This window comes from Streptomyces sp. NPDC048331, assembly GCF_043201215.1.
Lineage (GTDB): Bacteria > Actinomycetota > Actinomycetes > Streptomycetales > Streptomycetaceae > Streptomyces.
In genome coordinates this window covers 109,681-218,185 of sequence record NZ_JBICYT010000012.1, presented here as the reverse complement: position 1 = coordinate 218,185, position 108,505 = coordinate 109,681, and the positions used below count along the sequence as shown (strand labels likewise).

Genomic DNA, 108,505 nt, shown 5'->3' with positions numbered 1-108,505 from the left:
TCGCTACGACAAGACCGCCACCGCCTACCAGGCAGCCCTCCACCTCGCGGCCATCCACATCTGGGCCGCGAGGTGATCGCTAAGAAACGGCCTAGGGTGCTGGTCCCGGAGCACCGGCAGGACCGGGACGAGAACGAGAGAGACAGGACCCAGCGATGGCCATCACACCGAGCCCGCAGAAGATCACCACGTTTCTGATGTTCGAGGGGCGGGCGGAGGAGGCGATGACCTTCTACCTCTCGCTGTTCGACGACGCCGAGGTACTGGGCATCAGCCGCTACGGCGCCGACGACGCCGGGGGCGGCGAGGAGGGCAAGGTGCGCCACGCCTCCTTCTCCCTGGCCGGGCAGACGCTGATGTGCATCGACAGTTCGGTCAAGCACGAGTTCGGCTTCACGCCCGCCGTGTCGCTCTACGTCCAGTGCGACAGCGCGGCCGAGATCGAACGCCTCTACGGAGCCCTCGCCGAGCAGGGCACCGAGCTGATGCCGCTGGGCTCGTACGGATTCAGTGCCCGGTTCGGCTGGGTGAACGACCGGTTCGGTGTCTCCTGGCAGCTGAACCTGCTGGACGAGGCGGGCACGGAGGTCTGAACGCCGGGACCGGGACACCGCGGAGGTGGAGCTCGACGGGACCGTGCACACCGTGCCCTGGGTCGCCGGCATCCCTGCTGCTGCCGGGTCGTCGAGGGCGGGGTGGAGATGAAGCGCGACGAGGTCCTGGACGAGGCGGGACCTCGCCGAGGGCTACGTCCTGGCCTGCCAGGCGCTGCGGACCGGCGCCGACCGGGTGCGCATCCCCTACGAGGGCTGAAAAACGGCGCGGCACGGAAGCGGGCCCGGCCCCCTGGCGAGGGGTCGGGCCCGAGTCTTCAGCGGTGCGATGTCCTATGACTACCCGCTACATCCACGCGCTGAACCGCAACCAGCCCATCATGTTGTCCATTTCCTGTTCCGAGACCGTCGACCGCGGGTCCTGGGGCCGCGCGGCCGCCGGCCGCGAGGTGACCGTGGGCGCCCGGGGCGGGGTGGTGCCGGCCTCGGGCGGCTTCTCGCACGACCAGGAACCGCGCGAGAAGCACCTGCCGCACCCCACGTCCACGGCCTGGACGCACGCCTCGGAGGGGCAGACCGGCGACGCCTTGCGGTGCCCGCGTCACCGCTCCCGGGTCAGGAGAGCTTGCCGTTGTAGTCCGGCAGCTTGACGGTGCGCTCCGCGTGACCGCCGACGAGGTCGGTCGGGCTGTTGCCGATGTTGGCGATGATCGTGTAGCCGCGCGCCTCGATCTCCGCCCGCTTGCCCGTCTTGTACGCGCTGACCTCCTCGAACAGGTCGGGCAGGTCACGGACGTAGAGCCCCGAGACCGGGTAGCCCACGGCCTTGAGGTTGTGCTCGGTGAGGGACTGGATGATCCCAGGGCGGGCGGTGACGAAGAAGATCGCGACACCGCGCGCGTGCGCGTACTGGGTCAGCGCGCGGACCTTGCTGATCGCGGGCGTCGGGAAGGTCCAGAACCAGTGGAAGTCCGTCTCCAACGAGGTGTTGTCGATGTCCAGGACCAGGGCGGGCTTCTCCCCGGCGGGCGAGGCGGCGATGCGCGCCTCGATGGCGGGCCGGGCCGCGTCGATCACGGCGGCGACGTCCCGTTGCCAGGTGGCGTAGTCGATGCCGAGGATCGCGGCGTTGCCGCCGGGCGCGGAGGCGGCCGGGGCGGCCGACGGCGCGGACACGGGCGCCGGCGCCGGGACGGGCGCGGCCTGGGCGGCGGTGGCCGGAACCAGTGTCAGGACGGCGGCGGCCGCGGCCACGCCGACGGCGGCGGTACGGGGCATGCGGGTGCGGCGGGTGCTGCGCATGGGGGGCGCTCCCTCGGTCACGGGATTGGCATGTACGTGACCAGAGTTGGCGAGAACCGACCCCCTGTCTACTGGCCGGTAGGAAACTTTTCGTGGCCGCGTGATGAATGGATCTACGTGGTGCAGTCGAGGACGGTGCGACACAGCCCGCACCGGGCCCGCAGCCGCCCGCGCACCGGCACCCGCAGCCGCTGCGCGCACACCGGGCACGGGAAGCTCACTCGCAACTCGGCGCCGCTGCGGTCCTGTTCGAAGCGGTACGTCGATGCGTCGACGGGACCCACCCCGGCCCGCCGCGCCTTCGCGTACCGCCGCCGCGCCAGTGGCCCGGCGGCCGTCAGCGGGGCCCGGTGGTGGTCGCGCTCGGCCCGCGCGCGCCCGCGCACGTACGCCTCGTACGCCTGGGGGCTGGTGAACCAGGCGGCCGGATCCTCGCCGAACAGGGCGGCACGCTTGGCCAGCACGTAGCCGAACTCCTCCGGCGTCAGGTAGCCGAACCGCTGGTGGGTCAGCGCGTCCTCGCGGTAGGCGTCCAGGAGCAGCCAGCCCGCCCCCAGGTACGTGGCGGCGGTGTCGGTGAGGATCTCGTTCTCCGCGGTCCCCGGGAAACGCAGGTCCAGTCGGTGCAGCAGGACATGGGCCACCTCGTGGGCGAGGGCGGCCGCCAGGTCCCGGCGGTGGGTCCGGAAACGGTCGTTGACCTCGATGAAGTACTCCGGACCCGCGGCGAGTTCCACGGTGGCCGCCTGCTCCATCTCGCGGAAGGAGACCACCATGCGCGCGTCCGGCAACCGGAGCGCCCGCACCGTCGCGGCGGCCACCCGCTGCGCGCCCAGGTGGAGGTCGTCGGCCGCGTCGAAGGCGGCGTCCACGGGGGCGAAGCTCGTGTCGTAGGCGCGGATCCCGTCGGCCGACAGTCGGCGGAACAGCGCGGTGATCGAGGCGCGCACGGTCGCCAGATGCGGAAATCCGTGCTCGACGGGCCCGCTCCGCGCCCGGTTCTGCGTCATCGAGCCCTCCTTACCGCAATCCCTGCCGCTGGGGCGGGAGTTGGCCGAAATTGCCTTCTTGATGTCCGCCGCACGCCTGTTGTGTCATGGACCCGTCATTCACCCGATGACGCGCACGCACAGCCCAACCCCCCACGAAAGGCAGTGTGTTGACTGTGACCACCCTTGTGCGGTTGATGAAGCGCACCCTCGCCGTCGGCGCCGTCGCCCTCGCCGCCGTCAGCCTCCAGCCCGGCACCGCCAGCGCCGGCCCGGCACCCGTCGTCGGCGGCACCCGCGCCGCCCAGGGCGAGTTCCCCTTCATGGTGCGCCTCTCCATGGGCTGCGGCGGCGCCCTCTACACCCAGCAGATCGTCCTCACCGCCGCCCACTGTGTGAGCGGCTCCGGCAACAACACCTCCATCACCGCCACCGCCGGAGTCGTCGACCTCAACAGCTCCAGCGCCATCAAGGTCAAGTCCACCAAGGTCCTCCAGGCCCCCGGCTACAACGGCAAGGGCAAGGACTGGGCCCTCATCAAGCTCGCCAAGCCCATCAACCTGCCCACCCTCAAGATCGCCGACACCAAGGCCTACGACAGCGGCACCTTCACCGTCGCCGGCTGGGGCGCCACCCGCGAGGGCGGCGGCCAGCAGCGCTACCTGATGAAGGCCACCGTCCCGTTCGTCTCCGACGCCGGCTGCAAGGCCGCGTACGGCAACGATCTCGTCCCCAGCGAGGAGATCTGCGCCGGCCTGCCCCAAGGCGGCGTCGACACCTGCCAGGGCGACTCCGGCGGCCCCATGTTCCGCCGCGACAACAACAACGCCTGGATCCAGGTCGGCATAGTCAGCTGGGGCGAAGGCTGCGCCCGCCCGAACTACCCCGGCGTCTACACCGAGGTCTCCACCTTCGCCGCCGCGATCAAGAGCGCCGCGGCCGGCATGTAGCTCCCTCCGCCCGTCCCCCTCGCCCTTCCGGCCGGTCACGCGCCGACCGGAAGGGCGAGACCCCGTGCGAGCCCGGGGCGGGCGGCGCGCGGTGATCGGAGGGGTCGTCGCGGACGCCCAGGAGGCGGTCAGGGCCGGATCCCGGACGATCCTCGACGCCCGCATGCCCGAACGCGACGGCCTCGACGTCACCCGCCGCCCGAACGGCAGACCCGACCCGCCCCGCATCGTCATCGTCACCACCCTCGACCTCGACGAGCACGTCCACGCGGCGCTCCACGGCGGAGCGTCCGGCTTCCTCCCGAAGGACGCGACCCAGGCCCTGATGGTTGAAGCGGCCCGAAAGGGCCCCGCGCACCCCTCCCGGGCCCGAGGCCGGCCCCGTCGGCGCGGTCGAGGCGCGGAGCCCCGGGAAGCCCCGGCGCAGCCGACCCGCCCCGGCGCACCCGGCGCGTCACGGCCACCCTCCCGCTCCGGCAGCCGGGGGGCTAGCCCAGCGCGATGGCCCGCAGAGCCGCCAGATGCCGCTCGTAGACCGACCGGCCCTCGGAGGTCAGCGAGAGCCAGGTGCGCGGACGCCGCCCGACCCTGCCCTTGCGGACCTCGACCCAGCCCGCCTCCTCCAGCGCCGCGACCTGCTTGGACAGCACCGAGTCCGAGACCTCGACCAGGTCCCGTACGAAACCGAAATCGGCCTTGTCCAGCGGAACCAGCGCCGCCACCACCGACAGCCGTACGGGCGCGTTCAGCAGCGGCGCGAGGTCGTGCCGCGGATGCCCGCCCCGCTTCGCACCCGCCCCCGCGTCCACACCCGGTTCGTCCGTCACACCGCACCTCGCCTCTCGGTCCACGCACCGACGGCCGGCGGCAGCGCACACACCAGCGCGGCCACCGCCGCGAACGCCACCCCGTGGCCGAACGCCGCGGTGCCCACCGTGATCGTCAGGGCGAACAGCGTCGCCCAGGACCCCATCATCACCCCGTGCTTCACCCCGAACCCCCGTCGCATCACGCGCTGCCGCATCGCGTACACGCTCAGCCCGGTCACCAGCAGCGCGTTGGTCACCGCGAACACCACCGCCGAGACCGGCCCGTGCCACAGCACGGCCATCGGTACGAGCACCAGCTGCCCGGCCGCGAACACCCACAGATAACGCGCGTACCAGCCACTGCGCAGCCGTGCCGCCTGCTCCAGACCGGCCGCCCGCCCCAACGCCCCGACCGCCTTCGCCGCATCCCGCATGGTTCCCCCTCGCTCGCAACGGATGACCGTCCCCAGTCGATTTCCACTATGGCGACTACTTTCCAATTCGGCAAGTAGTCGGTCGGCGTCTCACAGGCCGACTGCCCGAGGAAGCGACGGCCATGGCCACGTATTCTCGGGAACCATGAACATCAGCGACCTCGACAACGGCACCGGCACGGGCGCGGGCGACGACGCCGCAGGCATCGACGAGAGCGTCACCGCCGAACTCGCCCGCCTGCGCGACAGCATCGACAACATCGACGCCGCCGTCGTCCACATGCTCGCCGAACGCTTCAAGTGCACCCAGCAGGTCGGCCACCTCAAGGCCAGGCACCAGCTGCCCCCCGCCGACCCGGGCCGCGAAGCCAGCCAGATCGCCCGCCTGCGCCAGCTCGCCGAGAACGCCAAACTCGACCCCGCGTTCGCCGAGAAGCTCCTCAACTTCATCATCGCCGAGGTCATCCGCCACCACGAGACGATCGCCGCGGGCGAAGAGTAAAGGACCGGGGTCCGGCCGCCCTCTGGGGCAGCATGGGCCCCATGTCCGCACTGACGCGCAACGAAGCGCAGCTCCGAGCCCAGCTCCTCGACGTCCAGCACTACGCCGTCACCCTCGACCTCACCGGCGACGACGAAACGTTCGACTCCACCACCGTCGTCCGGTTCACGGCCCGCACCGCCGCAGACACCTTCATCGAGCTGAAGCCCGTCGAACTGCGCTCCGCCACCCTCGACGGCAACCCCCTCGACCCGGCAGCCCTCGCCGACGACCGCCTCCCCCTCACCGGCCTCACCGAAGGCCCCCACGAACTGCGCCTCGACACCCGGATGCGCTACTCCCGCACCGGCGAGGGCCTGCACCGCTTCACCGACCCCGCCGACGGACAGACGTACGTCTACAGCCAGATGTTCCTGGACGACGTCCAGCGGGTCTTCCCCGCCTTCGACCAGCCCGACCTCAAGGCCGTCTTCGAATTCACCGTCACCGCCCCCGCCCACTGGACCGTCCTCGCCAACGGCATCACCACCCGCACCGCCGCCGCCCCCGACGGCAGCGGCGCCGCCATCTGGCAGTCCGCCCCCACCCCCCTCATCTCCACCTACCTCGCCGCCGTCGCCGCCGGCCCCTGGCACAGCATCCGCACCGAACACGCCGGACTGCCCTTCGGCATCCACTGCCGCCAGTCCCTCGCACCCCACATGGACGTCGACGCCGAGGAAATCCTCTCCGTCACCAAGGACTGCTTCGACCGGTACCAGGAGAAGTTCACCGAGCCCTACCCCTTCGACTCCTACGACCAGGCCTTCGTACCCGAGTTCAACGCAGGCGCCATGGAGAACCCCGGACTCGTCACCTTCCGCGACGAATTCATCTTCCGCTCCGCCGTCACCGACACCGAACGCCAGTCACGCGCCATGGTCATCGCCCACGAGATGGCCCACATGTGGTTCGGCGACCTCGTCACCCTCGCCTGGTTCGACGACATCTGGCTCAACGAGTCCTTCGCCGAATACATGGGCTACCAGACCCTCACCGAAGCGACCCGCTTCACCGACACCTGGACCGACTTCGGCGTCACCCGCAAGCCCTGGGGCTACGACGCCGACCAGCGCCCCTCCACCCACCCCGTCGCCCCCACCCCCGAGGACGTCCCCGACACCGCCTCCGCCCTCCTCAACTTCGACGGCATCTCCTACGCCAAGGGCGCCTCCGCCCTGCGCCAACTCGTCGCCTGGCTCGGCGAGAAGGACTTCCTGGCCGGCATCAACACCCACTTCGCCCGCCACAAGTTCGCCAACGCCTCCCTCGCCGACTTCATCGACTCCCTCGCCGCCCACACCGAACGCGACGTCCGCGCCTGGGCCGACATCTGGCTGCGCACCACCGGCATCGACACCCTCACCCCGCGCGTCGAGGAGTCCGAGGGCCACCCCGACACCGCAGCCGGGTGGACCCTCGCCGTCGACCGCCGAGGCAGCCGCCCCCACCACATCGCCGTCGGCGTCTACGACCGCGACCCCGCCGACGACCGCTTCCTCGAACTGCGTGAACTCCTCGACCTCGACATCCCCTCCGACGAGATCATCTCGGTGACCGGGGCCCGCCCCGCCCTCCTCGTCCTCAACGACGTCGACCTCACCTACGCCAAGGTCCGCCTCGACGAAACCTCCCTCGAAACGACCCTGCGCAGCCTCTCCGGCATCCCCGACGCCCTCACCCGCGCCGTCGTCTGGAACGCCCTGCGCGACATGGTCCGCGACGGCGAACTCGACCCCCACGACTTCCTGGCCACCGCCTCCGCACACCTGCCCGAGGAGGACGACCTGGCCATCGTCCAAGGCGTCCTCGCCTTCGCCCGCACCCAGGTCGCCGTCCGCTACCTCGCCCCCGAACAGCAGTCCGCCGCGCTCGCCACCCTCACCACCATCGCCCGCGACCTGCTCCGGCGCACCGAGGACGGATCCGAACCCGGCATGCGGCTGACCGCCGTACGCACCCTCGTCGACAGCGCCACCCAGCCCGACACCATCGCCGCCTGGCTCACCGACGACACCGTCCCCGGCGGCCCCGCCCTCGATCCCGAACTGCGCTGGCGCATCCTCGGCCGCCTCGCCGTCCTCGGAGCCGTCGGCGAGAGCGAGATCGACGCCGCCCTCGCCGCCGACACCAGCGCCACCGGCCAGGAAGGCGCCGCCCGCTGCCGCGCCGCCCTCCCCACCCCCGAGGCCAAGGCCGCCGCCTGGGACCGCCTCTTCCACGACGACAGTCTCTCCAACTACCTCTTCAGCGCCACCGCCCAGGGCTTCTGGCAGCCCGAGCAGACCGAACTGCTCACGCCGTACGTCACCCGCTACTACCCGGAGGCCGTCGCCCTCGGCGACCGCCGCGGCCCGGCCATCGGCGAAGCCGCCGGCCGCTGGGCGTTCCCCGCGTACGCGATCGACGAGTCCAACCTGCAGGCCGGCCACACCTGCCTCCAGAACCCGGACATCCTCCCCCTCCTGCGCCGCAAACTGGTCGACCAACTCGACGACCTGGCCCGCGCCCTGAAGGTCCGCTCCGGCCCGAAGAACTAGCCGCGAACCGAAAACCGGGTGCCGGAGGCCGGGGGAGCCAAGGCCGGGGACGGGGCGGGGTGTCGTCCGGGACGTAAAACGTGATGTGTTGGCGCAAAAACGGCCCGTAACGCGGCACCACCGCCAGGGCGCCATAAATCATGCAGTCCCGGACGACACCCCGCCCCCGCCCCGGCCCCCGGCCCCGCCCCCCCCCCCCCCCCCCCCCCCCCCCCCCCCCCCCCCGGCCCGGGCCCCGGCCCCCACCACCGCCCCCCGGCTCCGGCCCCACTGCACCCCGGCCCCCACCACCGCCCCCCCGGCTCCGGCCCCACTGCACCCCGGCCCCCACCCCGCTCCGGGCCAAGTCACACCGGCACACTCGCACCGGCAACGCTCCCGCCGAGCTACCCGCAGGGCACCGGCCGAGCCGCCCGCAGGGCACCCGGCCGCCCGCAGGGCACCGGTCGACCGACCGACTCCGGACAAACCCCGGCGGTTACCCCATTCGGGTCTGATCGTTGTACCGGTCGGGGCGGTGCCCGCCGCGCAACGGCCCGCACCGCACCGCCCCGCCCCGCAACGGCCCGGCCGAACCCGCCGAGCCCGGCCGAACCGGCCGCCCGGCCCCGGAGGACCCCGATGACCGCGCCGCCCGGCACCCGCGCACCCGCGCCACCCCCGCTCGCCGGAGGCCCCACCGGCGCCACCGCCCTGCGCCCCCTCCTCGACACCGTTCTCGACGCCCTCACCACCGGCGCCGAAGCCCGCCACGGCCCGCTCCCCGCCGGCGGCCCCGCCGCCGTCACCGCCCGCGTCCACGCCGCACTCGGCGAAGCCGGCGTACTCCCCGCCCACGGCACCGGCGCCCACGAAGCCCTCCGCACCCTCGTGCACACCCTCGCCGCGGGCGCCGCCGACCCCGCCGACCCGCTGTGCGTCGCCCACCTGCACTGCCCACCGCTCGCCGTCGCGGCCGCCGCCGACCTCGCCGCCGGCGCCCTGAACCCCTCCCTCGACTCCTGGGACCAGGCCCCCGCCGCCTCCGCCCTCGAAGCCCTCCTCACCCGCACCCTCGCCGCCGAGTTCTACGACACCCCCCACCCCGACGCCCTCGTCACCACCGGCGGCACCGAAGCCAACCAACTCGCCGTGCTCCTCGCCCGCGAACGCCACGGACCCGCCCTCACCGTCCTCCACGGAGCCAACGCCCACCACTCCGTCCCCCGCGCCGCCTGGCTCCTCGGCCTGCCCCCGGCCACCGAACTCCCCACCCCCACCGGCGTACTCGACCCCGCCCACCTCGCCGAGGCCCTCGCCACCACCCCCGGCCCCACCCTCGTCACCGCCACCGCCGGCACCACCGACGCAGGCCTCATCGACCCGATCCACCGCATCGCCGACCTCTGCGACCGCTACGGCGCCGACCTCCACATCGACGCCGCGTACGGCGGCCTCCTCGCCCTCAGCCCCCGCCACCGCGACCGGCTCGCCGGACTCGACCGCGCCCACTCGATCACCGTCGACCTGCACAAACTCGGCTGGCAGCCCGTCGCCGCAGGCATCCTCGCCGTCCCCGACACCACCCTCCTCGCCCCCCTCTCCCACCAGGCCGACTACCTCAACGCCACCGACGACACCGAAGCCGGCCTGCCCGACCTCCTCGGCCGCTCCCTCCGCACCACCCGCCGCCCCGACGCCCTCAAGATCGCCACCACCCTCCGGGCCCTCGGCCGCGACGGCCTCGCCGCACTCGTCGACCGCACCATCGACACCGCACACCACCTCGCCCGACTCCTCGACGCCCACCCCGGCTTCGAACTCCACGCACCCCCCACCCTCACCACCGTCCTCTTCCGGCCCACCCACGCCGACGACGACCACCTCGCCACCCTGCGACGCACCCTCCTGCACCAAGGCCGCGCCGTCCTCGGCCGCACCCACGCCGACGGCCGCCTGTGGCTCAAAGCCACCCTGCTCAACCCGCACACCACAGCGGGGGACCTGGACCAGCTCATCTCCCTCCTGGAAGGCAGCACCCACCGATGACCGCCCAGCTCGACGCCCCGTACGACCTCGTCGGAATCGGGATCGGCCCCTTCAACCTGTCCCTCGCCGCACTCGCCGAAGGCCTCCCCCGACAAGGCGCCGGCGAACTCGCCACCGCCTTCTACGACCAGCGCCGCGACTTCCGCTGGCACCCCGGACTCCTCATCGAAGGCGCCACCCTCCAGGTCCCCTTCCTCGCCGACCTCGTCACCCTCGCCGACCCGGCCAGCCCCTGGAGCTTCCTCAGCTACCTCAAGCACAAGGAACGGCTCTTCCCCTTCTACTTCGCCGAGCAGTTCCACATCCACCGCGCCGAGTACGACGCCTACTGCCGCTGGGTCGCCGGCCGCGTCCCCGGACTCCACTTCGGCCACCAGGTCGACGCCGTCCGCTGGAACCCCGAACGCGACCTCTTCGAAGTCGACTTCACCCAACTCGACGCCACCGGCGAAGCCGAAGCCCTCGGCCGTACCTACACCCGTCACCTCGCCCTCGGCATCGGCACCGCCCCCTACGTCCCCGAACCCCTGCGCCCCCTCGCCGACGCCCCCACCGTCCCCGTCATCCACTCCGCCGACTACCTCGACAACCGCCGACGCATCCTCGGCGCCGAACACGTCACCGTCATCGGATCGGGCCAGTCCGGCGCCGAGGTCTTCCTCGACCTCCTCCGCGCCCGCCCCGTAGGCCGCGAACGCCTCACCTGGCTCGCCCGCACCCCCTCCTTCGCCCCCATGGAGTACTCCAAGCTCGGCCTCGAACACTTCACCCCCGACTACACCCGCTACTTCCACTCCCTCCCCGAACCCGTACGCGACCACCTCGTCCCCGCCCAATGGCAACTCCACAAGGGCATCGACGCCGACACCATCGCCGCCATCCACGCCGAGCTCTACCGCCGGACCCTCCACGGAGGCTGGCCCGACACCGTCCTCACCCCCGGAGTCAGCGTCCGCACCGCCGGCCGCGTCGCCACCACCAAGGTCGAACTCCACCTCGAACACACCGAGCAGGGCACCCGCTCCCGCCTCACCACCGACGCCGTCGTCCTCGCCACCGGCTACCAGGAACGCCCCCTCGGAAGCCTCCTCGCAGGCCTCGACCCCTACCTGCGCAAGGACTCCTCAGGCCGCCCCCGCATCGACGACCGCTACCGGATGATCGTCGACCCCGCCGTCACCGGCAGCATCTTCGTCCAGAACGGCGAACGCCACACCCACGGTGTCGGCGCCCCCGACCTCGGCCTCGCCGCCTGGCGCAGCGCCGCCATCCTCAACACCCTCACCGGCAAAGAGCCCTACCCCCAGCCGGACCGCACCGCCTTCACCACCTTCGGCCTCGACCAGCGGCAACCCACCCGCCCCCGCCCGGCGGGCGAACTCCGCCCGCTCGTCGACCACCCCTGAGCCCCCGAGAGGCCCTGCCGCCCGACGACCGAACCCCCGGATCCGCCTCGCCGTCCCACGCGCCGAGGGAGCGGGAGCGTTCCCGGTACAACTATCCGCACCGGTCGAACGTCCCTTCTGTCGAAGAAACGTTTCCAGGGGGTTTTGTCTGTGAAGTTTTCCCGGATCGCCGCAGCGGTGACCACCGCCGCCCTTGCTCCGGCCGTACTCATCGCGTCACCGGCCTTCGCCGCCGGCCCCGACGCCCCGGCCACCGGCAACCAGCCGGCACCGACCGCGCCCGACCAGGCCGTGCCGGACCAGGCCGCACCCGACCAGGCCGTGACCAACCAGGCCGAAGAGGACCGCAGGACCATCCTCGCGATCATCGCCCACCCGATGGCCAGCAAGTTCATGCAGGACGCCGGCCGCAAGGCCATCGCCGACGGCCCCAAGGCCATGCGCAAGTTCATCGAAGTCGACCAGCACGACATCCGCATGGACGACTACCGCATCGCGATCCTCCGCCTCCTCCCGGACGCCGGCCCCGGACTCAAGGAGGGCATCAACAAGGTCCTCACCCACGGCAACACCATCGAAAAGCTGCGCCAGTTCTACGACGTCACCCAGCACGAGCTGCGCGACGACGACAACAAGGTCGAGATCTCCCGACTGATCGGCACCGGCGGCACCGGCGTGAAGGAAGCCGGGAAGAAGGCCCTCAAGGGCACCCCGGCCGACCGCGCGGAGTTCCTCAAGACCGGCCGCCACCTCGCCCAGGCCCAGGACGACCTGGTCGAACTGGCCCGCATCGACGAAGGCTGGGACGGCCCCATCCTCACCGCGGCCATCAGCAAGCTGATGAACGGCTCGCCCACCCCGGCCGAACTGCGCCACTTCCTGGAAGTGACCCAGTACGAGCTGCGCGACCAGGACAACCGCGTCACCATCGCCAAGATCATCGACGGGGCCGGCCCGGAACTCCTCAAGGCAGGACGCGCCGCACTCGCCGGCACCCCCGCCCAACGGACCGAGTTCCTCACGACGGGCCAACACGAAGCCCGCGCCAAGGACCAGACCGCCAAGGACAACGACAAGCCCGCCCCCGGCAAGGACGGCAAGGACGGCGACTCCAAGAGCAACGGAACCGGAACCGGCACGGCCACCGGCACGGGCACCAGCGCCACGACCACCGGCAACACCACCGTCACCGCCCAGGGCAACAACGGCGCCCCCCTCGCCACCACCGGCGCGGGCGACCACACCACCCTGATCGCCGGCGGCGCGAGCACCGCCCTCGTCGCCGGCGCCGGACTGCTCCTCGCGGCCCGCATGCGCCGCGCCGGCACGCGAGGCTGACGCACACCGCACCACCAAGGGTGGCCGGCCGCAGCACACCACGGCCGGCCACCCGACACCCCTAGAACACAGCGACCCCGGCCCGCGTCAGACGCCAGTCCACCGCCGCGAACTGCGCCGGATCGATCGTTCCCTTCGCCTTCACCCACTGGATGATCGTGTTACGGATCTCGTCCGAGTTCGCCCACAACTGCTTCGCCTGCGGAACATGCGGGAAGTTCCCGCCACCCGACGCCCGGTAGTTGTTCACCGCCAACACGAACTGCGCCGCCGGATCCACCGGCTTCCCCTGGAACGACAACCCCGTGATCCGCGAACCCACCGGCTGCGCGATGTCGATGTCGTACGCCAGCCCGTACACCGCGTCGTAGTTGTAGTCCGGAATGCCCTCCGCGTTCGTCAGCTTCGCCGGATCCACCACATCCCCCGGCGCCGTCCGCACGAAGTACCGCGCCGAGTACTCCAGGTAGTCCTTCACCTGCGCACCCGTCAGCAGCCGCGCCTCCATCGTGTTCTCGAACGGATACAGACCCGCCGCATCCTTGATCGTCACCTGACCCGCCGGGATCGCCGCCGTACGCGAGAAGCACGACGCCTGCGACAGCACCGGCAGCGCCGCCCACTCCGAACCGGCCAGCGCCCCCTTCACCGTCTCCGCCTGCACATGGTTGATCAGATCGATGATCGCGACGTCCTTGAACGCCCCCTCCGCCGACGACATCGCCTGCGTCGACGTACCGATCACCTGGTTCACGTATGCCACGACCTTGCGGTGCTCGTCCGACAGCAACCGCGTGATCTTCTTGTCCTCCGCGACCGTGTTCGAGTTCAGCACCTTCGCCGCGACCTTCGCCACCGACCAGCGGCCCTTCTCCCACGTCAGCTCGAAGTCGAACAGCGTCAGCCGCTGCCCCCACTTCAGCGGCTCCGACAGCACCACCTCCTTGCCGGTCGCCTTGTTCTTCACCCGGTACTCCGGGATCTCCGTGTGCGCGTGCCCCACCAGGATCGCGTCGATCCCCGGCACCTGCTCCGCCACCAGCGCCGCCGCGTTCTCGATGTACGGCAACTGGTCCCCGTACGAGGACGTACCGCTCGAACCCGAATGCGCCGACACGATCACCACGTCCGCGCCCATCGACCGCAGCTTCGGCACGAACTTCGCCGCCTGCTCCTCCAGCCCCGGGAACGTCATCTTCCCCTGCACGTTCGCCTTGTCCCAGATCGCGATACCCGGGTTCGTCAGCCCCAGCACCGCCACCTTCACATCACGCCCGCACGGAGTCCGCAGCTTGTGCATGCTGTACGGCGCGAACGCCGGCCGCAGCGTCCGGGCGTCCAGCGCGTTCGCACCCAGCAGCGGGAAATCACACTGCTCCTCGAACTTCCGCAGCACCGGTATGCCGTAATTGAACTCGTGGTTCCCCAACGCCGCCGCGTCGTAACCGATCGCGTTCATCGCCTGCGCCATCGGGTGCACCGGACCAAGCCGCGCGGTGATCGGATCCACCTTCGCGTAGTAGTACGACAGCTGCGTGCCTTGAATCGTGTCACCCGCGTCGATGAGCAGCGTGTTACGCCGCCCCTTCTCCGCCCGCACCTGCTCCACCAGCGTCGAGATCTTCGCAAGACCGACGTCGTTGTGCGCCTTGTCGTCGAACTCCTTGTCGGTGAAGTAGTCCCAGTTGAAGACATTCCCATGCAAGTCGGTCGTACCCATCACCGTGAACGCGTACGTCCGCGCCCCCGCACCGGACCCCGTCACGGCCTGTGGAGCCGCCACGGCCGGGGAGCTCGTGGCCCCCGCCAACGCCACAGCAGCACCCGTAGCGGCCGAAGTGCCCAGAAAAGTCCTACGGTCGAACGCCATACCATCTCCCTTTTGAGGCGTGAACAACGCGCGTAGATTCTGACCCAGCCGTCACGAGCCGCAACACCCCCGACAGGTTTCGATCCGGTGACCACACCCGAACGAGCGACAGTGCGACAGTGAAACCATGACCCAGGACGCATCGCACCAGCCCTACGGAACCCCCGAAGTACCCCGCGTAGCAGTCCGCGGCGAAGCCCGCATCGAAGTCGACCCCGAGATCGCCCGCATCGGCATCACCGTCAGCGCCCGCGGCACCGACCGCCGCACCGCACTCGAAGACCTCACCCGCCGCAACAACACCGTCCTCGACCTCATCAAGAGCTACGGCGACCCCGTCGAAAAACTCGAAACCGGCGCCTTCTCCATCACCCCCGAACTCACCCGCCACGGCCGCGCCGAACGCGTCCGCGCCTACCACGGCCGCGTCCACATCACCGCCGAACTCAGCGACTTCACCACCCTCGGCGAACTCACCACCCGCCTCGCCGACCTCGAACTCACCGAGGTCGACGGCCCCTGGTGGGCCCTGCGCCCCACCTCACCCGCCCACGGCCAGGCCCGCCGCCAAGCCGTCCTCGAAGCCGTCCAGCGCGCCCGCGAATACGCCGAAGCCCTCGGCGCGAACCTCGCCGCCCTCGTCGAACTCGCCGACCTGGGCGCCGAGAACGCCGCCCCCTTCACCCCCGCCCCCGGCGGCGGCATGCGGACCATGGCCTTCAGCGCCGCCGAGGAGACAGGCCCCCCGCCCCTCGACCTCGAACCCCAGCGCCAGACCGTCTACGCACAGGTGAACGCCCGCTTCACCATGACCCCTCCACAACTCTGAAGAACCCATAAACGCCCGCCCCGGGGGTGCTCATCGGAGCACCCCCATGCACATTCAACAGTTGTCAACAAGCTTTTGCTCAAAGGTTGTTGAGTGGACACCCGGAAGCGATTTCCTACCCGCAGGTAGGGGAATACGCTCGCCTCATGCGCCGAGCGAAAATCGTATGTACCCTGGGCCCCGCCACCGACTCATACGACCAGATCAAAGCCCTGGTCGAAGCCGGAATGGACATCGCCCGCCTCAACCTCAGCCACGGCACCACAGCCGAACACGAGGAGCGCTACCAGCGCGTACGCAAGGCCTCGGACGAGACCGGCCGCAGCGTCGGCATCCTCGCCGACCTTCAAGGCCCGAAGATCCGCCTCGGCCGCTTCCGCGAAGGACCCGTACTCCTTGAACGCGGCGACGACTTCACCATCACCGTCGAAGACCACGAAGGCGACCGCCACACCTGCGGCACCACCTACAAAGGCCTCGCCACCGACGTCACCACCGGCGAACTCATCCTCGTCGACGACGGCCGCGTCACCCTCGAAGTCACCGCCGTCGACGGACCCCGCGTCCACACCCGCGTCGTCGAAGGCGGCATGGTCTCCGACCACAAAGGCCTCAACCTCCCCGGCGTAGCCGTCTCCGTCCCCGCCCTCTCCGAAAAAGACATCGAAGACCTCCGCTGGGCCCTACGCGCCGGCGCCGACGTCATCGCCCTCTCCTTCGTCCGCAGCGGCCGCGACATCGAAGACGTCCACCGCATCATGGACGAAGAAGGCCGACGCCTCCCCGTCATCGCCAAGGTCGAAAAACCCCAAGCCGTCGAAAACATCGACGACATCGTCGCCGCCTTCGACGGCATCATGGTCGCCCGCGGCGACCTCGGCGTCGAAATGCCCCTCGAACAAGTCCCCATCGTCCAAAAGCGCGCCATCAAACTCGCCAAGCGCAACGCCAAACCCGTCATCGTCGCCACCCAGATGCTCGACTCGATGATCGACAACTCCCGCCCCACCCGCGCCGAAGCCAGCGACGTCGCCAACGCCATCATCGACGGCACCGACGCCGTCATGCTCTCCGGCGAAACCAGCGTCGGCAAATACCCCATCGAAACCGTCCGCACCATGTCCCGCATCGTCGAAGCCGCCGAAGAAGACATCCTCGCCAAGGGCCTCCCCCCACTCACCGACCGCAACAAGCCCCGCACCCAAGGCGGAGCCGTCGCCCGCGCAGCCGCCGAAATGGGCGACTTCCTCGACGCCAAATTCCTCGTCGCCTTCACCCAGAGCGGCGACACCGTCCGCCGACTCTCCCGCTACCGCTCACCCATCCCCCTCCTCGCCTTCACCCCCGACCCCGCCACCCGCTCCCAACTCAACCTCACCTGGGGCGTCGAAACCTTCCTCGGCCCCCACGTCGACTCCACCGACGCCATGGTCGCCCAAGTCGAAGAGGAACTCCTGCGCATCGGCCGCTGCGTCCCCGGCGACATCGTCGTCATCACCGCCGGCTCACCCCCCGGCGTCACCGGATCCACCAACCTCGTCCGCATCCACCACATCGGCGACGCGGTCCGCTGACCCACGCGACACACCGCGTCGGGCCACACCACCCGCCCGACGCGGTCACCCGCCCCCCACCTACCAGCCGAACCGCCGATCCACCACCGCCGCGAACTCCTCGAACGACAACACCGCATCCCCATGCGCATCCGCCGCGTCGAACAACGCCGACGACGCCTCCGCATCCCCCACACCCCAGAACGGCAGATCCCCCCGCGCCGCCAGGGTCGGCCCCTTCGACCGCAGCGCCGAGATCACCTCCGCCCGCGTCAGCTCCCTGCCCTCATCCAGGTCGAGCACGCGAACACCCTCCAGGCCTTCTCACTCATCACAGATTCCCTCGTCGAACCAGCGCTTGACCTCAACCTGACCTGAGGTCATACGGTCGCCACATGACGATCAAGGAACACACACAGCAGCAGCTCGCCGCCCAGCCCATCGGCTACTGGACCCGCGAAGCCGCACACCTGGTCATCGGCGGCCTCCGCACCGCCCTCGCCGAAGAACACCTCACCCAACCCCACTGGTGGACCCTCAACCACATAGCCCGCGCACCAGGCCACTGGACCCGCAAGGACCTCACCGCCGAGCTGGCCCCCTACGACGACCAGAACACCGACTTCGACGCCCTCTTCGACGACCTCACCACCCGCGGCTGGATCACCGAGACCGACCACCACCTCACCCTCACCGAAGCCGGCGAAGCAGGCCGCACCCGCGCCCACGACCGCAACGCCAAGGTCCACGAACGCATGCGCCAGGGCATCGACGACGCCACCTACGCCGCCACCATCGACACCCTCCGCCGCCTCGTCGCCAACCTCGGCGGCAACGGCGACCTGCCCTAACGCCATACTGGCCCCTCGCCACGCACACACGGGGGACGGACCGAATGACCACGCGGCAGGCACACCACGACTGCACACCACGCCCGGGCGCCTGCCGCCTCCCCGAACCATGGATGTGCGGCGTGTTCTACGTCGACGGCAGCCTCCGCGACATCACCGTCGCCGACACCGACGACACCCACTGGCAGCAGGTCCTACGCCACCTCCGCGGCACCGCCGACCAACTCACCTGGTACGACGGCCCCGAAGGACAGGACCTCGACCCGAACGACACCGGCGACCCGTTCGCCACCATCGAGGACGGCTACACCGCGACCCTCGCCGCCCGCTACGGCCACACCTGGTTCTCGGCCCATCTCCCGGTCGACGGCATCGAATTCTCCCTCTGGCCCGACGGCATCGAGGACGGCGCCCACGTCGCCGACGTACTGCGCTTCCTGACCGAACTGGGCACGGCATGCGACCGCCCCGCCGTCCTCACCGCCGAGACCGTCAGTGGCCACCACCAACTGCCACCCCTGATCACCTACGACCCGACCACCGGAACCATCACGCACCCCTGAACCGTGGGTGGACGGACCCCACCGCGAACCGTCCCAGGTCAACCCCCGGCTCCGCGCACGACTCCACACGTCGGCCCCGTGGGCGTGCCGTGTCACGTTGGCGGATGGCCTCCATCGGCGCACCCACCCTCGTGCTCGACGGAGAACTCGACAGCACCGACATCACGTCGAACGCCCAAGCCATCGCCCGAACGGTGCCCGACGCCGAACACCAACGCTTCGCCTCGGCAGCCCACATGGTCAACCTCGAAAGCCCGGGACCCTTCGACCTCGCGGTCGAAGCCTTCCTCGCGTCCACGACCGACCGCACCTGAGCCCACGCGGTCACCCCGGCACGTCGTCCCCACGCACGGCGGCGGCGACCAACCCCACCACCGCGTCACGCGACACCTCACCACCGCTCACCAGCCGATCGAACACCAGCCCGTCGATGCACGTCAGCAGCGTGTGCGTCCGACCCTCCACATCCGTCACACCGCGCGCCGCGAGAAAGAGCCGGACCGCCTCCCGCCCGGCGTTCTCACGGGGGACGAGAATCTCGCGCAACTCCGGATCACGCACGCTCTCGACCGCGCAGGCATACCGCGCCAACGAGCGCCGACGCCCCTCACCCGTCAGCCGCTGCCGGGTGAGCAGCACCATGCCGTCCACCAACTCCCCGACCGTACGCAGCGGTGGAAGCCCCTCCGCCGTCACCTGCAGCTCCGCCTGGTCCAGCTGGACCAGACGCGTGACGAGCCCGGTGAGCAGCGCCGCCCGGGTCCGGAAGTACGCCGACGTCGTGCCCGGCGGCATGCCCGCCCTGCGGTCGACCGCCCGATGGGTCAGCCCGCGCATCCCCTCGTCCGCCAGCACGTCGAGAGCCGCATCCGCGAGCAAGGTACGTCGATCCGAAGCCATACCCCCTTTCTACACCTGTAGAGACTCAGGTAGCCTCCACCTTCTACAGGTGTAGAAAAACGGGGGTCGGACATGAACAACACAGCCGTAGTGGTCGGCGGCGGCATCGGCGGACTCGCCACCGCCATCGGACTCCACCGCATCGGATGGAACGTCACCGTCATCGAACGCTCCCCGACCCTCGAAGACGCCGGAGCCGGCATCTCCCTCGCCGCCAACGGCCTCCACGCACTCGACGCACTCGGCATCGGCCACGCCGTACGCGAAGCCTCCCGAAACCAGTACACCGGCGGCACCCGCACCCCCCACGGCACCTGGCTCACCCACATGAACGGCACCGCACTCGAAGAAGCCGTCGGCACACCCATCGTCGGCATCCCCCGCACCACCCTCCACCGACTCCTGCGCGAACACCTCCCCACCGACACACTCCTCACCGGCACCGAAGCCGGCCCCATCGAACAGACCACCCCGACCACCGCCCGCGTCACCTACGGCACCACCACCCTCGACGCCGACCTCGTCATCGCAGCCGACGGCATCAACAGCCGCACACGCCACACCCTCTTCCCCACCCACCCCCACCCCACCTACACCGGCTCCACCGTCCTACGCGCCATCACCGACCACCCCGTCGACCTCCACACCGACTTCGAACTCACCTGGGGACACGGAACCGAATTCGGACACATCGCCTTCCCCGACGGCCGAGCCGAATGGCACGCCGTCCTCGACCTCCCCGCCCGAACCCGCTTCACCGACCCCCTCACCGAACTACGCCGACGATTCCGCACCTGGCACGACCCCATCCCCGCCCTCCTCGACGCCACCCACCCCGACGCCGTCCTGCACCACGACATCAACGAACTCCCCACCCCCCTCCCCACCTACGTGGCCGGACGGATCGCCCTGCTCGGCGACGCGGCGCACGCCATGACCCCCCACCTCGGACAGGGCGCCTGCCAGGCCCTGGAGGACGCCGTCACCCTGGCCGCGGCCCTCGCCACCGAACCCACCGTCCCCGCCGCCCTCGCCCGCTACGACGTCGAACGCCGCCCCCGCACCCAGGCGGTGGCACGAGCCGCCCGCCAGGCCGGCCGAATGGGCCAGCAGCTCACCCACCCCGTGGCCGTCGCCCTCCGCAACACGGCCATGCGACTTACCCCCTCCCGCGCCGCGACCCGCATGATCCTCCGCCACCACACCTGGGTCCCCCCACGGCTCGCCTAGGGGGTGTCTTGCCGATCAGGGCGGGCTCGCGGGGTCCGGCACCGCGCCTCGCCGCGTTGTCCTCGGTCGGCGACGCTCTGCGTCGCCTCCCTCGTCCGCCTCGCGATCCACGGCACCGGACCCCGCTCCCTGATCCACCCTGATCGACAAGACACCCCCTAGTACTTCGGCCCGATGTGGGCGTCCATGAGGGCGACGCAGCCCTTCCGCGCGACGGACACGTTGAACGGATCACTGCCCCGCGCCAACACCGTCCACCGGACCCCGACCTTGGTCAGCGTGTCGGTACAGAGCCTCCGGATGTCGTCGGACTTGTTGGTGAAGAAGTACCGCGGGTACTCGTACCGCTTGCCGTTACGGACGGTCCAGTTGATGACCCGACACCCGTCGGAATGGATCAGCCCCCGCAGGAACGACCACGGATGGTCATCGACGATCGCCTGCTGCCAGCCCTCCAGCACGATCCGCCGCTCATGCTTCTTGCCGGGCCCGTGCTGCGGGAACAGGCAGGTCCAGTGCCGTCCGTAGCTGGTGACGTTGACACAGCCCTGCCGCTGCACGAGGCACACCTTGTCGTTCGGGCGGACGGCCAGGATCGCCGAGCGGCACTGCTCGATGAGCCCCGGCCAGGCATCCGCACAGGCGATGCGGAGATAGTGCCCCCCTCGGGGGTGCGGGCTGATGCAGCCGTCGCCAAGATAGAGCCCGAGGAGATAGGCATAGGCGGCCTGGTCGGTCGGTGCCGTGCAGGGGGCCGCCTGATTTAAGCGGGGGAGTGGTTCGATCCGCACCGTCCATGAGCGAATGGCGGCTCGGGAAATGCCCGTTTCCTTGCTGACTGAGTTCATGCTGCGCCCGTCGGCGAGTAAGCGAAGGGCGTGCTTGCGGGCGGTCACGTCGTACATGTGGTCGACACTGCTGCGCACAAAATCGCTCACGTGGCGCATTTCGGTGCGCTTCGCTGAAACGAGTGAAGGTCACGCGATTGTCGCGTGACCTTGGAAAAGAAGGAAAAGTGCCCCGGGTCGGACTCGAACCGACACTGAATGGGTTTTGAATCCATCGCCTGCTGCCAATTGGGCTACCGGGGCCCAGCGAATCGAAGGTTTCCCCCGACCCGCTGCGTGTCCACCATACCGTAGCTAGGTAGGCTCAGGGCAGCTTGTTATGCCCCGCAACGAGGAGCCTTCGTGACCGCCGAGCACGAGTCGACGCCCACGCCCGACGCCGACCAGTCGCACGTTCCGCCGCTGACGACCCGCGTCGTCATCGCCGAGGACGAGGCGCTCATCCGTCTCGATCTCAAAGAGATGCTCGAAGAAGAGGGCTACTCCGTCGTCGGCGAGGCCGGTGACGGGCAGACGGCCGTCGAGCTCGCGCGTGAGCACCGCCCCGACCTGGTGATCCTCGACGTGAAGATGCCCGTCCTGGACGGGATCTCCGCGGCCGAGAAGATCGCGGAGGAGTCCATCGCGCCCGTGCTCATGCTCACCGCGTTCTCGCAGCGCGACCTCGTCGAGCGGGCGCGGGACGCCGGTGCGATGGCGTACCTGGTGAAGCCGTTCAGCAAGAGCGACGTGGTGCCGGCCATCGAGATGGCCGTGTCCCGGTTCGCGGAGCTGCGGGCGCTGGAGAAGGAGGTCGAGGACCTCTCCCAGCGGCTGGAGACGCGCAAGCTGGTGGACCGGGCCAAGAGCATTCTGCAGACGCAGTACGGGCTGACGGAGCCGGCCGCCTTCCGGTGGATCCAGAAGTCGTCCATGGACCGTCGGATGTCCATGCAGCAGGTCGCCGAGGTGGTCATCGAGGACGCCGAGGCGAAGAAGAAGGAGAGCGGCAAGTAGCGGCCGCCCCCGGATATGCGTGAGGCCCGCCTCCCCCCGAGGGGAGGCGGGCCTCACACGTTCGTCGGATCAGTCTTCGCCGAGGTAGGCCTTGCGGACGTCCTCGTTGTGGAGGAGGTCGCGGCCGGTGCCGGAGAGGACGATCTTGCCGATCTCCATCACGTGCGCGCTGTCGGAGAGCGAGAGCGCCGCCTGGGCGTTCTGCTCGACGAGCAGGATGGTCATGCCCGTGGCCTTGAGGTCCTTGATGGTCGCCATGATCTTCTGCATCATCAGCGGGGACAGGCCCATGGAGGGCTCGTCGAGCATCAGGAGCTTGGGGCGGGACATGAGCGCGCGGCCCATGGCGAGCATCTGCTGCTCGCCGCCGGAGAGGGTGCCTGCGGCCTGCTTGCGACGCTCGCCCAGGATGGGGAACATCTCGTAGGCGCGCTGGACGTCCGCCTCGATGCCTTCCTTGTCGGTGCGCAGGAAGGCGCCGAGCTGGAGGTTTTCGGCGATCGTCAGCCGGGGGAAGATGTGGCGTCCCTCGGGGGAGTGGGCGAGGCCCAGGGAGACGATCTTGTGGGCGGGGACGGCGGCGAGGGGCTGGCCGTCGAAGGTGATGCTGCCGCTCTTGGGCTTGATGAGCCCGGAGAGGGTGCGCAGGGTGGTCGTCTTGCCGGCGCCGTTGGTGCCGACGAGGCAGACGATTTCGCCTTCGTTGACTTCGAAGGAGATTCCCTTGACGGCTTCGATCTTGCCGTAGGCGACCTTGAGGTCTTCGACCTTGAGCAGTGCGGTCACTTGGCTTCTCCTTCCGTGCTGGTGGTGCTGGTGGTGCTGTCCGAATCCGAGTCCGGGTCCGAGTCCGAGTCGGTGTCGGCCGGGGCGTCGGCGGCGGTGTCGCCGTCGGTGTCGGCCTCCGCTTCGGTCTCGGCGGTCTCGGTGGCCTCGGCTTCGGTCTCGGCCTCAGCCTCGGCCTCGGCGGTCTCGGCCTCGGCCTCGGCCTCGGCGGTCTCAGCCTCGGCCTCGGCGGCGGCTTCTGCCGGTGCCTCGGCTTCGGCTGCGGCTTCCGCGGCCTCGACCTCGGCGACCTCGGCGGCGCCCGGGTCGCCCTCGAAGGGCTCGCCGAGGTAGGCGGCGATGACGCGCTCGTCGCCCTGGACCTCGGCGGCGGTGCCTTCGATGAGCTTTTCGCCCTGGACGAGGCAGGCGACGCGGTCGCAGAGGTTGAAGATGAAGCGCATGTCGTGCTCGATGACGAGGACGGCGATGCCCATGTCGCGGATGGCGAAGATGAGTTCTTCGGCGGCGCGGGTTTCCTGCGGGTTCATGCCGGCGGTGGGCTCGTCCAGGAGGATGAGGCCGGGGTCGCTGGCGAGGGCGCGGGCGATCTCCAGCTTGCGCTGTTCGCCGTAGGGGAGGTTCTTGGCCAGGTGCTGGGCCTTGTTCTCCAGGCCGATGAACTCGAGGAGTTCCATGGCGCGCGCTTCGCTGGCGGCTTCGGCCTTCTTGAAGCCGGGGCCGCGCAGGAGTGCGGACCAGAGGCCTTCCTTGGTGCGGGTGTGGCGTCCGACGAGGACGTTTTCCAGCACGGTCATGTTGTGGAAGAGCCGGATGTTCTGGAAGGTGCGGGCGATGCCGGCCTCGGTGACCTTGTGGGGCTTGGGAGGCAGGACGGTGCCCTTGTAGGTGACGCTGCCCTCGGTGGGGACGTACAGCCCGGTGAGGCAGTTGAAGAAGGTGGTCTTGCCGGCGCCGTTGGGGCCGATGAGTCCGACGATCTCGCCCGCGTTGACCTGGAGGTCGACGCCCTTGACGGCGGTGAGGCCGCCGAAGCGCATGGTGACGCCCTTGGCTTCGAGAACCGTGGTCTTGGTGGTGGTGGACGTGGTGTCCGTGGTGGTCGTCATGTTGTTCACGCCCCCGCCTTGGCGGTGGCCAGGTCCGTGGGGGCCTGGTCAGCGGTGTCGTCGTGGAACTCGAGCTGCGCGCGCTTGTTGGCGATGAGGCCTTCGGGGCGGAAGCGCATGAGCAGGATGAGGGCGATGCCGAATGCGAGGAGCTGGTAGTCCTGGAGGAAGGCCAGCTTCGCCGGGATCAGGAAGAGGAGTGCGGCGCCGAGGATGGGGCCGCGGATGGTGCCCATGCCGCCGAGGATGACGGCGGCGAGGAGGAACGCGGAGTTCGGCGGGACGGGCCCGGCGAAGACGTAGTTCTCGGGGACGACCGTGCTGTTGACGTGTGCCTGGACGGTGCCGGCGAGGCCGGCGAGGGTGGCGCCGAGGGCGAAGGCGATGAGCTTGACCTTGAAGCCGTTGATGCCCATGGCTTCGGCGGCGGTCTCGTCCTCGCGGATGGCGACCCAGGCGCGGCCGATGCGGCTGCTGCCGGCGCGGGCGAAGACCACGACGACGAGGGCCATCACGAGCAGCATCAGGAAGTAGTAGTTGGCGTAGGCGCCGAGGGTGATGCCGCCGACGATGTGGGATTCCCCGAAGTTCCACCCGAAGATTTCGAGGTGGGGGATGTTGGGGATGCCGTTGGGGCCGTTGGTGATGTCGGGGCCGGAGGTGCCGTCGAGGTTGCCCATGGCGATGCGGAAGATTTCTCCGAAGCCGAGGGTGACGATGGCGAGGTAGTCGCCGCGCAGGCGCAGGGTCGGGGCTCCGATGACCACGCCGAAGATGAGCGAGGCGAGGGCGCCGACGATGACCGCTGCCCAGAAGGGGAGGTGGATGCCGAAGGCGGATGCGGTGCTTCCGGAGACCAGGGCCGCGGCGTAGGCGCCGACGCCGAGGAAGGCGACGTAGCCGAGGTCGAGGAGGCCGGCGAGGCCGACGACGACGTTGAGGCCGAGGGCGACGGTCGCGAAGATCAGGATGTTGACCGCGATCAGCGTGTAGGTGTCGCCGCTCTGCTGGATGAACGGGAAGGCGATGGCGGCGGCCGCGGTGCCGAGCAGGGTGACCTGGCGGTACTTGGCGGTGAGGCCGCCGAGGCGGGCGAAGAGGCCGGACTTGTTCAGCGCGAAGGCGGCGAGGCCGACGGTGATCAGGTAGGCGACGAAGAGCTGCGGTTCCTTGTCATCGGTGTCGATGCCGTAGGTGATGACGAAGAGACCGAGGGCGAAGACGGCGGTGATGATGAGGATTTCCGCCCAGGAGGGCAGTTCCTTGGCGGGGGCCGGCTTGCGGGTGTCGTCGGCGAGCTTGTTCACGGCGAGGACCGGGATGAGCGAGCCGACGAGGGCGACGTAGGCGCCGGGTTCGAGGTTGACGACTCCGCCGAGGACGACGGTGATGGCGATGACCGTGAACCAGGTGGCGGCGAGGTTGCCGAGGGTGAGGAAGAAGAGGGCCTTGCGGGAGCCGTTGGGGGTGAGCCAGCCGAGGCCCTTGATGCCGAGCGCGGAGAGCGCGTGGGCGAGGGTGAGGGCGGCTCCGGCGAGGGTGACGTACTGGAGGCCCGCGGGGCTGCCGTAGTAGGTCAGGTCGCCGGGGAATTCGGCGGTCCAGGTCCACGCGAGGAAGGCGCTGACGATGGTGAGGAGGCTGCCGGCGATGACCGCGTAGAGGAGGGTGGTGGGCGCGGGGCCCTGCTTCACCGTGTCGGCGGTCTGCGGGGTGGTGTTGGTGGTCATGGTTCTCACGCCCGATCCGCGACGCGCTCGCCGAGCAGGCCTTGTGGCCGCACGAGGAGGACGACGATGAGGAGTACGAAGGCCCAGACGTTGGACCAGGCGCCACCGCCGAGCTGCGACATGCCGGGGATGTCTTCGATGTAGGCGATCGAGAGGGCTTCGGCGAGTCCGAGGACGACGCCGCCGACCATGGCTCCGTAGATGTTGCCGATGCCGCCGAGGACGGCTGCGGTGAAGGCCTTGAGGCCGAGGATGAAGCCCATCTCGAAGTTGATCTGGCCCTTGTCGAGGCCGTAGGCGACGGCGGCGACGGCGGCGAACGCGGCACCGATGGCGAAGGCCATGACGATGATGCGGTCGGTGTTGATGCCCATCAGCTTCGCGGTGTCGGGGTCCTGCGCGGTGGCCTGCATGGCGCGGCCGCTGCGGCTCTTCTGGACGAAGACGCCGAGGGCGAGCATGCAGAGCGGGGCGAGGATGAGGACGAAGAGGTCCGCGCGCTGGATCGCCAGGCTGTCGGTGATCTTGAAGGCTGCGCCCTTGAACTCAGGGAAGCTGACGGCCTTCTTGGCGTCCGGGTAGAACTGCCAGACGAGCTGCTGGAGCGCGATCGAGAGGCCGATTGCGGTGATGAGGGGTGCGAGCCGGGGGGCGCTGCGCAGTGGGCGGTAGGCGAAGCGTTCGGCTGCGCAGGCCACGGCGACGGAGGTGGCGGCACCTCCGACGATCATGACGGGTATCGCGATCAGCAGGGAGGTGCCGGTCGGGAGGATGGCGTAGGCGCTGAGGGCGCCGAAGCCGCCGATCATGAAGATCTCGCCGTGGGCGAAGTTGATGAGCTGGACGATGCCGTAGACCATGGTGTACCCGATGGCGATGAGACCATAGAGAGCACCGAGGGCCAGGCCGTTGGCCAGCTGTTGCGGCAGTTCGTGCACCGCAGGGCCTCCGATGAGCGTGTCGGATAAGACTCCGCGCGAGGGCGCTGTTTGCGCCCTCGCGCGGCGATTGGTTCAGGTGTTACGGGTGGTGCTGGGGACTACGGGCTTACTGGTTGAAGGTGTCGCTCTTGACGTCGACCCACTTGCCGCCCTCGACCTTGTAGACGGTGAGCTGCTTGTTGGTGGTGTCGCCGTACTCGTCGAAGGCGACCTTGCCGGTCACGCCTTCGAAGGAGACCTTGCCGAGTGCCTCGACGACCTTGGCGCGGGCGTCGGTGGGCAGCTTGCCGTTGTTGGCGGCGACGGCGGCCTTGACGGCCTGGATGACGGCCCAGCCGGCGTCGTAGGAGTAGCCACCGTAGGCGGCGTACGGGTCCTTGTAGCCCTCGGCCTTGTAGTCCTCGATGAACTTCTTGGCGGTGTCGAGCTTCTCGACGGGGTAGCCGATGGAGGTGGCGAGGTCGCCCTCGTTGGCCTCACCGGAGGCGCTGATGAAGGCCGGGTCCTGGATGCCGTCGCCGCCCATGAGGGGGACGTTGGCGCCGGTCTTCTTGATCTGGTCGGCGAGGAGGCCGCCCTCGGGGTACTGGCCGCCGAAGTAGACGGAGTCGGCGCCGGAGGACTTGACCTTGTCGGCGGTGGAGGAGAAGTCGGTCTCCTTCACGGTGACGTGGTCGGTGCCGACGACCTCGCCGCCGAGCTTCTTGAACTCCTCGGCGAAGATCGCGGCGAGGCCGGCGCCGTAGGTCTGCTTGTCGTCGACGATGAAGACCTTCTTCTTGCCGGCGTCCTTGAAGAGGTACTGGGCGGCGAACTTGCCCTGGACCACGTCGGTGGCGGCGGTGCGGAAGTAGGTCTTGAAGCCGCGCTTGAACTCGCCCTTGCCCCAGTTGTCGCCCTGGCTGAGCGCGGGGTTGGTGTTGGCGGGGGAGACCTGCGCCAGGTTGGCGGAGGCGAAGACGCCCTGCATCTGCTGGGCGACGCCGGAGTTCAGCGGGCCGACGACGCCGAGGACGTCCTTGTTGCCGACGAGCTTGGTGGCGTTGGCCTGGCCGGAGGCGGGGACGGCCTGGTCGTCGAGGGCCTCGACCTTGAACTCGATGCCCGGGACCTCGTTGTTCTTGTTGGCCGTCTTGGCCGCGAGGTCGACGGAGTTCTTGATGCCCTGGCCGAGCGCGGAGAGCGAGCCCGTGAGCGGGGCGTCCACACCGATGACGACGGTGGTCTTCTTGCCGCCGCCGTTGTCCTTGGAGTCTCCGCCGTCGCGCGATCCGCAAGCGGTGAGGGTCAGTGCTCCCGTGGTGATCACGGTGGTGAGGACGAGCAAAGAACGGTGTCGCACGATTCTTCCTTTCCCTGGCGCGGCTCTCTCGTGAGAGGTGCCGTTAGGTCGCCGGGCCGCACTGGGAGGTCCACGGCCGTGCTGATTGCGCCCTGCGGCGCGGTGACTGGCCGTGACTCTAGGCCCGAGGTGGCGAGCGCGGGGAGCAGGGAAAGGAGGATGTGACGCTCTTGTTATGCCAAGGCCAAGAATGTGTAGCGGGAGTGTGGACAAATCGGACGTTTTCTTACCTTGGTGGGTGTCCGCATCCTGAGAAATACCTGTTCTCCTAAGGGGCTTGAGGCCTTCATGCTCCTGTCTTAGATCATTTTCGGCCGAATGTGGCTGCGCGTGCGCAAAGGAATCCTCCGAGTGGCCTTTCTTAAGGGAAAAGGGGGATTCCGACCCTCATGCGCATTACGCAGAGTGACGGTCAAGAGGGCACTTTCGCAATCGAATGGATCTTGTCGGAGGGGCGACACGGCCCCCGACCTGCGGTTCGCTCGCGCGGGGGTATCTGCCCGGAAGCCGGACACCGCATGCGGGAATGCGGTGACCTCGGTCACGTCGGAGGCCGCCAGTTCTCCGAACTCGTCGTCGCGCCGTCCTCATCGGCGCAGCGCTGCGCGACGAACCGGTCGATCAGCTCAAGTGCCTTGTCCCGTCCGGCAGTTCGCTCTTCGGCGTGCCCGGCGGCGACGGCGTCCTCGTGGATCGCGTACTGGGCGTTGGACAGGCCCTTCTGCTCCCAGTCGAGACCGGACCACGTGGTGCCCAGAAGGGTCTCCTTCGCCCAGTAGGACACGAGGTTCGTGCACACCTGTACGGGCGAGGGCGGGGCGGGCGTGGTGGGGTCGACGGAGGGGCTCGCGGAGCCCGCCGCGGGGGGTGGCGCGGAGGATGAGCATCCGGTCAGGGCGAGCGCCGCGAGGAGGGTGTGGGCGGCGTACCGGGCCGTGCGTGGCATGGTCCCCATGGGGGGACGGTAGGCGGTGACCATCGGTGACACAACAGATGTCACCGCGAAGCGTGCGGACTGGCGGATTCCGGGCGGTTGGCGGGCGCGGTGGCGTCCGGGAATGGGCCAGGGGGCCGGTGGTGCGGTGACGAGCCGGGGCGGGGCCCGCTCCCGCCGGCCGGGCTGCCGCGCGTCGTCCCCTATGCTCCGGCCATGACCGGACCGATGAGCTCGATGGCATGGATCGAATCGGCCTGGCAGGAGCTGGACACCCCCGATGCGGGGCGCCGGGACAGCTGCCTCGAAGTCGTCGATGACGTTCTGCGGACGGGGCTCCTGGCGCACGACGATGCGGTACGGGTCGCCGAGCGCCTTGTCGCGGTCGCGCTCTCCGGCGAGAGCTACGAGCTGCGGGAATCCGCGCTGCACGCACTCTGCACGGCGACCACGCCCTACGAGTTCCCCTATCGGGTGGTCGCACCGCTCGCCGCGGCGGACGGCATGGAACCCCTCCTGCTGGAGTACGTCCTGGGCGTCCTCGGTTCCACGGGGGACCGGGCGGCGCTCCCGGCCGTCGAGCGATTCCTGCGCCACCCCCACACGGGGGTGCGTCGGGAGGCGGCGGACGCGGTGAGGGAACTGCGCCGGCGCCCGCGTCCCGACCGGGAAGGGACCGCCTGAGCCCCGGGGCCCGGGCGGTCCTGCGTCACGGCACCCGGGCCGGCCGGGTCAGGCGCCGGCGGCGGCCGGGTCGGCGTCGCGCAGCAGGCAGGTCAGGCGGGCGGTGCAGATCCGCTTGTCCTGCTCGTCGGTGATGACGATCTCGAAGGTGGTCGTCGAGCGGCCGCGGTGGACCGGGGTGGCGACGCCGGTGACGATGCCGGAGCGGGCGCCGCGGTGGTGGGTGCAGTTCAGGTCCACGCCGACGGCGATCTTGGTGATGCCGCCGTGCATCATGGCGCCGACCGAGCCGAGGGTCTCGGCCAGCACGGCGGAGGCCCCGCCGTGCAGGAGCCCGTACGGCTGGGTGTTGCCCTCGACGGGCATGGTGCCGACGACGCGGTCGGCGGAGGCCTCCAGGATGCGGATGTCCATCCGCTCGCCGAGGTGTCCCGCCGAGAACAGCGAGGGCAGGTCGATGCCCAGGGCCGCGTACTCGTCGAGGACCTCCTGCGGGAACTTCACTGCGTGCTGCTCGCCCATGGTCAGGCTCCGTTCGTCAACGATCGTTAACCATCTTGTCCTGAGGTCGTTCTATCAGGCCGGTTCGAAGCGCACGACGACGGACTTGCTGGCGGGGGTGTTGCTGGTGTCCGCGGTGGAGTCGAGCGGGACCAGTACGTTCGTCTCGGGGTAGTAGGCGGCCGCGCAGCCCCGGGCGGTGGGGTAGTGCACGACGCGGAAGCCGGGCGCGCGCCGCTCGACGCCGTCCTTCCACTCGCTGACCAGGTCCGTGTACGAGCCGTCGGCCAGGCCCAGCTCGGCGGCGTCCTCGGGGTTGACCATGACGACGCGGCGACCGCCGGTGATGCCGCGATAGCGGTCGTCGAGGCCGTAGATCGTGGTGTTGTACTGGTCGTGGCTGCGCAGGGTCTGCAGGAGCAGCCGACCCGCCGGGACGCGCGGGTACTCCACGGGCGCGGCGGTGAAATTGGCCTTGCCGGTCTTCGTCGGGAAGCGGCGCTCGTCGCGCGGGGCGTGCGGGAGCTGGAAGCCGGCGGGGCGGGCGACGCGGGCGTTGAAGTCCTCGAAGCCGGGGACCACGCGGGAGATCCGGTCGCGGATCGAGGCGTAGTCCCGCTCGAACTCCTCCCACGGGGTGGCGGAGGCCGGGCCGAGGACGGCGCGGGCCATGCGGGCGACGATCGCGGGCTCGGAGAGCAGGTGCGGGGAGGCCGGGGGGAGGTTGCCGCGGGAGGCGTGGACCATGCCCATGGAGTCCTCGACGGTCACGAACTGCTTGCCGCTCGCCTGTACGTCCTTGTCGGTACGGCCGAGGGTGGGCAGGATCAGGGCCCGCCGGCCGGTGACCGCGTGGGAGCGGTTGAGCTTGGTGGAGACGTGCACGGTCAGGGCGGCCTTGCGGATGGCGGCCTCGGTGACCTCGGTGTCAGGGGTGGCGCCGACGAAGTTGCCGCCCATCGCGAAGAGGACCTTGGCCTTGCCGTCGCGCAGCGCCTGGATGGAGCGGACCACGTCGTAGCCGTGCCCGCGCGGCGAGGTGATGCCGAATTCCTTGTCGAGGGCGTCGAGGAAGGCGGGCGCGGGGCGCTCGAAGATCCCCATGGTGCGGTCGCCCTGCACGTTGGAGTGGCCGCGGACGGGGCAGACGCCGGCGCCGGGGCGGCCGATGTTGCCGCGCAGCAGGAGGAGGTTGACGACCTCGCGGATGGTGGCGACGGCGTGCTTGTGCTGGGTGAGGCCCATGGCCCAGCAGATGATGGTGCGCTTCGAGGCCAGGATCATGGCCAGCGCCCGCTCGATCTCGGGGCGGGTCAGGCCCGTCGCGGTGAGGGTCTCGTCCCAGTCGGCTTCCTTCGCGGCGGCCACGAGTTCCTCGTAGCCGTGGGTGTGCTCGCGGACGAAGGCCTCGTCGGTGGCGCCGTCCGTCTCGATGACGAGCTTGTTGAGGAGGCGGAAGAGGGCCTGGTCGCCGCCGATGCGGATCTGCAGGAAGAGGTCGTTGAGGGCGGTGCCCTTGAGCATGCCGACGGGGGTCTGCGGGTTCTTGAACCGCTCCATCCCGGCCTCGGGCAGCGGGTTCACCGAGATGATCTTCGCGCCGGCGGTCTTGGCCTTCTCCAGGGCGGAGAGCATGCGCGGGTGGTTGGTGCCCGGGTTCTGCCCGGCGACGATGATCAGGTCGGCCTGGTGGAGGTCTTCGAGGGAGACGCTGCCCTTGCCGATGCCGATGGTCTCGGTCAGCGCGGAGCCCGAGGACTCGTGGCACATGTTCGAGCAGTCCGGCAGGTTGTTGGTGCCGAACTCGCGGGCGAAGAGCTGGAAGAGGAACGCGGCCTCGTTGCTGGTGCGGCCCGAGGTGTAGAAGAGGGCCTCGTCGGGGGAGGCGAGGGCGGTCAACTCCTCGGCGATGATCGCGAAGGCCTTCTCCCAGCCGACCGCCTCGTAGCGGTCGGCGCCCTCGGGGAGGTACATCGGCTCGGTGATGCGGCCCTGCTGGCCCAGCCAGTAGCCGGAGCGCGTGGCGAGATCGGTCAGCGGGTGCGCGGCGAAGAACGCGGGGGTGACCCGGCGCAGCGTGGCCTCCTCCGCGACGGCCTTGGCGCCGTTCTCGCAGAACTCGGCCGTGTGCCGCTTGTCGCCTTCGGGCCAGGCGCAGCCCGGGCAGTCGAAGCCGTTCTTCTGGTTGACCTTGAGCAGGGTGCGCGCGGTGCGGGTGACGCCCATCTGCTGCTGGGCGATCCGCAGGGTGTGCCCGATCGCGGGCAGGCCGGCGGCCGCGTGCTTGGGCGGTGTGACCTGCGGTGCGTCCTGTACCGGATCGCCTGTGGGCGGCTTGGTCGCCATCGCGCTCCCCTTCGAGCGTGCGTACATGTGCGGCACGGGTGGCCGCGTGTTTCGATCCTTGCACGACCCACGGGTATCGGGGGAGCGCGGTCCGGTGTTCTCGCCCTCGGGCTGGTGCGCCGGGGGCGGCCGGTGGGGAGGATGCGCCGGGGGAGGCGACGGGCCGGAATTGTCGGTGGGGGCGCCTAGGATCGGGGCGTGGCAGATTCATCAGCGAAGAAGACCGACCAGCCGCCCGCAGCGGACCGTCCCCGCCTGATGCTCATGGACGGGCACTCCCTGGCCTACCGGGCGTTCTTCGCGCTGCCCGCGGAGAACTTCACGACCGCGACGGGGCAGCCGACCAACGCCATCTACGGGTTCGCGTCGATGCTCGCGAACACGCTGCGCGACGAGGCGCCCACGCACTTCGCGGTGGCGTTCGACGTCTCCCGCAAGACGTGGCGCTCGACGGAGTTCCCCGAGTACAAGGCGAACCGCTCCAAGACCCCCGACGAGTTCAAGGGGCAGGTCGAGCTGATCGGCGAGCTGCTCGACGCGATGCACGTGCCGCGCTTCGCCGTCGACGGCTTCGAGGCCGACGACGTGATCGCGACGCTGGCCACGCAGGCCGAGGCGGCCGGCTTCGACGTGCTGATCGTCACCGGTGACCGGGACTCCTTCCAGCTCGTCTCCGAACACACCACCGTCCTCTACCCGACCAAGGGCGTCTCCGAGCTCACCCGGTTCACCCCGGAGAAGGTCGAGGAGAAGTACGGGCTCACCCCGCAGCAGTACCCGGACTTCGCGGCGCTGCGCGGCGACCCGTCCGACAACCTGCCGGGCATCCCGGGCGTCGGCGAGAAGACCGCGGCCAAGTGGATCACCCAGTTCGGGTCGTTCGCGGAGCTCGTGGAGCGCGCCGAAGAGGTCAAGGGCAAGGCCGGGCAGAACTTCCGGGACCACCTGGAGGCCGTCAAGCTCAACCGGGTCCTGACCGAGATGGTCAAGGACGTCGAGCTGCCCAAGGCCCCGGCCGACCTGGTCCGCGCCCCCTACGACCGGACCGCCATGCTCGGCGTGCTGGACGTGCTGGAGATCCGCAACGCCTCGCTGCGCGAGCGACTGCTCGCCGTGGACCCGGGCGCGGCCGTGGAGGAGGCCCCGGCCCCGGCGGCCGGGGTGGAGCTGGACGCCTCGGTGCTGGGCACCGGCGAGCTCGCGCCGTGGCTGGAGAGCCACGCGGGCGGGCCGCTGGGCATCGCGACCGTCGACAGCTGGGCGCTCGGCCAGGGCAATGTCACCGAGATCGCGCTGGCCGCGGCCGGTGGCGCCGCCGCCTGGTTCACGCCCGCCGAGCTGGACGAGGCGGACGAGCGGGCCTTCGCGGCCTGGGCCGCCGACGCGGCGAAGCCCAAGGTCGTGCACAACGCCAAGGGCCTGATGCGGGTCTTCCCCGAGCACGGCTGGACGCTGGTCGGCGTGGCCATGGACACCGCGCTCGCCGCCTACCTGGTCAAGCCGGGACGGCGGTCCTTCGCCCTGGACGCCCTGTCCATGGAGTACCTGCACCATGAGCTGGCGCCCGCCGCCGCCGACGGCCAGCTGGCCTTCGGTGCCGACGAGACCGCCGAGGCCGAGGCCCTGATGGCGCAGGCCCGCGCCGTCCTGGACCTGGGCGACGCCTTCACGGACAAGCTCGCCGAGGTGGGCGCCGCGGAGCTGCTCCACGACATGGAGCTGCCGACCTCCGAACTCCTCGCCCGGATGGAGCGGTCCGGCATCGCCGCCGACCGCGAGCACCTGGAGGCCATGGAGCAGCAGTTCGCGGGCGCCGTGCAGCAGGCCGTGAAGGAGGCGCACGCCACCGTCGGCCACGAGTTCAACCTCGGCTCGCCCAAGCAGCTCCAGGAGGTGTTCTTCGGCGAGCTCGACCTGCCGAAGACGAAGAAGACCAAGACCGGTTACACCACGGACGCGGACGCGCTGGCCTGGCTGGCCACGCAGACCGACCACGAACTTCCGGTGATCATGCTGCGGCACCGGGAGCAGGCCAAGCTGCGCGTCACCGTCGAGGGCCTGGTCAAGACCATCGCCGCCGACGGCCGGGTGCACACCAGCTTCAGCCAGACCGTCGCCGCGACCGGCCGACTGTCCTCCACCGACCCCAACCTGCAGAACGTGCCGGTGCGGACCGACGAGGGGCGCGCCATCCGCCGCGGCTTCGTCGTCGGCGAGGGCTTCGAGTCCCTCATGACCGCCGACTACAGCCAGATCGAGCTGCGCGTCATGGCCCACCTCTCCGAGGACGAGGGCCTGATCGAGGCCTTCGCGACCGGCGAGGACCTGCACACCACGGTCGCCTCCCAGGTGTTCGGCGTGGAGCGGTCCGCGGTCGACGCCGAGATGCGCCGCAAGATCAAGGCCATGTCGTACGGACTGGCCTATGGGCTCTCCGCGTTCGGTCTCGCCCAGCAGCTGAACATCGAGCCCGCCGAGGCGCGCGGCCTGATGGAGACCTTCTTCGAGCGGTTCGGCGGGGTCCGGGACTACCTCGGCCGGGTCGTCGACGAGGCCCGTGCCACCGGATACACGGCGACGATCTTCGGCCGCCGCCGGTACCTGCCCGACCTCAACAGCGACAACCGCCAGCGCCGCGAGGCCGCCGAGCGGATGGCGCTCAACGCCCCCATCCAGGGCACCGCCGCCGACATCGTCAAGGTCGCGATGCTGCGCGTGGACAAGGCCATCGTCGAGGCCGGACTGCGCTCGCGGATGCTGCTCCAGGTCCACGACGAAATCGTGCTGGAGATCGCCCCGGGCGAGCGCGAGCAGGTCGAGGAGCTGGTGCGGCGCGAGATGGGCGCCGCCGTCGAGCTCCGGGCGCCGCTGGACGTGTCGGTGGGCGTCGGCCCGGACTGGGAGTCCGCCGCGCACTGATCGCCGTCCGGCAGGCCCGGCGCCCGTCCCCGCCGCTCAGGCGGTGGGGACGGGCGTTCGTGTCTCCTCGTCCGCGGGGCGCCCGGTCCGGTCGCGCCGGTGCCGCAGCCGCACGAGGACCCCGTAGACCAGCAGCGCCACGATCAGGCCGCCGCCCGCGCCGAAACAGAGGGTCGGGATGATGTCGAGCGGCGTACGGATGCGGTCGAAGAAGTCGAAGAAGCGGAACACGCGCCGGGTGGCCCCGGCCGCCACGCACACCACCAGCAGGACGAGCGCACCCCGGAGTTCGGCGCGGGAGAGCACCGGCACGGCCGCGGGCGCCGGGAGGGTGGGCAGCCGGCGCAGGGCGGTCACCGTGAACCAGAGCAGGGCACAAGCGGCGACGGCCGAAGTGCCGTACTGGAGGAAGGAGTAGCCCGGCAGGCCGTAGGCGAGCGGCTCGGCGAGATCGGGTAGCGCGTTCGTGCCCCAGCGGTCGTGGTGCGTGAAACTGTCCCAACCCACATGGGTGAGGGAACCGACGACCGCCGAGACGTAGAACCAGCAGACGAGCGCCGCCGGCCGGGGCCGCTCACGCCAGGCCTCGCCCCGCACGAAGGCGTGCACCCTGCCCTGCCGGCCGCGCGGCAGGAGCGCGACGAGCGGCTCGCGCAGCAGGAGCCAGAAGCCCACCAGGACGGCGGTCAGTACGGCGTCCAGCGTGAAGACGCCCGGGAGCGAGTGCGTGAAGGCCCCGTACGTCAGCACGCCTTCGACGACCGCGTCCGTGAAGTAGAAGGTGTCGGGCGCGAACGACCCGAGGACGAGCGCCGAGGCGACGAGGGGACCCCGCGCACGCCCGGTCCGACGGATGGCCGGAAGTACGGCGGCCGCGTGGCTGAGAGTGAACGGCATGGCACCTCTCCTACGTGTTCCTGCGTATTCCTGTGGACGTTCCTTACTTCGGGCCAATGCTCCCGAAGGGTCCGGACAGTATGCGTGAGCTGCTCCGGAACGTGGGGATCCGGTGAATACCCGCCCACCTTGCGTGCTGTGTGCAGGGAGTTGACGTAGGGTCACGCGGACGTCGAGGGGGAGGGGTCCGACCCATGTCGGCTCGAATATTCGGACGCAGGCTGCGCAGGGGAACGACGGCCGCCGTGGTCTCCGCTCTGGTGGTCGCGGCGGTGACCGCGTCCCAGGGCCCGGTGGGCGGGAGCACAGACCGGCTCTCCACCGCCGGGGAGAATCTCGCGGAGCCGCCGCGCGCCGCGGACACGGCGGGCGGCGACTCCGCCTACTTCACCGACCTCCCGCCGCTGGTGCCCCCGCGGCCACCGGAGGTACCACTGCCGGAGCAGCCGCAGCCACCGGCGCAGGCGCCGACGACTCCCGAGGCCGCCGCCGCGGTACCGGTCGTGACCGGGCCCGCGGAAGGGGCCCAGGGGATACCGGCGAGCGTGCTGGCCGCGTACCTGGGCGCGGAGAAGACCGTCGGGAGGAGCGACCCCGGCTGCGGACTGCGCTGGCAACTCCTCGCGGCCATCGGCAAGGTGGAGTCCGGACAGGCGCGCGGTGGGCAGGTCGATCCGGCGGGGACCACACTGCGGCCGATCCTGGGCCCCGTGCTCGACGGCAACGGCTTCGCGAACATCTCCGACACGGACGGCGGGGCCTACGACGGCGACTCCCGCTACGACCGGGCGGTCGGTCCGATGCAGTTCATCCCCTCCACGTGGGCGACGTGGGGCCAGGACGCGGACGGCGACGGCCGCCGCAACCCGAACAACGTGCACGACGCGGCCCTCGCGGCCGGCCGGTACCTGTGCGCGGGCAGCCGCGACCTGCGGGTCGACGCGGACCTGGACCGGGCCGTGCTCTCCTACAACCGGTCCACGGAGTACCTGCTCACGGTGCGGTCCTGGTTCACGTACTACCTGAAGGGGACGCACGCGGTGCCGGACCGACCGGGCACGGGTACGCCCACGCCCGCGGAGCCCGGCCCGAAGCCGACGCCGACTCCGACCCCGGATCCGAAGCCGACGCCCACCCCGACTCCCACCCCGACGCCCACGCCCACGCCGACTCCCACCCCTACGCCTACGCCCACGCCGACTCCCACCCCTACGCCTACCCCGACGCCGGAACCGAAGCCCACGCCGACTCCTACGCCGACGCCGACGCCGACGCCGACGCCGACGCCGACGCCGACGCCGACGCCGAAGCCCACGCCGACCCCGACGCCGACCCCCACGCCCACCCCGTCCGCGTCGCCCAGCCGTACCCCGGCGTCCACGGCCACCCCGAAGCCGGCCCGCACGCCGTCGCCGTCGCCGTCCGCGTCCACGTCCGCATCCGCCCGCTGACCGGTCCCGGCCGCACCGTTCGACCGACCTCGCTCGCGCCACCCGTGAAGCCACCCGCCGCCGCGGCGGGTGGCGTCACGTCGATCAGTGCGCCGGGGACGTTCTCATCTCGCCTCCGCATTGCTACGGTGCCCCATCTCTGACGCCTCATCAGATTTCGGAGCCCCGGCATGCGCGCATTCGTCGCCGCCGTCATCGGCCTCGCGGCCGCGCTGGCCCTCGTGTTCGCCATCACGGCGTTCGGGGTGCCCGAAGGCGAGACCTCACCAAAGCCCCTGCTCACCACCGCGCCCCCCGCGCCCGGAAAGTAGAGGAGGGCCCGGCCGTGCGACGCAGAGCGAGCCTTGTCCTGCTGGCCCTTGCCGTGTTCTGCGCAGCCCTCGCGCCACTGCTGCGCTGGTACGCGTATCCCCGCCTCGCCAAGATCCCGCCGAACCAGTACCAGGAGATGGTCCTGGAGGCGAAGGACGCGACGCTCCTCGACTACACCGGCGGCATGCAGCCCAAGAAGGTCGACAAGGTCACCATCGTCCAGACCCTCAAGGGCAACGTGGAGGCGTCCCAGGAGATAGAGGCGAGCGCGGGCAAGGACGTCGTCGTCTGGGACACGCTCTCCTACATCATCGGCCCCGACGGGAAGATGGTCTCCCAGATCCCCGAGCGCTACATCTTCGACGCGCACACCCAGGACCCGGTCCACGCCACCGGGGAGATGGTCGACGGGGACCCGGTCAAGCGTGAGGGCATCGAGTTCAAGTGGCCCTTCTTCACCGAGCCGCGCGACTACCTGTACTTCGACGCGCAGACCCGCACCTCCTCACCGATCCACTACGTCGGACCGCGCACGTTCAAAGGCATGGATGTCTACTACTTCGAGCAGACCGTCCCCTGGACCAAGGTCCCCATGCCCAAGAAGATGCCGATCGAGGGCATCGACCCGGCGACGATCGAGGCGGCCACCGGCACCACCCTCTGGTACACGACCAAGGCGAGGTTCTGGGTCGACCCGGTGACCGGTGCGCCCGTCAACGCCGAGCAGGACATCCAGCAGGAGATGCGCGGCGGCATCGCGGCCGGCGGCCCCGACGGCAAGCTCACCGCCTTCGCCGGACACGTCACCATGCGCGAGGACTACTCCGACCACACCGTCGACCTCGTCAAGGCGAACCGTACGAAGGTCCTCGCGCTGCACACCTACGCGCCGATCGGCCTGGCCACCGGCGGGCTCGTCCTGCTCGGCGCCGCCCTGTGGCTGGAGGCCCGCGGCCGCCGCGTACGGGAGGCGGAGGCCGTGACGCGGGCGGACGGGGTCAGCGCCTGAGCCGGGCGTTGGTGTGCCGGGTGGGCTCGGCGGTGGCCGGGTCCTCCGGCCAGGGGTGCTTGGGATAGCGCCCGCGCAGCTCCGCGCGCACGGCCCGGTACCCGCCCTGCCAGAAGGAGGCGAGGTCGGCCGTGACGGCGGCGGGCCGGCCGGCGGGCGACAGCAGGTGCACCAGTACCGGTACGCCCGCCACCCGCGGGGTCTCGGCCAGCCCGAACAGCTCCTGCAACTTCACGGCGAGCACCGGTTGGCCGTGCTCGGCGGAGTAGTCCACCCGGATGCGGGACCCGCTGGGCACCTCCAGGCGTTCCGGAGCCAGCTCGTCCAGCCGGACGGCCTCCCCGGTGGCCCACGGCAGCAGCCGGTTCAGGGCCTGCCCGGCGTCGATCCGTCCGAGGTCGGCGCGGCGCCGGGCCCGCGACAGCTCGGGCTCCAGCCAGTCGTCGGCGCGCTCCAGCAGGGCCCGGTCCTCGGCCACGTCGGGCCAGGCGCCGCCGAGCGTGCGGTGCAGGAACCCGAGGCGGGCCCGGAGCATCAGCGCGTCCGCGGACCAGCGCAGCAGGCCGAGCCCCTCGGCCCGCAACCCGTCGAGGAGGGCGGCCCGCACGAGCCCGGGATCGGGCGTACGCAGCGGACGTACGGCCAGTTCGATCGCCCCGAGGCGCTCGGCGGCGCGGGCGACCACGTCGCCGTCCTCCCAGTGGACCTCTTCCCCCGAGGCGAGCAGGTGTCCGGCGGCGACCCGGGCGGTGTCCTCGTCGACGACGGCGCCGAGCCGGACCCGGGCGGACGCGGAATGCGGGGGCCGGTCGGCGACGGCGACGGCCAGCCAGGGCGCGCTGCGCAGCCGCGAGCCGTCGCCGAGCTCGGCCGCGGTGCCGGACGCCATCAGGAAGGCCCCCTCGCCCCTGGCCTTCGCCACCCGCTCGGGGAAGGCCAAGGCCGCGACCAGGCCCGCGGCGGCATCGTCGGGCGCGGCTCCGGCCCCGGCCCCGGCTCCGGCCCCGACCCCGGCCCCGGCCCCCGCCCTGGTTCCGGTTTCGGCCCCGGCCCCGGTTCCGGCGGTGCGTCCCGTGGGGGAAACGGCACGCTCCAGCCGCCGGGCCTCCGCGCGCCAGCGGGCCGCGTAACCGTCGTCGCCGCCCGCGCGGGCCCGCCGCCACGCGCCGGCCAGGTCGTCCCCGTACTCCCGCGGCGGCTCCTCGCTCAGCAGGGCCACCACCTCCGCTGCCCGCCGGGCACCGAGCGCGGCCGAGCCGTCCAGCAGGGCCCGGGCCAGCCGCGGGTGCAGCCCCAGCCGGGCCATCCGCTGCCCGCGCGCGGTGACCGCGCCGGCCGGGGACGCCGCGCCGACAGCCACCAGCACCTCGCGCGCCGCGGCCATGGCCCCGGTCGGCGGCGGGTCCGACAAGGCCAGCCCGGCCGCGTCCGGGTCACCCCAGCACGCCGCCTGCAGGGCGAACTGCGCCAGGTCGGCGATGCGGATCTCCGGCGAGGGGAACGCGGCCAGCCGGCCGTCCTCCGCCTCGGCCCAGCACCGGTACACCGTGCCCGGGGCCTCCCGCCCGGCCCGCCCCGCCCGCTGCCGCCCGGCCGCGCGGGACGCCCGTACGGTCGCCAGCGCGCCCAGCCCCCGCGCGTGGTCCACCCGGGGCTCGCGGGCCAGCCCGGAGTCCACCACCACGCGCACCCCGGGCACGGTCAGGCTCGACTCCGCCACGGCGGTGGACAGGATCACCCTGCGGTGATCGGCGACGGAGAGCGCCGCGTCCTGCACCGCCGCCGGGGCCCGGCCGTGGATCTGCAGCACCTCCGCGTCCACCCCGCCCAGCTGCCCGGCGACCCGGGCGATCTCACCGACACCGGGCAGGAAGCACAGGACGTCGCCGTCGCGTTCCGCCAGCGCCCGCCGCACCACCGAGGCCACGTGCGTCAGCTGCGCCGGATCCACCCGCATGCCGTGCCGGGGCCGTACCGGCCGGGCCGGCGGGGCCCAGACCGTCTCCACGGGGTACGAGACCCCCGCGGCCGCCACCACCGGCGCGCCGCCCGGGCTTCCCCGGCCGAGAAGGTGGGCCCAGCCGGCGGCGTCCGTCGTCGCCGAGGCCGCCACCAGCCGCAGCTCCGGGCGCAGGGTCTCGCGTACGTCGAGGAGGAAGGCGGCGACGGTGTCGGCGTCCAGGTGCCGCTCGTGGCACTCGTCCAGGATCACCACGTCGACCCCGGTCAGCTCCTGGTCGCGCTGGAGCCGCTGGAGCAGTACCCCGGTGGTCACCACCTCGACGGCGGTGTCCGGGCCGACGACCCGTTCCCCGCGCACGGTGAAGCCCACCGTGCCGCCGACCTGTTCGCCCAGCAGCCAGGCCATCCGGCGCGCCGCGGCCCGGGCGGCGATCCGCCGGGGCTCGGCGACGACCACCCGGCGCCGTGGCCCGCCGCCCGGCCCGCCACCCACGAGTCCGGCCAGGACCAGCGGCACCAGCGTGGTCTTGCCGGTGCCGGGCGGGGCGCAGAGCACCGCCGTGCCGTGGTCGTCCAGCGCCGAGACGAGCGCGGGCACGGCCTCCCGTACGGGCAGGGCGTCGAGGGCGGCGGTACGGATCACGTCAGTCGCGCTCGCAGACGAAGATCGCGGTGCCCGGGATCAGGTTGCCGCGCAGCGGGGACCATCCGCCCCACTCCTGGCTGTTCCATTCCGGCCACTCGGGTTCGACCAGGTCGAGCAGGCGGAAGCCGCCCGCCACCACGTCGCGGACCCGGTCGCCGATCGTGCGGTGGTGCTCCACATAGACGGCGCGGCCCCGCTCGTCCTGCTCCACGTACGCGGTGCGGTCGAAGTAGGAGGCGGCGACGGACAGTCCCTCGGGTCCGGGCTCGTCCGGGAAGGCCCAGCGGACGGGGTGGGTCACGGAGAAGACCCAGCGACCGCCGGGGCGCAGTACGCGGTGCACCTCGCGCATGACGTTGACGGGGTCGGCGACGAAGGGGACGGCGCCGTAGGCGGAGCAGGCCAGGTCGAAGGTGCCGGCGCGGAAGGGCAGCTTTCCGGCGTCCGCCTCGACCAGCAGGGCCCTCGGCACATCGCTGCCGCCGATGCGCAGGGCGTGCTGGAGCTGGCGGTGGGAGAGGTCGAGGGCGACCGGGCGGGCGCCCTGGGCGGCCAGCCAGCGCGAGCACTGGGCGGCGCCGGCGCCGATCTCCAGGATGTCCTTGTCCCGGAGGGAGGCGACGGGGCCGAGGAGGGCCGCCTCCGCCTCGTCCAGGCCCTCGGGTCCCCAGACGAAGCGGTCGTCCCCGAGGAAGGCGCCGTGGTCGTTCTGGTACTCGTCGGCGTTGCGGTCCCACCAGCTGCGGCTCGCACGGCTGCTCTCCGCTTCCCCCGCGTCACGCCGGGTGGCCTCGGGGTCGTCCCCGGATACCGGATCGGCTTCGTGTGCTACTTCGGAGGCGTAGTCCTCTTGGTTCATGGGGCCCGTCGTCGTAGTCTGCGAATGTCTTGGGAATGTGGCAGGAAGCGCCATGAAGGCCTTCCCGCCCATGAATTGTGCCGGTTGTGCGGTGATCCGCCCGGGGTGTGCGCCTTCGCGCATTGACCCTGTCCGGCTGCCCCCGTATGCTACAAGTTGCGCTGCGAGCCTGTGCTCCTCAGACCTAGCAGGCTGCGCTTGTATTTGTTGAGGTCCCCTCGGTTCTCGAGGCCCCTCCGCGTCTGCGGAACGGGGGTCTCCTTGGCTGTCCGGCTTCGGCAGATGCCGATAAGGGCTCCCGGCGTAGCAGTACCTACGACTTTCTGTCCGTAACCGGAGCCCTTTCCCACATGACGAGCAGCACCGAGACCACCGCCACCACTCCGCAGGTTGCGGTCAACGACATCGGCGACGCGGACGCGTTCCTCGCGGCGATCGACGAGACGATCAAGTACTTCAACGATGGCGACATCGTCGACGGCGTCATCGTCAAGGTTGACCGGGACGAGGTTCTCCTCGACATCGGTTACAAGACCGAAGGTGTCATCCCGAGCCGCGAGCTCTCGATCAAGCACGACGTCGACCCGAACGAGGTCGTCAAGGTCGGCGACGAGATCGAGGCCCTGGTTCTCCAGAAGGAGGACAAGGAAGGCCGCCTGATCCTCTCGAAGAAGCGCGCTCAGTACGAGCGTGCCTGGGGCACCATCGAGAAGATCAAGGAAGAAGACGGCATCGTCACCGGTACCGTCATCGAGGTCGTCAAGGGTGGTCTCATCCTCGACATCGGCCTCCGCGGCTTCCTGCCGGCCTCTCTCGTCGAGATGCGTCGCGTCCGCGACCTCCAGCCCTACGTGGGCAAGGAGCTCGAGGCGAAGATCATCGAGCTGGACAAGAACCGCAACAACGTGGTCCTGTCCCGCCGCGCCTGGCTCGAGCAGACCCAGTCCGAGGTTCGCCAGACGTTCCTCACCACCCTGCAGAAGGGTCAGGTCCGCTCCGGCGTCGTTTCCTCGATCGTCAACTTCGGTGCCTTCGTGGACCTGGGTGGCGTCGACGGTCTCGTCCACGTCTCCGAGCTGTCCTGGAAGCACATCGACCACCCGTCCGAGGTTGTCGAGGTCGGCCAGGAGGTCACCGTCGAGGTTCTCGACGTGGACATGGACCGCGAGCGTGTCTCCCTGTCGCTGAAGGCGACGCAGGAGGACCCGTGGCAGCAGTTCGCCCGGACCCACCAGATCGGTCAGGTCGTCCCGGGTAAGGTCACCAAGCTGGTTCCGTTCGGTGCGTTCGTCCGCGTGGACGAGGGCATCGAGGGTCTGGTCCACATCTCCGAGCTGGCCGAGCGCCACGTGGAGATCCCGGAGCAGGTCGTCCAGGTCAACGACGAGATCTTCGTCAAGGTCATCGACATCGACCTCGAGCGTCGCCGGATCTCGCTGTCGCTGAAGCAGGCCAACGAGTCCTTCGGTGCCGACCCGGCGTCGGTCGAGTTCGACCCGACCCTGTACGGCATGGCCGCGTCCTACGACGACCAGGGCAACTACATCTACCCCGAGGGCTTCGACCCCGAGACCAACGACTGGCTCGAGGGCTTCGACAAGCAGCGCGAGGCCTGGGAGACCCAGTACGCCGAGGCGCAGCAGCGCTTCGAGCAGCACCAGGCTCAGGTCATCAAGAGCCGCGAGGCCGACGAGGCCGCCGCTGCCGAGGGCGCTGCCGCCCCGGCCGCCGGTGGTGGCAACGCCGGTGCGGGCATCTCGGGTGGTTCGTACTCCTCGGAGTCGGACGAGACCTCTGGCGCCCTGGCGTCGGACGAGGCCCTGGCCGCGCTCCGCGAGAAGCTGGCCGGCGGCCAGAGCTGATCGCAGCGCGCATCACACTCCGGTGTGAGCAGAGCTGAACTGCGTTGAACGGTAAGGCCCGTCCCCCTCGGGGGGCGGGCCTTACCGCGTTCCCCCGCCCGCTCCTCCCCGAGAGATCCGCCACCCCTGCGAAGCCCTCCGCCGGCCGCTCTCCGCCGCCGCCCTCCTCCATTGCGTTCCTGTGAATGCGGCCAACTGGGGAATGGCCGGACGACCTTGAACGTTCTTGGCTGAGAACGAGGCGAGGAGGAGTGGTGACGGTGCTTGATCCACAGGGTTTGTACGAATGGGATGCCAAGGGCCTGGCGGTGGCCGACCTGGCGGTCGCCCAGGACTCGGCCGGGCTGGTCATGCTGTACCACTTCGAGGGGTACATCGACGCGGGTGAGGCCGGCGAGCAGATCGTCGAGCGGCTCCTGGACACCCTGCCCCACCAGGTGGTCGCCCGCTTCGACGCGGACCGACTGGTGGACTACCGGGCCCGGCGCCCGCTGCTGACGTTCCAGCGCGACCACTGGACGGAGTTCGAGGAGCCCCGGCTGGAGGTCCGGCTCGTCCAGGACGCCACCGGAGCGCCCTTCCTGCTGCTGTCCGGCCCGGAGCCGGACGTGGAGTGGGAGCGTTTCTCCGTCGCCGTCCGGCAGATCGTCGAGCGCCTCGGCGTTCGGCTCTCGGTCAACTTCCACGGCATCCCGATGGGCGTCCCGCACACCCGACCCGTCGGAATCACCCCGCACGGCAACCGCACCGACCTCATGCCGGGCCACCGCAGCCCCTTCGACGAGGCCCAGGTACCGGGCAGCGCGGAGTCCCTGGTGGAGTTCCGCCTGGCCCAGGCCGGGCACGACGTACTGGGTGTCGCCGCGCACGTACCGCACTACGTCGCGCGCTCCGCGTACCCGGACGCCGCGCTGACCGTGCTGGAGGCGATCACCGCGGCCACCGGGCTGGTCCTGCCGGCCGTGGCGCACGCCCTGCGCACCGAGGCGCACCGCACCCAGACGGAGATCGACCGACAGATCCGCGAGGGCGACGAGGAGCTGGTCGCCCTGGTGCAGGGGCTGGAGCACCAGTACGACGCGGCCGCCGGCGCCGAGACCCGCGGCAACATGATCGCCGAGCCGGCGGAGCTGCCGTCGGCGGACGAGATCGGCCGCGAGTTCGAGCGGTTCCTGGCCGAGCGCGAGGGCGAGAACTGACGTACGGGTGGGGCCCCCTATGCTGCGGGGCATGCTGAAAGTAGGCCTGACGGGCGGAATCGGTGCCGGCAAGAGCGAGGTCTCGCGACTGCTGGCGGGGTACGGGGCGATCGTCGTCGACGCCGATCGGATCGCGCGCGAGGTCGTGGAGCCCGGTACGCCGGGGCTCGCGGCCGTCGTCGCGGCCTTCGGGGAGTCGGTGCTGACCGCGGAGGGGGCGCTGGACCGCCCGAAGCTGGGGTCCATCGTGTTCGCGGACCCGGCGAAGCTCCGGACGCTGAACGCGATCGTGCACCCCCTGGTGGGTGCCCGGTCGGCGGAGCTGGAAGCAGCCGCGGGGGCCGACGCGATCGTGGTGCACGACGTACCGCTGCTCACGGAGAACGGCCTGGCGCCCCTCTACGACCTGGTCGTCGTGGTGGACGCGACACCGGAGACGCAGTTGGCACGGCTGACCGCGCTGCGCGGGATGGCCGAGGACGAGGCGCGGGCCCGGATGGCCACGCAGGCAACGCGGGAGCAGCGGCTCGCGGTGGCGACCCTCGTGATCGACAACGACGGGCCGCTGGAGGCGCTGGAACCGCAGGTGCGCAAGGTGTGGGACGAGCTCACGGCGCGGGCGGCGGGCGGGACCGCCTGACGTGTGCATGGAATAGCGGGTGGGGCGGGGGCGTTGAACGCGCCCGGAGAGGGAAGGATTTCGAACGTGTCCGAGACCGCGCGCCCCACACCGTCCAGCCCGGAAACCCACGTCATCGACTACCGGGCCGCCGAGCAGCTGCTCGCCGCCCGCGACCCGCGCGGCGCGGTCAAGCTGCTCGATTCGGTCATAGCCGCCCACCCGGAGAACACGGCGGCCCGGCTGCTGCGCGCCCGGGCCTTCTTCGCGGCGGCGCAACTGCGACCGGCCGAGCTGGAGTTCGAGCTGGTGCTGGAGCGGGAGCCGGACAACGCCTTCGCGCACTTCGCGCTGGCCCGTACGTTCGAGCGCTCCGGCCGGCCCGAGCAGGCGCGCAAGCACTTCCGCCTCGCCGCGGCCCTCGACCCGCAACCCGAGTACCTGGCGGCGGCCCGCTTCGAGGGCCCTGACGCGGGCGGCCGGGCCGCGGCCGACCCCGCGTGACTCACCGGTCGCGGGGCGGCTCGTACGGCGGGATGTCCGGGCCGGGCTGGTAGTGCGGCCCCTGGTGGATATGGCGCACGATCATGAAAAGGTCCACGGCCACGACCACCGCCAGCGCCCCGCAGGCGGCCGCCCACCCAGGACGGCCAACCAGCGAGAACAAGGCCGTGCCGGCGGCAGCCCAGACCAGCCCCCAGACACCCAGCCAGAACCGCAGCCGCAGCGGACTGCGCGCGGTCACCGGCTCGTTCCCGGAACGCATGGACATCGCCTCTCCTGTCCATGGTCCCACCCCCTCGCGGTCAGGGGTTGAGCTTGTTCACGGCCTTGGTGGTCGTCTTCTTGAAGTCGGCGACCGGGGCATGCGACAGGTCGCCCATCTGGCCCCACTGCACGACCGTCACGGTGGAGCCGTCGCGCCCGATCCCGAACAGGTGCACACCGGGCTCGGACTCGGGGATCGAGGTGTGGACCCCGTAGACGTGAGCGCCCTCCTCGACGGGAAGCGTGCCGTAGTCCTGCCAGGAGGCGGTGCCGCCCGGGGTCGTGCGCAGCCAGTCGGCGGCGCAGGCGGCGACCTTGCGCTCCAGGGTGCCGGCGAGCTTGGCCGCCGCCGAGGGCGAGGCGGAGCGTACGGAGACCTGCACGGCGCCGGTGTCGTACTCCGTGCCGAAGACGCGGTGCCAGCCGCTTGCCGCCGGAAGGACGCCCTCCAGGCAGAACGGCGCGGTCTCGGGCAGCCCCTTGGTGACCGCCCCCGCGTACCAGGGCGAGGTCGGGTGGGGCGGAAGGTCGGCGCCGGCCAGGAAGCCGGGCGCGGTGGCGGCCGCGGCGGAGGTGGAGGCGGTCAGGACGAGGGCGGCCGCTGCCGCGACGAGTGCCGTGGTGAGCGTGGTGGCGGTGCCGGAACGTCGGAACATGGTCGGTTCTCCCCGTGAGTCGTGAGTGCTGTGGTGGTGTGTGCCTGACGAGCCTGTTCCCCGGACGGCGTGGCGGGCGACGGATCGCGACAGATCCGGGACGCTGGAACGGCCGTACGCGCCGTCACCTGGGGGAACACCTCAGGCATGGAACGCGGTCGCGGGACGCGGAACGGGGGAGAGCGTGAGCGAGGCCGAGGATTTCGCACGGTTGCTGCGGGAGCTGAAGGAGCGTGCCGGGCTCAGTTACGGGGCTTTGGCGCGCCGGTTGCACACGAGTACGTCGACGCTGCACCGGTACTGCAACGGGGAGGCGCTGCCGGCGGAGTTCGCGGTGGTGGACCGCTTCGCCCGGGCCTGCGGGGCGACACAGGGGGAGGCGGTGGACCTGCACCGGGCGTGGCTGCTGGCGGACGCGCGGCGGCGCGCCGGAGCGGCGGCGCAGCCGGAGCCTCCCGTGCCGGAGCCGGAGCCGGAGCCGGAGCCTGTGGCCCAGCCGGCGCCGACCGTGGTGGTGTCGCCCGAGCCCGAGCCCGAGCCCGATCCGGTGGCCCGGGGGGCCTGGTATCGGCGTCGGGCGGCCGTGGTCGCCGCGGCGGGCGTGACGGTCGGGGCGGTGGCCGTGGCCCTGCTGGCGGCGGCGGGCCCCGAGCGGGGCTCGCCGCACACGGGAGGAAGTACGGGCACGGGGGCGGGCGCCGGTACGCGTGCTCCGCTGTCCCCGGGGTCGGGGTCGGGGTCGGGGTCGGTTTCGGGGTCCGCCTCGGCACCGGCGGCGACGGGCGTACCGGAACCGACGCCACCGGCAGGGTCGGCGGAGTCGTCCGGGGCGACGGCCCCGGCGCCCGGCCGGACCTTCGTGTCACCGTCGCAGTCGGGTCCGGGTCGGGCACCGGGCGCGCCCCTGAAGGCGGCGGTGCGGTCGCACGTGTGGACCGCCGGCTGCGATCACGCCTACCTGAGCGAGCGCGCTCCCGGATCGGTGCCCCCGCCGCCCGTGGAGGCGGACGCACCGGCGTGGGCGTCGGCGCAGGGCGCGGTGCACGCCGGGTCGCAGATCGTGGAAGTGACCCTGCACGGCACGGACGAGGGCGCCGTGGTCCTGGAGGACCTGGAGGTACGGGTGGCCGCCCGCCGCAAGCCACCGGCCTGGAACGTCTTCCAGATGTCGCAGGGCTGCGGCGGCGGGCTCACCCCCGCCGCGTTCGCCGTCAATCTGGACGCGCCGCGCCCGCTGGCCCGACCCGTCGCCGGGAACGACGGCGGCGACCCGCTGCCCGCACCCGCCTTCCCCCTGCGCGTCTCGGCGTCCGAGCCGGTCGTCCTACGGGTGGAGGCGGCCACCACGGGATGCGACTGCGACTGGTCCCTCGACCTCCGATGGACCGGCCCGTCCGGGTCGGGCACCCTGCGCATCGACGACGCCGGGCGGCCGCTGCGCACGAGCGCCGCCACCGGTCGGCCCGTGTACGGGTACGCGCTGGAGCAGGGTCGCTGGGCCCGCTGAACCGCAGGTCAGAGGGTGTTGTCGGTGGTGGCGCCTAGACTCGTCGGCAGAGGGGACCGGCAGATTCGGCAGGCCATCGACGGGCAGACGGGGAGGGGGACACACCATGACACAGCAGGCGCCGGCACAGGCACACGCGCAGACACAGACGCGCGCGCAAGGACAGACGCACGCGCAAGGACAGACACAAGCACGGCCGCGGCGCTCCTCGCCGCCGCAGGCCACCGCGCTGCTGCGGCACGCCGCCGTCTTCCTGCCCGCCGCCGTTCCCCGCGAGGGGCGCGTCGCCTTCTGGTCGCCCGACGGGGACGCCCTGCCCGAGGCGGGCACGCCGGTGCCGCTCACCGTCGTGCGTCCGCACGGTGACGGGGTCCGCAGTCGGACCGTGCCCGCGGTGACCCTCTCCGTCGCCGCCGCCCTGCCCCTGCTCGCGCAGGCGCCCCACAGCCCCGCCGCGCACCCCGCCACCCGCGCCTGGGGAACCGCCGCCCGGCAGGCACTCACCCTCACCGCCCGTGGCCGGCTCCTGCCCGGACTCACCCCCGAAGGCGTCGACGCCTGGCGGGCCGGTCCGCTCGACGCCGCCGACATCGACCACCTCCGCGCGATCGCCGCCGCGCTGCCGCACGAGGGGTACGCGACGCCGCTCGCCGGTCGCCGCCCGCTCCAACTGCCCGAACCGGAGGCGCTGGTCCGCGCGTTCCTCGACGCCGTCGCCGACGGGCTGCCCCGCACCCCGGCCGCCGCCGTGGCCGCCGGGCGGCCGTTCGCCGCGCGGGAGCCGCAGCAGGTGCCCGGGATACAGGACTGGGCCGCGCAGGTCGCGGCCGGCTCGGACACCGGCGTCGGGATCTCGCTCCGGCTGGACCTGTCCTCGTTCCGGCTCTTCGACGAGGCCGAGGAGGCCGACACCCGGCGGGCCGGGGCCGCCGTCGTCCAGGTGCACAGCCTCCCCGATCCGACGCTGGTCACCGACGCCGGGCAGCTGTGGGCGGGCACGGCCGCGGCCGGGTTCGGCCCGCGCGCCCGGATCGACGCCGTGCTCGCGCTGCGTCGGGCCGCCCGGGTCTGGCCGCCGCTGCTGCGCCTCCTGGACCAGCCCGTGCCCGACGCCCTGGCCCTGTCCGATCCGGAGCTGGAGGACCTGCTGGGGGTGGCCGCGAGCCGACTGGCTGCCGCCGGGGTCCTGGTCCACTGGCCGCGCGAGCTGGCTCGTACGCTGTCGGCGACCGCCGTCGTCCGGTCCACCGCCCCCGGTTCCGCGACCGACGGGACCGCCTTCTTCGACGCCGAGCACCTCTTCGCCTTCTCCTGGGAGCTGGCCCTGGGCGGCGACCGGCTCACCCCGGGGGAGATGGACGCGCTGGCCCAGGCGCACCGGCCCGTCGTCCGGCTGCGCGACCGATGGGTGCGGGTCGACCCGGAACTGGTGCGCAAGGCGCGCAAGCGGGAGCTGGGCGTCCTGGACCCGGTCGACGCCCTGGCCACCGTACTCACGGGAACCGCCGAGATCGACGGCACGACCGTCGAAGCGGTACCGGTGGGCGCGCTGGCCGCCCTGCGCGACCGGCTGACGCGGGAGCAGGCCCCGCTGCCGCAGCCCCCCGCCCTCAAGGCCACCCTGCGCGACTACCAGGCGCGCGGCCTGGCCTGGTTGGACCTGATGACCTCCCTCGGCCTCGGCGGCTGCCTCGCCGACGACATGGGCCTGGGCAAGACCGTCACGCTGATCGCGCTGCACCTGCACCGGGACCGGCCGGAGCCCACCCTCGTGGTGTGCCCCGCGTCCCTCCTCGGCAACTGGCAGCGGGAGATCGAGAAGTTCGCCCCCGGCACGCCCGTGCGCCGCTTCCACGGCAACGGCCGCAGCACCGAGGACCTGACGTCCTGCGCGGGCGGTTTCGTCCTCACCACGTACGGGACGATGCGCGCCAGTGCCGCCCTGCTCGCCGAGCAGAGCTGGGGCATGGTCGTCGCCGATGAGGCGCAGCACGTCAAGAATCCGCATTCGGCGACCGCGAAGGCGCTGCGCACGGTGCCGGCGCCGGCCCGGGTGGCGCTGACCGGTACCCCGGTGGAGAACAACCTCTCCGAGCTGTGGGCGCTGCTCGACTGGACCACGCCGGGGCTGCTGGGCCCGCTCACCGCCTTCCGGGCCCGCCACGCCCGCCCGGTGGAGCACCAGAACGAGGAGGACGGCGGCAACGAGGCGGCGGTCGCCCGACTGTCCGCGCTCGTCCGGCCGTTCCTGCTGCGCCGCAAGAAGTCCGATCCCGGGATCGCGCCCGAGCTGCCCCCGAAGACGGAGACCGACCATCCGGTCTCCCTCACCCGGGAGCAGGCCTCGCTCTACCGGGCGGCGGTGGACGAGGCGATGGCCGTGATCGAGTCGAGCGAGGGCATGGAACGGCGCGGCATGATCATGAAGTTGCTGGCCTCGCTCAAGCAGATCTGCAACCACCCCGCGCAGTACCTGAAGGAGGAGCAGCCCCGGATCCCGCACCGCTCGGGCAAACTCGCCCTGCTGGACGAGTTGTTGGACACGATCCTGGCGGAGGGCGGCTCGGTGCTGGTCTTCACCCAGTACGTGACGATGGCCCGCCTGATCGAGCGGCATCTGCGGGCCCGTGGGGTCAGCTCGCAGCTGCTGCACGGGGGGACGCCGGTGCCGCGCCGTGAGGAGCTCGTCGACCGGTTCCAGGCGGGCGAGGTCCCGGTCTTCCTGCTGTCCCTGAAGGCGGCGGGCACCGGGCTGAACCTCACCCGGGCCGGACATGTCATCCACTTCGACCGCTGGTGGAACCCGGCCGTCGAGGAACAGGCCACCGACCGCGCCTACCGCATCGGCCAGACCCAGCCCGTCCAGGTCCACCGCATCATCGCCGAAGGCACCGTCGAGGACCGGATCGCCGAGATGCTGGAGGCGAAGCGGGCCCTGGCCGACGCCGTCCTGGGCTCCGGGGAGTCGGCGCTGACCGAGCTGACCGACCGCGAGCTGGCCGACCTCGTCTCCCTGCGGAGGCCCGGATGATCACCGCGCGGGACGACCGCCGCCGCACCTTCGAGACCGTGCCCGCCGGGGCCGAGGCGGTCAGCTGGTGGGGCCGGGCCTGGGTGTCGGCGCTGGAGGAGGTCTCCCGCGACGGGGCCCGCCTGGCCCGGGGGCGTACGTACGCGGACGGGGGACGCGTCAGCGCGGTCACCGTCACCCCCGGCCGGATCGTCGCGTACGTCCGGGGCAGCCGGCCCCGCCCGTACCGCACCGAGCTGACCCTGCCCGCCTTCACCGACCCCGAGTGGAACGACCTGCTGGAGACGGTCGCGGCCGACCCCGCGGCGCTCGCCGCCCTGCTGGAACGGGAGGTCCCGCAGTCGCTCGCCGGGGCCGTCCTGCCCGGGGTGGGCGAGCTCGTCCCGCACTGCTCCTGCCCCGACTTCGGGCGTCCGCCGTGCAAGCACGCGGCGGCCCTCTGCTACCGGGCGGCCCGCCTCCTGGACGAGGACCCCTTCGTCCTGCTGCTCCTGCGCGGCCGTGGCGAGCGGGAGCTGCTCGACGAGCTCACCCGCCGCAACGCCGCCCACGCGGCGCGCGAACAGCCGGACGCGGCGCCCGGCTTCCCCGGCGTTCCGGCCCGGGCGGCGCTCGCCCGTACCGGTCTGCCGCTGCTGCCCGCGCCGCTCCCCGTGCCCACCGCTGTGGGTCTTCCGCCCGCCTACCCCGCCGACCCGGCGGCGCCGGACCCGCTGGCCCTCGACCAGCTCGCCTCCGACGCGGCCGCCCGCGCCCTGGCCCTCCTCACCACCGGCGAGGATCCGATCGCCGGGCTCACGGTGTGGCAGGACGCCGTCCGGCTGGCGTCCGCGCACCCCACGGCGGGCCTGACCGGCACGGCCCGCACTCTGTACCGGGAGTTGGCCCGCGCCACCGGCCGCACCACCACCGATCTCGCCCGGGCCGCCGCGGCCTGGCGCCAGGGCGGACGCCCGGCCCTGGACGCCCTCGAAGAGCCCTGGGATCCGCCGGCGGGCCCCTTCGACCGGGCTCGCCCGGCCCTGCTCGCCGCCGACCAGGGCTCCTTCCGACCCGACCGCAACCGCCTGACGATGCTCGACCGTCAGCTCCGCCTCGGCCGTGAGGGGCTCTGGTACGGCTACGAGGACCGCCTCGGCGACCAGGACTGGTGGCCGGTGGGCCACCCCTCCGCGGACCCGGTCAGCGCTCTGCGGCGCTGATGCCCTCCGCCCAGCGGGTCAGGGCGGTGAAGTCGCGGTCGCGGAGGCCGTGGCGCGGGTGGATGTGCAGCAGGAGGGCCGGGGCCGGATGGTGCTCGGCGACCCAGGCACGGTCGCGCGGGGTGATCATGTCGTCGACCCAGGCGAAGGGCCGGCCGGCGGCCCAGTCGCGGAGGTGGCGGGTCTTCCAGGAGAGGCCGTCGGGGTCGTCGGCGAAGAGCTCGGGCCACTCGACGACGGTGAGGTCGCCCGGCAGCCCGATGTGCGGGGAGATCATCGTATTGGCCTGGTGCGTCCAGGCGGTGGCCCAGGTCAGCTCGAAGGGCAGGGCCAGCAGCCGGGCCCCGTGGGAGGGGTGAAGGCGCACGCGGGCGCCGCGCCGGGCCTTGCGGGACTCCGGATCGCGGTAGGAGAGCCAGACGTCGGGCCACATCCGGTGGCTGCGGTAGCCGCGCAATCCGGCCAGGGCGGAGCGGAACGGGTTGAGGGGGCCGTCCACGTCGAGGAGGAGCAGCGGGCGATCGGTCATGAAGTACCCAGTACCCAGTACACGTTTGAGTGAAATGCCTACCGTCCCTATAACCCGAATGGGGTCGGAGCGTTGTTCCGGTGCGGGGACATTGCCCGCGAACTTCTCCGGAAGGCAGGGAAACTGATGCGTCACAGTCGTCGGAATGGCTTGATCGCGGCGATGGTTGCGGGCGGCGGACTGGCGGTCGCGGGTGTGGGCGGCCTCGCGCACGCCGATGCGGACGCGAGTGGTCGGGCCGAGCGCTCGCCGGGACTGCTGTCCGGAAACCTCGTACAACTGCCGGTGAACCTTCCCGTGAACGCGTGCGGGAACACCGTGAATGTGGTCGGCGTGCTCAACCCGGCCGCAGGGAACCGCTGTAGCAACCAGTCGCCGGGCGGTGGCGGTGGGCACGCGACCTCCGGGTCCACCCACTCCTCGAAACCGGCGGGCGGGAGCAGCGGCGGGTCCGTCGCCGAGGGAAGCGGAAAGGATTCACCGGGAGTGCTGTCCGGCAACGGGATCCAGCTCCCCGTCGACCTCCCGCTGAACATCAGCGGCAACTCGGTGAACGTGGTCGGCATCGGCAACCCCTCGGTGGGCAACACGTCCGTCAACGGCGAGGTGCCGACGGTCGGCAAGCCCGTCCAGCCGCCGGTCGTCGAGAAGCCGGTGACCCCGGTCGTCCCGGTCGTCCCGACCGTGCCGACCGCGCCGGTCACCCCGCCCGAGGCCCCGCAGCACGAGGCCCTCGCCCACACCGGGTCGGACGGCGTCGGATACCTGCTGCCCAGCGGTGGCGCGCTCCTCCTCGGCGGGATGCTTCTCTACCGTCGCTTCCGCCTCAACTGAGCGGTTCAGGACGAGCGGTCCGGGGCGGGCACGGACACGTGCCCCGGGGGCGGGGTGCGCCACCCGTCCAGGATGGCGTCGATCCGCGGAGCCAGCCGGGCGCGGGCCACGAACCGCGGGACCCCCGCCATCAGCAGGGCGTCGTACTCGGTGTCGGTGTGCCGCACCGCCGCCCGGACCGCGACGGAGACCGCCAGTTCGTCGAGGGCACGGCCGGCCGCGCTCCGGCCCACCCGGCCGCTGCCGCGCACCGAGGCATGCGTGGCGATCGCCACGGCCCGGTCCGCCGGACATCCGGGGAACAGCCGCACGATCTCGGCGGCGAAGGCCGCCGTGAACCGGGTGTCCTCGGCCGCACGCCGCCGCCGGTCGCGCTCCCGACGGCGCGCCCGCGCCTCCGAGTCCGCGAGACAGGCGCGCTCCGCGCCGGCCAGGGCGGCCTCCTCCACGAGGAGGCCCAGGCGCTCGTAGCGGTGCCGGCGCTTGTTGAAGCGCACGACGACGGCGCACAGTGAACTGGCTTCGCGGGAGCGGCGGGTGAGCGCCGTGTCCCCTCGCGGGAGATACACGAGATGGCCGAGATCCGTACAGTCCAGGCAGCGGGGCACGCCGGACTCACGGACGAGGTGCCGCAGCGGGCCCTGTCGGCAGTCGGCGCAGTGGATCTGCTTCAGCGATTCGAAAACCACCAGGCTCATAGACGTGTGATACCGCTGTACGACCCTCATATCACCTGGTGGAGACGGCATGTTGATGTTTCGTCGAGTGTTCCTGGATGCCTCGCGGCCCTTTTACCGTGGGGCGGTGGACCACAGGAGGTCCGCCGAGGAGGAGCACATGGGTGGGTGGCAGGCGATGACGCCACGGCCGGGCGGGGCATGCGTGGCCACGCTCCCGGCCGGCCGGGAGATAGTCATCCCGCCGGGCGGCTGCACCGGCTGGCACTTCCACCGGGTCAGGCTGGACGCGGTGGTCCTGGCGGGGACCCTCACCCGGGTCCTGCACGACCGCACCGTCGAGGTGCACCCGGCCGGGACCACCTTCGTGGAACCCGCGGGCATCGGACACATACACCTGGGCCACAACCTCGGCACCGAGCCGGTCGTGCTCCACGTGACCCCCTCGCTCCCGGCCGGAACGCCCTTCGCGATACCCACCCCGGCCCCGGCCGGCGTCCCGCGGGCGCTCTGCGGGCAGCACGCCCGCTGAACCCGGCCACCCCGACCGACCCGGACGACCCGGCCACGGTCACCCGGGACGACCCGGCCACGGTCCGGCCCGCGGCCGGCGGGGGCTCACACCAGTCGGCGTATCTCCCCGCGGACCCGGTAGAAGCCGCCCGAGGCCGCGTGCAACCCGTCCACCACGTACCGGGCGCCCGCCTCCCGTATCCCGCGCGGGAACTGCACGTTCCACGTGGGTTCGAAGCCGCCCGACACCACCTGCACCCGGATCCGGCCACCCTGCTGCACGCACTCCACCACCACGCCGCCCGCCGGGTCGGCGGTCACCGCCGCCATCGAGACCGTCGCCACCGCCGAGGCCGACGCGGCCGGTGTGAACACCGGGAGCGCGGCCGCCGACTTCACGTCCTTCGGCGCGGGCACCGAACCCTGCTGGGCCGCCGCGATCGCCTGCTCGGTGGCGTCCACGCAGACCAGCGACCCGTCGGTGGTCACGAGGTACAGCCGCTCGTCCAGGTACTGCATGGACAGGGCCGATCCGCCGCCCGTCCCCAGCTTCCACAGGCGCCGGCCGTCCGCGTCGAAGCAGTAGACCGAGGAGGAGGAGTCGCCCGCGAAGACGTGCCGTCCGTCGGGCGAGGTCGCGCACGAGTACACCGCCGCGTCGCAGGCGTAGGAGGCCTCCACCGCCCCCGTCGCCTTCGAGAGCCGCTGCACGGTGTTGCGGGCCGTCCCCGCGTACACCGCGTGGTCCTCCTGCCAGCCGAACAGCACCCCGCCAGGGGTCTTGGTGTGCCACAACTGCCCGGTGCCGTCCGCCGCGTACGCCGTCACACCGCCGCTGTGCCCGTGGAAGACCGCCCGCTCGTCGGCCCGGACCATCCAGGCGCCGTGGCCGCCGGACTTCCGTGACCACTGGTGCTCGTCCTCGTGGTCGATGACGGTCAGGCCGCCGTTCGCGTCGGACACGTTCAGCACGCCCTCGTGGATGTCCAGCCAGTAGATGTCCACGTCCGCGGCGATCGCGTAGGCCCCGAAGGGCACCTTCGACGACAGGTCGTACACCGTGCCGTCGTCACAGCCCGCGTATATCCAGAACTCGTCCGCCACCAGGCACTTCACCCCGTCCGGCAGCGAATACCGGGCCAACACCTCGCCGCCGTGGCTCAGGTTGTAGACGTCGCCCGCCTGGTTGCCGACCCAGCAGCGGTCCTCGTCCACGTGGATTCCGAAGGCCGACGAACCGGTCCGGAAGCGCCACAGCACCGGGGCCACCGCACGCGCCGTCGAAGGCGCCGAGGTCACCTGGCGGCGGGTCACCGACCGGGCGGCGCGCTGCCCCCGTACCGCCGGGGCGTACCCCTTGCGCACCTTCTCCCCGACCTTCTTCGCGGCGGCCGCCCGGGCCTTCTCGACGCTCGGGAACGCGGAGGTCTGCAACTGGCCGTCCGCACCGATGCGCCCGTACCGCACGGACACGGCCGTGCCGTCGACGGTCACCTCGTAGAACTTGTGCGCCGCGCCGTCGTCCTGCGACAGCTCCAGATACGTCGTCTCCCGAGCCATGACAAACCTCTCCCCAAAGGCAGCGCCGCCGGCTCCCTTTCGGCCGGTGATCCCTCGTGAAAAACGCTACGGCCCACCACTGACAATGGGCCCGTGCAGTGGGAAGCGATCACATGGCAGCGGATGGCCGAGCGGCTCGCCGGTCACCTCGACGACGTTCATGAGCGGGACGGTTGGCAGCGGGTGGGCATCGACGGCGCCCCCGCCGCCGGTACCGGCGTCCTCGCCGGTGAAGTGGCCGAAGCAGTGCGGCAACGCGGACGCCCGTCCCTGGTGGTGTCGACCGAGGGATTCCTGCGGCCGGCCTCCCTCCGCTTCGAGTTCGGCCGGCAGGACGTGGACTCCTACCTCGGCGGTTGGTACGACACGGCCGCGCTCTGGCGGGAGGTCTTCGGCCCGACCGACCCCGGGGGCACCGGCCGGGTACTGCCGGACCTCTGGGACCCGGTGACCGACCGGGCGACCCGCAGCCCGTACGTCGAACTCCCGCCCGGCGGCGTGCTGCTGGTGCACGGCCCGCTGCTGCTGGGCCACTGGTTCCCCTTCGACCTGAGCGTCCACATCCGGCTCTCCGCCGGCGCGCTCGCCCGCCGCACCGAGGAGTCCGCGCGCTGGACGTTGCCCGCCTTCACGCGCTACGAGGCCGACACCGACCCGGCGTCGGCCGCCGACGCGGTGGTCCGGGCCGACGACCCCCGACACCCCGCGTGGACCGGCATCCGGAGCCGCTGACGGGTCGGGCCCGGACGGAGTGAACGGAGCGGACGGAGGACGAACGGGACGGGCCGGGATCGGGCGGGACGGCCCCGTCGGCCCGCCATCCCAGGCCCGACATCCCCAGGCCCGGCACCAGGCCCCACATCCCTACGGTCGACGTCCCTACGGCCGACCGCCCTGCCGGGTCACCGCCAGGGCCGCGGCCCGGCATCCCGCCCGGGCCGCCTCCGCCGGGTCCGCGCCGTCCAGTCGGGCCGCGAGGAAGCCCCCGGTGAAGGCGTCTCCCGCGCCGGTGGAGTCCACCGCCTCCACCGGCTCCGCCTCGACCTCGGCGGTCACCCGGCCGCGTTCGGCGATCAGCGCCCCGGCCGCGCCCCGGGTCATCACCACCAGCGGCACCCGCCGACTGAGCTCCGTCGCCGCCCGGGCCACCCCCGTCGGCTCCGGCAGCCCGGCCAGCAGCCGGGCCTCGTCCTCGTTCGGCAGCAGCACGTCCACCCCCGCCACGGCGTCCAGGAAGCGTTGCGGCCCGAGACCGGTCAGGAATCCGGCCGAGGCGGGGTCCACGCTCACCGACACCCCCCGCGTCCGGGCCGCCCGCAGCGCGACCATGGCGAGCTCCCGGCTGCTGTCGGCGAAGAACAGATAACCGGACAGGTGCAGATGGGCCGCCCCGTCCAGCAAGGAGGGGGTCCAGTCGGCGGGGCACAGGCGCAGCGAGGCCCCGCTGTCGGTCAGGAACGTCCGCTCCGCGTCCTTGCCGACCAGCGCCACCACCGTCCCGGTCGGCTCCTGGGCGTCGATCACCAACCGCGGCCGGACCCCCGCGTCCACGAGCGCCCGCTCGTGCCAGCGCGCCGACTCGGCACCCACCCGCGCCAGGAGCCGTACCTCCGCGGTCCCCGTACGGGCCGCCCAGCAGGCCGCGTTGGCCCCGGCCCCGCCCGGCAGCGTCCGGATCCGGGCAGCCGTGTCGGTGGCCGGAGCCAGCGGCTCCGGATGTATGGCCACCACGTCCGTCACCACGTCCCCGACGACGAGCAACGCCCCCGGCCCGGTCATGCCCGCGCCGCCCAGGCCCCCGCGATCCGGGCGCCGAGCCGCACGTTGCCGCGTACCGCCGCCAGGTTCGCCTCCAGCGAGGCCCCGCCCGTCGCCCGTACCAGGAACCCCAGCAGGAACGGTGTCACCGCCTGCCCCGTGATCCCGCGCTCGCGGCACTCGGCGAGCGCCTCCGCCAGCACCCGATCGTGCAGCTCCGGATCCAGTTGCTCCTCCCGCGCCACCGGATTGGCCACCAGCAGCGCCGAGTCGGCACCGCCCAGCGCGTCCTGGGCGGCCATCACCGCCGCGACCTCCTCGGGCCCATGCACCGTCCAGTCCACCGGCTCGCCCGAGTCGGCCAGGTAGAACCCGGGGAAGCGGTCCGTCCCGTAGCCGAGCACCCCCACGCCGAGCGTCTCCAGCCGCTGGAGCGTGCCGGGCACGTCCAGGATCGATTTCACCCCCGCGCACACCACGGTGATCCGCGTCCGTGCCAGCAGCGACAGGTCCGCCGACTCGTCCTGCGTCCGTGCCCATTCCCGGTGTACGCCGCCCAGTCCGCCCGTGGCGAAGACCCGTAGGCCCGCCCGGGCCGCGAGGAAGGCGGTCGCGGACACCGTCGTCGCCCCGGTCGCCCCCGTCGCCAGCGCGGGCGCCAGATCCCGGTGGCCGAGCTTGCGTACGCCCTCGCCGCCAGCGATCCGCTCCAGCTGCGCCTTGTCCAGGCCCGCGTACGCCACCCCGTCCACGACCGCGATCGTCGCCGGAACCGCACCCTCCGCGCGGACCACGGCCTCCAGTTCGAGGCCCACCGTCAGGTTGCGGGGGCGGGGCAGGCCATGGGCGATGATCGTCGACTCCAGGGCCACCACGGGCTTCCCCCGGGCGAGCGCCTCACGTACCTCCGCCGACAGGACCGGGATCTCAGATGCTCTGTGCTGTGACATGTCCCCATCCATGGCACGGGATTGACGCCCCCAAACTCTCTCCCGCCACACCCGTCCCAACCTGTCCGAGTAGCGTTCCTCCATGGACCCATGCGGCTTCTACGACGAGTTCTACGACGAGCCGGCCGACCGCTACGACCTCGTCCACGCGGACTGGGAGGCGAGCGTCACCCGCCAGGGCCGGGCCCTCGACACCCTGCTCACCGCCGCGTCGGGACCCGGCCCGCGCGCGGTGCTCGACAACGCCTGCGGCATCGGAACCCAGGCACTGGGCCTCGCGGCGCTCGGCCACCGGGTCACCGGGACCGACCTCAGCCCCGTCTCCGTGGCCCGCGCCGCCCGCGAGGCCGGCAGGCACTCGCTCACCCTGCCCGTCGCGGCCGCCGACATGCGGGCCCTGCCCTTCGCCGACGCCTCCTTCGACGCCGTGGTCTGCGCCGACAACGCCCGCCGCACCTGCTGACCGCCCAGGACGTGGGCGCGGCCCTGGCCGAAACCCAGCGGGTGCTGCGCCCCGGCGGACGGCTGCTGCTCTCCACCCGCCCGTACGGGGAGCTGCGCCGGGCACGGCCGCGGAGCGAGGCCCCGCACGTCCACCAGCCGGTACTCGCCGCCCGGCGCCCGGCCGCGCCATGACGGACGCCCGGCGCGACGGCGCTGGACAGGGTGACTCGTCGGACGGGCCGTTGCTGGACGCTGTGGTCACCGCGCCGTGCGGTGGGCCGCACTAGGCTGGCGCGCCATGAGCACCAGTGATCACTCCGCCGCCCCCGGTCCCGCCCCGGCCTCCTTCTCCGTCTCCGTCGCGGACGTCGAACTGGAGGCGGACGACCTCGACCCCGGTCAGATCGTCTCCGGCGAGCCCGTCGTGACGGGCAAGGTGCTGTGGGAGTCGGCGGACGGCAAGCAGGTGCGCGGGATCTGGCAGATCACCCCCGGAGTCGTCACCGACGTCGAGGCGAACGAGCTCTTCGTGGTGGTCAGCGGCCGCGCCACCGTCGAGGTCGAGGGCGGCGCGACGCTGGAGGTCGGCCCCGGCTCCGCCTGCGTGCTCCGCGAGGGCGACCGGACCACCTGGACCGTGCACGAGACGCTGCGCAAGGCCTACCACATCAGCTACTGACCCCGTCCTTCGCGGGCACGGGGTGGCGGCGTGCCGTGAACAGCGCGAGCGCCGCCATCGGCAGCAGCAGCGCGGCCCCGACGGCGTTCAGCCAGCCGTAGCCCGCGCCCGACATGATCAGCCCGGCGGCCGCTCCGCCCAGACCGGCGGCCGCGTTCATCGTGAGGTCGCTCAGCCCCTGCACGGCGGCCCGCGCGGGCTGCGGCACCGAGTCCGTCAGCAGGGCAGAGCCCGACACCATCCCGGCGGACCAGCCGAGGCCGAGCAGGAAGAGCCCGAGCGCGCTGCGCCCGTGGCTGGGCCCGGCCGTGCCGGCGAGCAGCGCGGCGACCGACAGCAGGCCCGCGGCCAGCCCGATCACGGAGAGCCGGCCGAGCCGGTCGGCGAGCCAGCCCATCACGGGGGAGAAGGCGAACATGCCCGCGATATGACCGCTGATCACCAGCCCGATGAGCTCGAGGCCGGCCCCGTGGTGGCTCAGGTCCATCGGGGTCATCACCATGATCGAGACCATGGTGGTGTGCGACACGGCGACCGTGAGCAGGGCGAGTCGGGCCCGCGGCGAGGCCTTCACGGCGGCGAATCCGGCCCGCAGCGAGCGTCCTTCGCGGGTCTGCTCCTCGGGCGCGGCGAGCGCCCGGGCCGTCAGCAACGGGTCGGGGCGCAGGAGTACGCCGATCAGCGTGCCGGTGAGCAGGAAGACGGCGGCGGCCCAGACGAACGGGCCGGCCGTCTCGGGTATCGCGGTACCGGCGAAGCTACGGCTGGCCGGCGCGGACAGGTTCGGCCCGAGCACGGCGCCGACGGTCGAGGCCCACACCACGACCGAGATGGCCCGCGCGCGGTGGTCCGGGGCGGCGAGGTCCGCGGCGGCGAACCGGGCCTGCAGGTTGGCCGAGGAGGCGGCGCCGAAGGCGGCCATGCCGAGCAGCAGCAGCGGGAAGCTCCGGATCGTGGCGGCGAGCACGACCAGGCCCGCGCCGGCGGCGCCGATCAGGTAGGCCAGGACCAGGCCGGGGCGGCGGCCGCGCGCGTTCATCAGCGCGGCGAGCGGCAGCGAGACGACGGCGGTGCCGATCACCGCGGCCGTGGAAGCGACGCCGGACAGCGCCTCGGTGCCGCTGACCTCGGTGGCGAGTACGGGGGCCAGGGCGATGCTGATCGGTACGCCGAGGCCGCCGAGGACCTGGCCGGCCATGAGGACCCGGGAGGTGCGACGCTGCAGCCGGGCCAGCTCGGGCGGGCCGATCGGCCGCACGGGCCGGTCGGTGCCGGGCGCGGCGGTCACGGCGTGGACCGGTTTCGCGGGTGCGGGACACGGGGCGCGGGGGACGCGGGGAGGCCGGGTGCGGCGGCGGGAGTACTCACCGCCGCAGTGTGCCGGCCCTTACCGCGCGACGGAACCGGATAGGAGCCGGGCCGGGAGTGCGCCGGGCTCCCGCCGGTCCCGAGGCCGCTCGACGGGCCGGCCCGCGGGACAGGTCCGCAGGTCAGGGTCCCGCTCAGAAGAGCGGCTGCGGAAGCACGCCCTCCAGCGCGAGCAGTTGCCGTTTCGTCTCCACGCCGCCGCCGAATCCCCCGATGCCCCCGTCGTTCTCCACGACGCGGTGGCAGGCCACCACCAGGGGCAGCGGGTTCGACCCCATGGCGTTGCCCACGGCCTGGGCGGCGCCCGGCTGTCCGACGCGGGCGGCCAGCTCCCCGTAACCGACGACCGATCCGTAGGGCACGGAGCGGTCCAGCTCCAGGAGCACCTGTCGGTTGAAGCCGGAGCTCAGACGCCAGTCCAGCGGCAGCTCGAAGCGCCGCAGCGACCCCTCGAAGTACGCGGTGAGCTGGCGTATCGGCTCGGCCAGCAGTACTTCCTCGCCCGGCGCGGGACGCCGGGCGTCGGCGCCGAGCCGGGAGACGAGCGGGCCGATCATCCTGTCGACCCGGTCCGGCTCGGCATGGAACTCGACCCGGACCAGCCCCTCCGGGGTCGCGGCCAGGAGCAGGGGCCCGCCGAGGACACCGTCGCCGGCGACGACGGTCCATTCGAGGTGCGGCCCGCGGGGCCGCTCGGTGCTGTCCACGCGTCCACCGTACGACCACCGACCGACACGGCGGTCAGGGTTGTGGATGTCGGCCACATCGCGCGCGTGCCCGCCCGCCGGCCGCACGCAGGCCCGATCAGAATCCGCCGACCGCGTCCCGGACCACGTCCGGGGCGTTGGTGATGATCCCGTCCACCCCCATGTCCTGCACCTTCCGGGCGGTGGCCGCGTCGTCCACGATCCAGGTGTCCACCTCCATCGCCCTGCCGTGCGCGCCGAGCAGGCCGTGCACGGCCGAGACCCAGTCGGCGGAGATCGTCGTGTGCCACGGGTTGATGCGGTCGGTGAACTCCGCGTAGCGCGGCAGGTCCGCCACGGTGGGGGTGCCGAGGAAGGCCGTCACCAGGTCCGGGCGCAGGCCGTGCACGACGCGCACGGAGTCGGCGCTGAAGCTCTGCACCACCAGGCGCCTGGTGACGTGCCGCTCGTCGAGCCAGCCGGCCTCGTCCAGCACCTGCAGGGTCTGCGCCTCGATCCCGGGGTAGAGCTCCGGCTTCTTGATCTCCAGCAGCAGCTTCTGCTGGTTGCGCTGGACCCGGTCGATGTACTGCCGCAGGGTCGGTACGGAGGCCCCCGTGTACTCGTCGCCGAACCAGCTGCCCGCGTCCAGCTGGGCGATCTCGGCCGCGGTGAAGTCCCCGACCTTCCAGGGCGCCCGGTTCGGGAACCGCTGCTCGACGTCGGTGGTCCGGGCCAGGGTGTCGTCGTGGATCACCACCAGCACGCCGTCCTTCGTGCGCTGCACGTCGTTCTCGACCCAGTCGAAGCCCATCTGCATCGCGAGGTCGATCGCGTCGAGGGTGTTCTCCGGGGCGTAGGCGGAGGCCCCCCGGTGGGCGTACACGACGGGGCCGCCCAGCGCGGCCCGGCCGGCGCCGGTGCCGGTGCCGGTGCCGGTTCCGGGCCCGGTCGCGGATCCGGGATCGGTGGCGGCGTACGAGGCCGTCCCGCCCAGCAGGGTGAGGGTGAAGCCCAGGAATGCGGCGGCGGCGGCCGCGGCGGCGGGTCGGACGTACATGTGCGTTCTCCTCGGGTCGTGAGCCCTGTTCCTGCGTCAGACGGGTGCGGAGCGGCAGACGTTGTGGCGATGCACTTCACCGCGATCATGGGGTTGAAGATCACTGAGCCGCCACCGAACTACGACAAACGGACCAGAACGAATGACGGCGGGCCGGGCGGCCGGGAGGGGCCGGAGCGCGCCGCCGGCCCGCGGGGGCGCGTGAGTGTCAGTGGGGGGTCGTACGGTTGACCCATGCGGCCCGTATCGAAGATCGAACGCACGGTGGCGCCTTTCGAGGTCGTCAGCCCCTACCAGCCCAGCGGCGACCAGCCGGCGGCCATCGCCGAGCTGGAGAAGCGCATCCGTGCAGGTGAGAAGGACGTCGTCCTGCTGGGTGCGACCGGCACCGGCAAGTCGGCGACCACGGCCTGGATGATCGAGAAGCTCCAGCGCCCCACCTTGGTCATGGCGCCGAACAAGACGCTCGCCGCCCAGCTGGCGAACGAGTTCCGCGAGCTCCTGCCGAACAACGCCGTCGAGTACTTCGTCTCGTACTACGACTACTACCAGCCCGAGGCCTACGTTCCGCAGTCGGACACGTACATCGAGAAGGACTCCTCGATCAACGAGGAGGTGGAGCGGCTGCGCCACTCCGCGACCAACTCGCTGCTGACCCGGCGGGACGTGATCGTCGTCGCCTCCGTGTCCTGCATCTACGGCCTCGGTACCCCGCAGGAGTACGTCGACCGGATGGTCTCCCTCAAGGTGGGGGAGGAGGTCGACCGGGACCAGTTGCTGCGCCGCTTCGTGGACATCCAGTACACCCGCAACGACGTCGCCTTCACCCGTGGCACCTTCCGGGTGCGCGGCGACACGATCGAGATCTTCCCGGTCTACGAGGAACTGGCCGTCCGGATCGAAATGTTCGGCGACGAGATCGAGGCCCTCTCCACCCTCCACCCGCTGACCGGCGAGGTCATCAGCGAGGACCGCGAGCTGTACGTCTTCCCCGCCAGCCACTACGTCGCCGGCCCCGAGCGCATGGAGAAGGCGGTCCGCGGCATCGAGGCCGAGCTGACAGAGCGCCTCGCCGAGCTGGAGAAGCAGGGCAAGATGCTGGAGGCGCAGCGGCTGCGCATGCGCACGACCTACGACCTGGAGATGATGCGCCAGATCGGGTCCTGCTCCGGCATCGAGAACTACTCGCTGCACATGGACGACCGCGAGCGCGGCTCCGCGCCCAACACCCTCATCGACTACTTCCCGGAGGACTTCCTCCTGGTCATCGACGAGTCGCACGTCACCGTGCCGCAGATCGGCGCCATGTACGAGGGCGACGCCTCCCGCAAGCGCACCCTCGTCGACCACGGCTTCCGACTGCCGTCCGCCCTGGACAACCGGCCGCTGAAGTGGGAGGAGTTCCAGGAGCGCATCGGGCAGACCGTCTACCTGTCGGCGACCCCCGGAAAGTACGAGCTCTCGCGCGGCGACGGCTTCGTCGAACAGATCATCCGCCCCACCGGCCTCATCGACCCCGAGGTCGTGGTCAAGCCCACCGAGGGGCAGATCGACGACCTGGTCCACGAGATCCGGCAGCGGGTCGAGAAGGACGAGCGGATCCTCGTCACCACCCTCACCAAGAAGATGGCCGAGGACCTCACGGACTACTTCCTGGAGCTCGGGATCCAGGTCCGGTACCTGCACAGCGACGTGGACACCCTGCGCCGCATCGAGCTGCTGCGCGAGCTGCGCGCCGGCGAATACGACGTCCTGGTCGGCATCAACCTGCTCCGCGAGGGCCTCGACCTGCCCGAGGTGTCCCTGGTGGCGATCCTCGACGCCGACAAGGAAGGCTTCCTGCGCTCCGGGACCTCCCTGATCCAGACCATCGGCCGGGCCGCGCGCAACGTGTCCGGCCAGGTCCACATGTACGCGGACAAGATGACCCCGGCGATGGAGAAGGCCATCGACGAGACCAACCGGCGCCGCGAGAAGCAGATCGCCTACAACACGGCCAACGGGATCGACCCGCAGCCGCTGCGCAAGAAGATCAACGACATCGTCGCCACCATCGCCCGCGAGGAACTGGACACCGAGGAGCTGCTCGGCACCGGATACCGGCAGGCGAAGGAGGGCAAGGGCGCCAAGGCGCCGGTGCCGGCGCTCGGCGGCCGGGCCACCGCGACCAAGACGGGCGGAAAGGGTGCGAAGGGCGCCAAGGGGGCAGCCGGCGCCGAGGTGCTCACCGACCGGCCCGCGGCCGAACTGGCCGCGCTCATCGAGCAGATGACCGAGCGCATGCGCGGGGCGGCCGCCGAGCTGCAGTTCGAGGTCGCGGCCCGGATCCGGGACGAGGTGGGCGAGCTGAAGAAGGAGTTGCGGCAGATGAAGGAAGCGGGCCTCGCCTGACCGGGAGCCGGTCAGTAGGGTTGGGTCACAGCCGCAGGTACACGCTGCACGCTCGTCATGGGGCGGGCCAGGGAGAGGGGACAGTACGTGACGGTCAACATGACCAAGGGTCAGGCCATCAGTCTGCAGAAGGCGGACGGAGGCACGCTGACCGCGGTCCGTATGGGCCTGGGCTGGCAGGCGGCGAAGCGCCGCGGGCTGTTCGGCTCGCGCACCCGGGAGATCGACCTCGACGCCTCGGCGGTGCTCTTCGCCGACAAGCAGCCCGTCGACGTGGTCTTCTTCCGGCACCTGCAGAGCGACGACGGCTCGGTGCGTCACACCGGCGACAACCTCGTCGGCGGCGTCGGCCAGGGCGGGGACGACGAGGCGATCCTCGTCGACCTCCAGCGCGTGCCCGTGCACATCGACCAGATCGTCTTCACGGTGAACTCCTTCACCGGCCAGACGTTCCAGGAGGTGCAGAACGCGTTCTGCCGCATCGTCGACGAGACCAACGGCCAGGAGCTGGCCCGCTACACCCTCGACGGCGGCGGTCAGTACACCGCCCAGATCATGGCCAAGGTGTCCCGCGTGGGTACCGGCTGGCAGATGACGGCCCTCGGGAACCCGGCCAACGGCCGCACCTTCCAGGACCTCATGCCGGCGATCCTGCCGCACCTGTAGCACTACCGGACAAGAGAAGAAGGCACGGGGGAGGGGCTGCACGATGACGGCCGAACTGGTCCGGGGGCAGAACCACCCCGTGTCCCAGAGCCGGGTGGAGATCAGGGTCTCGGCGGGCACGCCCGTGCTCGCCCTGGCCTCGCTCGCCGACGAACAGGGCCGGTTCTCCGGCAACGGGATACTCGCCCACCCGGGGGCGAGGTCCCTGCCCGGCGTCGAGTCGCCGGGCGAGCTCGCCGACCGGCACACCTTCGCCGTCGACCTCGACGAGGTCGCGGCGGACGTCCACCGGCTCGGCGTCCTGCTCGTCCTACCGCCCGGCGGCCCGGTCCGCTTCGGCGCGGTTCCGGCCTCCTACGTGGCCGTGGCCGACCCGGAGGGAGCCGAGCTCGCCGGATACACCCTGACGGGGCTCGACGCCGAGACCGCCGTCGTCGCCCTGGAGCTGTACCGGCGCCAGGGCGCCTGGAAGGTCCGCGCCGTGGGCCAGGGCTACGCCGAGGGACTCGGTGCCCTGCTCGCCGACGGCGGGCTGCCCGCACCTGCGGCCGCGGAGCTGGCCTCCGTCGCGCTGGGCACGATTCCGCGCACCGCGGGGGCCGACGCCACCCTCGCCACCATGCCGACCCTCGTCGGCGACCTCCGCGCCCCGCAGACCCCGGCGCAGGCTCCCGCGCCCACCCCCGAACCGCCGGACCCGGTCCCCGTCTCCGGGCATCCGTACGCCGGTGCGCCCGGGCCCGGCGACACCCCGGCCTCCCCGCCCACCATCAGCTACGCCCACCCGCGGCGCCGCCGCACCAGCACCGAGCCGCCCGAGCCCGCGCCGCGGGCCGCCGCCCCGCAGGAGCCGGGCCAGGCGCCGCGGCCCGTCGCCGGGGACGCCAGTGGCTGGTCCATGGAGGAGCGGCTCTACAACCAGGTCTGGGGGATGTTCGAGGACCTGGCCCGCACGGTCGCCGCCTACCGCAGCGCCGTCGAGTTCGCCGACTCCCGCATGGACCGCGAGCTCGACGAGGCCCTGTCCGACCCGCGCCACCGTCTCGGCGGCTCCGGGAACGCCGCCCGCGACACCGCGCGGGCCCGCCGCGAGGAGCTCGTCGCCCAGGCCCAGGCCGTCCTCGACCGGGACCTGGCCCAGCTGATCGCCGAGTCGGAGGTCGTCGAGCCCGCGCTGCCGGCCGCGTACGCCCGCTGGGACAACCCCGTCTGGCACGGCCACCGCACGCCCGAGGAGAGCCCGCTGGCCCTGCGCCTGGGCGACCTCCACCTGCCCGAGCGACCCGACCTGCGCATCCCGATGCTGAGTCGGCTCCCGCTGGAGCGCGGGCTCTGGATCGACAACGGCCGTACCGGCTCCGAGGCCGCGATGACCATGGACACCGACCGGCTGCGCCGGGCCGCCATGGACATGGCCGTCGCCCTGGCGGTCCGGCTGCTCGCCGTCCATCCGGCCGACCGGTTCTCCGTCCACGTCATCGACGCGGCCGGGGCCGGAACCGCCTCCCTGGCGCCGCTGGTGCGCGCCGGGGTACTGGCCGGGCCGCCCGCCGCCGGGGCCACCGGGGTCACCCAGACCCTGGCGGGGCTGACCCGGCGGGTGGACCTCGTACAGATGGCGCTGCGGGCCGGCGCCCCCGAGGACCTGCCGCCGGACGTGGACACGGCCGACCAGCTGCTGATCGTGCACGACTTCCCGCACGGCTTCGACGACCGAGCCGTCACCCAGCTTCGCTACCTCGCCGACGAGGGCGCGGCGGTCGGCGTGCACCTGCTCATGGTCGCGGACCGGGACGAGGCCTCGGCCTACGGGCCACTGCTCGACCCGCTGTGGCGCTCCCTGATGCGGCTCTCGCCGGTGCCGGACAACCACCTCGCCGACCCCTGGGTCCATCACGCCTGGACCTTCGAACCGGACCTGCCCCCGCAGGGCAGCAGGGTCCTCGACCAGGCACTGGACCGGGTGGCGGAGGCCCGGCGCACTACCCGTCCGTGACCATTCCTTGGGACTCTCTTTACCTAAAGCGTTTCCGACGGGTATGCTCGTGTGTGCGGAGGGGAGTATTCCTGCTTTCCTGCTACGGCGTACCCGTCAATACGGACCACTTCGACTGAACGGACGAAGTCGGTCCCGGGGCGTCGGCCCACGGCCTCCAGGCCTCCTGGGTGGAAGAGACCTCCGGCAGCGATGACGCTGACGAAGTGCTGAGCCATCCGCCGGAGGCGTGTTTCACCATGGAAGTTTCCTGGGCCCTTTGGGCGCTGACCATTCTCGGTCTCTCCCTTCTGATCGGCGCCGATTTCTTCATCGGCCGCAAACCGCACGACGTGTCCATCAAGGAAGCGGGCACCTGGACGATCATCTGGATCGTCCTCGCCGGACTCTTCGGCCTCGGCCTCTGGTTCTTCGGGAACGGCCAGGCCTCCCAGGAGTTCTTCGCGGGCTTCATCACCGAGAAGTCCCTGAGCGTCGACAACCTCTTCGTCTTCGTCCTGATCATGGCGAAGTTCGCGGTGCCCTCCCACCTCCAGCAGCGGGTGCTGCTCGTGGGCGTACTCATCGCACTCGTCCTCCGCGCGATCTTCATCGCGGCCGGCGCCGCGATCATCGCGAGCTTCTCCTGGGTCTTCTACATCTTCGGCGCGTTCCTGATCTACACCGCGTGGAAGCTGATCCAGGAGGCCCGCAAGGACGAGGAGGACGAGGAGTTCGAGGAGAACCGCCTCCTGAAGTCCGTCGAGAAGAAGTTCGGTGTCGCCGACCGGTACCACGGCACCAAGCTCTTCATCCAGAACAACGGCAAGCGCGTGCTGACCCCGCTCATGGTCGTCATGCTCGCCATCGGCACCACCGACGTGCTGTTCGCCCTGGACTCGATCCCCGCGATCTTCGGCCTGACCCAGGACCCGTACATCGTCTTCACGGCCAACGCCTTCGCCCTGATGGGTCTGCGTCAGCTGTACTTCCTCATCGGCGGCCTGCTGAAGAAGCTGGTCCACCTCAGCTACGGCCTGTCGATCATCCTCGGCTTCATCGGCGTCAAGCTGGTGCTGCACGCCCTGCACGAGAACGGCGTCCATGTCCCGGTGATCTCGATCCCGGTCTCCCTCGGCGTCATCTGCGGTGTCCTGGTCATCACCACGATCACCAGCCTGATGGCCTCGAAGAAGCAGGCGGCGGCCGAGGCCGCCGCCCGCCCGGAGAACGTCGACGCGTAACGGGATCCGGACCCGCGGACCCGCGGACCCGCGGGGATCCACAGGTCTACGGATCTACACGGGGGCGGCCGCTTCGGCCGCCCCCGTTTCCTTCGCCCGGACCGCGACCGCCCGCTTCTCCACGGCCGCCGGACCGGTCTCCGGCAGCAGGGCGAAACAGACCAGGCTGACCAGGGCGATCCCGGTCAGGTACAGGGCGACGCCCCACGGCGGACCCGAACCCTCCGCCAGCGCCGTCGCCACGATCGGGGTCAGCGCCCCGCCCAGCACACCGCCCAGGTTGTAACCGACGGCCGCGCCCGTGCAGCGGATCCGCGGCGCGTACAGCTCGGGCAGGTACGCGGCCACCACCGAGAACATCGTCACCATGCCGACCAGCGCACCGACGAAGCCCACCGTCATCAGCAGCGGATCGGCCGTCCGCAACAGCGCCACCAGCGGGAACATCCACACCGCGCAGATCGCGCACCCGATCAGGCACAGCGGCCGCCGCCCGTAGCGGTCACCGAGCACCGCGATCAGGGGGGTCACCAACCCCTTGATCGCGACCGCGACCATGACGCAGGTCAGCATCGTCGTCCGGCCCACCGAGAGGTGCTCGGTCGCGTAGGCGAGGGACCAGGTGGTGACCGCGTAGAAGACGGCGTACCCGACGGCGAGCGCCCCGCCGGTCAGCAGGAGCAGCCGCCAGTGGCCCCGGAACACCTCCGTCAGCGGGGCCTCGGCCCGCCGGTCCGTCGCGGCGAGCGCCCGGAACTGCGGGGTCTCCTCCACCGAGCGGCGCAGCCACAGCCCGGCCAGCGCCAGCACCCCGGCCGCCCAGAACGGCACCCGCCACCCCCATGCGGTGAACTGGGCGTCGGTCAGCGACGCGGACAGCCCCAGCATCAGCCCGTTGGCGAGCAGGAAGCCGACCGCCGGCCCCATCTGCGGGAAGCTCGACCACAGGCCGCGCCGCCGCTCGGGGGCGTGCTCGGCGGTCAGCAGCACGGCGCCGCCCCACTCCCCGCCCAGCCCGAGGCCCTGGAGGAAGCGCAGCAGGAGGAGGAGTACGGGCGCGGCCATGCCGATCGAGCCGTACGAGGGCACGCAGCCGACGGCCACCGTGGCGAGGCCCGTCAGCAGCAGGGAGGCGAGCAGCACCGGGCGTCGGCCGTAGCGGTCGCCGATGTGGCCGAAGACCGCCGAACCGAGCGGGCGGGCCAGGAAGCCGACGCCGAAGGTGCCGAAGGCGGCGAGGGTTCCGGCGAGCGGGGAGAAGGACGGGAAGAAGAGCGGGCCGAGCACGAGGGCGGCGGCCGTCCCGTACACGAAGAAGTCGTAGAACTCGATCGCGGTCCCGGCGAGCGAGGCCGTGGCCAGCCGCAGCATGCCGGGCCCGGCGGAGCCGTCGGCTTCCGCGGGCGGCGGCTCGGGCGGGCTCGCGCGCGGGATGGTGGGGGAAGGGGCGCGGGAGGCCTCGGGGGCGGAGGAGGCCGGTGGCGGGGACGGGTCGTGTGGCATGCCGCACCAGATACCCGTTCCCCGCCCCTCGGGGGAGGAGTTCGGCCCCAAGCGACCGGAAGGAGTGCGTCGCGTCCAGAAGTTGACGCGTTGCCGTGCCTACCAGCCGCGCTCGCGCCATTCGGCCAGGTGCGGGCGCTCGGCGCCGAGGGTGGTGTCGTTGCCGTGGCCCGGGTAGACCCAGGTCTCGTCCGACAGCTGCTCGAACAGCTTGTGCTCGACGTCGTCGAGCAGGCTGGTGAAGGCCTTCGGGTCGTCGTGCGTGTTGCCGACGCCTCCCGGGAAGAGGCAGTCACCGGTGAACACGTGCGCGTGCCCGTGCGGGTCGTCGTAGACCAGGGCGATCGAGCCGGGGGTGTGGCCGACCAGGTGGCGGGCGGTCAGGCTGACCCGTCCGACCGTGACCGTGTCCCCGTCGGCGACGAGTACGTCGGTCGCCACCGGGATGCCCTCGGCGTCGAGGGCGCCCGCGTAGGTGCGCGCACCGGTCGCCTCGACCACCTCGGCGAGCGCGCCCCAGTGGTCACCGTGCCGGTGCGTGGTGACCACGGACGTGATGCCGTCGTCGCCGATCAGGCTGAGCAGGGTGCCCGCCTCGGCGGCCGCGTCGATGAGCAGCTGCTCGTCGGTGGCGCGGCAGCGCAGCAGGTAGGCGTTGTTGTTCATCGAGCCCACCGCGACCTTGGAAATCATCAGGTCCGCGAGTTCGTGCACGTCGGCGGGACCGCCGACCTTGACCTCTCCGGTGTACGTCATGTCCTGATCCTAGAGCGGGGGGAGTTCGGGCAGGCCGTCGCCCGCCAGGACGGCGAGGTGGGCGCCCTGCAGGCCGCGCCCGGCGAGCCAGCCGAGCAGCTCGTCGCGCGGACCGCCCAGGGTGACGGGAGTGCCCTCGGTGCCGCCGGTGTGCCAGGTGGGCCCCGTGCCGTCGTAGCCGAGCCACAGGGTGACCGGCGGGACGTCCGGGCGCCCCGCCCAGCGGTCGGCGAGGAAGGCGATCTCGCGGTCGGTGAACTCGTCCGACAGGTCGGAGAGCTCGTAGCCGATGTTGAGGTCGACGTGGTGCAGATCGACCTCGATCCAGCGGCGGAAGGGCACGTTGGCGGCGAGGTCGGTGACGCCGTTGCGCAGCTCGACCGTGCGGGACCAGTCCTGGTCGTGCTCGGTGGTGGCCATGAAGCGCGCCGTGGAATCACGGAGGTCCGCCAGGTGTTCTTCCAGAGGTCGGCCGGCGTCGCGCTCGATGTCCGTGTCGCGGGCGGTGGCGCTCTCGTACATGGGGCGGCCCTCGAAGACGTTGACGAGGGCGTCGGCGTTGCGTGCGAGGTGGGCCAGGATGTGGCCGCGGGTCCAGCCCGGGAGGTGTGACTCCTCGGCGAGGGCCGCGTTGTCCAGTTTCGCGACAGCGGTCAGCAGTCGGTCCGTGGCTTCACGTACAGATCGCAGGTCGTGCACATGATCGGTCATGGCGGCGAGCCTAGTGGCTCACCCGGCCCGGCCACACGATGGGGTGAAGCGGTCTGCGGAGTGCCGTAAATCGAATGTGCGTGCTATACGCTCGGAAGTCCAAGGACCCAGTCCATCGCAGAGGCGCCCCCCATACCCTGGGACGGGGGCCCGTGCCCCGCTCTCTCAAGAAAGGTGCGGACCGGCGTGACCGACCGTCTCATCGTTCGTGGCGCTCGCGAGCACAACCTGAAGAACGTCTCGCTCGACCTGCCCCGCGACTCACTCATCGTCTTCACCGGACTCTCCGGGTCGGGCAAGTCCTCCCTGGCCTTCGACACGATCTTCGCCGAGGGTCAGCGCCGCTACGTCGAGTCGCTCTCGTCGTACGCCCGTCAGTTCCTCGGGCAGATGGACAAGCCCGACGTCGACTTCATCGAGGGCCTCTCCCCGGCCGTCTCGATCGACCAGAAGTCGACCTCGCGCAACCCGCGCTCGACCGTGGGCACCATCACCGAGGTCTACGACTACCTCCGTCTGCTCTTCGCCCGCATCGGCAAGCCGCACTGCCCCGAGTGTCGCCGCCCCATCTCGCGCCAGTCGCCGCAGGCCATCGTCGACAAGGTGCTCGCGCTTCCCGAGGGCAGCCGCTTCCAGGTGCTCTCGCCGCTGGTGCGCGAGCGCAAGGGCGAGTTCGTCGACCTCTTCTCCGACCTCCAGACCAAGGGCTACAGCCGGGCCCGGGTGGACGGGGAGACCATCCAGCTCTCCGAGCCGCCCACGCTGAAGAAGCAGGAGAAGCACACCATCGAGGTGGTCATCGACCGCCTCACCGTCAAGGAGAGCGCAAAGCGCCGGCTCACCGACTCCGTGGAGACCGCCCTCGGCCTCTCCGGCGGCATGGTGATCCTGGACTTCGTCGACCTCGCCGAGGACGACCCCGAGCGTGAGCGGATGTACTCCGAGCACCTCTACTGCCCGTACGACGACCTGTCCTTCGAGGAGCTGGAGCCGCGCTCCTTCTCCTTCAACTCGCCCTTCGGCGCCTGCCCCGAGTGCACGGGTATCGGTACGCGCATGGAGGTGGACCCGGAGCTGATCATTCCGGACGAGGACAAGTCCCTGGACGAGGGTGCGGTCTCGCCGTGGTCGCTCGGCCACACCAAGGACTACTTCCAGCGGCTGATCGGCGCGCTCGCCCAGGAGCTGGGCTTCCGCACCGACATCGCCTGGGCCGGGCTGCCGGCACGGGCGAAGAAGGCCCTGCTGTACGGCCACAAGACGCAGATCGAGGTCCGCTACCGCAACCGGTACGGGCGGGAGCGGGCGTACACGACGGCCTTCGAGGGCGCCGTGCCGTTCGTCAAGCGGCGGCACGCGGAGTCGGAGAGCGACGCGAGCCGCGAGCGCTTCGAGGGCTACATGCGCGAGGTGCCCTGCCCGACCTGTGAGGGCACCCGCCTCAAGCCGATCGTGCTCGCCGTGACGGTGATGGAGAAGTCCATCGCCGAGGTCGCGGCCATGTCGATCAGCGAGTGCGCGGACTTCCTGGGGCGGATGCGTCTCGACGCCCGCGACAAGAAGATCGCCGAGCGGGTCCTCAAGGAGGTCAACGAGCGGCTCCGCTTCCTCGTGGACGTCGGTCTCGACTACCTCTCGCTCAACCGGGCCGCCGGCACGCTGTCGGGCGGCGAGGCCCAGCGCATCCGGCTCGCCACCCAGATCGGCTCCGGTCTGGTCGGCGTGCTCTACGTGCTGGACGAGCCGTCCATCGGTCTGCACCAGCGGGACAACCACCGGCTGATCGAGACCCTGGTGCGGCTGCGGGACATGGGTAACACGCTCATCGTGGTCGAGCACGACGAGGACACCATCAAGGTGGCCGACTGGGTCGTGGACATCGGTCCGGGCGCGGGCGAGCACGGCGGCAAGGTGGTCCACAGCGGCTCGCTGAAGGAACTGCTGAAGAACACCGAGTCGATGACCGGGCAGTACCTCTCGGGCAAGAAGTCCATCGAGATCCCGGACATCCGCCGGCCCGTGAACGGGGAGCGCAAGCTGACCGTCCACGGCGCCAAGGAGAACAACCTGCGGGACATCGACGTGTCCTTCCCGCTGGGTGTGCTGACGGCCGTGACCGGTGTCTCGGGCTCCGGCAAGTCCACGCTGGTCAACGACATCCTCTACACGCACCTGGCGCGCGAGCTGAACGGCGCCCGCTCGGTGCCGGGCCGGCACACGCGGGTCGACGGCGACGACCTCGTCGACAAGGTCGTGCACGTCGACCAGTCGCCGATCGGCCGCACCCCGCGGTCCAACCCGGCCACGTACACGGGCGTCTTCGACCACGTCCGCAAGCTGTTCGCCGAGACGATGGAGGCGAAGGTGCGCGGCTATCTGCCGGGCCGCTTCTCCTTCAACGTGAAGGGCGGCCGGTGCGAGAACTGCGCCGGTGACGGCACGATCAAGATCGAGATGAACTTCCTGCCGGACGTCTACGTCCCGTGCGAGGTCTGCCACGGCGACCGGTACAACCGGGAGACGCTGGAGGTCCACTACAAGGGCAAGTCCATCGCGGAAGTCCTGAACATGCCGATCGAGGAGGCGCTGAGCTTCTTCGAGGCGGTGCCGACCATCTCGCGTCACCTCAAGACCCTCAACGAGGTCGGGCTGGGCTACGTCCGCCTCGGCCAGTCCGCGCCGACCCTGTCGGGTGGTGAGGCGCAGCGCGTGAAGCTCGCCTCCGAGCTCCAGAAGCGTTCCACGGGCCGGACGGTCTACGTGCTGGACGAGCCGACCACCGGTCTGCACTTCGAGGACATCTCGAAGCTGATCAAGGTGCTCTCCGGGCTGGTGGACAAGGGGAACTCGGTGATCGTCATCGAGCACAACCTGGACGTCATCAAGACCGCCGACTGGGTCATCGACATGGGCCCGGAGGGCGGCTACGGCGGCGGTCTGGTGGTGGCCGAGGGCACGCCGGAGGCGGTGGCCTCGGTGGGTGCCAGCCACACGGGCAAGTTCCTGCGGGACATCCTGGGCGCGGACCGGGTCTCCGACGCCGGTGCCTCCCCGGTGCGGGCCGCGGCGAAGAAGGCTCCGGCCAAGAAGGCGCCCGCGAAGAAGGCCCCGGCGAAGAAGGCCGTGGTCACCAAGGCCGCCACCGCGAAGAAGGCGGCCCCGGCGAAGAAGGCGACGTCCCGGGCGCCCAAGGCGTAGTCGCCACTCGGCGTTCGGGTTCACGCACGACGGAAGGGTCCGGCCCGTGGCCGGGCCCTTCCGCGTCCTCGCGGGCGGACGCGGAAGGGCGTCCCTCAGGTGGCGACACCCACCGCGCGGCGCGTGCAGGTCGGATCCGTCAGGGCGGCCAGGAGGGCGTCCGCGACATCCGCGCGGGGGATGACGCTGCCGCCGGGCACGTTGGCGCCGATGACGCGGCGGTAGCGGCCCGTGTGCGGCTTGTCCCGGAGCCTCGGCGGCCGGACCACCGTCCACTCGGTCCGGCCCGCCGCCACCGCCGCCTCCATGACCGCGAGATCCGCGTACACGTCGCGCAGCAGTCGGCGCAGCAGCGGGTAGAGCACGGCGCGGGTGAGGAGGCCCTCGCCGTCGGGCAGTGGGCCGACCGGCGCGGCGCTCACGACCGACAGTCGGCGTACGCCCGCACGGTCCATGGCCGAGCTGATCGCGCTCAGCGCCGGGCCCGCGACGGGAGCCGTGCGGGCCTGCTTGTTGCTCGCCGACCCGAGTGCGGAGACCACCGCGTCCTGTCCGTCGATCACGGACGACACCGCTTGCGGGTCGGTCACGTCGGCCACGGTGGCCACCCGCAGCCGTTCGTGCGCGGGCACCGGCAGCCGCGCCGGATCCCGTACCACCGCGGTCACCTCGTGTCCCGCGTCGAGTGCTTGCCGGACGACCTCGCGGCCGACGCCGCCCGAGGCTCCGAACACCGTGATCTTCATCGTCATACCCCCACGACGAGAGGTGGGTGAGCATTCACTCACCCCTGCTTCCGCTAGGGTGAGTGAATGCTCACCTCGAAGTCAAGCCGTCCCACCCCCGAGCGGCTGCTCGACGCCGCCGAGAAGCTGATGCGCACCAGCGGCCTGGCCAACGCCACCACCAAGGCCATCGCCCGCGAGGCCGGCTGCTCGGAGGCAGCGCTCTACAAGCACTTCGCGAACAAGGAGGAGCTGTTCGTCCGGGTCCTGATGGAACGCACCCCCAACGCGGGGCCGCTCATGGCCGCGCTCCAGGGAGGACCGGGGGAGCGGGGGGTCGAGGAGGATCTGACCGACATCGCCCGGAACGCCTCGCTCTTCTACGCCGACGCCATGCCCATGGCCGCCTCGCTCTTCGCCGAGCCCGCCCTGCTCACCCGCCACCGCGAGGGCGTCCAGGAGATCGGGGCCGGACCGCACGTCGTCCTGGACGCGCTGGCCGGGCGGCTGCGGCGCGAGCTCGACGCGGGCCGGCTGCGAGCGGACGCCGACCCGCGGGCCGCCGCGACCCTGTTGCTCGGCGCCTGCTTCCAGCGGGCCTTCTTCCTGCACTTCTCCGGGGCCCACGTGGTCCAGTCCGTCGAGGAGTTCGCCCCGGCCGTGGCCCGTACCCTCTGGGCGGCGCTGCGCTGATCGGAGCACCGCCCAGCCTTCAGAGTTCGGCCGCGTACGGGGGCTCCGCGCCCGCCCGGGTGCAGGTCAGGGCCGCCGCGTGGGCGGCGTGGGCCAAGACCTCAGGCCAGTCCACCGGGCTGCCCGGCGCGCGGGTGAGCCGGTGGAGCAGGGCGGCGTTGACGGTGTCGCCCGCGCCGATCGTGTCCACCACCGCCACCGGACGGGCCGCCGCCGCGTACTCCTCGCCCTCCCGGGTCCGGACCGTCAGGCCCGCCGCGCCCCGGGTCAGCACCACCGCCGACGGCCCGGCCGCCAGCCAGTCCTCGACCCGGCCGCCGAGCCAGGCCGCGTCCTCCTCCGACAGCTTGAGCACGCCGGTGTGCGGCAGCAGCCGCTCCAGGAAACGCGCGCGGTACGCCGCCGGGTCCGCGATCAGCGCCGGCCGGATGTTGGGGTCCAGCAGGGTCAGCACCCCGCGCCGGGACTCCCGGCGCAGCAAGGCCTCGTACGCGCTCGCGCCCGGTTCCAGGACGAGCGAGCAGGTGCCGAGCGCGAGGGCCCGTACCCCCTCGGGGAGGGCCGGCGGCAGCGTGAACAGGCGGTCCGCCGTGCCCTCGACGTAGAAGCCGTACGAGGCCGATCCGTCCGGGGCCAGCGAGGGCACGGCGAGCGTGGTCGGCTCCGGCCCGCGCTGGACCAGCGACAGGTCCACCCCGGCCGCCCGCAGCCCGGCCAGCAGACTCTCGCCGAAGCCGTCCGAGGAGACCCGGGAACAGAAGGCCACCTCGGCGCCGAGCCGCCCGAGCGCGAGCGCGGTGTTGTACGGTCCGCCGCCCGGCCGGGGCAGCAGCGCCCCGGGCGGCCGCGCGGCGGGCACCAGGTCGATGAGGGCTTCTCCGCCGACGACGATCACGCGGGGGAAGCTACCTCATGGGGCGCGGGTATCGTCGGGTGGGCCGGTGCCCCGGCCGGGTTCCGGCCCGCGCCCCGCACCCGCATCCCTTTCCCAGGTGCCCGCACCTCGCCCCGTAGCCCAGGAGAACCGCATGTCCGCGCCGCAGTCGCCCGCCCGCCGTACCGTCCTCAAGGGCGCCGCCGCGCTCGCCGGGGCCGCGGGCGCCGGAGCGACCCTCGCGGCCTGCTCCACCGAGACCGACAGCGGCGGCCACACCCCCGCCACCCCCACCGTGCCGGTGGACCTGGGCGCCGCGGCCGACGTCCCGGTGGGCGGCGCCAAGCTGTACCGGGAGAACAAGCTGATCGTCAGCTGCCCGGCGGAGGGCGAGTACAAGGCCTTCAGCGCCCAGTGCACGCACGCCGGCTGTGTCCTGGACAAGATCGTCGAGGGTGAGGGGAACTGCCCCTGCCACGGCAGCCGCTTCGACGTGAAGACCGGCAAGGTCCTGCGCGGTCCGGCCGCCGCCCCGCTGCCCGCGGTCCCGGTCCGGGCCGAGAACGGCAAGCTCGTCGCGGGCTGACCTCGCTGACACCACTGCCCCCGCTGTCCCGGGTGCCCCACATCCGCTCCCGGTGCCGTGCCCGGACGTCCCGCTCAGTCCCAGTCCCAGGCGATCCCGAGGATTCCGCGCCGCACCGACTGCTCCACCAGGTGCACCGCCCGGTGCCGGCCGCTGGGCGTCAGGTCCACCAGGCCGGTGCGCGGGGCCTCGGGCCCGCCCCGGGCGAAGCGCCGGCAGCGCACCGGCAGGGCCGCCTCGTCGAAGCTGATCTGGAGCATGTACTGGCCGCCGGCGTAGCTGAACCCGCGCACGTACTCGCCGCTACGGGGCCCGGTGCCGTCCTCGACCGCGTAGCCGAAGACGTGCGTGTCCCCGCGCCGTAGCCGCGCGTCGAAGAGCAGCTCCGCGACCACCACCCCGGACTCCGGGTGGCAGCGCACCCGGCCCGTGCGGCAGTTCTCGTACGCCGTCACGCGCATCCGGGACACATCGCAGCCGGGGTCGCCGTGGTGGACGGCGAGATAGCGGTCGACACCGTCGCGGTGTGCCCGGACGATCTGCTGCGACTCGCGGACCCGCAGCTCGCCCGCCGGTCCTATGCGGACCCGCTCGTGGTGGCCGACCGAGTGCAGCCCGCCGTCCGGCGGGAGGTCCATCCCGTCCAACAACCGCTCCACCGTCCCACCCATGCTGAACAGCGCCCGGTAGGAGCGGGTGGGCGGGCGCGCGGACCCGGGGCCGGGATCCTCGGCGGCCAGCAGGCGCAGGAGGGCGCCGTCGGGCAGTTCCAGGATCCGCTCCAGGGCGGTGACCGCCCGCAGCGACTCCGGGTGACGGGGCCGCCGGGCACCCTGCTGCCAGTAACTGAGGCTGGTGACACCCAGCTTGATGCCCTGCGCGGCGAGCCGGTGCTGCACCCGGTGCAGGGGAAGTCCGCGCGCGGCCAAGGCGGCACGCAGGGCGAGATGGAAAGGGCCGCCGCGCAGCAACCGGCCGAGTTCCGCCATGTCCTCGGTCGGTCGCATGGCGACTCCTTCGTGAACGTTCACACGGGTCGGCGCGGGGGATCGCGGCGGTGGCTCCGGGAGACCAGGTGACACGGCAGCAACCGTTCACACCGCAGCCCCACCGTTCACACAGCGATGTCACCGCGTATTGAAGCGTGTTGACCTGATCGCGACAACTGCCTGATGCTCCTGAACAGCGTCCGGACGCGCTCCTCCACCCCCCACACCCCACATGGGAGGAACGCGATGCGCAACCGAAACCGGCGGCATTCCCCAGCCGCCTGCCTCACCGCCATGCTCACCGCCCTGCTGTTCACCCTGCCCCTCGGCGCCGGCACCGCCGCCGCCGCCGAGGCCGGCACCGACTCCGCCCTCGCCACCAAGCGCCTGAACATCACCATGCAGGCGCAGCAGAAGACCAACTGGTGCTGGGCCGCCGGCGGCAACACCATCGCCACCTGGTTCGGCCGGAACTACAGCCAGAACCAGTTCTGCAACGCCGCCTTCAACCGTCAGCAGGGCAGCGACTGCCCCAACAACCAGGCCACCCTCGGCAACGTCCAGACCGGCCTGCGCTGGGCGGGAGTCAACCCCGGCTCGTACGTGACCGGCTGGCTCCAGTACTCCACCGTGCAGACCGAGATCAACGCCTCCCGGCCGGTCGAGACCCGGATCCAGTGGTCGAACGGCGGCGGCCACATGCACGTCCTCTACGGCTACGACACCGCGAACAACTGGGTCTACTGGGGTGACCCGTGGCCCTCCAGCGACCGCTACAACTGGGCCTCCCACGCCTGGTACGTCAACAACAGCACCTTCTCCTGGACCCACTCCCTCTACCGGATCGGGGCGTGACCGCCATGACCCTGCGCGCTTCGGCCGCCGCGGCCGTCCTCGCCGCCACCGCCACCGCCCTCCTCGCCCTCGCCCCGCAGGCCGCCGCGGACCCCGGCGGCCCGGCGCCGCAGCCCCGGGCCGCCACCGCCGAGAACAAGGCCGCCGCGGCGAAGGCGGCCACCGCCCCCGACACCCTGGCCACCCTCTCCCGCTTCTTCGCCCGGGAGGGGAAGGTCTCCCTCGCGGCCGCGCGGCCCCGGATCGAGGGCGAGCCGATACCGGTCAACCACCTCTCCCCTGAGTTCGTCGCGGGCAGAGCGGACGCGCCCGTCGCCCGCCTGGAATTCCTCGCCGGCAAGGCCGTCTCCTCCGACGGGCAGCAAGCCGTGCTGTGGACCGCGCCGACGGAGGCCGGGTGGGCGGTCGTCAACATCGCCACCGGCGACGACGAATTCCGCTACGCGCGGCTGGGCGCGGCGAAGCTACCCGGCGGGACGGTGTTCCGGGAGCCGCAGATCGACGCCTGGTACGTGGCCGGGGGCAGCAGGGTGCTGCCGCTGGACGAGGACGCGGTGCGGGCCGTGGGGGCGGGGGGCACGACGCTCGGCGCCTACCGGGCGCGGGTCGTCAAGGCCTACGGGGACAAGCTCCCCGGGTCCCCGTACGCCGAGCGGGGCGCGGCCGGCGGCTACGCGGAAGGCGCCGCGGGCGCCGGGACACCGGCCGGGGCCGGGGCCGTGGCCTTGGCCGGTGGCGCCGGGGCGCTCGCGCTGGGCGGGGGCGGTGTGCTGCTCGCCCTGCGGCGGCGCCGGGTCGTGGCCGCGGGGTAGCCCCCTCCGCACCCGCAGGGCCCGGTGACAGGGGGCCGGGCCCTGCGGGCGGCTCTCCCCGCCCCGCCCATTCGCCGTTTCCCGGCTCTGCCCGGACCCGCGCCTCAAACGCCGGCGGGGCTGAAGAATCCAGCCCGTACGGCGCCTGAGGACCGGAGCCGCGCAGAGCCCCGACCTTCAGCCCCGCCGGCGATCGAGGCGCGGGTCCGGGCGGAGCCCGGGGGTTCCGCGCAGCGCGACGGGGGCACGGCGGACCGCTCGGATTACGGATGCCGGCCCGGAGGGATACGGCCTGTTGTCGGTGCGCGCAAGTAGGGTGGTCGGCATGGCCGACCCTTCCAGCTATCGCCCCGAGCCGGGCCAGATCCCGGACTCACCGGGGGTCTACAAATTCCGCGACGAGCACCGCCGGGTGATCTACGTCGGGAAGGCCAAGAGCCTGCGCCAGCGCCTGGCCAGTTACTTCCAGGACATCGCCGGCCTGCACCCCCGTACCGCCACCATGGTGACCACGGCGGCCTCCGTCGAGTGGACCGTGGTGTCCACCGAGGTCGAGGCGCTCCAGCTGGAGTACTCGTGGATCAAGGAGTTCGATCCCCGGTTCAACGTCAAGTACCGGGACGACAAGAGCTACCCCTCCCTCGCCGTCACCCTGAACGAGGAGTACCCCCGGGTCCAGGTCATGCGGGGGCCCAAGAAGAAGGGCGTGCGGTACTTCGGCCCGTACGGGCACGCCTGGGCGATCCGCGAGACCGTCGACCTGATGCTCCGGGTCTTCCCGGTACGGACCTGCTCCGCGGGCGTGTTCAAGCGCTCCGCGCAGATCGGCCGCCCCTGCCTGCTCGGCTACATCGGGAAGTGCTCCGCCCCCTGCGTCGGCAAGGTCACCCCCGAGGAACACCGCGAACTGGCCGAGGACTTCTGCGACTTCATGGCCGGCCGCACCGGCACCTACCTCTCCCGACTGGAGAAGGAGATGCACATCGCGGCCGAGGACATGGAGTACGAGAAGGCCGCCCGGCTGCGCGACGACATCGGGGCCCTGCGCCGGGCGATGGAGAAGAACGCCGTCGTGCTCGCCGATGCCACCGACGCCGACCTGATCGCCGTGGCCGAGGACGAGCTCGAAGCCGCGGTGCAGATCTTCCACGTCCGCGGCGGCCGGGTCCGCGGCCAGCGCGGCTGGGTCACCGACAAGGTCGAGGCCGTCGACACCGCCGGGCTCGTCGAGCACGCCCTCCAGCAGCTGTACGGCGAGGAGAAGGGCGAGGCCGTGCCCAAGGAGGTGCTGGTCCCGGCCCTCCCCGAGGACACGCCGGCGCTGGGCCAGTGGCTCGCCGAGCGGCGAGGATCCCAGGTCAGTCTGCGGATACCGCAGCGCGGCGACAAGAAGGCCCTGATGGAGACCGTGCACCGCAACGCGCTCCAGTCCCTCGCCCTGCACAAGACCAAGCGCGCCGCCGACCTCACCACCCGCTCCCGGGCCCTGGAGGAGATCGCCGAGGCCCTGGACCTCGACAGCGCCCCGCTGCGCATCGAGTGCTTCGACATCTCCCACCTCCAGGGTGACGACGTCGTCGCGTCGATGGTCGTCTTCGAGGACGGGCTGGCCCGCAAGGGCGAGTACCGGCGCTTCCAGATCAAGACGTTCGAGGGGCAGGACGACGTCCGCTCCATGCACGAAGTAGTCTCCCGGCGCTTCCGCCGCTACCTCCAGGAGAAGCTGAAGACGGGGGAATGGGAGCCCGAGGAGGGCGAGGACGCCGCCGGAGCGGTCCCCGAGGACGACGGGCGGCCCAAGCGGTTCGCGTACCCGCCGCAGCTCGTCGTGGTCGACGGCGGACAGCCGCAGGTCGCCGCCGCCCAGCGGGCCCTGGAGGAGCTCGGGATCGACGACGTCGCCGTGTGCGGTCTGGCCAAGCGGCTGGAGGAGGTCTGGCTGCCCGGAGAGGACGACCCCGTCGTGCTGCCGCGCACCAGCGAAGGCCTCTACCTGCTCCAGCGGGTGCGTGACGAAGCACACCGGTTCGCCATCCAGTACCAGCGGAACAAGCGCGGCAAGCGCCTGAAATCCGGCCCGCTGGACGAGGTACCCGGCCTCGGCGAGAGCCGCAAGCACGCCCTGATCAAGCACTTCGGTTCGGTGAAGAAGCTGAGACAGGCGACAATCGACCAGATCTGCGAGGTCCCGGGCATAGGCCGTAAGACGGCCGAGACCGTGGCCGCGGCCCTCGCCCAGGCGGTTCCCGCCGGTCCTGCCGTCAACACGGCCACAGGAGAGATCATTGAGGATGAGACCCCCGCAGCAGCGGGAGCATCATCCGAACGGGGGACCGAGCAATGACCGAGCACGAGACCGCGCACGACCGAGACGGAGCACAGGTGAGTACGGGCACGACAGTGGAGCCCGGCGAGACCGCCGAGGCGGCCATCCCCGAGCTGGTGATCATCTCCGGCATGTCCGGGGCCGGCCGCAGTACGGCGGCGAAGTGTCTGGAGGACCTCGGCTGGTTCGTCGTCGACAACCTCCCGCCGGCCCTGATCCCGACCATGGTCGAGCTCGGCGCGCGCTCCCAGGGCAACGTGGCGCGCATCGCCGTCGTCGTCGACGTCCGCGGCCGCCAGTTCTTCGACGCCCTGCGCGAGTCCCTCGCCGACCTCGACAGCAAGGGCGTCACCCGCCGCATCGTCTTCCTGGAGTCCTCCGACGACGCGCTGGTCCGCCGCTTCGAGTCGGTCCGCCGCCCGCACCCGCTCCAGGGCGACGGGCGCATCACCGACGGCATCGCCGCCGAGCGCGACCTGCTGCGCGAGCTGCGCGGCGACGCCGACCTGGTGATCGACACCTCCAGCCTGAACGTGCACGAACTGCGCGCGAAGATGGACGCCCAGTTCGCCGGGGACGAGGAGCCCGAGCTGCGGGCCACCGTCATGTCCTTCGGCTACAAGTACGGCCTCCCCGTCGACGCCGACCTCGTCGTCGACTGCCGCTTCATCCCCAACCCGCACTGGGTCCCGGAGCTGCGCCCCTTCACAGGGCTCAACGAGGAGGTGTCGGGCTACGTCTTCAGCCAGCCCGGCGCCAAGGAGTTCCTCGACCGCTACACCGAGCTGCTCCAGCTGATCGCCACCGGCTACCGCCGTGAGGGCAAGCGGTACGTGACCATCGCGGTCGGCTGCACGGGCGGCAAGCACCGCAGCGTGGCCATGTCCGAGAAGCTCGCCGCCCGCCTCGCCTCCGAGGGAGTCGAGACCGTCGTCGTCCACCGGGACATGGGGCGCGAGTGACCGCACGGACCCCGCGGCTGAGCCGCCTGCGCCGCCTCACCCCGGGACGGGGCGAGGACGGCGGGGGCCGCTCCGGCCGCTCCGGCCGCAGACGCGGCGCCACGCCCAAGGTGGTGGCGCTCGGCGGCGGCCAAGGCCTGTCGGCCTCCCTCGCCGCCCTGCGCCGGATCACCGGTGACCTCACCGCCGTGGTCACCGTCGCCGACGACGGCGGCTCCAGCGGCCGGCTCCGGGAGGAGCTCGGCGTGCTCCCGCCCGGCGACCTGCGCAAGGCGCTGGCCGCGCTGTGCGGCGACGACGACTGGGGCCAGACCTGGGCCCGGGTCATCCAGCACCGCTTCCAGTCCGAGGGCGACCTGCACGGGCACGCCGTCGGCAACCTGCTGATCGTCGCCCTGTGGGAACAGCTCGGCGACCCCGTCCAGGCCCTCGACCTGGTCGGGAAGCTGCTCGGCGCACAGGGCCGGGTGCTGCCGATGTCGGCGGTACCGCTGGAGCTCCAGGCACTGGTCAGAGGGCACGACCCGGCCCGCCCCGAGGACGTGGACACCGTCCGCGGACAGGCCACGGTGGCGCTGACCCCGGGCGAGGTGCTCTCCGTACAGGTGGTGCCCAGCGACCCGCCGGCCGTGCCGGAGGCCGTCGCCGCGGTCCTGGACGCCGACTGGGTGGTGCTCGGTCCGGGGTCCTGGTTCTCCTCGGTCATTCCGCACCTGTTGGTGCCGGAACTGCTGGACGCGCTCATGGAGACGAAGGCCCGGCGGGTGCTCTCGCTGAACCTCGCGCCGCAGCCCGGCGAAACAGAGGGCTTCTCTCCGCAGCGTCATTTGGAGGTTTTGGCCCGACACGCCCCTAAACTCGCCCTGGACGTGGTGCTGGCCGACGAGGCCGCCGTGCCCGACCGCGAGTCCCTCGCCGATGCCGCGAAACGGTTCGGTGCCGCGGTCGAGCTGGCGCCCGTGGCCAGGCAGGACGGCTCTCCGAAGCACGATCCGGAGCTGCTGGCCGCCGCGTACGACCGTATTTTTCGGATGCATGGAAGGATCGGCCCATGGCGATGACGCCTGCGGTGAAGGATGAGATCTCCCGCCTGCCTGTCACCCGGACCTGCTGCAGGAAGGCGGAGGTCTCGGCGATCCTTCGGTTCGCGGGCGGGCTGCACCTGGTGAGCGGCCGCATCGTCATCGAGGCGGAGCTGGACACGGGGATCGCCGCCAGACGCCTGCGCAAGGACATCCTGGAGATCTTCGGCCATTCCTCGGACCTGGTCGTGATGGCCCCGGGCGGACTGCGGCGCGGCAGCCGCTACGTGGTCCGCGTCGTGGCCGGCGGCGACCAGCTGGCACGCCAGACGGGCCTCGTGGACGGTCGCGGCCGCCCCATCCGGGGTCTTCCCCCGCAGGTGGTCTCAGGGGCCACCTGTGACGCGGAGGCGGCCTGGCGCGGCGCCTTCCTGGCCCACGGCTCGCTCACCGAGCCGGGCCGGTCCTCCTCCCTGGAGGTCACCTGCCCCGGCCCGGAGGCCGCCCTGGCCCTGGTGGGCGCCGCCCGCAGGCTGTCCATCGCCGCCAAGGCGCGCGAGGTGCGCGGAGTGGACCGGGTCGTGGTCCGCGACGGCGACGCGATCGGCGCCCTGCTGACCAGGCTCGGCGCGCACGAGTCGGTGCTGGCCTGGGAGGAGCGGCGGATGCGGCGCGAGGTGCGCGCCACCGCCAACCGCCTGGCCAACTTCGACGACGCCAACCTGCGCCGCTCGGCGCGGGCCGCGGTGGCCGCCGGAGCCCGCGTGCAGCGCGCGCTGGAGATCCTCGGCGAGGAGGTTCCCGAGCACCTGGCCGCGGCCGGCCGGCTGCGCATGGAGCACAAGCAGGCCTCCCTGGAGGAGCTGGGCGCGCTCGCCGACCCGCCGCTGACCAAGGACGCGGTCGCCGGCCGGATCCGCCGCCTGCTGGCGATGGCCGACAAGCGGGCCCAGGACCTCGGCATCCCGGGCACCGAGTCGAACCTCGACCTCAGCGAGGAGATGGCCGACAACATGGCCGGTTAGCTCGTCCGGTACGGCTGAAGGGGCTCGCGCGATCACTCGTGCGGGCCCCTTTGCCGCACGCCCCATTGACATGAGCATGGGCCGGTCTTGAGTCTGGCGTCCGAACGCTTTCGTGGCAGACGACGCCCAGGGGGGCACATGAGTCACCGCGCGAGATCGATCCTCGCCGCAAGCGCACTCGTCTTCGGAACCACACTCGCCGTGCTACCCGCCGCGGCGCAGGCTCAGCCGGTTCCCGGCTCCGCCTCCGGCTCCGCATCCGGAGCCGACGAGGTACGGGTCTACGACGCCGACATCACCCGGGAACAGGTCCCGCTCGTCCTCGCCGCGGGGCAGGACGCGCACGAGCTCACCGAGCGGGCCCCGGAGACCGGGACGGCCCGGGTCGAACTCTTCCTCAGCGGCGCCCAGGCCGAGGAACTGGCCGCCCAAGGCGTCAAGCTGGCCGAGCGCAAGGTTCCCGCCCAGGGTCTCGCCCGTGCCGAGGCCGCCGGGGACGGTGTGTTCCGCCCGTACAGCGGCAAGGGCGGCCTCCAGGAGGAGATCCTGCGGACCGCGCAGGAGAACCCGGGGCTCACCAAGGTCGTCTCCATCGGCAAGACCGTCCAGGGCAAGGACATCCTCGCCCTGAAGGTCAGCAAGAACGCCAGGAAGACCAAGGACGGTGACAAGCCGTCGGTCCTCTACATGTCCAACCAGCACGCCCGTGAGTGGATCACCCCCGAGATGACCCGGCGGCTGATGCACCACACCCTCGACAACTACGGCAAGGACGAGCGGATCACCAAGCTGGTGGACTCCAGCGAGCTGTGGTTCCTGCTCTCCGCCAACCCGGACGGGTACGACTACACGCACGCGGCCGACGGTCAGCGGCTGTGGCGCAAGAACCTGCGCGACAACAACGGCGACGGGAAGACCGGCCCCGGCGACGGGGTCGACCTCAACCGCAACTTCGCCTTCAAGTGGGGCTACGACAACGAGGGGTCCTCGCCGGACCGGGCGAACGAGACCTACCGCGGCCCGAGCGCCTCCTCCGAGCCCGAGACCGTCGCCCTCGACCGCTTCGAGAAGCGCATCGGCTTCGAGTACGCCGTCAACTACCACTCCGCCGCCGAGCTGATCCTCTACGGCGTGGGCTGGCAGGTCGCCACCCCCACCCCCGACGACGTCGCCTACAAGGCGCTCGCCGGCACCCCGGAGAACCCGGCCGTCCCGGGCTACTACCCGCAGGTCTCCTCCGAGCTCTACACCACCAACGGCGAGGCCGACGGCCACGCCTCCAACGTCAACGGCATCATGATGTTCACGCCGGAGATGACCACCTGCCAGACCGCCTCGGCGAGCGACCCGAACGACCGGTGGAAGCCCGAGGACTGCGCCTCCGGCTTCAACTTCCCGGACGACGAGAAGCTCATCCAGGCCGAGTTCGCCAAGAACATCCCCTTCGCCCTCTCCGTCGGCGAGAGCGCCGCGACCCCGGACCGGCCGAAGTCCTCGTTGGGCCTGAGCGCCGCCGACTTCACCGTCGACGCCTTCGCCACCTCCTACGTCGCCCGCGGCGAGGACCAGACGGTCTCCGTCACGGCCCGCAAGGCGCTGAAGGACAAGGAGCTCAACTTCCGGATCAACGGCGGCCGCACGCACGACGAGGACCTCAAGGCCTGGAAGGGCGGCGAGGTCTACGGCGGCGACGACAACAACTGGTTCGACGAGTACCGCGCCGAGGTCGACGGCGCGAAGCCCGGCGACAAGGTCGAGGTCTGGTTCACCGGCCGCGACCGCTCCGGCAAGCAGATCTCCAGCGAGCACTTCACGTACACGGTGGCCGAGCGGCCGCGCGCGGACGTCCTGGTGATCGCGGAAGAGGGGGCCAAGGCCCAGCACGCCCAGACCTACGTCGACGCCCTGCGCGCCAACGGCAAGTCGGCGGCGGTCTGGGACGTGGCCGTCCAGGGCGCCCCGCACCACCTCGGGGTCCTCTCCCACTTCGGCACGGCCGTCCACTACACGGGGGCCAAGACCCCGGGCGGCGACACGCAGTTGGCGGTGCGCGACTTCCTGAACGAGGGCGGCAAACTGATCGAGGCCGGTGAGCTGGCAGGCGGCAACGCCCAGGTCGGCCGCGCCGTGACCAACGACTTCAGCCAGTACTGGCTCGGCGCGTACAGCCGGACGAGCACCCCCGGCGCCACCGGCTTCGCCGGCGCCGGCGCCCTGAACGGGTCGCGGGGCGCCGTCGGGGACGCCGCGGGCAACCCGCTCAACGCTCCCGGCGGGTACACCGTGACCTCCGAGACCCTGGCGCCCGCGGGGTTCCCGCAGTTCAAGAGCGCCCAGGCGGGAGCCTTCACCGGGGTCGTGAACCCCTACGCCCCCTACGCCGGCACCGGCATGGCCGCGGCTCTGCACACCGACGACGACTGGAAGCGCCTCGTGCGCACGATCGACCTCACCGGGGTCACCGCGGCCGACCGGCCGCAGCTGAAGCTGGCGCTCAACTGGAACGTCGAGGAGGGCTACGACCACGCCGCGCTGGAGGCCCGGACCGCCGGCGGCGACGACTGGACCACCCTGCCGGACACGGGCGGTCTGAGCAGCTCGACCGTACCGGAGGAGTGCGCGGCCGGCTTCTTCGTCAACGGCCACCCGTTCCTGCGCCACTACCTCACGCTCGACGCCGCCGGCTGCACCCCGCAGGGCACCAGCGGTACGTGGAACAGCTTCACCGGATCCTCCGGCGGCTGGAAGCAGGTCTCCTTCGACCTGAGCGCCTACGCCGGCAGGACCGTCGAACTCTCCCTCTCCTACATCACCGACCCGGGCTCGGGCGGCCGCGGCGTCTTCGCGGACGAGGCGCGCCTCTCCGTACGGGGAGCGGACCAGCCCGTCGAGGGCTTCGAGACGTCCCTCGGCGCCTGGGCGGCGCAGGCCGCACCGGCCGGAAGCCCCGAAGTGCCCGGCGACTGGGCCCGGTCCGGGGAACTGTTCAAGTCCTACGCGGCGGTCACCACACGTGACACGGTGTTGCTGGGCTTCGGCCTGGAGCACATGTCCACCGCGGCGGACCGCGCCCTACTCGTCGGTAAGGCGCTGCGCACGCTGCACCGCTGATCGGAGCCCCGGCCGTCACTCACCCTGAGTGACGGGGACCGAAGTCCGCGGGTCCTGTTCCGGAGTGTCCGGAACAGGACCCGTGCGGGAGTACCCCCGGGAAGTAGGGGGAGTGTCAGGCCCCGACCGATGTCACCCAAAAGCTCACGGAGAGGTAGGGTCGTAAGCGGTCGGGGACATCCCATTTCAACTCGCCGGCGCTCTTACCGGCGCACCAACGAGGAGATCGGTTCGTGACGATCCGCGTAGGCATCAATGGTTTTGGTCGAATTGGCCGCAACTACTTTCGGGCGCTCCTGGAGCAGGGAGCGGACATCGAGATCGTCGGTGTCAACGACCTGACTGACAACGCCACCCTGGTGCACCTTCTCAAGTACGACACCATCCTGGGACGCCTCAAGGCCGAGGTCTCCCACACCGACGACACCATCACGGTCGGCGGCAACACCTTCAAGACCTTCGCCGAGCGCGACCCCGCGAACCTGCCCTGGGGCGAGCTGGGCGCCGATATTGTCATCGAGTCGACCGGCATCTTCACGAAGAAGGCCGACGCCGCCAAGCACATCGCGGCCGGCGCGAAGAAGGTCCTCATCTCGGCTCCGGCCAAGGACGAGGACATCACCATCGTGATGGGCGTCAACCAGGACAAGTACGACGCGGCCAACCACCACGTCATCTCCAACGCCTCCTGCACCACCAACTGTGTGGCGCCGATGGCCAAGGTCCTCGACGAGAACTTCGGCATCGTCAAGGGCATGATGACGACGGTCCACGCGTACACGAACGACCAGCGCATCCTGGACTTCCCGCACTCGGACCTGCGTCGCGCCCGCGCCGCGGCCGAGAACATCATCCCGACCTCCACCGGTGCCGCCAAGGCCACCGCGCTGGTCCTCCCGCAGCTCAAGGGCAAGCTCGACGGCATCGCGATGCGCGTCCCGGTCCCGACCGGCTCGGTCACCGACCTGGTGCTGGAGCTCTCCCGTGAGACCACGGTGGAAGAGATCAACGCGGCCTTCCAGAAGGCTTCGGAGGGGCAGCTCAAGGGCATCCTCGACTACACCGAGGACGCGATCGTCTCTTCCGACATCGTGAACTGGCCCGCGTCCTGCACCTTCGACTCCTCCCTGACCATGGTTCAGGACGGCACGCAGGTCAAGGTCGTCGGTTGGTACGACAACGAGTGGGGCTACTCCAACCGTCTCGTCGACCTCACCGTCTTCGTCGGCGGTCAGCTCTAAAAACGTAGGGCAAGGCACCACGATGTGAAGCTCAGGGTCCGAGCAGCGCGACGAAGCGCCGCACGGGCCCTGTTGCTTGCCTCGTTATCCTTCCTCGCCCTTCGAGTGAAGGCTCAAAGGAGTAGAAATACACATGAAGACGATCGATGAACTGCTCGCCGACGGCGTCAAGGGCAAGCGGGTCTTCGTCCGCGCGGACCTGAACGTCCCGCTGGCCGAGGGCACCATCACCGACGACGGCCGCATCCGCGCCGTCCAGCCCACGATCGCGAAGCTCGCCGAAGCCGGCGCCCGCGTCATCGTGGCCTCGCACCTGGGCCGCCCCAAGGGCACCGGCGTCGAGCCGGCGTTCTCGCTCGCCCCGGCCGCCACGCGCCTCGGCGAACTGCTCGGTACGGACGTCGCGTTCGCCACCGACACCGTCGGCGCCTCCGCCAAGGAGACCGTCGCGGCTCTCACCGACGGCCAGGTCGCCGTCATCGAGAACCTGCGCTTCAACGCCGGCGAGACGTCCAAGGACGACGCCGAGCGCGGCGCCTTCGCCGACCAGCTCGCCGAGCTGGCCGACGTCTACGTGGGCGACGGCTTCGGCGCCGTGCACCGCAAGCACGCCTCGGTCTTCGACCTGCCCGCCCGCCTCCCGCAGGCGGCCGGCTACCTCATCGCCACCGAGGTCGGCGTCCTGAAGAAGCTCACCGCCGAGGTCGAGCGCCCGTACGTGGTGGTCCTGGGCGGCGCCAAGGTCTCCGACAAGCTCGCCGTGATCGACGAGCTGCTCGGCAAGGCCGACCGCATCCTCATCGGCGGCGGCATGGCCTACACCTTCCTCTACGCCAAGGGCTACGAGGTCGGCATCTCCCTGCTCCAGAAGGACCAGGTGGAGGTCGTCAAGGAGTACATGAAGCGCGCCGAGGACACCGGGGTCGAGCTGGTCCTCCCGGTCGACGTCCTGGTCTCCGCGGAGTTCCCGGACCTCAAGGGCAAGACCCCGGCCACCTTCGAGATCGTCGACGCGGACAAGATCCCCGCCGACAAGGAGGGCCTGGACATCGGCCCGAAGACGCGCGAGCTCTACGCGTCGAAGATCGCCGACGCCAAGACCGTCTTCTGGAACGGCCCGGTGGGCGTCTTCGAGCACCCCGACTACGCCGGGGGCACCACGGCCGTCGCCCAGGCCCTGCTCGACAGCAGCGCCTTCACCGTCGTCGGCGGTGGCGACAGCGCCGCCGCGGTCCGCATCCTGGGCTTCGACGAGAATGCATTCGGCCACATCTCGACCGGTGGCGGCGCCTCCCTCGAATACCTCGAGGGCAAGACGCTCCCCGGCCTCGCCGCCCTGGAGGGCTGAACCCGTATGACCACGCGCACCCCGCTCATGGCGGGCAACTGGAAGATGAACCTCAACCACCTGGAGGCCATCGCCCACGTCCAGAAGCTCGCCTTCGCCCTCGCCGACAAGGACTACGACGCCGTCGAGGTCGCGGTCCTGCCGCCCTTCGTCGACCTGCGCTCGGTCCAGACCTTGGTCGACGGCGACAAGCTGAAGATCAAGTACGGCGCCCAGGACATCTCCGCGCACGACTCCGGTGCCTACACCGGTGAGATCTCCGGCCCGATGCTGTCGAAGCTGAAGTGCACGTTCGTGGCCGTCGGCCACAGCGAGCGCCGCCAGTACCACGGCGAGACCGACGAGATCTGCAATGCCAAGGTCAAGGCCGCCTACCGGCACGGGATCACCCCGATCCTGTGCGTCGGCGAGGGCCTGGACGTCCGCAAGGCCGGCGAGCAGGTCGCCTACACCCTGAGCCAGCTCGACGGCGGCCTGGAAGGCGTCCCGGCCGAGCAGGTCGAGTCCATCGTGATCGCCTACGAGCCCGTCTGGGCCATCGGGACCGGCGAGGTCGCCACCCCCGACGACGCCCAGGAGGTCTGCGGGGCGATCCGCGGCCGTCTCGCCGAGCTGTACTCGCAGGAGCTGGCCGACAAGGTCCGCATCCAGTACGGCGGCTCCGTGAAGTCCGGGAACATCGCGGCGATCATGGCTCAGCCCGACGTCGACGGCGCCCTGATCGGCGGCGCGGCGCTGGACGCGGAGGAGTTCGTCAAGATCGTCCGCTTCCGCGACCAGTGAGTATGCGGTAGGGCGGATCCGTCGTACCCTTGCGGGGGCCAGAGGCTGATGCATCAGCCCCTGGCCCCCGTGCACCTCTCGCAAAGCCGGAAAGCCCGAAAAAGCCAGAAAGTAGGAATCAGCCGTGATTATGGGGTTCTCGATCGCCCTGATCGTCTTCAGCGCCCTGCTGATGCTGCTCGTGCTGATGCACAAGGGCAAGGGCGGCGGCCTCTCCGACATGTTCGGCGGCGGTATGCAGTCGTCGGTCGGCGGTTCCTCCGTCGCGGAGCGCAACCTCGACCGCATCACCGTGGTCGTCGGTCTGCTGTGGTTCGCGTGCATCGTCGCGCTCGGCCTGCTGACGAAGTCGAGCACCTGACCGTTCTGGCCATTCCGGCAGTCCGGTCGGCACCGCCCGGCCTATCATGAGGTCCTGCGCCCTGGTTGCGGAACGAGTTATTCTGCTCCCCCCACCCGAGGGGATGATCCCTCCGCACACTGAACGCGAGTTGGGCGTTACGTACCCGGGGCGTTTCAGCAGAAATGCCCTCACGCTTGGCGGCACCATCACGCAGGGGAGTTACGACCGTGGCAAGTGGCAACGCGATCCGTGGTAGCCGGGTCGGAGCGGGGCCGATGGGTGAGGCGGAGCGCGGCGAGTCCGCGCCCCGCCTGCGCATCTCCTTCTGGTGCTCGAACGGGCACGAGACACAGCCGAGCTTCGCCAGCGACGCGCAGGTGCCGGACACCTGGGACTGCCCGCGCTGCGGGTTCCCGGCCGGTCAGGACCGGGACAACCCGCCCGCGCCGCCCCGCACCGAGCCCTACAAGACGCACCTGGCGTACGTACGGGAACGGCGCTCGGACGCCGACGGCGAGGCGATCCTCGCCGAAGCGCTCGCCAAGCTCCGCGGCGAGATCTGAGCCGGCTCGAAGAGTGTGACGTGAGGCCCGGTCCCACAGGAACTTCTCCTGTGGGACCGGGCCTCTTTGTGTGCGTTCTGCCGCTTCTGATCCCTTAGGTTGGAGCCGGCGGGGCACGACAGGACGGAAGAAGTGGGTTGATGTCCGAGATGAACGCAGGCACGCGTACGAAGCTGAACCGGACGCCGGAGTGGCTGGCACTCGGCAAGCACCGGGAGGAATTCGGGCAGACGCATCTGCGGGAACTTTTCCAGGAGAATCCCGGCCGCGGCGCCGGCTACACCCTGCAGGTCGGGGACCTGCACATCGACTACTCGAAGCACCTCGTCACCGACGAGACGCTCGCGCTGCTCCACGAGCTGGCCGACGCCACGGGCGTGGCCGAGCTGCGCGAGGCGATGTTCCGCGGCGAGAAGATCAACACGACCGAGGACCGGGCGGTGCTCCACACCGCCCTGCGCGCACCGGCCGACGCGGTCGTCGAGGTGGACGGCGAGAACGTCGTCCCCGAGGTGCACGCCGTCCTCGACAAGATGTCGGCGTTCGCCGACCAGATCCGGTCCGGAGCGTGGACCGGCTTCACCGGCAAGCGCATCCGCAACGTCGTCAACATCGGCATCGGCGGCTCCGACCTCGGCCCGGCCATGGCGTACGAGGCCCTGCGCGCCTTCACCGACCGCGATCTGACGGTGCGCTTCGTCTCCAACGTCGACGGCGCCGACCTGCACGAGGCCGTGCGCGGCCTGGACCCGGCCGAGACGCTGTTCATCATCGCCTCCAAGACCTTCACCACCATCGAGACCATCACCAACGCCACCTCGGCGCGCGGTTGGCTGCTCGCCGGGCTGGGCGGGGACCAGGCCGCCGTGGCCCGGCACTTCGTGGCGCTGTCGACCAACGCCGAGAAGGTCACCGCGTTCGGCATCGATCCGGCCAACATGTTCGGGTTCTGGGACTGGGTCGGCGGACGCTACTCCTTCGACTCCGCCATCGGCCTCTCGCTGATGATCGCGATCGGCCCGGACGCCTTCCGCGAGATGCTCGGCGGCTTCCACGCCATGGACGAGCACTTCCGTACGGCGCCCGCGCACGAGAACGCGCCGCTGCTGATGGGCCTGTTGGGGATCTGGTACGGCGCCTTCTTCGACGCCCAGTCGCACGCGGTGCTCCCGTACAGCCACTACCTCTCCCGGTTCACGGCGTACCTGCAGCAGCTCGACATGGAGTCCAACGGCAAGTCCGTGGACCGCGAAGGCAATCCGGTGGAGTGGCAGACGGGCCCGGTGGTCTGGGGCACGCCCGGTACCAACGGCCAGCACGCCTACTACCAGTTGATCCACCAGGGGACGAAGGTGATCCCTGCGGACTTCATCGGCTTCGCCCGGCCGGTGGCGGAGCTGGAGGCGGCCCCGGCGGCCCAGCACGACCTGCTGATGGCGAACTTCTTCGCACAGACCCAGGCATTGGCCTTCGGCAAGACGGCGGACGAGGTACGTGCCGAAGGCGCCCCGGAGTCGCTGGTCCCGCACAAGACCTTCCACGGGAACCACCCGACGACCACCATCCTGGCCGGTGAGCTGTCCCCGTCGGTGCTGGGCCAGCTGATCGCGCTCTACGAGCACAAGGTGTTCGTCCAGGGCGCGGTGTGGAACATCGACTCCTTCGACCAGTGGGGCGTCGAGCTCGGCAAGGTGCTCGCCAAGCGCGTCGAGCCCGCGCTGAGCGAGGGAGCGGACGTGCCGGGGCTGGACGCCTCGACGAAGGCCCTGGTGGCCACGTACCGGAAGCTGCGCGGCCGCGGCTGATCCGGATACGCGTAAGGGCCCGCCTCCCGGTACCGGGAGGCGGGCCCTTACGCGACGGCCGTCAGGAGGAGGCCGGGGGGTACATCCCGGTCGGGAGCTTGGCCGCCGCCGCGCGGTCCAGGAGCCACAGGGTGCGGGAGCGGCCGTACGCCGCCGCGGCCGGGGCCTGGACCTCGCCCGCGCCGCCGAGCGCCAGCGAGACCGCCCCGGCCTTGTCCTCACCCGCGGCCAGCAGCCAGACCTCACGGGCCGCCCGGATCGCCGGGAGCGTGAGCGAGATCCGGGTGGGCGGGGGCTTCGGCGCGCCGTGCACGCCGACCACCGTGCGCTCGGTCTCGCGGGCCGCCGGGTGCTCCGGGAACAGCGAGGCCACATGGGTGTCCGGGCCCACGCCCAGCATCAGTACGTCGAAGGTGGGGACCGGACCGTGGTCCTCCGGGCCGGCCGCCTTCGCCAGCTCTGCCGCGTAGGCGGCGGCCGCGGCGTCCACGTCGCCCCCGTACGGGCCGTCCGACGCGGGCATCACGTGCACGCGCGCGGGGTCCACCGGGACCGCGTCCAGGAGGGCCTCACGGGCCTGGGTGTGATTGCGCTCGGGATCGTCGGCGGGAACGTACCGCTCGTCGCCCCACCACAGGTCCAGCCGCGACCAGTCGATCGCGTCCCGAGCCGGTGCGGCGGCCAGTGCCGCGAGCAGGCCGTTGCCGTTGCGTCCGCCGGTGAGGACCACGGACGCCGTGCCGCGGGCCGTCTGCGCGTCCACGATCTTCGTGATGAGCCGGGCCGCGGTGGCCTGGGCCATCAGTTCCTTGTCCCGGTGGACGACGACCTGGGGAGTCGTCATACCCATGTTGCTGCCGCCTTCTTGGTAGTGCGGGTGGTGCGGGTACCGCTGCGCGGAGCCGTCCCCGCCCCGCCCTTTCTCCCCCAGCCACCGCTGGGAGGCGCCCCCGGTTTCCCGGGCGCTGCCCGGACCCGGTCCTCAAACGCCGGACGGGCTGAAGAATCAGCCTCGCCGGCGTTTGAGGCGCGGGGTCTGGGGCGGAGCCCCAGCAGCGGACCCGCCGGGGTCTCTACTTGGCCTTGGCCCTCTTGGGCTTCGGAGCCGGAACCGGATCCGGGGCCTGCTCCGTCGGAGCGTCGGCCGGCGTCGGCTCCGCCGGGGCCGCCTCCGCCGGGGCCGCCGACGCCTCCAGTCGTGCCACGCCGAACTTCAGCGAGGCCTCGTACGTGTTGTCCGGGTCCAGCCGGCGCAGCTCCTCCGCCAGGAGCTCGGCCGTGTCGCGGCGCTTGAGCGCCACCGCGCGGTCGGGCTGCCCCGGCATGCACAGCGTGGCCAGCGCGCCGTCCGCCCGGTCCAGGACGATGTCGCCGTCCTTGGTGGTCAGACGTACCGCCGTCAGGCCGGGGCCCGACGACAGCGTGCGCTTGACGGGGACCTGGAGCCGGTCCGCCAGCCACATGGCCAGCAGTTCGCAGCTCGGGTTCTCGTCCTCGCCCTCGACGGTCGCCGAGACGACCGACAGGGCCTGCTGGTCCAGAGCCGCGGCCAGCATGGAGCGCCACGGGGTGATCCGGGTCCACGACAGGTCCGTGTCCCCGGGGGCGTACGCCCCCGCCCGGCCGCCGAGCGCCCTGATCGGGTCCTCGCAGGAGTACGTGTCCGTGATCCGGCGCTGTCCCAGCGCACCCAGCGGATCGCCCGCCAGGTCCGCCGGGGCACCGTCCGGCCACCAGACGACCACAGGGGCGTCCGGCAGGAGCAGCGGGAGAACCACCGACTGGGCGTGGTCGACCAGTTCGCCGTGAAGGCGGAGCACAACCGTTTCACCGCTGCCGGAGTCCGCCCCGACGCGGACTTCCGCGTCGAGCCGGGCGTCGCGGCGGCTGCGTGGCGAGCGGCTGGCCCGCTTGATGACGACGACGATCCGCGAGGGGTGTTCGTGGGACGCGTCGTTCGCCGACTTGAGCGCGTCGTACGCGTTCTCCTCGTCGGTCACGATCACCAGCGTGAGGACCATGCCGATGGCCGGCGTGCCGATGTCCCGGCGTGCCTGCACCATCGCGGCATTGATCTTGCTGGAGTTGGTCTCCGTGAGGTCGATCTTCATGGCCGGCGCCAGCTCCGTCCGTCTCGTGCGAGCATCTCGTCCGCTTCGACCGGCCCCCAGGTGCCCGACGGGTACTGCGCGGGCTTGCCGTGCTTGTCCCAGTACTCCTCGATCGGGTCGAGGATGTTCCAGGACAGTTCGACCTCCTGGTGACGCGGGAAGAGGTTCGCGTCGCCGAGGAGCACGTCGAGGATGAGCCGCTCGTACGCCTCGGGGCTCGACTCCGTGAAGGACTCGCCGTAGGCGAAGTCCATCGTGACGTCCCGGACCTCCATCGAGGTGCCCGGGACCTTGGAGCCGAAGCGGACCGTCACGCCCTCGTCCGGCTGGACCCGGATGACCAGGGCGTTCTGCCCCAGCTCCTCGGTCGCGCCCGACTCGAACGGCAGGTACGGGGCCCGCTTGAAGACGACCGCGATCTCGGTCACCCGGCGGCCCAGGCGCTTGCCCGTCCGCAGGTAGAACGGGACGCCTGCCCAGCGGCGGTTGTTGATCTCCAGGCGGATGGCCGCGTAGGTGTCGGTCTTCGACTTGGGGTCGATGCCGTCCTCTTCGAGGTACCCGACGACCTTCTCGCCGCCCTGCCAGGCCGCCGAGTACTGCCCGCGCACGGTGTGCTTGCCCAGGTCCTCCGGCAGCTCCACGGCGGTCAGCACCTTGAGCTTCTCCGCCACCAGCGCCTTGGGGTGGAAGGAGCCGGGCTCCTCCATCGCGGTCAGCGCGAGCAGCTGCAGCAGGTGGTTCTGGATGACGTCACGGGCGGCGCCGATACCGTCGTAGTACCCGGCCCGGCCGCCGATGCCGATGTCCTCCGCCATCGTGATCTGCACGTGGTCGACGTACGACCGGTTCCAGATCGGCTCGAACATCGTGTTGGCGAAGCGGAGCGCCAGGATGTTCTGGACGGTCTCCTTGCCGAGGTAGTGGTCGATCCGGAAGACCTCGTCGCGCGGGAAGACCTCGTGGACGACCTTGTTGAGTTCCTCGGCGCTCTTCAGGTCGTGTCCGAAGGGCTTCTCGATGACGGCACGCCGCCAGGAGCCCTCCTTCTGCGCCAGCCCGTGGTCCTTGAGCTGCTGGACCACCTTGGGGAAGAACTTGGGCGGGACGGACAGGTAGAAGGCGAAGTTGCCGCCCGTACCCTGCGCCTTGTCCAGCTCCTCTATGGTCGCCTTCAGCGTCTCGAAGGCGGCGTCGTCGTCGAAGTCGCCCGAGACGAAACGGCAGCCCTGCACGAGCTGCTGCCACACTTCCTCGCGGAAGGGCGTCCGGGAGTGCTCCTTGACGGCGTCGTGGACCACCTGCGCGAAGTCCTCGTCCTGCCACTCGCGACGGGCGAACCCGATCAGCGAGAAGCCTGGCGGAAGCAGGCCTCTGTTGGCCAGGTCGTAGACGGCAGGCATCAGCTTCTTGCGCGACAGGTCACCCGTAACGCCGAAAATGACCAGGCCGGACGGCCCCGCGATGCGCGGGAGCCGCCGGTCCTGTGCGTCACGAAGCGGGTTCGCTCCGTTTACAGACAAGGTGTTCAGGCCTCCGTGGGGGCGAGGCGCTCAAGCTCCGCCTCGGTCGACTTCAGCAGGTCGTTCCAGGACGCCTCGAACTTCTCGACGCCCTCGTCCTCGAGCAGCTGCACCACATCGTCGTACGAGATGCCCAGCTTCGCGACCGCGTCGAGCTCGGCGCGCGCCTGCTCGTAGCTGCCGCGCACGGTGTCGCCCGTGATCTGCCCGTGGTCGGCGGTGGCCTCCAGGGTGGCCTCCGGCATGGTGTTCACCGTGTTCGGGGCGACCAGGTCGTCCACGTACAGGGTGTCCTTGTACGCCGGGTCCTTGACGCCCGTCGAGGCCCACAGCGCACGCTGCTTGTTGGCGCCGACACGCTCCAGGGCGGTCCAGCGCTCCGAGGAGAAGACCTCCTCGTAGGCCTCGTAGGCCAGACGGGCGTTGGCGAGCGCCGCCTTGCCCTTGAGGGCCTTCGCCTCGTCGGTGCCGACCGCGTCGAGGCGCTTGTCGATCTCCGAGTCCACACGGGACACGAAGAAGGAGGCGACCGAGTGGATCAGGGAGAGGTCCAGGCCCGCGGCCTTGGCCTTCTCCAGACCCGACAGGTACGCGTCCATGACCTCGCGGTAGCGCTCCAGCGAGAAGATCAGCGTGACGTTGACGCTGATCCCCTTGCCGATGACCTCGGTGATCGCCGGCAGGCCTGCCTTGGTCGCCGGGATCTTGATGAGCGTGTTCGGACGGTCCACCAGCCAAGCGAGCTGCTTGGCCTCGGCGATGGTCGCCGGGGTGTTGTGCGCCAGACGCGGGTCGACCTCGATCGACACACGGCCGTCCTGGCCGTCGGTGCGGTCGTAGACCGGGCGCAGGATGTCGGCGGCGTCCCTGACGTCCGCCGTCGTGATCATGCGCAGGGCCTCTTCCACGGTGACCTTGCGGGTCGCGAGGTCGGTGAGCTGCTGCTCGTAGCCCTCGCCGCCGCTGATGGCCTTCTGGAAGATCGCCGGGTTGGTGGTGACACCGACCACGTGCGACTGGTCGATGAGCTCGGCCAGGTTGCCGGACGTGATGCGCTTGCGGGACAGGTCGTCCAGCCAGATCGCGACGCCTTCGTCGGAGAGGCGCTTGAGTGCGTCTGTCATGGGATTACATCTCCTACTTGGTTCCGGACCGGCGTCAGCGCGCGGCGGCGAGGGATTCGTTGGCGGCGGCCACCACGTTCTCGGGGGTGAAACCGAACTCGCGGAAGAGCACCTTCGCGTCAGCCGAGGCACCGAAGTGCTCCAGCGAGACGATCCGGCCGGCGTCGCCGACGTAGCGGTGCCAGGTCAGGCCGATGCCCGCCTCGACCGCGACACGGGCCTTCACCGACGGCGGCAGGACGCTGTCCTTGTACTCCTGGTCCTGCTCCTCGAACCACTCGACGGACGGCATCGAGACGACCCGGGTGGGAACGCCCTGGGCCTGGAGCTGCTCACGGGCCTCGACGGCGAGGTGCACCTCGGAGCCGGTACCGATGAGGAGGACCTGCGCCGGGCCGCCCTCGGCCTCGAACAGGACGTAGCCGCCCTTGGCGGCCGCCTCGTTGCGCTCGTAGGTCGGCACACCCTGGCGGGTCAGCGCGAGGCCGTGCGGGGCGCCCTTGCCGAAGACCTTGGTGTGGCGGCGCAGGATCTCGCGCCAGGCGATGGCGGTCTCGTTGGCGTCGGCCGGGCGGACGACGTTCAGGCCCGGGATGGCGCGCAGCGAGGCGAGGTGCTCGACCGGCTGGTGGGTCGGGCCGTCCTCGCCCAGACCGATGGAGTCGTGCGTCCACACGTACGTCACCGGCAGGTGCATCAGCGCGGAGAGGCGGACGGCGTTGCGCATGTAGTCGGAGAACACCAGGAAGGTGCCGCCGTAGATGCGGGTGTGGCCGTGCAGCGCGATGCCGTTCATGGACGCGGCCATGGCGTGCTCGCGGATGCCGAAGTGGATGGTGCGGCCGTACGGGTCGGCCTCCGGCAGCGGGTTGCCCACCGGCAGGAACGAGGAGTCCTTGTCGATGGTGGTGTTGTTCGAGCCGGCCAGGTCGGCCGAGCCGCCCCACAGCTCCGGGATGACCGCGCCGAGCGCGCCGAGGACCTTGCCGGAGGCGGCGCGGGTGGCGACACCCTTGCCGGCCTCGAAGACGGGGAGCTCGTCCTCCCAGCCCGCGGGCAGCTCGTTGGCGTTGATGCGGTCGAACTCGGCGGCGCGCTCCGGGTTGGCGGTGCGCCAGGCGGAGAACTCCTTCTCCCACTCGGCCTTGGCCTCGCGGCCGCGGTCGAGGGCCTTGCGGGTGTGGGCGATGACCTCGTCGGAGACCTCGAAGGTCTTCTCGGGGTCGAAGCCGAGCACGCGCTTGGTGGCCGCGACCTCGTCGTCGCCGAGCGCCGAGCCGTGGGCGGCCTCGGTGTTCTGGGCGTGCGGGGCGGGCCAGGCGATGATCGAGCGGGCCGCGATGAAGGACGGGCGGCCGGTCTCGGCCTTGGCGGCCTGGAGGGCGGCGAAGAGCGCCTTCGGGTCGAGGTCGCCGTTCTCCTGCTGCGCGACGCGCTGGACGTGCCAGCCGTACGCCTCGTAGCGCTTGAGGGTGTCCTCGGAGACGGCTGTCTCGGTGTCACCCTCGATGGAGATGTGGTTGTCGTCCCACAGGAGGACGAGGTTGCCGAGCTTCTGGTGGCCGGCCAGCGCGGACGCCTCGTGGGAGATGCCCTCCTGGAGGCAGCCGTCGCCCGCGATCGCGTAGATCATGTGGTCGAACGGGGAGGTGCCCGGGGCGGCCTCCGGGTCGAACAGGCCGCGCTCGTAGCGCGAGGCCATGGCCATGCCCACCGCGTTGGCGATGCCCTGACCGAGGGGGCCGGTGGTGGTCTCGACGCCCTTGGTGTGGCCGTACTCCGGGTGGCCGGGGGTCTTGGAACCCCAGGTGCGGAACGCCTCGAGGTCCGCGAGCTCCAGCCCGAACCCACCGAGGTAGAGCTGGGTGTAGAGCGTCAGGGACGAGTGCCCCGCGGAGAGCACGAAGCGGTCGCGGCCCACCCACTCGGGGTCCGCCGGGTCATGCCGCATCACCTTCTGGAAGAGGGTGTACGCGGCGGGGGCCAGGCTCATCGCCGTACCGGGGTGGCCGTTTCCGACTTTCTGGACCGCGTCGGCGGCCAGGATGCGGGCGGTGTCGACGGCCCGCTGGTCCAGTTCGGTCCACTCGAGCTCTGTGGTGGTCGGCTTGGTGCTCACCGTGGGTCAGGGCTCCTCTCCACATGTATGAATCCCGGTGACGAACGGTGCACCGGCGCGATTCCGAGCCTACCCCCGCAACGGCGTGCAGCTATTCGAGTGCAGGCAGTCCGTCACCGCGCCGCCGACCCCTGTTCACCCGCCCACGGGTGTCCGGCGTGGCCTGTGCCCCGTATATATGCACGGTCCGATCGGCCCAACACGAAGCGACCCCGGCGCGGGGCGACGTAAGCGCAACGTCTACAGTGGCGTGGTACGCGCAAGCCTTAACCGGGCCTTCATGTTGTGAACGGCCCGAGTCGGAGCTTGCTGGATTCTCTCTCAGGGGTGTGCGTGACGGCCGTCGAATCCCGTCCAGCGGGGGTGCTCGGGACGAGCCCCGGTCAGCGGCCGCTCGGGACCCGCGTCATGGCTTTCGTGGCATTGACCAAGCCGCGGATCATCGAACTTCTGCTGATCACCACAGTGCCGGTGATGTTCCTCGCCGAGCAGGGTGTGCCGTCGATGTGGCTGGTCCTCGTGACCTGCTTCGGCGGCTACTTGTCGGCGGGCGGCGCCAACGCGCTGAACATGTACATCGACCGCGACATCGACGCGCTGATGGACCGGACCTCGCAGCGCCCGCTGGTGACCGGCATGGTCAGCCCGCGGGAGTGCCTGGCCTTCGGCCTCACGCTCGCGGTCGTCTCCACGCTCTTCTTCGGGCTGCTCGTCAACTGGCTGTCGGCGGCGCTGTCACTCGGGGCGCTCCTCTTCTACGTCGTGATCTACACGATGCTGCTGAAGCGGCGCACCGCGCAGAACATCGTCTGGGGCGGTATCGCCGGCTGCATGCCGGTGCTGATCGGCTGGTCGTCCGTCACGAACTCGGTCTCCTGGGCCGCGGTCATCCTCTTCCTCGTCATCTTCTTCTGGACGCCGCCGCACTACTGGCCGCTGTCGATGAAGGTGAAGGACGACTACGCGCGCGCCGGTGTGCCGATGCTCCCGGTCGTCGCGGGCAACAAGGCCGTGTCGCGCCAGATCGTCCTCTACAGCTGGGTGATGGTGGCGGTCTCGCTGCTGCTGACCCCGCTGGGCTACACGGGCTGGTTCTACACCGCGGTCGCGCTGGCGGCGGGTGGCTGGTGGCTGTGGGAGGCGCACGCGCTGCACGCACGCGCCAAGGCGGGTGTCACGGGCGGCAAGCTCAAGGAGATGCGCCTGTTCCACTGGTCGATCACCTATGTGTCGCTGCTGTTCGTGGCGGTGGCCGTGGATCCCTTCCTCCACTGATTACTCGCCGGTAGCATGGGCTCCATGGGAGACACCGCAGACACCGCCGCCGCGGACACCGCTGGCGCCGCGGAGAAGAAGCAGGACCGTAGGGCCGCCAAGCTGGCCAAGCAGATCGGCGCGTTCGCCAAGCAGCACGGCGGCGCCGAGGGTCAGCTCGCCCACATCGGCCAGGCCGGCACCCGGATCGTGCTCGTGGGTACGGACGGCGGCTGGGGCGACCTGGTGGCCCCCACGTTCGCGGTCGCGCAGCTGGCCGCGGAGAAGGCCGGGCTCACCCTGCACGACGAGTTCGACGGGGAGTTCGCCGCGCGTGTGCGCACCGGCCCGTACGAGTGGACGCGGATGGCCGGCATCCAGATCGGCGGAGCCGAGAACCCGGCGGCCTGACCCCCGGAAAAGGTCCGGGGGACCCAGGAGTGCCGTCTCGGTCAACAGCCCGAGCAACACCTCACACCCCGCTCACCCGTTAGGACGTGTGGAAGCCCCTTCCTCACGTCCGCAACGGGATGCCCGGATGATCGAAACGCCGCCCCTGGTGGATCAGTACTGTCACGGAGTACTCCGTACGGAGCTGGGCCTGGGCACCTTCGAGGCCCAGCTGACGCGCTCGGCCGGCCCGCCCGCCGCGGGCACCACCTTCTTCGACACGCAGACCGGCTTCGCCGTGCGCCGCTGGTGCCCGCCGCTGCTGGGGCTGGAACCGCACGCCGCCCCCGCCCGCTATCTGGCGCGGCGGCGCGAGCTGGGCGTGGCCGAGACCACCCGACGGCTGCTGAGGGGGTCGGGCGTCACGGCCTATCTGGTCGACACCGGGGTGCCCGGGGACCTCACCGGGCCCAAGGAACTGGCGCTCGCCGGCGACGCCGAGACCTTCGAGTCGGTCCGGCTGGAGTTACTGGCCGAGCAGGTCGCCGACACCTCCGGGACGGTGGGTTCCTTCCTCACCAATCTCGCCGAGGCCGTCCACCACGCCGCCACCGGGGCCGCGGCCTTCAGCTGCGCCACGGCCTTCACCCGCGCGGACGTCCCGGCCGTCGCACCCGAGCCGCCCGGTCCCGGCGCGGTGCGCGGGGCGGCCGGGCGGTGGCTGGCCGGGCGGGCGCGGGGCGGAGCCGTGGGGGACCCGGTACTCCTGGCCCACCTGCTGTGGAGCGCGGTGGTCTCGGGGCGGCCGCTCCAGCTGCACACGGACGACGCCGACCCGGCCGCGCTGACCAGGTTCGTACGGGCCACCGCGGGCCTCGGTACCCGGCTGGTACTGCTCGGCGGCTATCCGCACCACCGCCGCACCGCGCAGCTCGCGGCGGCCTTCCCGCACGTGTACGCCGATACGGGCACGGCCCTCGGGCGGACGGGGGCGCGAGCGGCCGCGGTCCTGGCGGAGCTGTTGGAGATCGCGCCGTTCGGGAAGGTGCTGTTCTCCAGCGGGGGCCGGCAGCTGCCCGAACTGCACGCGGTGGGCGCCCTGGTGTTCCGCGAGGCGCTGGGCCGGGTGCTGGGCGGCTGGGCCGCCGAGGGCTCCTGGGCCTGGCGGGACGCGGAACGGGTGGCCGCCCTGGTCGCGGCGGGCAACGCCCGCCGCGTCTACCGTCTGGACGGCCCCTAGGGATCAGGCGGCGGAGAGCTGCGGGTCGCTCTGGGCGGGGATCTCCGCCTGCTCGGACGGCCGCTCGCGCAGGCTCAGGGCGATCCGGACCACGGCGATCCACACCAGGCACGAGCCGAACATGTGCGCGGCGACCAGGGCCTCGGGGACCTGGGTGGCGTACTGCACATAGCCGATCGCCCCCTGGGCGAGCAGCACGATCAGCAGGTCACGGGCGCGGGCCCGGGTGTCGGCGGGAGCGTCCACGACACGCAGGACCAGCCACAGCGCGATACCGAGCGCGCACACCACCCAGGCGGCGACGGCGTGCACGTGGGCGGTGGTGTCCCAGTCGAAGGGCATCCGCTTGATCTCGCTGCTGTCGCCGGCGTGCGGACCGGAACCGGTCACGACGGTGCCCGCCGCGATCAGGACGAGGGTGGTCGCGAGCAGGGCCCACGACAGTTTGCGCACCGGGCCGGGTACGCGCGGCTTGGGGGCGCCGTCGCCCTCGCGGGTGCGCTGCCAGGTGACCGTCGTCACCGTGATCAGGGCGGTGGCGAGCAGGAAGTGCCCGGCCACGCTGTACGGGTTGAGCCCGGTGAGGACGGTGATCCCGCCGAGCACGGCGTTGGCCATCACGATCGCGAACTGGACCCAGCCGAGCTGCGTCAAGGAGTGCCGCCAGGGCTTGGCCGAGCGGGCGGCGATGATTCCCCAGCCGACGGCCGCGCTGAGCACGTAGGTCAGCATGCGGTTGCCGAACTCGATGGCGCCGTGGAAGCCCTGCTCCTGCGTCACGATCAGGCTGTCGTCGGTGCACTTGGGCCAGGTGTCGCAGCCGAGGCCTGAACCGGTCAGCCGTACCGCGCCGCCGGTGACGACGATGACCACGCTCATGACGAGCGCGGCGAGTGCGGCCCGCTGGACGGTCCGGGGTGACGGGGTCCAGCGGCTGGCGATGTGGGCGAGGGGGTTCAACACGCCCCATATCGTAGGCGACCACTTGTGCAAAGTTTCACGAGGGGGTGGTCAAGGGTGCGTCCGGCCCCACGGTCAGCCGGTACCGCGCTCCCGCGGGGTCTCCCTCCTCGTGCCACCACAGGAGGACGCGCCAATGGGCGCCGTCGCCCGGGTGGTCCGCCGAGTCGACGAATCCCCGCACCAATTCGTCCGCTACATCCCGAGCCGTCCGATTCCTGACTTCTGTGGTGCTGTGCCAGGGGTGGCCCAGTGTGTTCCACAGCCCGTCAGGTCCGCGCACCTCGAAGCGCCACACCGCGAGCCAGGGGGTGACCTCCAGCATCGTGCGGACCTGTTCGGCGTCGAGTCCCAGCCGGGCCGCGATCGCCGGCTCCGCCACCCCATGGATACGGGCGGCCACCACGGCCCGGGGG

General features: G+C 71.4%; 94 protein-coding genes, 1 tRNA gene and 3 pseudogenes (1 of these 98 cut by a window edge). 55 read left to right on the top strand and 43 right to left on the bottom strand.

The features are described from left to right. The first annotated feature begins 155 nt into the window (after positions 1-155). The gene (locus tag ACGFYY_RS19775) at positions 156-593 is read left to right on the top strand and encodes a VOC family protein (RefSeq protein ID WP_393710906.1); all 438 of its coding nucleotides are present in this window, start codon (positions 156-158) and stop codon (positions 591-593) included. A gap of 576 nt (positions 594-1,169) precedes the next feature. On the opposite strand, the gene ACGFYY_RS19770 is transcribed toward ACGFYY_RS19775, so the two are convergent. Together ACGFYY_RS19770 and ACGFYY_RS19765 are read right to left on the bottom strand one after the other, a co-directional pair. Beyond that, the gene (locus ACGFYY_RS19770) at positions 1,170-1,856 is read right to left on the bottom strand and encodes an HAD family acid phosphatase (protein ID WP_393710904.1); all 687 of its coding nucleotides are present in this window, start codon (positions 1,854-1,856) and stop codon (positions 1,170-1,172) included. Positions 1,857-1,969: 113 nt separating this feature from the next. Continuing rightward, entirely contained in the window at positions 1,970-2,866 is an 897-nt protein-coding gene (locus ACGFYY_RS19765; protein ID WP_393710902.1) for a hypothetical protein, read from the bottom strand. A 176-nt stretch (positions 2,867-3,042) separates the two neighbouring features. Here ACGFYY_RS19765 and ACGFYY_RS19760 point away from each other — a divergent pair, with 176 nt between their 5' ends. Continuing rightward, positions 3,043-3,795, top strand: coding sequence for a S1 family peptidase (locus tag ACGFYY_RS19760; protein WP_393710939.1), 753 nt, complete (start codon positions 3,043-3,045; stop codon positions 3,793-3,795). Positions 3,796-3,859: 64 nt separating this feature from the next. Beyond that, positions 3,860-4,123: pseudogene (locus ACGFYY_RS19755) on the top strand (response regulator); the annotation flags it as partial. A 160-nt stretch (positions 4,124-4,283) separates the two neighbouring features. Here ACGFYY_RS19755 and ACGFYY_RS19750 read toward each other — a convergent pair. Then, entirely contained in the window at positions 4,284-4,622 is a 339-nt protein-coding gene (locus tag ACGFYY_RS19750) for a transcriptional regulator (RefSeq protein ID WP_365280839.1), read from the bottom strand. Beyond that, the gene (locus ACGFYY_RS19745; RefSeq protein ID WP_393710899.1) at positions 4,619-5,038 is read right to left on the bottom strand and encodes a hypothetical protein; all 420 of its coding nucleotides are present in this window, start codon (positions 5,036-5,038) and stop codon (positions 4,619-4,621) included. The genes ACGFYY_RS19750 and ACGFYY_RS19745 overlap by 4 nt, the downstream gene beginning before the upstream one ends. A gap of 145 nt (positions 5,039-5,183) precedes the next feature. Here ACGFYY_RS19745 and ACGFYY_RS19740 point away from each other — a divergent pair, with 145 nt between their 5' ends. From ACGFYY_RS19740 to ACGFYY_RS19720, 5 genes are all read left to right on the top strand, one after another. After that, positions 5,184-5,540, top strand: coding sequence for a chorismate mutase (locus ACGFYY_RS19740; RefSeq protein ID WP_393710897.1), 357 nt, complete (start codon positions 5,184-5,186; stop codon positions 5,538-5,540). A 41-nt stretch (positions 5,541-5,581) separates the two neighbouring features. Next, positions 5,582-8,119 (top strand): aminopeptidase N, encoded by a 2,538-nt coding sequence (gene pepN, locus ACGFYY_RS19735; RefSeq protein WP_393710895.1) that lies wholly within the window; start codon positions 5,582-5,584, stop codon positions 8,117-8,119. Between the two features lie 621 nt (positions 8,120-8,740). Further along, positions 8,741-10,147 carry a pyridoxal phosphate-dependent decarboxylase family protein gene (locus tag ACGFYY_RS19730; RefSeq protein WP_393710893.1) on the top strand — a complete coding sequence of 469 codons (1,407 nt, stop codon included), beginning with the start codon at positions 8,741-8,743 and terminating at the stop codon, positions 10,145-10,147. After that, on the top strand, positions 10,144-11,553 hold the full coding sequence (locus ACGFYY_RS19725; RefSeq protein WP_365280854.1) for a SidA/IucD/PvdA family monooxygenase: 1,410 nt from the start codon (positions 10,144-10,146) through the stop codon (positions 11,551-11,553). Before ACGFYY_RS19730 ends, ACGFYY_RS19725 begins: the two co-directional genes overlap by 4 nt. 150 nt (positions 11,554-11,703) lie before the next feature. Next, on the top strand, positions 11,704-12,891 hold the full coding sequence (locus ACGFYY_RS19720; protein ID WP_393710891.1) for an ALF repeat-containing protein: 1,188 nt from the start codon (positions 11,704-11,706) through the stop codon (positions 12,889-12,891). Positions 12,892-12,952: 61 nt separating this feature from the next. Here ACGFYY_RS19720 and ACGFYY_RS19715 read toward each other — a convergent pair whose 3' ends face one another. Further along, positions 12,953-14,761: a bifunctional metallophosphatase/5'-nucleotidase gene (locus ACGFYY_RS19715; RefSeq protein ID WP_393710937.1), complete on the bottom strand. Its 1,809-nt coding sequence runs from the start codon at positions 14,759-14,761 to the stop codon at positions 12,953-12,955. Between the two features lie 127 nt (positions 14,762-14,888). Between ACGFYY_RS19715 and ACGFYY_RS19710 the strand changes: the two genes are divergently transcribed. Together ACGFYY_RS19710 and pyk are read left to right on the top strand one after the other, a co-directional pair. Then, complete coding sequence (locus ACGFYY_RS19710) at positions 14,889-15,590, top strand: SIMPL domain-containing protein (protein WP_365269310.1); 702 nt, start codon at positions 14,889-14,891, stop codon at positions 15,588-15,590. Positions 15,591-15,736: 146 nt separating this feature from the next. After that, positions 15,737-17,164, top strand: a complete 1,428-nt coding sequence (gene pyk / locus ACGFYY_RS19705; protein ID WP_393710888.1) for a pyruvate kinase — start codon at positions 15,737-15,739, stop codon at positions 17,162-17,164. 60 nt (positions 17,165-17,224) lie between these two features. On the opposite strand, the pseudogene ACGFYY_RS19700 reads toward pyk, so the two are convergent. Further along, positions 17,225-17,475: pseudogene (locus ACGFYY_RS19700) on the bottom strand (EF-hand domain-containing protein). A gap of 63 nt (positions 17,476-17,538) precedes the next feature. Between ACGFYY_RS19700 and ACGFYY_RS19695 the strand changes: the two are divergent. The 3 genes from ACGFYY_RS19695 to ACGFYY_RS19685 all read left to right on the top strand — a co-directional run bounded on the left by ACGFYY_RS19695 (position 17,539) and on the right by ACGFYY_RS19685 (position 18,871). Beyond that, entirely contained in the window at positions 17,539-17,994 is a 456-nt protein-coding gene (locus ACGFYY_RS19695; protein ID WP_393710886.1) for a MarR family winged helix-turn-helix transcriptional regulator, read from the top strand. A 122-nt stretch (positions 17,995-18,116) separates the two neighbouring features. After that, positions 18,117-18,557 carry a hypothetical protein gene (locus tag ACGFYY_RS19690; RefSeq protein WP_393710884.1) on the top strand — a complete coding sequence of 147 codons (441 nt, stop codon included), beginning with the start codon at positions 18,117-18,119 and terminating at the stop codon, positions 18,555-18,557. 104 nt (positions 18,558-18,661) lie between these two features. Further along, positions 18,662-18,871, top strand: a complete 210-nt coding sequence (locus tag ACGFYY_RS19685) for an alpha/beta fold hydrolase (protein WP_393710882.1) — start codon at positions 18,662-18,664, stop codon at positions 18,869-18,871. A gap of 10 nt (positions 18,872-18,881) precedes the next feature. Here ACGFYY_RS19685 and ACGFYY_RS19680 read toward each other — a convergent pair whose 3' ends face one another. Continuing rightward, the gene (locus ACGFYY_RS19680) at positions 18,882-19,457 is read right to left on the bottom strand and encodes a TetR/AcrR family transcriptional regulator (protein ID WP_393710880.1); all 576 of its coding nucleotides are present in this window, start codon (positions 19,455-19,457) and stop codon (positions 18,882-18,884) included. Between the two features lie 72 nt (positions 19,458-19,529). Between ACGFYY_RS19680 and ACGFYY_RS19675 the strand changes: the two genes are divergently transcribed. Next, entirely contained in the window at positions 19,530-20,687 is a 1,158-nt protein-coding gene (locus tag ACGFYY_RS19675) for an FAD-dependent monooxygenase (protein ID WP_393710878.1), read from the top strand. A 158-nt stretch (positions 20,688-20,845) separates the two neighbouring features. Here ACGFYY_RS19675 and ACGFYY_RS19670 read toward each other — a convergent pair whose 3' ends face one another. Together ACGFYY_RS19670 and ACGFYY_RS19665 are read right to left on the bottom strand one after the other, a co-directional pair. Further along, positions 20,846-21,592, bottom strand: coding sequence for a transcriptional regulator (locus ACGFYY_RS19670; RefSeq protein WP_393710935.1), 747 nt, complete (start codon positions 21,590-21,592; stop codon positions 20,846-20,848). Positions 21,593-21,703: 111 nt separating this feature from the next. Continuing rightward, positions 21,704-21,778, bottom strand: a tRNA-Leu gene (locus tag ACGFYY_RS19665). A gap of 99 nt (positions 21,779-21,877) precedes the next feature. Here ACGFYY_RS19665 and ACGFYY_RS19660 point away from each other — a divergent pair. Next, positions 21,878-22,531, top strand: a complete 654-nt coding sequence (locus ACGFYY_RS19660) for an ANTAR domain-containing response regulator (RefSeq protein WP_030762326.1) — start codon at positions 21,878-21,880, stop codon at positions 22,529-22,531. A gap of 69 nt (positions 22,532-22,600) precedes the next feature. On the opposite strand, the gene ACGFYY_RS19655 is transcribed toward ACGFYY_RS19660, so the two are convergent. The 6 genes from ACGFYY_RS19655 to ACGFYY_RS19630 form a co-directional block, all read right to left on the bottom strand. Next, positions 22,601-23,317: an ABC transporter ATP-binding protein gene (locus tag ACGFYY_RS19655; protein WP_202202029.1), complete on the bottom strand. Its 717-nt coding sequence runs from the start codon at positions 23,315-23,317 to the stop codon at positions 22,601-22,603. After that, entirely contained in the window at positions 23,314-24,426 is a 1,113-nt protein-coding gene (locus ACGFYY_RS19650; protein ID WP_393710933.1) for an ABC transporter ATP-binding protein, read from the bottom strand. Before ACGFYY_RS19650 ends, ACGFYY_RS19655 begins: the two co-directional genes overlap by 4 nt. Positions 24,427-24,431: 5 nt before the next feature. Continuing rightward, complete coding sequence (locus ACGFYY_RS19645) at positions 24,432-26,156, bottom strand: branched-chain amino acid ABC transporter permease (protein WP_393710931.1); 1,725 nt, start codon at positions 26,154-26,156, stop codon at positions 24,432-24,434. 5 nt (positions 26,157-26,161) lie between these two features. Next, positions 26,162-27,094 (bottom strand): branched-chain amino acid ABC transporter permease, encoded by a 933-nt coding sequence (locus ACGFYY_RS19640; protein ID WP_030008505.1) that lies wholly within the window; start codon positions 27,092-27,094, stop codon positions 26,162-26,164. A gap of 109 nt (positions 27,095-27,203) precedes the next feature. Continuing rightward, entirely contained in the window at positions 27,204-28,439 is a 1,236-nt protein-coding gene (locus ACGFYY_RS19635; RefSeq protein ID WP_150256965.1) for a branched-chain amino acid ABC transporter substrate-binding protein, read from the bottom strand. 541 nt (positions 28,440-28,980) lie between these two features. Next, complete coding sequence (locus ACGFYY_RS19630; RefSeq protein ID WP_393710874.1) at positions 28,981-29,394, bottom strand: hypothetical protein; 414 nt, start codon at positions 29,392-29,394, stop codon at positions 28,981-28,983. A gap of 195 nt (positions 29,395-29,589) precedes the next feature. Between ACGFYY_RS19630 and ACGFYY_RS19625 the strand changes: the two genes are divergently transcribed. Beyond that, entirely contained in the window at positions 29,590-30,057 is a 468-nt protein-coding gene (locus ACGFYY_RS19625) for a hypothetical protein (RefSeq protein ID WP_393710872.1), read from the top strand. Positions 30,058-30,105: 48 nt separating this feature from the next. Here ACGFYY_RS19625 and ACGFYY_RS19620 read toward each other — a convergent pair whose 3' ends face one another. Then, the gene (locus ACGFYY_RS19620; RefSeq protein WP_365269284.1) at positions 30,106-30,579 is read right to left on the bottom strand and encodes a hotdog fold thioesterase; all 474 of its coding nucleotides are present in this window, start codon (positions 30,577-30,579) and stop codon (positions 30,106-30,108) included. A 54-nt stretch (positions 30,580-30,633) separates the two neighbouring features. Next, positions 30,634-32,904: an FdhF/YdeP family oxidoreductase gene (locus tag ACGFYY_RS19615; protein ID WP_393710869.1), complete on the bottom strand. Its 2,271-nt coding sequence runs from the start codon at positions 32,902-32,904 to the stop codon at positions 30,634-30,636. Positions 32,905-33,168: 264 nt separating this feature from the next. Between ACGFYY_RS19615 and polA the strand changes: the two genes are divergently transcribed. Next, positions 33,169-35,823, top strand: a complete 2,655-nt coding sequence (gene polA / locus ACGFYY_RS19610; RefSeq protein WP_393710929.1) for a DNA polymerase I — start codon at positions 33,169-33,171, stop codon at positions 35,821-35,823. A 36-nt stretch (positions 35,824-35,859) separates the two neighbouring features. Here polA and ACGFYY_RS19605 read toward each other — a convergent pair whose 3' ends face one another. Beyond that, the gene (locus ACGFYY_RS19605; protein ID WP_393710867.1) at positions 35,860-36,720 is read right to left on the bottom strand and encodes a DUF4184 family protein; all 861 of its coding nucleotides are present in this window, start codon (positions 36,718-36,720) and stop codon (positions 35,860-35,862) included. Between the two features lie 194 nt (positions 36,721-36,914). Here ACGFYY_RS19605 and ACGFYY_RS19600 point away from each other — a divergent pair, with 194 nt between their 5' ends. The 3 genes from ACGFYY_RS19600 to ACGFYY_RS19590 all read left to right on the top strand — a co-directional run bounded on the left by ACGFYY_RS19600 (position 36,915) and on the right by ACGFYY_RS19590 (position 39,492). After that, positions 36,915-38,171: a lytic transglycosylase domain-containing protein gene (locus ACGFYY_RS19600; RefSeq protein WP_393710865.1), complete on the top strand. Its 1,257-nt coding sequence runs from the start codon at positions 36,915-36,917 to the stop codon at positions 38,169-38,171. 170 nt (positions 38,172-38,341) lie between these two features. Next, on the top strand, positions 38,342-38,482 hold the full coding sequence (locus ACGFYY_RS19595; RefSeq protein WP_106971437.1) for an SPW_0924 family protein: 141 nt from the start codon (positions 38,342-38,344) through the stop codon (positions 38,480-38,482). 14 nt (positions 38,483-38,496) lie between these two features. Continuing rightward, on the top strand, positions 38,497-39,492 hold the full coding sequence (locus ACGFYY_RS19590; protein ID WP_393710863.1) for a DUF3068 domain-containing protein: 996 nt from the start codon (positions 38,497-38,499) through the stop codon (positions 39,490-39,492). On the opposite strand, the gene hrpB is transcribed toward ACGFYY_RS19590, so the two are convergent. Further along, on the bottom strand, positions 39,482-42,097 hold the full coding sequence (hrpB, locus tag ACGFYY_RS19585) for an ATP-dependent helicase HrpB (protein ID WP_393710861.1): 2,616 nt from the start codon (positions 42,095-42,097) through the stop codon (positions 39,482-39,484). The two genes, ACGFYY_RS19590 and hrpB, sit on opposite strands and share 11 nt — an antisense overlap. A gap of 1 nt (position 42,098) precedes the next feature. Then, positions 42,099-42,959: a class I SAM-dependent methyltransferase gene (locus ACGFYY_RS19580; RefSeq protein ID WP_393710859.1), complete on the bottom strand. Its 861-nt coding sequence runs from the start codon at positions 42,957-42,959 to the stop codon at positions 42,099-42,101. 350 nt (positions 42,960-43,309) lie between these two features. Between ACGFYY_RS19580 and rpsA the strand changes: the two genes are divergently transcribed. The 4 genes from rpsA to ACGFYY_RS19560 all read left to right on the top strand — a co-directional run bounded on the left by rpsA (position 43,310) and on the right by ACGFYY_RS19560 (position 47,143). Then, complete coding sequence (gene rpsA / locus ACGFYY_RS19575) at positions 43,310-44,821, top strand: 30S ribosomal protein S1 (protein ID WP_030720534.1); 1,512 nt, start codon at positions 43,310-43,312, stop codon at positions 44,819-44,821. A gap of 260 nt (positions 44,822-45,081) precedes the next feature. Further along, positions 45,082-46,020 (top strand): PAC2 family protein, encoded by a 939-nt coding sequence (locus ACGFYY_RS19570; RefSeq protein ID WP_030762371.1) that lies wholly within the window; start codon positions 45,082-45,084, stop codon positions 46,018-46,020. A 31-nt stretch (positions 46,021-46,051) separates the two neighbouring features. Continuing rightward, on the top strand, positions 46,052-46,660 hold the full coding sequence (coaE, locus tag ACGFYY_RS19565) for a dephospho-CoA kinase (protein WP_393710856.1): 609 nt from the start codon (positions 46,052-46,054) through the stop codon (positions 46,658-46,660). A 66-nt stretch (positions 46,661-46,726) separates the two neighbouring features. Continuing rightward, positions 46,727-47,143 (top strand): tetratricopeptide repeat protein, encoded by a 417-nt coding sequence (locus ACGFYY_RS19560; protein ID WP_393710854.1) that lies wholly within the window; start codon positions 46,727-46,729, stop codon positions 47,141-47,143. Position 47,144: 1 nt separating this feature from the next. On the opposite strand, the gene ACGFYY_RS19555 is transcribed toward ACGFYY_RS19560, so the two are convergent. Together ACGFYY_RS19555 and ACGFYY_RS19550 are read right to left on the bottom strand one after the other, a co-directional pair. Continuing rightward, positions 47,145-47,405, bottom strand: coding sequence for a DUF6343 family protein (locus ACGFYY_RS19555; RefSeq protein WP_365275757.1), 261 nt, complete (start codon positions 47,403-47,405; stop codon positions 47,145-47,147). A 40-nt stretch (positions 47,406-47,445) separates the two neighbouring features. Then, positions 47,446-48,063 carry a hypothetical protein gene (locus tag ACGFYY_RS19550; RefSeq protein ID WP_393710852.1) on the bottom strand — a complete coding sequence of 206 codons (618 nt, stop codon included), beginning with the start codon at positions 48,061-48,063 and terminating at the stop codon, positions 47,446-47,448. Between the two features lie 184 nt (positions 48,064-48,247). On the opposite strand from ACGFYY_RS19550, the gene ACGFYY_RS19545 reads away from it, so the two are divergent. From ACGFYY_RS19545 to ACGFYY_RS19535, 3 genes are all read left to right on the top strand, one after another. After that, positions 48,248-49,570 carry a helix-turn-helix domain-containing protein gene (locus ACGFYY_RS19545; RefSeq protein ID WP_393710850.1) on the top strand — a complete coding sequence of 441 codons (1,323 nt, stop codon included), beginning with the start codon at positions 48,248-48,250 and terminating at the stop codon, positions 49,568-49,570. Positions 49,571-49,676: 106 nt separating this feature from the next. Further along, entirely contained in the window at positions 49,677-52,601 is a 2,925-nt protein-coding gene (locus ACGFYY_RS19540) for a DEAD/DEAH box helicase (protein WP_393710848.1), read from the top strand. Next, on the top strand, positions 52,598-53,803 hold the full coding sequence (locus ACGFYY_RS19535; RefSeq protein ID WP_393710846.1) for an SWIM zinc finger family protein: 1,206 nt from the start codon (positions 52,598-52,600) through the stop codon (positions 53,801-53,803). The genes ACGFYY_RS19540 and ACGFYY_RS19535 overlap by 4 nt, the downstream gene beginning before the upstream one ends. Here ACGFYY_RS19535 and ACGFYY_RS19530 read toward each other — a convergent pair. Continuing rightward, positions 53,784-54,332: a hypothetical protein gene (locus tag ACGFYY_RS19530; protein ID WP_393710844.1), complete on the bottom strand. Its 549-nt coding sequence runs from the start codon at positions 54,330-54,332 to the stop codon at positions 53,784-53,786. The genes ACGFYY_RS19535 and ACGFYY_RS19530 overlap by 20 nt on opposite strands. Positions 54,333-54,494: 162 nt before the next feature. Here ACGFYY_RS19530 and ACGFYY_RS19525 point away from each other — a divergent pair, with 162 nt between their 5' ends. Further along, complete coding sequence (locus tag ACGFYY_RS19525) at positions 54,495-55,166, top strand: chaplin (RefSeq protein ID WP_393710842.1); 672 nt, start codon at positions 54,495-54,497, stop codon at positions 55,164-55,166. Positions 55,167-55,171: 5 nt separating this feature from the next. On the opposite strand, the gene ACGFYY_RS19520 is transcribed toward ACGFYY_RS19525, so the two are convergent. Beyond that, the gene (locus tag ACGFYY_RS19520; protein WP_393710840.1) at positions 55,172-55,864 is read right to left on the bottom strand and encodes a DUF2293 domain-containing protein; all 693 of its coding nucleotides are present in this window, start codon (positions 55,862-55,864) and stop codon (positions 55,172-55,174) included. Between the two features lie 106 nt (positions 55,865-55,970). Here ACGFYY_RS19520 and ACGFYY_RS19515 point away from each other — a divergent pair, with 106 nt between their 5' ends. Beyond that, positions 55,971-56,375, top strand: coding sequence for a cupin domain-containing protein (locus ACGFYY_RS19515; protein WP_393710838.1), 405 nt, complete (start codon positions 55,971-55,973; stop codon positions 56,373-56,375). Positions 56,376-56,461: 86 nt separating this feature from the next. Here the strand turns inward: ACGFYY_RS19515 and ACGFYY_RS19510 are convergent, their stop codons facing one another. Continuing rightward, positions 56,462-57,916, bottom strand: a complete 1,455-nt coding sequence (locus ACGFYY_RS19510) for a WGR domain-containing protein (protein ID WP_393710836.1) — start codon at positions 57,914-57,916, stop codon at positions 56,462-56,464. A 93-nt stretch (positions 57,917-58,009) separates the two neighbouring features. On the opposite strand from ACGFYY_RS19510, the gene ACGFYY_RS19505 reads away from it, so the two are divergent. Beyond that, positions 58,010-58,648: a uridine kinase gene (locus ACGFYY_RS19505; RefSeq protein ID WP_393710834.1), complete on the top strand. Its 639-nt coding sequence runs from the start codon at positions 58,010-58,012 to the stop codon at positions 58,646-58,648. A 147-nt stretch (positions 58,649-58,795) separates the two neighbouring features. Here ACGFYY_RS19505 and ACGFYY_RS19500 read toward each other — a convergent pair whose 3' ends face one another. Both ACGFYY_RS19500 and ACGFYY_RS19495 read right to left on the bottom strand, forming a co-directional pair. Beyond that, positions 58,796-59,695 (bottom strand): carbohydrate kinase family protein, encoded by a 900-nt coding sequence (locus ACGFYY_RS19500; protein WP_393710832.1) that lies wholly within the window; start codon positions 59,693-59,695, stop codon positions 58,796-58,798. Continuing rightward, a complete protein-coding gene (locus tag ACGFYY_RS19495; RefSeq protein WP_365275729.1) occupies positions 59,692-60,624 on the bottom strand; it encodes a pseudouridine-5'-phosphate glycosidase in 933 nt (310 codons plus the stop codon). The genes ACGFYY_RS19500 and ACGFYY_RS19495 overlap by 4 nt, the downstream gene beginning before the upstream one ends. A gap of 82 nt (positions 60,625-60,706) precedes the next feature. On the opposite strand from ACGFYY_RS19495, the pseudogene ACGFYY_RS19490 reads away from it, so the two are divergent. Further along, a pseudogene (locus tag ACGFYY_RS19490) lies at positions 60,707-61,224 on the top strand (class I SAM-dependent methyltransferase); the annotation flags it as partial. 142 nt (positions 61,225-61,366) lie between these two features. Beyond that, entirely contained in the window at positions 61,367-61,747 is a 381-nt protein-coding gene (locus ACGFYY_RS19485; RefSeq protein ID WP_393710829.1) for a cupin domain-containing protein, read from the top strand. Here ACGFYY_RS19485 and ACGFYY_RS19480 read toward each other — a convergent pair. The 3 genes from ACGFYY_RS19480 to ACGFYY_RS19470 form a co-directional block, all read right to left on the bottom strand. Next, entirely contained in the window at positions 61,737-62,945 is a 1,209-nt protein-coding gene (locus ACGFYY_RS19480) for an MFS transporter (protein WP_393710926.1), read from the bottom strand. The genes ACGFYY_RS19485 and ACGFYY_RS19480 overlap by 11 nt on opposite strands. 304 nt (positions 62,946-63,249) lie before the next feature. Continuing rightward, positions 63,250-63,822 carry a methylated-DNA--[protein]-cysteine S-methyltransferase gene (locus ACGFYY_RS19475; protein ID WP_030762420.1) on the bottom strand — a complete coding sequence of 191 codons (573 nt, stop codon included), beginning with the start codon at positions 63,820-63,822 and terminating at the stop codon, positions 63,250-63,252. A gap of 97 nt (positions 63,823-63,919) precedes the next feature. After that, the gene (locus ACGFYY_RS19470; protein WP_393710827.1) at positions 63,920-64,861 is read right to left on the bottom strand and encodes a glycerophosphodiester phosphodiesterase; all 942 of its coding nucleotides are present in this window, start codon (positions 64,859-64,861) and stop codon (positions 63,920-63,922) included. Positions 64,862-65,095: 234 nt separating this feature from the next. On the opposite strand from ACGFYY_RS19470, the gene uvrB reads away from it, so the two are divergent. The 4 genes from uvrB (at position 65,096) to ACGFYY_RS19450 (ending at position 71,137) form a co-directional block, all read left to right on the top strand. Then, positions 65,096-67,252: an excinuclease ABC subunit UvrB gene (uvrB, locus tag ACGFYY_RS19465; protein ID WP_393710825.1), complete on the top strand. Its 2,157-nt coding sequence runs from the start codon at positions 65,096-65,098 to the stop codon at positions 67,250-67,252. Positions 67,253-67,339: 87 nt separating this feature from the next. After that, a complete protein-coding gene (locus tag ACGFYY_RS19460; RefSeq protein WP_365275718.1) occupies positions 67,340-67,918 on the top strand; it encodes a TerD family protein in 579 nt (192 codons plus the stop codon). Positions 67,919-67,961: 43 nt separating this feature from the next. Next, entirely contained in the window at positions 67,962-69,914 is a 1,953-nt protein-coding gene (locus ACGFYY_RS19455) for a TerD family protein (protein ID WP_393710823.1), read from the top strand. Between the two features lie 239 nt (positions 69,915-70,153). Continuing rightward, the gene (locus ACGFYY_RS19450) at positions 70,154-71,137 is read left to right on the top strand and encodes a TerC family protein (RefSeq protein WP_393710821.1); all 984 of its coding nucleotides are present in this window, start codon (positions 70,154-70,156) and stop codon (positions 71,135-71,137) included. 54 nt (positions 71,138-71,191) lie between these two features. Here ACGFYY_RS19450 and ACGFYY_RS19445 read toward each other — a convergent pair whose 3' ends face one another. The 3 genes from ACGFYY_RS19445 to ACGFYY_RS19435 all read right to left on the bottom strand — a co-directional run bounded on the left by ACGFYY_RS19445 (position 71,192) and on the right by ACGFYY_RS19435 (position 74,107). Beyond that, positions 71,192-72,508, bottom strand: coding sequence for an MFS transporter (locus ACGFYY_RS19445; protein ID WP_393710924.1), 1,317 nt, complete (start codon positions 72,506-72,508; stop codon positions 71,192-71,194). 231 nt (positions 72,509-72,739) lie between these two features. Further along, positions 72,740-73,396, bottom strand: a complete 657-nt coding sequence (locus tag ACGFYY_RS19440) for an MBL fold metallo-hydrolase (protein WP_386048728.1) — start codon at positions 73,394-73,396, stop codon at positions 72,740-72,742. A gap of 9 nt (positions 73,397-73,405) precedes the next feature. After that, positions 73,406-74,107, bottom strand: coding sequence for a maleylpyruvate isomerase family mycothiol-dependent enzyme (locus tag ACGFYY_RS19435; protein WP_393710818.1), 702 nt, complete (start codon positions 74,105-74,107; stop codon positions 73,406-73,408). A 186-nt stretch (positions 74,108-74,293) separates the two neighbouring features. Between ACGFYY_RS19435 and uvrA the strand changes: the two genes are divergently transcribed. After that, positions 74,294-77,305 (top strand): excinuclease ABC subunit UvrA, encoded by a 3,012-nt coding sequence (gene uvrA, locus ACGFYY_RS19430; RefSeq protein ID WP_393710816.1) that lies wholly within the window; start codon positions 74,294-74,296, stop codon positions 77,303-77,305. Between the two features lie 95 nt (positions 77,306-77,400). Here the strand turns inward: uvrA and ACGFYY_RS19425 are convergent, their stop codons facing one another. Then, on the bottom strand, positions 77,401-78,051 hold the full coding sequence (locus tag ACGFYY_RS19425; RefSeq protein ID WP_393710922.1) for an NAD(P)-dependent oxidoreductase: 651 nt from the start codon (positions 78,049-78,051) through the stop codon (positions 77,401-77,403). A 66-nt stretch (positions 78,052-78,117) separates the two neighbouring features. Between ACGFYY_RS19425 and ACGFYY_RS19420 the strand changes: the two genes are divergently transcribed. Next, positions 78,118-78,723 carry a TetR/AcrR family transcriptional regulator gene (locus ACGFYY_RS19420; RefSeq protein ID WP_393710814.1) on the top strand — a complete coding sequence of 202 codons (606 nt, stop codon included), beginning with the start codon at positions 78,118-78,120 and terminating at the stop codon, positions 78,721-78,723. A gap of 19 nt (positions 78,724-78,742) precedes the next feature. Here ACGFYY_RS19420 and ACGFYY_RS19415 read toward each other — a convergent pair whose 3' ends face one another. Beyond that, a complete protein-coding gene (locus ACGFYY_RS19415; RefSeq protein WP_393710812.1) occupies positions 78,743-79,618 on the bottom strand; it encodes a carbohydrate kinase in 876 nt (291 codons plus the stop codon). A gap of 133 nt (positions 79,619-79,751) precedes the next feature. Between ACGFYY_RS19415 and ACGFYY_RS19410 the strand changes: the two genes are divergently transcribed. Next, positions 79,752-80,183, top strand: coding sequence for a Rieske (2Fe-2S) protein (locus tag ACGFYY_RS19410; protein ID WP_365279602.1), 432 nt, complete (start codon positions 79,752-79,754; stop codon positions 80,181-80,183). Between the two features lie 74 nt (positions 80,184-80,257). Here ACGFYY_RS19410 and ACGFYY_RS19405 read toward each other — a convergent pair whose 3' ends face one another. Beyond that, on the bottom strand, positions 80,258-81,190 hold the full coding sequence (locus ACGFYY_RS19405; protein WP_393710809.1) for a hypothetical protein: 933 nt from the start codon (positions 81,188-81,190) through the stop codon (positions 80,258-80,260). Positions 81,191-81,418: 228 nt separating this feature from the next. Here ACGFYY_RS19405 and ACGFYY_RS19400 point away from each other — a divergent pair, with 228 nt between their 5' ends. From ACGFYY_RS19400 to pgi, 13 genes are all read left to right on the top strand, one after another. Then, positions 81,419-82,027, top strand: a complete 609-nt coding sequence (locus ACGFYY_RS19400) for a papain-like cysteine protease family protein (protein WP_393710807.1) — start codon at positions 81,419-81,421, stop codon at positions 82,025-82,027. A 5-nt stretch (positions 82,028-82,032) separates the two neighbouring features. After that, the gene (locus ACGFYY_RS19395; protein ID WP_393710920.1) at positions 82,033-82,839 is read left to right on the top strand and encodes a hypothetical protein; all 807 of its coding nucleotides are present in this window, start codon (positions 82,033-82,035) and stop codon (positions 82,837-82,839) included. Positions 82,840-83,164: 325 nt separating this feature from the next. Beyond that, positions 83,165-85,183 (top strand): excinuclease ABC subunit UvrC, encoded by a 2,019-nt coding sequence (gene uvrC, locus ACGFYY_RS19390; RefSeq protein WP_393710805.1) that lies wholly within the window; start codon positions 83,165-83,167, stop codon positions 85,181-85,183. Then, a complete protein-coding gene (rapZ, locus tag ACGFYY_RS19385; protein ID WP_030009073.1) occupies positions 85,180-86,127 on the top strand; it encodes an RNase adapter RapZ in 948 nt (315 codons plus the stop codon). The genes uvrC and rapZ overlap by 4 nt, the downstream gene beginning before the upstream one ends. After that, positions 86,124-87,188 (top strand): uridine diphosphate-N-acetylglucosamine-binding protein YvcK, encoded by a 1,065-nt coding sequence (gene yvcK / locus ACGFYY_RS19380; protein ID WP_030762466.1) that lies wholly within the window; start codon positions 86,124-86,126, stop codon positions 87,186-87,188. Before rapZ ends, yvcK begins: the two co-directional genes overlap by 4 nt. Beyond that, positions 87,179-88,174 (top strand): DNA-binding protein WhiA, encoded by a 996-nt coding sequence (gene whiA, locus ACGFYY_RS19375; RefSeq protein WP_030009075.1) that lies wholly within the window; start codon positions 87,179-87,181, stop codon positions 88,172-88,174. The genes yvcK and whiA overlap by 10 nt, the downstream gene beginning before the upstream one ends. Before the next feature lie 138 nt (positions 88,175-88,312). Next, complete coding sequence (locus ACGFYY_RS19370) at positions 88,313-91,285, top strand: M14 family zinc carboxypeptidase (protein WP_393710801.1); 2,973 nt, start codon at positions 88,313-88,315, stop codon at positions 91,283-91,285. A gap of 233 nt (positions 91,286-91,518) precedes the next feature. Then, positions 91,519-92,526 carry a type I glyceraldehyde-3-phosphate dehydrogenase gene (gene gap / locus ACGFYY_RS19365; RefSeq protein ID WP_030762471.1) on the top strand — a complete coding sequence of 336 codons (1,008 nt, stop codon included), beginning with the start codon at positions 91,519-91,521 and terminating at the stop codon, positions 92,524-92,526. 133 nt (positions 92,527-92,659) lie between these two features. Further along, positions 92,660-93,874 (top strand): phosphoglycerate kinase, encoded by a 1,215-nt coding sequence (locus ACGFYY_RS19360; protein ID WP_393710798.1) that lies wholly within the window; start codon positions 92,660-92,662, stop codon positions 93,872-93,874. A gap of 6 nt (positions 93,875-93,880) precedes the next feature. Next, positions 93,881-94,657, top strand: coding sequence for a triose-phosphate isomerase (gene tpiA / locus ACGFYY_RS19355; RefSeq protein WP_365265478.1), 777 nt, complete (start codon positions 93,881-93,883; stop codon positions 94,655-94,657). 130 nt (positions 94,658-94,787) lie between these two features. Then, positions 94,788-95,018, top strand: coding sequence for a preprotein translocase subunit SecG (gene secG, locus ACGFYY_RS19350; RefSeq protein WP_030720398.1), 231 nt, complete (start codon positions 94,788-94,790; stop codon positions 95,016-95,018). Positions 95,019-95,227: 209 nt separating this feature from the next. Continuing rightward, positions 95,228-95,563 carry an RNA polymerase-binding protein RbpA gene (locus ACGFYY_RS19345; RefSeq protein WP_010352468.1) on the top strand — a complete coding sequence of 112 codons (336 nt, stop codon included), beginning with the start codon at positions 95,228-95,230 and terminating at the stop codon, positions 95,561-95,563. A gap of 149 nt (positions 95,564-95,712) precedes the next feature. After that, positions 95,713-97,368: a glucose-6-phosphate isomerase gene (gene pgi / locus ACGFYY_RS19340; RefSeq protein WP_365265604.1), complete on the top strand. Its 1,656-nt coding sequence runs from the start codon at positions 95,713-95,715 to the stop codon at positions 97,366-97,368. Positions 97,369-97,429: 61 nt separating this feature from the next. Here the strand turns inward: pgi and pgl are convergent, their stop codons facing one another. From pgl to tkt, 5 genes are all read right to left on the bottom strand, one after another. Then, positions 97,430-98,212: a 6-phosphogluconolactonase gene (gene pgl / locus ACGFYY_RS19335; RefSeq protein WP_252310532.1), complete on the bottom strand. Its 783-nt coding sequence runs from the start codon at positions 98,210-98,212 to the stop codon at positions 97,430-97,432. A 229-nt stretch (positions 98,213-98,441) separates the two neighbouring features. Beyond that, complete coding sequence (gene opcA / locus ACGFYY_RS19330; protein WP_393710795.1) at positions 98,442-99,479, bottom strand: glucose-6-phosphate dehydrogenase assembly protein OpcA; 1,038 nt, start codon at positions 99,477-99,479, stop codon at positions 98,442-98,444. Then, entirely contained in the window at positions 99,476-101,002 is a 1,527-nt protein-coding gene (gene zwf / locus ACGFYY_RS19325; RefSeq protein WP_030720386.1) for a glucose-6-phosphate dehydrogenase, read from the bottom strand. Before zwf ends, opcA begins: the two co-directional genes overlap by 4 nt. 5 nt (positions 101,003-101,007) lie before the next feature. Continuing rightward, positions 101,008-102,126: a transaldolase gene (gene tal, locus ACGFYY_RS19320; protein ID WP_393710792.1), complete on the bottom strand. Its 1,119-nt coding sequence runs from the start codon at positions 102,124-102,126 to the stop codon at positions 101,008-101,010. Between the two features lie 34 nt (positions 102,127-102,160). After that, positions 102,161-104,245 carry a transketolase gene (gene tkt, locus ACGFYY_RS19315; RefSeq protein ID WP_393710790.1) on the bottom strand — a complete coding sequence of 695 codons (2,085 nt, stop codon included), beginning with the start codon at positions 104,243-104,245 and terminating at the stop codon, positions 102,161-102,163. 333 nt (positions 104,246-104,578) lie between these two features. Here tkt and ACGFYY_RS19310 point away from each other — a divergent pair, with 333 nt between their 5' ends. The 3 genes from ACGFYY_RS19310 (at position 104,579) to ACGFYY_RS19300 (ending at position 107,129) form a co-directional block, all read left to right on the top strand. Further along, positions 104,579-105,520 carry a heme o synthase gene (locus ACGFYY_RS19310; RefSeq protein ID WP_365265489.1) on the top strand — a complete coding sequence of 314 codons (942 nt, stop codon included), beginning with the start codon at positions 104,579-104,581 and terminating at the stop codon, positions 105,518-105,520. A 24-nt stretch (positions 105,521-105,544) separates the two neighbouring features. After that, positions 105,545-105,910, top strand: a complete 366-nt coding sequence (locus ACGFYY_RS19305) for a hypothetical protein (protein WP_365265491.1) — start codon at positions 105,545-105,547, stop codon at positions 105,908-105,910. 127 nt (positions 105,911-106,037) lie between these two features. Next, positions 106,038-107,129 (top strand): amidohydrolase, encoded by a 1,092-nt coding sequence (locus ACGFYY_RS19300; protein WP_393710787.1) that lies wholly within the window; start codon positions 106,038-106,040, stop codon positions 107,127-107,129. 3 nt (positions 107,130-107,132) lie between these two features. On the opposite strand, the gene ACGFYY_RS19295 is transcribed toward ACGFYY_RS19300, so the two are convergent. Together ACGFYY_RS19295 and ACGFYY_RS19290 are read right to left on the bottom strand one after the other, a co-directional pair. Next, positions 107,133-108,101 (bottom strand): heme A synthase, encoded by a 969-nt coding sequence (locus ACGFYY_RS19295; RefSeq protein ID WP_393710917.1) that lies wholly within the window; start codon positions 108,099-108,101, stop codon positions 107,133-107,135. 25 nt (positions 108,102-108,126) lie between these two features. Continuing rightward, positions 108,127-108,505, bottom strand: partial view of a hypothetical protein gene (locus ACGFYY_RS19290; protein WP_365265497.1) — the 3' portion only. It continues 755 nt past the right edge of the window; only the last 379 of its 1,134 coding nucleotides appear in the window; its start codon lies off the right edge, out of view; the stop codon is at positions 108,127-108,129.

Bases quoted from the DNA above. Each gene is read 5' to 3' on its own strand.
- ACGFYY_RS19775 (WP_393710906.1), top strand. From the start codon at position 156: ATGGCCATCACACCGAGCCCGCAGAAGATCACCACGTTTCTGATGTTC.
- ACGFYY_RS19770 (WP_393710904.1), bottom strand. From the start codon at position 1,856: ATGCGCAGCACCCGCCGCACCCGCATGCCCCGTACCGCCGCCGTCGGC.
- ACGFYY_RS19765 (WP_393710902.1), bottom strand. From the start codon at position 2,866: ATGACGCAGAACCGGGCGCGGAGCGGGCCCGTCGAGCACGGATTTCCG.
- ACGFYY_RS19760 (WP_393710939.1), top strand. From the start codon at position 3,043: ATGAAGCGCACCCTCGCCGTCGGCGCCGTCGCCCTCGCCGCCGTCAGC.
- ACGFYY_RS19745 (WP_393710899.1), bottom strand. From the start codon at position 5,038: ATGCGGGATGCGGCGAAGGCGGTCGGGGCGTTGGGGCGGGCGGCCGGT.
- ACGFYY_RS19740 (WP_393710897.1), top strand. From the start codon at position 5,184: ATGAACATCAGCGACCTCGACAACGGCACCGGCACGGGCGCGGGCGAC.
- pepN (WP_393710895.1), top strand. From the start codon at position 5,582: ATGTCCGCACTGACGCGCAACGAAGCGCAGCTCCGAGCCCAGCTCCTC.
- ACGFYY_RS19730 (WP_393710893.1), top strand. From the start codon at position 8,741: ATGACCGCGCCGCCCGGCACCCGCGCACCCGCGCCACCCCCGCTCGCC.
- ACGFYY_RS19725 (WP_365280854.1), top strand. From the start codon at position 10,144: ATGACCGCCCAGCTCGACGCCCCGTACGACCTCGTCGGAATCGGGATC.
- ACGFYY_RS19715 (WP_393710937.1), bottom strand. From the start codon at position 14,761: ATGGCGTTCGACCGTAGGACTTTTCTGGGCACTTCGGCCGCTACGGGT.
- ACGFYY_RS19710 (WP_365269310.1), top strand. From the start codon at position 14,889: ATGACCCAGGACGCATCGCACCAGCCCTACGGAACCCCCGAAGTACCC.
- pyk (WP_393710888.1), top strand. From the start codon at position 15,737: ATGCGCCGAGCGAAAATCGTATGTACCCTGGGCCCCGCCACCGACTCA.
- ACGFYY_RS19695 (WP_393710886.1), top strand. From the start codon at position 17,539: ATGACGATCAAGGAACACACACAGCAGCAGCTCGCCGCCCAGCCCATC.
- ACGFYY_RS19685 (WP_393710882.1), top strand. From the start codon at position 18,662: ATGGCCTCCATCGGCGCACCCACCCTCGTGCTCGACGGAGAACTCGAC.
- ACGFYY_RS19680 (WP_393710880.1), bottom strand. From the start codon at position 19,457: ATGGCTTCGGATCGACGTACCTTGCTCGCGGATGCGGCTCTCGACGTG.
- ACGFYY_RS19675 (WP_393710878.1), top strand. From the start codon at position 19,530: ATGAACAACACAGCCGTAGTGGTCGGCGGCGGCATCGGCGGACTCGCC.
- ACGFYY_RS19670 (WP_393710935.1), bottom strand. From the start codon at position 21,592: ATGTACGACGTGACCGCCCGCAAGCACGCCCTTCGCTTACTCGCCGAC.
- ACGFYY_RS19650 (WP_393710933.1), bottom strand. From the start codon at position 24,426: ATGACGACCACCACGGACACCACGTCCACCACCACCAAGACCACGGTT.
- ACGFYY_RS19645 (WP_393710931.1), bottom strand. From the start codon at position 26,156: ATGACCACCAACACCACCCCGCAGACCGCCGACACGGTGAAGCAGGGC.
- ACGFYY_RS19630 (WP_393710874.1), bottom strand. From the start codon at position 29,394: ATGGGGACCATGCCACGCACGGCCCGGTACGCCGCCCACACCCTCCTC.
- ACGFYY_RS19625 (WP_393710872.1), top strand. From the start codon at position 29,590: ATGACCGGACCGATGAGCTCGATGGCATGGATCGAATCGGCCTGGCAG.
- ACGFYY_RS19620 (WP_365269284.1), bottom strand. From the start codon at position 30,579: ATGGGCGAGCAGCACGCAGTGAAGTTCCCGCAGGAGGTCCTCGACGAG.
- ACGFYY_RS19615 (WP_393710869.1), bottom strand. From the start codon at position 32,904: ATGGCGACCAAGCCGCCCACAGGCGATCCGGTACAGGACGCACCGCAG.
- polA (WP_393710929.1), top strand. From the start codon at position 33,169: ATGGACGGGCACTCCCTGGCCTACCGGGCGTTCTTCGCGCTGCCCGCG.
- ACGFYY_RS19605 (WP_393710867.1), bottom strand. From the start codon at position 36,720: ATGCCGTTCACTCTCAGCCACGCGGCCGCCGTACTTCCGGCCATCCGT.
- ACGFYY_RS19600 (WP_393710865.1), top strand. From the start codon at position 36,915: ATGTCGGCTCGAATATTCGGACGCAGGCTGCGCAGGGGAACGACGGCC.
- ACGFYY_RS19595 (WP_106971437.1), top strand. From the start codon at position 38,342: ATGCGCGCATTCGTCGCCGCCGTCATCGGCCTCGCGGCCGCGCTGGCC.
- ACGFYY_RS19580 (WP_393710859.1), bottom strand. From the start codon at position 42,959: ATGAACCAAGAGGACTACGCCTCCGAAGTAGCACACGAAGCCGATCCG.
- rpsA (WP_030720534.1), top strand. From the start codon at position 43,310: ATGACGAGCAGCACCGAGACCACCGCCACCACTCCGCAGGTTGCGGTC.
- coaE (WP_393710856.1), top strand. From the start codon at position 46,052: ATGCTGAAAGTAGGCCTGACGGGCGGAATCGGTGCCGGCAAGAGCGAG.
- ACGFYY_RS19555 (WP_365275757.1), bottom strand. From the start codon at position 47,405: ATGCGTTCCGGGAACGAGCCGGTGACCGCGCGCAGTCCGCTGCGGCTG.
- ACGFYY_RS19550 (WP_393710852.1), bottom strand. From the start codon at position 48,063: ATGTTCCGACGTTCCGGCACCGCCACCACGCTCACCACGGCACTCGTC.
- ACGFYY_RS19540 (WP_393710848.1), top strand. From the start codon at position 49,677: ATGACACAGCAGGCGCCGGCACAGGCACACGCGCAGACACAGACGCGC.
- ACGFYY_RS19535 (WP_393710846.1), top strand. From the start codon at position 52,598: ATGATCACCGCGCGGGACGACCGCCGCCGCACCTTCGAGACCGTGCCC.
- ACGFYY_RS19530 (WP_393710844.1), bottom strand. From the start codon at position 54,332: ATGACCGATCGCCCGCTGCTCCTCCTCGACGTGGACGGCCCCCTCAAC.
- ACGFYY_RS19525 (WP_393710842.1), top strand. From the start codon at position 54,495: ATGGTTGCGGGCGGCGGACTGGCGGTCGCGGGTGTGGGCGGCCTCGCG.
- ACGFYY_RS19520 (WP_393710840.1), bottom strand. From the start codon at position 55,864: ATGAGCCTGGTGGTTTTCGAATCGCTGAAGCAGATCCACTGCGCCGAC.
- ACGFYY_RS19510 (WP_393710836.1), bottom strand. From the start codon at position 57,916: ATGGCTCGGGAGACGACGTATCTGGAGCTGTCGCAGGACGACGGCGCG.
- ACGFYY_RS19500 (WP_393710832.1), bottom strand. From the start codon at position 59,695: ATGACCGGGCCGGGGGCGTTGCTCGTCGTCGGGGACGTGGTGACGGAC.
- ACGFYY_RS19495 (WP_365275729.1), bottom strand. From the start codon at position 60,624: ATGTCACAGCACAGAGCATCTGAGATCCCGGTCCTGTCGGCGGAGGTA.
- ACGFYY_RS19485 (WP_393710829.1), top strand. From the start codon at position 61,367: ATGAGCACCAGTGATCACTCCGCCGCCCCCGGTCCCGCCCCGGCCTCC.
- ACGFYY_RS19480 (WP_393710926.1), bottom strand. From the start codon at position 62,945: ATGGCCGGCCAGGTCCTCGGCGGCCTCGGCGTACCGATCAGCATCGCC.
- ACGFYY_RS19470 (WP_393710827.1), bottom strand. From the start codon at position 64,861: ATGTACGTCCGACCCGCCGCCGCGGCCGCCGCCGCCGCATTCCTGGGC.
- uvrB (WP_393710825.1), top strand. From the start codon at position 65,096: ATGCGGCCCGTATCGAAGATCGAACGCACGGTGGCGCCTTTCGAGGTC.
- ACGFYY_RS19455 (WP_393710823.1), top strand. From the start codon at position 67,962: ATGACGGCCGAACTGGTCCGGGGGCAGAACCACCCCGTGTCCCAGAGC.
- ACGFYY_RS19450 (WP_393710821.1), top strand. From the start codon at position 70,154: ATGGAAGTTTCCTGGGCCCTTTGGGCGCTGACCATTCTCGGTCTCTCC.
- ACGFYY_RS19445 (WP_393710924.1), bottom strand. From the start codon at position 72,508: ATGCTGCGGCTGGCCACGGCCTCGCTCGCCGGGACCGCGATCGAGTTC.
- ACGFYY_RS19440 (WP_386048728.1), bottom strand. From the start codon at position 73,396: ATGACGTACACCGGAGAGGTCAAGGTCGGCGGTCCCGCCGACGTGCAC.
- ACGFYY_RS19435 (WP_393710818.1), bottom strand. From the start codon at position 74,107: ATGACCGATCATGTGCACGACCTGCGATCTGTACGTGAAGCCACGGAC.
- ACGFYY_RS19425 (WP_393710922.1), bottom strand. From the start codon at position 78,051: ATGAAGATCACGGTGTTCGGAGCCTCGGGCGGCGTCGGCCGCGAGGTC.
- ACGFYY_RS19420 (WP_393710814.1), top strand. From the start codon at position 78,118: ATGCTCACCTCGAAGTCAAGCCGTCCCACCCCCGAGCGGCTGCTCGAC.
- ACGFYY_RS19410 (WP_365279602.1), top strand. From the start codon at position 79,752: ATGTCCGCGCCGCAGTCGCCCGCCCGCCGTACCGTCCTCAAGGGCGCC.
- ACGFYY_RS19405 (WP_393710809.1), bottom strand. From the start codon at position 81,190: ATGCGACCGACCGAGGACATGGCGGAACTCGGCCGGTTGCTGCGCGGC.
- ACGFYY_RS19400 (WP_393710807.1), top strand. From the start codon at position 81,419: ATGCGCAACCGAAACCGGCGGCATTCCCCAGCCGCCTGCCTCACCGCC.
- ACGFYY_RS19395 (WP_393710920.1), top strand. From the start codon at position 82,033: ATGACCCTGCGCGCTTCGGCCGCCGCGGCCGTCCTCGCCGCCACCGCC.
- uvrC (WP_393710805.1), top strand. From the start codon at position 83,165: ATGGCCGACCCTTCCAGCTATCGCCCCGAGCCGGGCCAGATCCCGGAC.
- rapZ (WP_030009073.1), top strand. From the start codon at position 85,180: ATGACCGAGCACGAGACCGCGCACGACCGAGACGGAGCACAGGTGAGT.
- whiA (WP_030009075.1), top strand. From the start codon at position 87,179: ATGGCGATGACGCCTGCGGTGAAGGATGAGATCTCCCGCCTGCCTGTC.
- ACGFYY_RS19370 (WP_393710801.1), top strand. From the start codon at position 88,313: ATGAGTCACCGCGCGAGATCGATCCTCGCCGCAAGCGCACTCGTCTTC.
- ACGFYY_RS19360 (WP_393710798.1), top strand. From the start codon at position 92,660: ATGAAGACGATCGATGAACTGCTCGCCGACGGCGTCAAGGGCAAGCGG.
- tpiA (WP_365265478.1), top strand. From the start codon at position 93,881: ATGACCACGCGCACCCCGCTCATGGCGGGCAACTGGAAGATGAACCTC.
- secG (WP_030720398.1), top strand. From the start codon at position 94,788: ATGGGGTTCTCGATCGCCCTGATCGTCTTCAGCGCCCTGCTGATGCTG.
- pgi (WP_365265604.1), top strand. From the start codon at position 95,713: ATGAACGCAGGCACGCGTACGAAGCTGAACCGGACGCCGGAGTGGCTG.
- pgl (WP_252310532.1), bottom strand. From the start codon at position 98,212: ATGACGACTCCCCAGGTCGTCGTCCACCGGGACAAGGAACTGATGGCC.
- opcA (WP_393710795.1), bottom strand. From the start codon at position 99,479: ATGAAGATCGACCTCACGGAGACCAACTCCAGCAAGATCAATGCCGCG.
- tal (WP_393710792.1), bottom strand. From the start codon at position 102,126: ATGACAGACGCACTCAAGCGCCTCTCCGACGAAGGCGTCGCGATCTGG.
- ACGFYY_RS19305 (WP_365265491.1), top strand. From the start codon at position 105,545: ATGGGAGACACCGCAGACACCGCCGCCGCGGACACCGCTGGCGCCGCG.
- ACGFYY_RS19300 (WP_393710787.1), top strand. From the start codon at position 106,038: ATGATCGAAACGCCGCCCCTGGTGGATCAGTACTGTCACGGAGTACTC.